Below are 104,068 nucleotides of genomic sequence, written 5' to 3' on the forward strand. Positions count from 1 at the left end.
GGCCTGTTGCAGCGGGAGCGCATCGCCGAAAGGGCCGTCGCATTGACCACTGGCGGCAGTCTGGAGAACATCCAGCGGGTCTTATCCGGCGAGGCGACGTTCGCCGTCGCACTGGCAGATGCAGCAGCCCAGGCCGCTGCCACCAGCCGGACCGGAGAGGGTTTGGTGGCGCTGGGCAAGGTGTACCAGAACTATGTCCACTGCATCGTCCGCGAAGACAGCGGGATACGGACCCTGGCAGACCTCGCCGGGAAGACCGCGGGCGTGGGCGAAGTGGGCTCGGGGACCACCCTGACCGCTGGACGGATCATCACAGCCGCGGGACTTTCTGAGCCGCCCCGCGCCGTGAAGCAAGTCAACCTCGGCCTAAACCAGGCCCTGGCCTCACTGCAGGACGGTTCGATTGATGTGATGATCCAATCGGGAGGAGTGCCCACCGCTCCCATCGCTGCCGCAGCAAAGGACATTGGACTTCGGCTACTGGATATTTCCGAGCTCATCCCGGCGACGCGGGCTCAGTCGGGGTTCTTTTACGACCGCGTGCTGATCCCCGCCAACAGCTACGGCAACGCTCCCGCCGTCTGGACAGTGGGCGTTGCGAACCTGCTCCTGTGCCGCAGGGACCTGGCCGATCATGTTGTTCGGCGGACAGTGGAGTTGCTGGTGGAGCAGGCTCAGGACCTGGTTCCCACATCCAGCACCGGCGTGCAATTCCTTAGCCCGGAGACGCTCATCAACACCGCGGGTATCCCGCTGCATCCGGCGGCCGAAGCTGCCTACAGGGCGCTGCACGGCTAGGACTCACGAGCACCTTTCACAGGCCGGAATCGGCGTACGACCGGGAAACTGGCAAAATGGAAACCATGACTTCAGCCGTTGCCCCTGCCATTGCCCTGACCATTGCCGGCTCCGAAGCGACCGGAGGCGCCGGCGCACAGGCCGACCTCAAGACCTTCCAGGAACTCGGCGTGTTCGGCATCGCGAACCTCACCTGCATCGTTTCCTTCAACCCGAAGGACAACTGGAACCACCGTTTTGTGCCGGTGGACCAGCAAGTCATCGCAGACCAACTGGAGGCCACGACGGCGGCCTACGGTGCCGCTTCCGGCGCACCATCGGTGCTGGACACCGTCAAGATCGGCATGCTCGGAAGCCCGGCAACCATCAGCACGGTGGAGAAGGCGCTGACTGACGGCTCGTTCAAGCACGTGGTGCTGGACCCGGTGTTGATCTGTAAGGGCCAGGAACCGGGACACGCGCTGGACACCGACCAAGCTTTGAAGGCACAAATCCTGCCGCTGGCTACCTTCGTGACGCCGAACCACTTTGAAGCCGAGTCCCTGTCCGGGCTCACCATCACGGACGAAGAGTCCCTCAAGGCTGCCGCCGTTCGGATCCACGAAATCAGCGGCGCAGCAGTCCTCGCCAAAGGTGGGGTGCGGCTGGAAGGCCCCGACGCCGTCGACGTTTACTACGACGGTGAGACGCTGGAGGTCCTGCGCGCCCCGAAGGTTGGCGAAGTGGCCGTGTCCGGTGCCGGCTGCTCGCTTGCTGCCGCTGTGACCGCCGAACTGGCCAAGGGCGCGACGCCCCTTGAAGCCGCCCGCACCTCGAAAGCTTTCGTGACTGCCGGTATCAAGAACCGGGTGTCCTCCGGCGCTCCGTTTGATGCACTGTGGCAGGGTGGGGCTCTGTCCTAGCCTCTCTCGCTACAGACACAAGCAGCCGCCCCGGAAACACTTCCGGGGCGGCTGTTTTCTTTGCGCGAAGTTTTCTTTGTGCGAACGTGTGGACGCTAGCGCGAGACCTTGCCCATCAGCGAGGCAATGGGCCGCAGGAACAGTGGCCGGGCCAGGAACCAGGCCGCCGCGGTGAAGACAATGGAAGCCGCGAAGATGCCGAAGCCCCACCAGCTGTTGTTATCGTCAGTGGACGCGTACATGTGGTTGAGGTTCCTCAGCGCGCCGGTTGCCAGCACCAGCGTGACGTGGACAATCACGAAGGCCACGAAGTAGATCATCACTGGGAAGTGGATCTTGCGGGCAAGCTCGATTGGGTAGAACTTGTTGATCGCTGCCTTCTTGGGCCACGCACCGGACATCCTGATTCCGGTAATGATGGCCAGCGGGGCCGCGATGAAGACCGTGATGAAGTAGGTCAGGAGCTGCAGGCTGTTGTAGTTGTTCCAGCCGTTTTCGACGGGCCAATTCAGCGAGGCGTATTGCAGGCCTGCTGAGACCGCGTTCGGGAAGACGTCCCAGTTGGTGGGGACAATGCGCAACCAGTGGCCGGTGGCGAAGAGGAGCACGATGAAGATGATGCCGTTCAAGACCCAGAGTGCGTCCAGCGTCAGGTGGAACCAGAGATCCAGGCTGATCTTGGTGGGTGGATTCTTGGTCTTGATGAGACCTTTGTTGTTTCTGGTCCAGTTGGCGGCCGGGCGGGTGGTGGTGCGTACCTGCCAGCCCGAACGGATGATCAGGACGATGAAGAACATGTTGAGGAAGTGCTGCCACCCGAGCCACGCGGGGAAGCCAGTGGGGGTGCCCTCAGGAATGGCCGAGTGCCCGGGGTAGTCCACCAGGAACTGCTGCACGGGCTGAAGGGTCCGGAGCCATTGAGCAATGAGCACCAGGATCAGTGCCACCACCAAAGCTCCTGCGGTGACGACGACGGGCTTGAACCACCTGTTCGACGTGATCCCGGACGACTTGCTTGAAACGGACATCAGGCCGCGTTCCTCTCTGGCTTGTTTGGCTGCGACCAGTTGGCGCTATATAGCGATTCAACCAGTTGCAGCCCGACGGTAAAAACGGCACCCGGGTTTCGGGGCGTCCTGCGTCAAAAATCGCAGCATTCGGATACATGCCGCAATGTGTATTTCTAGAACAGACTTCCAGAATTATTTCCCGCAGTTCAAGGCTCAGTCAAGGCTTGTTGTTAGCTATGTGGATTCTTTCGGAGGTAGGATTCCAGAAAATAGCCGTCCGACACTCCGATCTACGTCCTGCCTGCGAGAGGAGCCCAAGCGTGGTCCGTAAGACGTCCGAAGTAGCCAGCAACGCGGGCTCGTGGCAATGGACCCGGACAGCAGCCACCCAACGCAACCTGCTGGACGCTGCCACCCACGTTTTCGTGGAACATGGCTTCACCGACGCGAGCATCTCCGACATTGTTTCCCGCGCGGGATCCAGCGTTGGCAGCCTCTACCACCACTTTGGTGGCAAAACCGAACTCTTCCTCGCACTTTGGGACGACTACCAAAACGAACACGAAAAGCTCGTTGCCGCGGCCGTGGCCAAAGCCCGGAAGGCCGGCGAATCCGATCCCCTGGCACTTTTCAACGTAGGCAGCCGGAGCTACTTCGACTACACGTGGAAGCACCGGGACCTGGAGCGCGTGTTCATCGAGGGCGACACTCCCCCAGGCTTCGAAGTCCTGCGGCGGGAACGTGGGCGCGAGTGGGTCCGGCAGAACACCGTGCTCCTCGGCGCCAGCGACGACACCCTGGGCCGACTCACCGTAGCCGTGATCACGGACATCGTGACTGTGTCCGGCCAGGAAGTTGCCCTGAGCGCCTCCAAGCACGAGGCCGACGAGGTTGTTGATGCTGCGGCCGTGCTGGTGAAGCGACTGGTCCGCTGATCCCTGGCTCGCCCGCTGCCCTTTGACCAGCCTTCGCCAACTACCACCCCCTAGCGAAATACAAGGTAAAAGACGATTGCCAACGCCGGGAAGAGCGCCTGGCCGATGGCGCTGAGCAGGAGGCGCTTCTCTGTGACCCACAGCCAGAAACCAAGGAAGACGTGGCACGCGCAGCAGAAAATCACTATGGCTGACCCGCTGGCGGGAGTGCCTGAGAAGTTCACTAGCCACAGGCCCACTGCGATGCCGAGGCCGAAGGTGATGTTGTAGGCGCCAACATTCATCGCCCACATCCGAACTGCGCGCACGTCTTCCGGCCTGATCAGGAAGATCCGGTGGAACCGTTGGTCGCCATGGAAGAAGATCTCCAGGACGCCAACGCTTATCAGTGCCAGGCCGGTGGATCCAGCGAGTATCTGGCTTAGCACATTCATGCCGCGCTCCTAGGCCAATCCTGCAATCTCCGCTTCTTGCGTGCAGGCTACTCCTCAGGCGCGAAGACCTTCAAGGGGCCGGGCGCCGCCGCATTGACTGTTGAGCACCAGCCATCTCATGAAGTAGCCCGGCCCTCTAATCTGAGGGTTTGGCAGCAAGCGCCATAGCCCACTACGCGTGACGTGAGAGAGCGATCGGCTCTAACACGCGGGACGTGAGAGAGCGTCAGCGCTCGGAGTGGGCCGCCAGGAAGCTGTACACCTCGGTCTCGTCCACGCCCGGGAACGCACCCGGGGGCATGGCGGCAAGCAGGTGCGAGTGTGCGCGGGCGGAGGGCCACGCATTGCCGGCCCACTCGTTCGCCAGCGAGGCCGGGGGTCGCTTGCAGCAATTCGGGTCCGGGCAGTTTGACGTTGCCCGGGCCGTGGTCTCCCGGCCACGGAACCACTTCACGTGCTGGTATGGCACCCCAATGCTCAAGGAAAATTCACCAGCGGCGGAGCGTTCGGTGCGGGCAGTACACCAGTAGGTGCCCGACGGAGTGTCCGTGTATTGGCTGTAGGCGCTGAACTTGTCCGGCACATCGAATACCGCCCGCGAGGTCCATGCCTTGCACGACGGCTGACCCTCGATGGCCCCCGTGTGGTCCTGCGGGAAGGCCACGCCATCGTTCTCGTAGGCCTTGTAGATGATGCCGGACTGGTGGGTCTTCTGGAAGTGTGTGGTGATGCCCAGGTGCTTGGTGGCGAGGTTGGTAAAGCGGTGCGCTGCGGTTTCGTAGGACACGGCGAAGGCGTCGCGGATGTCCTCCACAGCGATTTCCTTGGCAGCCTTGGCCTTCTGCAGAAATTCCACCGTGGCCTGCTCCGGCAGCAACAACGCCGCGGCAAAGTAGTTGGTGGCCACCCGCTGCGCCAGGAAATCCCCGTAGTTCCGTGGAGTTTCATGCCCCAGCACGTAGTGTCCCAGCGCCTGGAGCAAAACAGACCGCGGATCGTGATCCTGGCGCTGGTTCTGCGTGAGATAAATTCTGCGGTTCTTCAAATCGGTCACGGACCGCGTGGAGTGCGGCAAATCGCCCACGTGATGCAGCGTAAATCCAAGGTTCTCGGCGATGTCCGCAATGACGTGCTGGCTGAGCGGACCCGTGGTGTAGCCAACCCCTTTGAGGACCTTCTGCGCCTCCGCCTCATACTCGGGGAAATAGTTACCGCGCTCGCGCATCATGGCACGCAACTCGCCGTTCGCGCGGCGGGCTTCTTCCGGCGTCGCCACCTGCTCATTTAGTTTGCGTTCGAGTTCCTGAAGCAGCCCCACCTGCGACTCCAGCACATCGAGCGGAAGCCGCGAGCTGATGCGGATTTTGGGCAGATTCAGGGATTCGTACAGCGGCCCGCGCTGGTACCGTTCCAGCTCGATTTCCAAGGCTGCCCTGCGGCTGGGCGGCTCGGCCCCCAGCAGCTGATCGATGGTCACATTCAGTGACGCGGCGAGCTGCTGCAGCAGCCCCAGTTTGGGTTCGCGCTTGCCGTTTTCGATCAGGCTCAACTGGCTCGGGGCGGTCCCGACGGCGGCACTCAAGTCATCCAGCGTCAGCCCGGCCTGCTTGCGCAGATGGCGCACGCGGCGGCCAAGGCTGATGACGTCCAGTTCAGGGGACGCAGCGGACAACGACGGCGATGCTACTTCGCGATTCCAGCTCACAGGCGACATTTATTGAGAATACGCGAAGAAGTGCATTTCTTTCCATAGTTTTCCTCTAGTAACTGTCTTGGAAGTGCAGAAAAGTAGGTCTTACGAAAAAGAAATACAGATCCCGGGCAAGCCGGCCAATGCAGCAAAGGCGCAGCGGAGGCCGGCCCGGGCACCACATAGGAGATCAAAAATGACCGCATCATTTGAACCCGCAGAGCAGTCCGCAGAGCAGCAGGCCGCAGCGCTGGAACTTGAATGGTCCGCCAACCCGCGGTGGGAAGGCGTCACCCGTGATTACTCGGCCACCGACGTCGTCCGCCTCCGTGGTCGCGTCTCCGAAGAGCACACCCTGGCCCGCCGCGGTTCGGAGAAGCTGTGGAAGCAGCTCACCGAGGAAGCTCCCACCGGCGGCTACACCAACGCCCTCGGGGCCCTGACCGGCAACCAGGCGGTGCAGCAGGTCAAGGCCGGCCTCCGCGCCATCTACCTCTCCGGTTGGCAGGTAGCCGCCGACGCCAACCTTTCGGGCCAGACCTACCCGGACCAGTCCCTGTACCCGGCCAACTCGGTACCCCAGGTTGTCCGCCGCATCAACAACGCCCTGCTCCGCGCAGACCAGATCGAATACGCCGAGGGCGTCAAAACCGTTGAAGACTGGCTGGTCCCGATCGTCGCCGACGCCGAAGCAGGATTCGGTGGCCCGCTCAACGCCTACGAACTCATGAAGTCCATGATCACCGCCGGCGCCTCGGGCGTTCACTGGGAAGACCAGCTCGCTTCCGAAAAGAAGTGTGGCCACCTGGGCGGCAAGGTCCTGATCCCCACCCAGCAGCACATCCGGACCCTGAACGCAGCCCGCCTGGCAGCCGACGTCGCCGGTACCCCCACGGTGGTCATCGCCCGCACCGACGCCGAGGCAGCAACCCTGATCACCTCAGACGTTGACGAGCGCGACCAGGAATTCATTACCGGTGAACGTACCGCCGAAGGCTTCTACAAAGTCCGCAACGGAATCGAACCGTGCATCGCCCGTGCAAAGGCCTACGCACCGTACTCCGACCTCATCTGGATGGAGACCGGCACCCCGGACCTGGAACTGGCCCGTAAGTTCGCCGAATCGGTCAAGGCCGAGTTCCCGGATCAGATGCTCTCCTACAACTGCTCCCCGTCCTTCAACTGGCGCAAGCACCTGGACGACACCACCATCGCCAAGTTCCAGCGTGAGCTCGGTGCCATGGGCTTCACGTTCCAGTTCATCACACTGGCCGGATTCCACGCCCTGAACTACTCCATGTTCGACCTCGCCCACGGCTACGCCCGTGAAGGCATGAGCGCGTACGTCGAGCTCCAAGAGAAGGAATTCGCCTCCGAGTCCCGCGGCTACACCGCCACCAAGCACCAGCGCGAAGTCGGCACCGGCTACTTCGACGACATCGCAACCGCGCTCAACCCGAACGCATCCACTTTGGCCCTGGTGGGATCCACCGAAGAAGGCCAATTCCACTAATCAACACCCGACGGCAGCTGGTCCCGGCCTGAACCTCCGGCCTACAGACCGGCAACGCTCTGCCTGCGGAGGTCGAGCAAGGTAATCCTCCGCGTGCTATTCCCCATCCCCGCGGATAGACCTCGCAAAGCTCGGTCGACGGCGGGGACAGGGCCCCTTTTACGCACGCTTCCGGATCACCTTGTTCGACCGTTGGGTCGATCGGTACCGGGGAGGCAGGCACCCGGCCGGAGTGGCCGGTAGTGCGGCAGCCTGCGTAAAAGGGGACCCCTTATCAGGGTCTGTCCTCGCTCAGCGAGGTCAGGCCCGCATAAGGGGAATAGCAGGCAGAGCAGTTCCGGCCCGAAGGCCCCAACCCACCCAGACAAGCGCCGCCGTCGAACATTTGCTTCTCATAGGAGAGATTGAAATGAACAGCTTCACTGACAACTTCACTATCAATGGCATCACCATCACCGCGCAGCCCATTTGCCGGCAGAACGAGGTCCTCACGCCGGACGCCCTCGAGTTCATTGGCAAGTTGCATCGGGCGACGGCGGATCGTCGTCAGGAGCTGATGCAGGCGCGGCACGCCCGCCGCAACCAGATTTCAGGGGGCCAGGATCCGCGGTTCCTGCCGCAGACCGAGGCCATCCGGAATGACCCGTCTTGGCGGGTCGCTCCCCCGGCGCCCGGGCTGGAGGATCGTCGTGTTGAGATCACGGGCCCGGTGGATAAGAAGATGACCATCAATGCCCTGAACTCTGGTGCGAAGGTGTGGCTGGCGGACATGGAGGACTCGTCCACGCCGACGTGGCGCAACGTGATTCAGGGGCAGTTGAACCTGACGGATGCGCTGGAGCGGCGCATCGATTTCACGTCCCCTGAGGGCAAGGAATACAAGCTCAAGGCCGCCGAGGACCTGCCCACTATTGTGGTTCGCCCGCGTGGTTGGCACCTGCCGGAGAAGCACATGCTGATCGACGGGAAGCCGATCGCCGGCGGCATTGTGGACTTCGGTTTGTTCTTCTTCCACAATGCCCGCCGCCTGCTCGCCCAGGGCAAGGGCCCGTACTTCTACCTGCCGAAGATCGAGAACCACCTCGAAGCACGGTTGTGGAACGACATCTTCGTCCTGGCGCAGGACCTGCTGGGCATCCCGCAGGGCACCATCCGCGCCACGGTGCTGATCGAAACCATCACCGCCGCGTTTGAGATGGAAGAGATCCTGTACGAACTTCGGGACCATGCTTCGGGTTTGAACGCCGGCCGCTGGGACTACATCTTCTCCCTGATCAAGAACTTCCGCACCCGTGGACCGCGTTTCGTGCTCCCGGACCGTGGCCAGGTGACCATGACCCAGCCGTTCATGCGTGCTTACACCGAGCAGTTGGTCCGGGCCTGCCACCGCCGCGGTGCCATGGCCATTGGGGGCATGGCAGCAGCGGTTCCGAACCGGAAGGACGAGGCCGCGAACACGGCGTCGTTCGAGAAGGTTCGTGCTGACAAGACCCGCGAGGCCAACGACGGCTTTGACGGTTCGTGGGTGGCCCACCCGGATCTGGTGCCCGTGGCACGCGAGGTCTTTGACAAGGTGCTGGGCAACAAGCCCAACCAGTTGGACCGCTCCCGCGAGGACGTCACCCCGGATGACCGTGCACTGATCGACATCGCCAGCACCGAGGGCACCATCACCGAGGGCGGGGTTCGCCTGAACATCGAGGTGGGCATCCGCTACATCGAGTCCTGGCTGCGCGGCAACGGGGCCGTGGCCATCCACAACCTCATGGAAGACGCCGCCACAGCGGAGATCTCCCGTTCCCAGCTCTGGCAGTGGATCCACTCCCACGCCATCACGGACCACGGAGACATCATCACCGCGCAGTGGGTGGAGGACATGCTGGATGAGGAATACGCCCGCCTGGAACGCTTCGACGGAGACCGCTTCGCTGACGCCCGCGCCATCTTCGAAGAAGTCACCTTGGCCGAAGAATTCCCCACCTTCCTGACCATCCCCGCGTACGCCCGCTTCCTCACCGAGGCCCGTGAAGAGGCCACGAAAGAGGAGCTCGTCGCCGCTTAGATCTACTGAGTAGCGACACAATCAAGCCCCGACGCTGGGCTGCCTGCACTTTTCGCAACAAGTGACCCCGACCGCCGGGGAGGCAGCCCAGCAGCGGGGCTTCTCCATACCCGGGCCCTCCCGATTCGATGGCTCGCTGCACACCGTGCCGTGCGAACGGCATCCTCCGCAGGGAACCCCCGAATCGGGCACGCGAGAAGAGCTCAGCGCTGGCGGGCCACCCAGCGCACGGACAACGTGGTGCACACACAGAACGCGAGCACCGAGCCGAGGATCACGAAGAGCGGCACCGTCCACCCATCGGTCTCACTGTGCACGAACCCAACAACAGTGGGAGCCAACGCGGCGAAGCAATAACCAACCCCTTGCACCACAGCGGACATCTTCCCGGCCGCGGCCTGCGACTGCGCAAACTTGATGATGGCAATGAAGATCACCGTGATCCCGCCACCCTGCGCAACACCGCCCAGCGAAGACCACAACCACCAGAAACCAGGAGCCAGCAACAAGCCCACGGGAACCGTAAGCCACAGCGCGCTCAAGGTGACCGCCACCGTCGTCGTACTGGTGAAACGGGCCAGGAGTGGCACGCCCAGGCCGCCCACGATCGCGAAAATCTGAAACAGCGAGGACCCCGCACCGGCTTCGGCGGTACCCATGGCGAGTTCGTCGGCAAGGAAACTGGGCAACCACGCGGTGACCCCGTAGTAGGAGAACGCCTGACCCGCGAAGCCGAGAGTCAGGCCCACAGTCAGCCAGCGAACACCCGCAACAGGACCGGCCCCGGAAGCAACAGGCAAGGGAACCGCAGCGGGAACAAACGCCCGCCGCGCACCCACTGTTGGAACCCAGAACAGAATGGCCGCCAACGCCAACAAAGCGCTCGCAGCCAGGGCAAGCCGCCAGCCCACTAGTTCGGCGAGGGGCGCGGTGGCCACGGAGGTAAGGAATGAGCCCACGTTGAGTGCAGCAGTGTAAACGCCCATGGCGGTTGCCTGACGCCGCGGTGCGAAGTCTCGACGGATGATCAGCGGCACTGCAATATTGCCGATGGTGATGGCCACGCCAATGATGACCGTGCCCACCATGACCGAAATGCCACCGCCGCTGGATCGAATCACCACGCCCACAAGAACACCCAGCAGGGTGAGCATCACCGCGAATTCGGCGCCCAGGCGGCGCCCGGCCAACGAAGCCAAAGGCGAAGCAAGGGAGAAGCAGAGGACGGGAATGCCGGTCAGGAGCCCGAGTTCCACAGGCGAGAATCCGAGATCCTGCTGTAACGAATCCACCACGGGCGCCACCGCCACGAAGGGTCCGCGCATGTTCAGGGCAATGAGGCCGATGCACGCGAGGATCAGCCAGCCGCGGGGAACTTTGGCGAGGAACTGGCTCATCGGGCGCACGGGGAAGCGAAGAAAGTACTCATCACTTTCATTGCTATCACGCTCCCACGCCGCGAAAGCCCTTAAAGAGGACCTAGCCCGCTGCTTGGAGCGTGGCCTCAATCACGGACGGTGACAGAACATGCTGGGTCACCAGGTGGCTGGCGCCAAGGATCGCCGCGCGCTGACCGGCCATGGAAATGCCGATGCGCAGGTGCGTGGTGGCCAGGGGCAAGGACCGCCGGTAGACCACTTCGCGGATCCCGGCCACCAGGTGCTCACCCGCCTCCCCCACGCTGCCGCCGATGATGATCATGGACGGGTTGAGCAGGTTGACCACGGTGGCTAAGACATCGCCAACATCGCGTCCGGCCTGCCGAAGCGCCTGGATGGCCTGCAGGTTTCCTTCGCCAACGAGTCGCAGGACGTCGGCGCCGCTGGCAGCTTCCAGCCCTTGTGCCTGCAGTTGACGCGCGACGGCGGGACCTGAGGCAAGTGCCTCGAGGCAGCCGTGGTTGCCGCAGCGGCAGAGGACGTCGTCACCGCGGGGCACACGGACGTGGCCGAGGTCGCCGGCGGTGCCGTTGGCGCCGCGCTGTAATTGTCCGCTGCTGATGATGCCCGCGCCGATTCCGGTGGCCACTTTGATGAAGAGGAAGTTTTCATGGTCCGGCCAGTACGCGGTGCGTTCACCGAGGGCCATGATGTTGACGTCGTTGTCCACCAGGACTGGAACCGGCAGGGAGCGCTGAACGTACGTGACGACGTCGAATCCGTCCCAGCCAGGCATGATGGGCGGCTTGACCGGCCTGCCGCTGGCGTGTTCCACGGGACCGGGCAGGCCGATGCCTATTCCGGCGAGCTCGCCGGGTTCGCGGCCGGCTTCGGCCAGGAGTTCCATGCCCGCTGAAACCACGCGGCCCAGGACCACGTCCGGCCCGTCAGCGACCTCCTGCGTCAGCCGTCGCTCGGCCACGACGTCGCCGCCGAGATCGGTGACGGCAACAATCACGTGGGTAGCTCCGACGTCGACGGCCAGGACAACGCGCGCGGCGGGGTTGAAGGCAACGCGCGACGGCGGCCTGCCGCCTGTGGAGCTCGCTTCGCCAGCAGGGCCGACGAGCCCTGAGCTGATGAGGGCGTCAATCCTTGAGGCAACGGTGGAGCGGGCAAGGCCAGTGGTTTCTGCAAGCTCAGCCCGGGTGCGCGCCTTACCGTCGCGGAGGAGTTGGAAGAGATTTCCGGCGCGGGAGAGATTGCCGGCTTCGGGCACGGAGCTATTTCCGGCGTCGATTCCGGCCTCAGATGTCATGCAATTAGTGAAGCATGATTGCTTATGCATGTCATCCAGCAGAAGTTTTGCGGAATTCTTGCAACTTTTGCTAGACGCTCGGCAAAAGTCCCTTTAAGCTGAAGGAGTTGGTGTCCAGTCCATTGACGTGTGGAATCGGTGGCTCCCCGAGGGGGTGCTCACTAGACTGGCGCCAAGGCCCTGATATCCCGGAAAAGCACTCCCGAAAAGGATCCCCATGTCGTATTCGCTCCAGCTGTATACCCTCCGTGATGCCATCCAGGAGGACCTGCCAGGCACCATCAAGAGGGTTGCCGAGATCGGTTTCACGCAGGTGGAGCCCTATAACTTCGTGGCCACGGCCAAGGAACTTGGCGCGGCGTTGAAGGAGAACGGCCTGACGGCTCCGTCCGGCCATGCCCCGCTGTTGAGCCAGGACCAGGATGAGATCTTTGCAGCAGCCAAGGAGCTGGGCATCACCACGGTGATCGATCCATTCCTTCCCGCCGAGCACTGGCAGTCGGCCCAGGACATCCAGGCCACCGCGGCCAAGCTCAACGCAGCAGCGAAGAAGGGTGCCGAGTACGGCATCCGCGTCGGCTACCACAACCACGCATGGGAGCTGGAGTCCACCATCGAAGGCAAAACCGCCCTGGAGTACCTCGAAGGTTTGCTGGATCCCGAACTCGTCCTTGAAGTAGACACGTACTGGGTTGCCGTCGGTGGCCAGGACCCCGTGGAACTGCTGGCACGCCTGGGTGACCGCGTGAAGCTCATCCACATCAAGGACGGCCCGGCCACCACCGACACCAAAGCCCAGCAGCCCGCAGGCCAGGGCACCGTCCCGGTGCTGGATGTCATCGCCGCAGCGAAGTCCCTGGAAGTGGGCGTGGTGGAATTCGATGACTACTCCGGAGACATCTTCCAAGGCATCACCGAGAGCTTGAACTACCTCACCGCAGCGGCCAGCGCAGACGCTGCAACCGACACCCAGGCAGCAGAAGGAGCCAAGGCATGAGCTTCGCACCGTCTACCCGCAAAGGCCCCGTGGGCGTTGCCGTCATCGGCGCGGGCAACATCAGCAAGCAGTACCTGGACAACCTCACGGTCTTCCCGGACCTGAAAGTCCTGGTGATCGCGGACCTCTTCGAAGAGGCAGCAAAGGCGCGCGCCGAAGAATACGGGATCCCCGAATTCGGTGCCCCGGAGCTGGCCCTGAACCACCCCGACGTCGAGATCATCGTGAACCTGACCATCCCGGCAGCGCACGTCGAGGTCGCCACCGCAGCCGTCAACGCGGGCAAGCACGTCTGGACCGAGAAGCCCTTCTCCTTGGACCGCGAATCCGGGCTCGGCCTGCTCAAGGCAGCCGACGCCGCTGGGATCCGCCTGGGCACGGCCCCGGACACGTTCCTCGGCGCCGGGCTGCAAACCGCCCGACGCATCATTGAGCGCGGCGACATCGGCACACCCCTGACCGGCATGACCACGTTCCAAACCCCCGGCCCGGAGTCCTGGCACCCCAACCCCGCGTTCCTGTTCCAGCACGGCGCCGGCCCCCTGTTCGACATGGGCCCGTACTACCTCACCGCCCTGATCCAGACCTTCGGATCGATCCGCAAGGTGGCCGCCGTCGGTTCCTCCGCCAAAGCGACCCGCGTCATTGGTTCCGGCCCCAAGGCAGGCGAGGAATTCGCCGTCGAGGTCCCCACCCACGTCTCCGCGATGGCGCAGTTCGAAGGCGGCCAGTCCTCCCACAGCGTGTTCTCCTTCGAATCACCGCGCCTGCGGATGGGCTTCGTGGAAATCACCGGCTCTGAGGCCACCCTGTCCCTCCCGGATCCAAACTACTTCGACGGCGACCTCAAGCTCTGGCGTCCCGGCGCGGAAGAGCCGGAGATCATCCCTGCAACGGGTCCGGCCAACGGCCGTGGCCTGGGTGTTCTGGACATGGCCCGCGCCCTTCGTGCCGGTACTGCCCACCGGGCCACCGGCGACCTCGCCTACCACGTGCTGGACAGCATGGTCTCGATAGCCGAATCCGTGGAATCGGGTACCTTCGTGGACGTCACCAGCAACGCACCCGCCTCGGCCGCCCTCCCCGAGGACTGGGCACCCGAAACCGCCACCCTTTAGAGCCGGCGAGGAACCAGATGACTATTCCTACCTCCTCGCCGCTGGGCGTCGCGGCAATCGGTTACGCCTTCATGGGTAAGGCCCACTCGAATGCGTGGCGCAACGTCTCCAGCTTCTTTGACGTCCCGGCCTTCGAGCAAAAAGTGCTGGTGGGCCGGGACGCAGATGCCGTCGCGGAAGCCGCCGCCAAGTACGGCTGGGCCGAGTCCGCCACTGACTGGCGCTCCGTGATCGAACGGGACGACATCCACATCATCGATATCTGCGCACCGGGCTGGATGCACGCCGAAATCGCCATTGCGGCTTTGGAAGCGGGCAAGCACGTTCTGGTGGAGAAGCCGCTGGCCAACACCTTGGGTGAGGCCGAGCTGATGACCGCAGCCGCCGCAAAGGCCCGGGACCGCGGTGTGCAGTCGATGATCGGCTTCAACTACCGCCGCGTCCCAGCGCTTGCCCTCGCCAAGGAACTCATTGCGGAAGGTCGTCTCGGCACAGTCCGGCATGTTCGCGCCGCGTACCTGCAGGACTGGCTGACCGACGCCCAGTCCCCCATGTCCTGGCGCCTCCGCAAGGAAACCGCCGGATCCGGCGCCCTGGGCGACATCGCCTCTCACGCCATCGACCAGGTCCTGTACCTTCTGGACGATGCTGTCACCGAGGTTTCGGGCCGCCTGCAGACTTTTGTTGATCAGCGCCCCGGCGCAGAGGACCCGGAGGATGTCACGGTCGACGACGCCGCCTGGGTAAACCTCTCGCTCGCCTCAGGAGCAATCGCCTCAGTTGAAGCTTCCCGCGTAGCGACTGGCCAGAAGAACTCCCTGAGACTGGAAATCTACGGCTCGCTTGGTTCGCTGACCTTTGACCTGGAGAACCTGAACGAACTCTATTTCATGGACACCACAGTGCCCGTCCGTGAGCAAGGATTCCGCCGGATCCTGGTCAACGAGCCCGAACACCCGTACCTGGAAGCGTGGTGGCCGCAAGGTCACATCATCGGCTGGGAACACACCTTCACGCACCAGATCCGCGACTTCCTCACCGCGATCGCCGCGGGTGAGTCGCCGTCGCCGTCGTTTGAAGAGGGACTGAACGTCCAGCACATCCTGGCCGCCGTGGAAGAGTCCGCAGCCGCCAAAAGCTCACTGATCCAGCTCACCGCATCCGTTACTGAAGGAGCCTGACATGCCCCGCCCGTACACCCTGTTCACCGGCCAGTGGGCCGACCTTCCCTTCGAGGAAGTCGCGCGTCTTGCTTCCGGCTGGGGCTACGACGGCCTGGAAATCGCCGTCTCCGGAGACCATCTGGACGCCTGGCGCTGGGACGAACCCGGCTACGTCGAATCCAAACTCGCTGTCCTGGAAAAGTACAACCTCAAGGTCTGGGCCATCTCCAACCACCTCAAGGGCCAGGCAGTATGCGATGACCCCATCGACTTCCGCCACGAAGCGATCGTCGGATCCCGCGTCTGGGGCGACGGGGAACCCGAAGGCGTCCGCCAACGCGCCGCCGAAGAAATGAAACACACCGCCCGCCTCGCCCGCGCCTTAGGCGTGGACACTGTGGTCGGGTTCACCGGCTCCTCCATCTGGCAGTACGTCGCCATGTTCCCTCCCGTCCCGGAGAAGGTCATCGACGCCGGCTATCAGGACTTCGCCGACCGTTGGAACCCCATCCTGGACGTCTTCGACGAATGCGGGGTCCGCTTCGCCCACGAAGTCCACCCCTCCGAAATCGCCTACGACTACTGGACCACCGTCCGGACCCTCGAAGCGATCGGCCACCGCGAAGCGTTCGGCCTGAACTGGGACCCGTCCCACTTCATGTGGCAGGGCATCGATCCCGTGTCCTTCATCTGGGACTTCAAGGACCGGATTTACCACGTGGACTGCAAGGACACCAAGCTGCGCCCCACCGGCCGGAACACCGTGATGGGCTCGCACCTGCCCTGGGGAGATCCCCGCCGTGGCTGGGACTTCGTCTCCGCCGGACGAGGCGATGTGCCCTGGGAATCCTCCTTCCGCGCCCTCACCGCCATCGGCTACAACGGACCGATCTCCGTAGAATGGGAAGACGCCGGCATGGACCGACTCCACGGCGCCCCCGAAGCCCTCGCCGCCCTCAAGAAGTTCGACTTCCCCGCCTCACAAACCAGCTTCGACGCCGCGTTCAGCAGCAAGGACTAAGCACGTGACCCTCAGCAACGGCACCTCCGACGGAACAATCCGCTGGGGAATCCTCGGCACAGGATTCATCGCAGGGCTCCAGACCAAGGACTTGAAGGAGAACGGTTTCACGGTGCAAGCCGTGGGATCGCGATCGTTGGAATCGAGTGAGTCGTTCGCTGGGGAGTACGGCGTGGCCACCGCGCATGGCAGCTATGAGGACCTTGTTGCAGATCCCCTGGTTGATGTGGTCTACGTGGCCACGCCGCACCCTTTCCACCATGAGAACGCCCTCTTGGCGTTGAATGCTGGCAAGCACGTCCTGGTGGAGAAGGCGTTCACCATGAATGCCCGCCAGGCACAGGACATTGTTGACCTCGCGGAATCCAAAGGGCTCGTGGCGCTGGAGGCCATGTGGACCAGGTTCCTGCCGCACATGATTCGCCTCCGGGACATCATCGCTTCAGGAACCATCGGTGAGGTACGCAAGGTGGTGGCCACCCACAACCAGAGCCTTCCCAAGGATCCCGCCCACCGGCTCAACGATCCCGCCCTGGGCGGCGGGGCGCTACTGGACCTGGGCATCTACCCGGTCTCCTTTGCCTTCGACATCCTGGGCACTCCTGCGTCCATAAAGGCCAGCGCCTCCATGTCGACCACCGGCGTCGATCGTCAGACCGCAGCGATCTTCGAATACGCCAGTGGTGCCCAGGCGATGGTGGATTGCGAACTCGACGCCGCCAGCGCCAACCGTGCCATGGTCATCGGCAGCGAAGGGTGGATCGACATAGAAAGCACTTGGTACAACCCGGTTCCCTTCACCGTTCATGCCGTGGACGGCAGTGTCATTGAGCGGTATGACCAGCCCGTCACCAGCCGCGGCATGCAGTATCAGGCTGCTGAACTGGAACGCCTGATCCGCTCAGGTGAGACTGCCGGAACCATCCTGCCGCCAGCCGAGACCGTGGCCATCATGGCCGCCATGGACGAAATCCGACGCCAGGTAGGACTGAGCTACGACGCTGACCGGGTTGGTGCGGCATGAGCGAATCTGCACGCATGGTGGAGCTGAAGCAGCAAGAGGATGAACTGGTGTTCGGTTCGTTCGATCACCATGACGCATGGCGACTCGGCTCGCTGATCGCCAACCACGCCATCGCATCGGACTTCGGCGTCGCGATCGATATCCGCAGGCACAACATTGTGCTGTTCCGCTGCGTCCTGCCCGGTGCCACAGGCGACCAGGAAGAGTGGATCCGCCGCAAGTCCGCCGCCGTGCTGCGATTCGAGCACAGTACGGCATTGTTGGGTGAACAATTCGCCGAGCGCAACCCGTTGGGCGGCGGATGGCTTGCCCCCGAGGACTACACCCTCGACGGCGGTTCCTTCCCCATCCGCGTCCGGGGCGCCGGTGTGATCGGTGCTGTCACGGTTTCGGGGCTGAGCTCTGACGAGGACCACCAGATGGTGGTGGACGGAATACGGAACTACCTGAAGACGGTAGGGGTCTAGCGGCGGGGCACCAAGTGCTGAGAAATCTCAGCGGAAGAATCCCGCAGTTCGATGGCGCCCGCGGCGACTCCAACCACAAGCTCGAAGCCTTTTTCCGTGGTGAAGTCATGCTTATATCCGTTGATCCACAGCAACAGCACCATGAGCGTCCACGCAGTTCGCTTGTTCCCATCTATAAGGGGACGGAACCGGGCGACAGACTCCAATAGCGCAGCTGCCTTAATTGCAAGATCAGGATAGGCTTCCGCTCCCATGACAGTTGTAGCCGGTCTGGCCAACGCCGAGGCCAACAAGCCAACATCGCGAATATGAAAGCCGTACCGGTCAACGACTTGAAGGGCGTCTTCAATGTCCAGGTACGCTGTCACGCGTCCTCAAGGCGCGTCAGCAGCTCAGCATCATGACTCATCACGAAATCAAGGCCTTCACTGATTTCGCGTCGACGCGCATGACGCTGCAGAACCAACTCTGCCCCCTGCAACAGGAGTGCGGACTTGGACGTGTGTTCCTCTGCGGCCAACTTCTCCAGCCGTCGATCGAGGTCTTCTGGGACGCGCAGATTCATAGCCATGGTTCGATGGTACCAAAGCGGTACCTTGAACCTTGGAAGCCGTCATCAGTCACGTCGCTGTGAAGAAGCTGTGCTTGGCGTAACGTGCACCCATCACAAAAGGTAACGTCCCGCCGTCGTCCTCGGTACCGGCAATTATTCTGGGCAGTAACCTCACGCCCAGCCCGAAGGAAGCCCATGCCAACCCAAGAACATCCCCTCCGCAAGCTTGGATTCCTCACCATCGGCCTGTTCGACCCCACCGATCCGGCCGCCGGGCACCGATCCACGCTGGAGATCATCGAACTCGGCGAGCAGCTGGGGTTCGACAGCGCATGGTTGCGGCACCGCCATCTGCAGTTCGGCATCTCCTCCCCCGTGGCGGTGATGGCCGCCGCCAGCCAACGCACGTCCAGGATTGAACTCGGCACCGCAGTAACGCCGCTGGGTTGGGAAAACCCGCTACGCCTGGCAGAGGACCTGGCCACCGTGGACCTACTCGCGGGGGGACGGATCAATCCGGGGCTGAGCGTGGGCGAACCCATGAACTACCACACCGTGAAGCATGAGCTGTACCCGGATTCTTCGGAATCAGAAGACTTCTCATATGCCCGCGTGGACCGGTTCGCACGGTTGGTGGCAGGCGAAAAAGTAAGGGACTTCTCCGGCAAGCAGGGCGTTGTGGAGGAGTACTCCAACCGGGTGGAGCCGCACTCACCCGGACTGCGCAGCCGCCTTTGGTACGGGGCGGGCAGCATGAAGTCGGCCGTATGGGCGGGGGCCAACGGCTTCAATCTGCTGTCCAGCAGCGTGATTTTCCCGGATAAGGACCAGGAACCGGACTTTGCCAGGGTCCAACAATCACAGATCCGGGCGTACCGTGAAGCCGCAGCAGCGTCCGGAAACACCGCCCGGGCTTCGCAGGGCCTGGTGGTCATCCCCACCGATTCGGCTTCCGCGGCCCAGCAGGAAAAATACCAGCGTTACGTCGATCAGCGCACTCCGCGGACCAGCGCTCCGCAGGGGCCCAAGGGCATGCTCTTCGCAAAGGACCTCATTGGCAGCAGCGACGAAATCGCCGCGCAACTGTACGCCCATGAGGGCTTCCAGGAAGTGGACGAAGTCGCCTTCGCCCTGCCGTTCAGTTTTGACCACGAGGACTACGTGCAGATCCTTAGCGACATCGCCGGGAAGCTGGGGCCGGCATTGGGCTGGAACCCGACCGCATGAGCACCTAGCGCTGAAATGTACATTTCAGCGTAGAAAAGCCTAATTGGTGTATGAGCGAGATGACAGTCACTGTTGCGCGAAGTCGGCTTTCCGAAGCGGTTGATACCGCGCGAGTAAGCCACGAACCGGTGTATTTGCTGCGCCGTGGTCGCCGCGTCGCGGCACTGAGCTGCTCGAACCGAAATGACCGAGACCGGCAGTGGTGCCGTGCCATGGGAGGAAGTCAAAGCGGAGCTGGGCTTGGCTTGAGCTATTCAGTGCAGCTCGCGCCTGCCGCCGTCCGTCAGTTGCGAAAGCTCCCGCCGGACGCACGCCGACGTATTCAGGCTGCAATTGAACTCCTCGCCGAAACACCTCGCCCGCCAGAGGCAAAAGCTATCCGGCAACAGTGGTGACTGGCGTGTCCGTACCGGCGACTTCCGGATTATCTATGAGATCCGGGACGCTCAACTTATTGTTCTGGTAGTCGCCATGAGCCACCGTCGTGATATCAACCAGCACTGATTCGCACCCCTCAGGACTCACCGCCCCTTCAGCACATATCGCCTTTCAGGGCGTCCGACGCCGTACTTGAGTCTGACCTCCAGCGCCCCCTCGTCGTGGAGGTACTCAAGGTAACGACGGGCGCTGACCCGGGACGTACCCAACTGTTCTGCAAGCTCGGCGGCTGAGAGGTCACCGGGCGCAGACTTGAGCGCCGATTCAACCAATTCGAGCGTCTCCACGCTGCAGCCCTTGGGAAGGGTCCGCTCGGAAACACTCAACCCGAAGACGCGGTTTACATCGGATTGCTCCGCTTCAACCTTGGACGCGTCCAGGCCCTGGTAAGCACTGAGATAGTGCTCCAGCCGCTCCTGTAGGTCGGATTGGGAGAACGGCTTGATCAGGTAATGGACTATGCCGCCGCGCAAAGCCTTCCGCACAGTCTCCACTTCGCGGGCAGCGCTGATCACCAGGACATCCAGCTCCGGGGCAATATCGCGGAGCTGGTGCATGAGGTCAAGCCCGTTGATGTCCGGGAGATGGATGTCCAACAGCACCAGGTCCGGCTGCAGCCGCTCGGTCTCCACCAGGGCCTGCGCACCCGTATGGGCCACGCCCACCACTCCGAAGCCGGGCGTCCGTTGGATGAACCCGGCATGGACCTTGGCCACCATGAAGTCGTCGTCGACGATCAGTACTTTAATCACGGCTGAGTTGCCCCCTTGTTGCTGAAGCGTGCTGAGAACACCGCTCCATGGTCGTTGGAGAAGCTCAGGTCCCCTCCGGATCGCCGGCAGATCACCCGTGACAACGCCAAGCCAAAACCGCGGGCGTCTCCCAGGCCGGGCTCTTTGGTGGAGAAGCCCTGCCGGAAGATGTCCTCGGCGGAGCCGGAGGGTACACCGGGGCCGTTGTCCCGGACCGTGACGGCCACCTCGTCACCGGAGTCTGCCACCAGCACCCGGACCGATGCCCCCGGAAGGCCGGTGACGGCGTCGAACGCGTTATCCACCAGGTTGCCCACCACCGTGGTGAGGTCCCGCGACAGTTCCTCGTTGACGCGCGGCAGCGCGGACTGCGGGTCCAGCTGCAGTTCCACGCCGCGCTCGGTGGCAAGACTGGCTTTGGCGATGAGGAGGGCCGCGAGCGCGGGGTCCTGGATGCGGCTGGTGACGTCATCGTTGAGCCTGGTTCGGTCCAGTGTGGCGCCGTTGACGAACTGGACTACGGAATGGTATTCGCCGATTTGGATGAGTCCGGAGATGACGTGGAGTTGGTTGGCGAACTCGTGGGCTTGGGCCCGCAGGGTGTCCGTGACGGTGCGGGTGGCGCCGAGTTCGCTCTCCAGGGACGACAGTTCGGTCCGGTCCCTCAGTGTTGTCACCGAGCCGATGTCGCGGCCGTGCGAGTGGAGGGCCACGCGGTTCATGACTACCAGCCGTTCCCCCACCAGCACCAGCTGATCGGGGTCTGACTGCTCACGGGTGAGGACGATTTTCAGTGCAGGATCCACGTGCAGGGATCGCAGCTTTTTGCCCACGCAGTCCGGTGGCAGGCCAAGGAGTTGCCGGGCGCTCTGGTTTGCCACTGTGATGCGCTCGTGGGGATCCAGCGCCACCACACCTTCTTTGAGGCCCTGCAGCATCGCTTCACGGTTTTCCACGAGCCCCGTGATTTCCCGCGGTTCCATGCCCAGGGTTTGCCGTTTGACGCGGCGGGACAGCAGAAGGGATCCGGCCACTCCGAGGACACTGGCCACGCCCAGATAGGTGAGGAGGTTGGGAACGGCGTCTCCCAGCCGCTCGATGGTGGAAGGGTAGTTCCGGCTGATGGAGGCTATGCCGATCATTGTTCCGGCGTCGTCCAGGACGGGGACGTGGGCGGAAAGTACGGCACCGTTACTGCCCGGCAGGACGCCTGTCCAGGCACGGCCTTCCATGACCCTGCTGTCACCGAGCGGCATCGACTGCCCCACCAGGCTTGGATCTGAGGAGGCCACCACGGTGCCGTCCATCCTGGCGAGCGCCACGTGGGAGGATCCGGAGACGGTGCGGACAGATTCGGCAACGGCGGGAAGTGCTGATCCGGTGCGGGGTTCGGCAGCAGGTAGCAGTGCACGCACCGTAGGGTTGTTGCCCAGGGCTTCGGCTGCAGAAAGCGCCCGGCGGCCTTCGGTCCGTTCGAAGGCGGCGGCGGATTGCGCCAGCGAAATAGCCACCACGGCAACAAGAACCGCCAGGACGATCAGCAACTGCAGCACAAGGTATTGCCCTGCCAAGGACATCCCTCGTCTTCGAGGCAGTCGAGTCAATCGCGTCACTGCTGGTTTCCTTTGGTGGCGCCTGTGAGCGGGGTGCGGGCAACTGCTCCCCCTGGCGTATCGGAACTATACCCCAGCGGCACAGAAGACCCCAGTGGTACAGAAGGCCAGCTCAGACCGTCAAAAACCGTGAACGCAATGAACTTAAAGATCACTGCGAACACAAGAGTGATCCCTGTCACTTACGGACCTAGCATCAAATCAACGGGGCACAACGCTGATCGCCCTGCACTGAATTTTCGATGATGAGAAGAGGAACACCATGCGCCAGATCCGCGCATTGCGAGTCGCCGCCGTCGCCGCCGGCATCGCCCTGATGGCCACCGGCTGCGGTGCCACAGGCAAGTCCACCAGTTCTGACAGCACCGGCGCAGCAGGACCCATCACCGGCCTCCAGATCATGGTTCCCAACACCCCCGGCGGTGGCTACGACACCACGGCGCGTGCAGCTGCGAAGGTCCTGGACGACGAGAAAATCTCCACCAACACCGAGGTCTTCAACCTTGCCGGTGCGGGCGGCACCGTGGGCTTGGCCCGCATCGTCAACGAGAAGGGCAACGGTGATCTCACCATGCTCATGGGCCTGGGCGTTGTTGGGGCGAGCTACACCAACAAGTCCGAGTCCAAGCTGACCGAAACCACCCCGCTGGCAAAGCTCATCGAGGAACCGGGCGCCATCATGGTGGGCAAAGACTCCCCGTACAAGACCATTGATGATTTAGTGAAGGCATGGAAAGCCGACCCTGCTTCCATCTCGGTTGGCGGCGGCTCCTCTCCCGGCGGTCCGGACCACCTCCTGCCGATGCAGTTGGCCGGCGCTGTTGGCATTGACGCCACAAAGGTCAACTTTGTTTCCTACGACGGCGGTGGCGACCTTTTGCCGGCCATCCTCGGTAACAAGCTCGGCTTCGCCGCTTCAGGTGCCGGCGAGTACCTGCAGCAGATCAAGTCCGGTGAGATCCGCGTACTGGCCACCAGTGGCGAGAACCGCCTGGACGGTGTGGACGCTCCCACACTGAAGGAATCCAACATTGACCTGGTCTTCACCAACTGGCGTGGCGTTGTGGCCCCTCCGGGCATCAGCGAGGACGACAAGAAGTCCCTGATCGCCGCCCTTGAGAAGATGCACGCATCCGCTGGCTGGAAGGAAGCTCTCAAGACCCACAGCTGGTCCGATGCGTTCGTTACCGGTGACGAGTTCAAGACGTTCCTGACTGACCAGGACAAGCGGGTGGCGGACGTCCTCACCAAGCTCGGGTTGGCGTGAGCTCCTTAGCCACAGGCCTTAAAGGCCGCGCCGAGCTGGGGGTAGCCCTCCTGCTCGGCGCGGTGGGCGTCCTGGTCTTCCTGGATGCGAACGGCCTGGTGACCCCGTACTCCCAGTCGGACCCGGTGGGTCCGAAGACTGTTCCGTTCATTGTTTCCGGACTCTTGATTATTTGCGCCATCCTCCTTGCCATCAACGTCCTCCGGGGCGGCAAGGGTGAAGCCGAAGGCGGCGAAGACGTGGACCTCGCCCACTCTGCAGATTGGAAGACTGTCCTTCCCCTGGCAGGAGCTTTCATCCTGAATATCCTGCTCATCGACTGGGCCGGCTGGGTCATTTCCGGAACGGTGCTCTTCTGGGGCAGCGTGCTGGCACTGGGCAGCCGCCGCTACATTCGTGACGGCCTCATTTCCGTCGCCCTGGCCCTGCTGACCTTCTACGGTTTCTACCTCGGCCTGGGCATCGCACTGCCGGCCGGGCTCCTGGAAGGAATCCTCTAATGGACGTCTGGTCCTCCTTGATGGACGGTTTCGCCACCGCCCTGACCCCCATGAACCTCTTGTTCGCCGTAATCGGCGTCCTCTTGGGCACCGCCGTCGGCGTCCTTCCCGGACTTGGCCCGGCCATGACTGTGGCATTGCTCCTGCCGGTGACCGCTGCGTTGGAGCCCACCAGTGCCTTCATCATGTTCGCCGGTATCTACTACGGCGGCATGTTCGGCGGTTCCACCACCTCCATCCTCCTCAACACACCGGGAGAATCGTCGTCGGTGGTGACGGCGATCGAAGGCAACAAGATGGCCAAAGCGGGCAGGGCCGCGCAGGCGCTTGCCACTGCGGCCATCGGTTCCTTCATTGCCGGTACCATCGGCACTGCCCTGCTGGCCGTCTTCGCACCTATTGTGGTGCAATTCGCCGTCAGCCTGGGCGCTCCCAGCTACTTCGCGATCATGATTCTGGCCCTCCTTGCCGTCACCGCAGTCCTTGGTTCCTCAAGACTCCGCGGCTTCGCTTCGCTGGCCCTGGGCCTCGCAATCGGGCTGGTGGGCATCGACTCCGTGACCGGCCAGCGGCGCCTGACGTTCGGCCAGCCCCTGCTGGTGGACGGCCTGGACATTGTGGTGGTGGCTGTTGCCATCTTCGCCGTGGGTGAAGCGCTCTGGGTTGCCGCCCACCTGCGCCGGACCCCGCTGCACGTCATTCCCGTTGGCCGCCCATGGATGGGCAAGAACGACTGGCAGCGTTCCTGGAAGCCTTGGCTTCGCGGCACTGCCTTCGGCTTCCCGTTTGGCGCCCTTCCAGCTGGCGGCGCGGAAATTCCTACGTTCCTCTCTTACGTCACCGAGAAGCGGCTCAGCAAACACCCCGAGGAGTTCGGCAAGGGCGCTATTGAGGGCGTCGCCGGACCGGAAGCGGCAAACAACGCCGCCGCTGCCGGAACACTGACCCCCATGCTTGCCCTGGGCCTGCCCACCAACGCAACGGCTGCCGTGATGCTCGCTGCCTTTACGTCCTACGGAATCCAGCCGGGCCCGCAGCTGTTCTCCAGCCAAGGCCCCCTGGTCTGGGCACTCATCGCCAGCCTGTTCATCGGCAATTTCCTGCTCCTGCTCATCAACCTGCCCCTGGCGCCGGTCTGGGCCAAGCTGCTGCAACTCCCCCGCCCATACCTCTACGCAGGCATCCTGTTCTTTGCCACGCTGGGCGCCTACTCGGTCAATCTGCAGGCTTTCGACCTGGTGATCCTGCTGGTACTGGGCGCCTTGGGCTTCATGATGCGGCGCTTCGGGCTCCCGGTCCTGCCGCTAATCCTCGGCGTCATCCTTGGCCCGCGCATCGAAGGCCAGCTCCGCAAGACGCTGCAACTGAGCGCGGGCGACCCCGCAGGCCTCTTCAGCGAACCCATCGCGATCGTGGTCTACATCATCGTGGCGATCATCCTGGCCTGGCCGTTCATCTACAAGCTCATCCGACGCAATCGGCCGTTGCCAGTGCTTGCCGGGCCGTCCGGACACACGACTCCCGTTGAACCGGAGGCGGCCGCCCCCACCGAATCAACCACAACAACCCACCAGAAGCAGGAGAAACCATGACCATCGTGGTGGGATACGTCCCCACACCGGAAGGCGAAGCGGCACTGACGCAAGCCATCGCCGAGGCCAAGAAAATCAACGAAACCCTCCTGGTCATCAACTCCTCCAAGGGCGACGCCCTAGTGGACAACCGGTATGCCCAGGAGCCGGATATCCAGAGCATCGAAGACCGGCTGGCGGACCATGGAATCCAGCACATCATCAAGCAACCGGTCCGCGGCCATGACGCAGCGGCCGAGGTCCTGGACGCCGCCGACGAAAATGACGCCAGCCTGATTGTGATCGGCCTTCGCCGCCGCAGCCCAGTGGGCAAGCTCATCATGGGCAGCGTGTCCCAACGGATCCTGCTGGAGGCGGACTGCCCGGTGCTGGCGGTCAAGGCGGAGTAACAGGACTTTTTCGTACAGCTAATGCCCCTAAGATTCGTTCTTGGGGGCATTAGGTGTCCAAAAACTCGCAAGGGGGACTCACGTGACTGAAACCATCCGCACCGCAACAACGCACGACGCCGGGAAGCTGGCTGAGCTTGCCGCCATCACCTTCCCGCTGGCCTGCCCGCCTGGCGCCTCACCGGCGGACATCCAGGCCCACATTGAAAAGACCCTGAGCGAAGACAACTTTGAGGACTACCTCGCCGACGCGAAAATCACCATCCTGGTGATCGACGACGACGGGCAGCTCAACGGGTACACCATGCTGATTGCCAAGCCGACCAGCGACCCCGACGTCGCATCCGTCTTGTCCGCGCTCCCCTCCACCGAGCTGAGCAAGTGCTACGTCCACCCGGACCACCACGGCAAGGGCGCAGCATCAGAACTCATCAGGGCCTCGTTGGCGAATGCTGCTGACAAGGGCGCAGCCGGGGTGTGGCTGGGCGTGAACAGCGAGAACGCGAAAGCCATCCGCTTCTACGAGAAGAGCGGTTTCCAGCGGGTAGGCACAAAATCTTTCAAGCTCGGCAACACCGTGGAGCATGACTTCGTCATGGAAAACGAGCTCTAGCCGAACAAGTCCCCCGTCAGCGGCGGCCGAGGGTCTGAGCGCAGTTCGAGCCCTGCCGGAAGCCCGCTTACGGTACCGGACGAACCGGAGGCTTGCACGGTGATCCGCGAGCGCCCCAGCAGCACGTTGTCCGCGCGGAACGACCCATAAGCGTCCGGCAGGATCGGCGCCAGATGCAGCACGTTCCGGGTGAAGTCGGGGTCGAACCGCAGCAGGATCCGGGCGAGTTGGACCGGCGCCGCAGCCGCCCACGCTTGCGGGGAACACGCCGTCGGATACGGAACCGGCTCCGAAAAGTCGCCACGGTCAAAGCCGCAGAAAAGCTCCGGAAGTTGCCCGCCAAAGTACTCGGCGGCGTCGAACAGTCCGCTCGCAACCCGGCTGGCTTCCTTCACGAAGCCGTACCGCATCAGTCCTGTGGCGACGAGCGCGGTGTCGTGGGGCCACACGGAGCCGTTGTGGTAGCTGACTGGGTTGTACGCGCCCATGTCGGACCCCAGAGTCCGGATGCCCCAGCCCGTGAACATCTCAGGGGACATCAGCCGCTCCGCCACCAATGGGGCCTTGTCCTCATCCACGATGCCCACCCAGAGGCAGTGCCCCATGTTGGAGGTGCAGGAGTCCACGGGCTTCTTGTCCTTGTCCAGCGCCAGGGCAAAATAGCCCCGCTCCGGGAGCCAGAAGGCTTCGTTGAAGGCGGCTTTCAGCGCTTCGGCGCGGTCCGCGCATCGGCGTTCGACGGCGGAGTCCCCCGCTGCCCGCGCCAGCAGGGACCGTCCCACGTAGGCCGCGTAGGCGTAGGCCTGAACTTCGCAGAGGGCTATGGGCGTCTCTGCCATGCGGCCGTCGGCGAAGTTGATGCCGTCCCAGGAGTCCTTCCAGCCCTGGTTCACCAAGCCGTGCTGGTTGGGCCGTTGGTACTCGATGAAGCCGTCGCCGTCGCGGTCCCCGTACTGCTCCATCCATTCGATGGCGCGGTCAGCGTGCGGGAGGAGGGATTCGATGATGTCCGTGCCGAGGCCCCACCGGCTGAGCTCACCGAGCGTTGAGACGAACAGGGGCGTCGCGTCCGCGGTTCCGTAGTAGGCGGTCCCTCCCAGGGCGAGCCCTGCTGTGACCCCGAGTCGCACCTCGTGGGGCATGCGTCCCGGCTCTTCCTCGGAGTCGATATCAACCTTGGTCCCTTGGAGCGTGGCCAGGGTCTGCAGGGTTCCGGCCGCCAGGTTGGGATCCACCATGAGCGACATATAGGAGGCAAGGAGCGAGTCACGCCCAAACAGTGCCATGAACCACGGCGCACCCGCGGCTACGGCGGCGCGGCCTGGGTGTGCGGGGTCGAAGATCCGCAACGAGCCCAAATCACGCTGGCTCCTTTCCAGGACTTCCTCTACGTTGGCGTCCGTCACGGCAATCCGGGGAACATGCTCTTCCCATGCGACGTGGCGGCGAACGCCCGGCGTGTGGTGCAGCGGCGTGGTTTCGGTAAAGGGGTCGCTAGGTCCTTTTCCGTTGACCAGGGGAAGGGCGATGATGCTGGTGGACCACTGGCTGCGGGCAGGAATGGTGACGTGGAACCGTAGCCCATCATCGGAAACCTCGGCGCCTGAGGCCCGGAACGACACACCCCTGCGTTGGCCGCTGGAGTGGAGGGAATCGATGTGCAGTTCTTTCCTGTGGGCCTTCTTCACAGGGTTGCCGGCTTTGTTGGTGCGGCCGCCTTTGACGTCGAAGAGGTCAGCGAGGTCGGCGTCGATCAGCAGTTCAATCTCGCACGGCGCGTCCTGGCTCGAGTAGTTCCTGATGGTGAGGTCGTCCCGCAGGCCGGCCCCCACATGCCTTTGGTGCTGGACCACCAGCGGGCTGTCGAACCTGCCGTCTGCCGAGCAGGCCCTGCCAAGGTACTCAGCCTGGAAAGCGGTGGGATTGCGGGTAGTCAACGGCTCCCGCAACGCGCCGTTGACCCGCAGGATCCAACGCGACACTATCCGCGTGTCCTGATAGTAGGCACCTTGGGAACCGCCTCCGTGAATGTCACCGGAATGCGAGGAAATACAGAACGATGAACCTTCGACGACCGTAACGGCGCCCAGCTCGGACGCCCCGGCTTCAGTCTCTTCGTTCCAGGCAGTCATGGCCGGCGGGCCTCCTCCGGAGTTTTCCTTGAGGGTGGGTAGCCTTGGAGGGCTTGCCTCCGATTCTCTTGCAATACGTCCCCGCCGGGAAGAGGTCCGGCGCGGAATTGTTCAATGACCTTCGCATAAAAGTCAACGTGGTCCGCTGCCATGCGTTGCGCGCTGAAGGATTCTTCCACGGAGCGTCTGCAAGCCTCACGGTCCAGGTCCGGGATGCGGCCAACACACTCCACCAATTTTCCCGTGGACGCCACAAAACCGGTGACACCATTCCTGACGATTTCCGGAGCTGCCCCGATGGGTGTGGCCAGGACGGGGGTTCCCGTGGCCAGGGCTTCGATCATGACCAGCCCAAAGGGTTCGTGCCACTGGATGGGGTTGAGCAGGGCCATCGCGTCGCCCATCAACTCGTATTTCTCCGGATCCGGGAGTTCGCCCAAGAACTCCTCGTTGGAAGCCAAGGAAGGCTGCACCACGTCATGGAAGTAGGCAAGTTCATCCGGTGCGTGCATCTTGGCTGCGATCCGCAGGGGGACATCCGCTGCCCGGGCAATACGCACCGCCTCCATGAGTCCTTTATCCGGGCACATCCGTCCCACGAAACACAGGTATCCCCCGGCGCCGCGGCCAGGGCGCACCGCGGAAAGGTCGATCCCGTGATGGATGACCGCCGAGATTTCCAGATCCTGGACCCGGCTGCACTGATCGTGGGAGATGGCGATGATGGCGGTGTCTTGTGCCATGTCCCGGTACAGGGTTGCCGCCCGTGGTGAGAGCTGCCCGTGGATGGTGGTCACAACGGGCACATCCTGCGGCCGGTGGGAGTAAAGGGGGCCGGCCAGGGTGTGATCGTGGATGATGTCCACATCGCCCATTTCCCGGTAGGCCCTGATCACATGGCCCAGCTCGCTCAGTGTGAGGCCGACTTCTTCCGGCTCGCTGGGCCCAAAGCCCGGAAGCTGGGGCACCGGGCACGTGCTGTCCGCTGCCGTCGCAAGCAGGACCTCGTGTCCCGCATCCACTAACGCCCGTGCCAAGGCATCCACTACACGCTCAGTTCCGCCGTACTTTTCGGGCGGCACGGTAAACCAAGGGCCAACAATGAGTCCGATGCGCATGCTGGTGCCTCCGCGCAAAACCCCCATTCCAAGGGCTGGCTACATAACCCTTTACACAGACTATTTGCCTCGGCCTGCAACAACAACGGGTGAGGAAAATAACAGCCGGGTATGGAATGCGCGGGCGGCGCTCAGGGTTGCAGAGAGCATGAAGATTGAGATCTGGTCAGACGTCGCGTGCCCGTGGTGCTACATCGGCAAACGCCGTTTCGAGACCGCCTTGGCACAGTTCCCGCACCGCGATTCCGTGGACATTGAGTGGAAGAGCTACCAGCTGGACCCCTCAATCCCGGAGCACTATGACGGCACGGAGCTGGACTACCTGAGCAAGCGCAAAGGCATGGCTCCCGAGCAGGTCAAGCAAATGTTCGCTCACGTCACGGAGACCGCCAAGGGCGAGGGCCTGGACTACCACTTCGAAAAGGTGGTGGTGGCCAACAGCTTCACCGCCCACCGGCTCATCCACCTTGCCGCTGCCCACGGACGCCAGGATGCCGCCAAGGAACAGCTCCTCAGCGATCACTTTGAGCACGGCAAGGACATCGGCAGCAAGGAGTACCTCACGGAACTCGGTGCCGCGCTGGACCTCCCGGAAGATGAAGTGGCTGAGCTCTTCACCTCGGACAAGTACGCGGATGAGGTCAATCAGGACATCAACGAGGCCCGCGCTATTGGCGTCACCGGCGTCCCGTTCTTCGTGATCGATCGCAAGTACGGCATCTCCGGCGCCCAGCCTGCCGATCTTTTCAGCCAGGCCCTGAACCAGGCGTGGCAGGAAGCCAATCCGCTCATCCCGGTAGGCGCTTCCGACGCCGAGGCCTGCGGCCCTGACGGCTGCGCAATCTAGCCAGCCACCCGCCGTCGTGCGTTAACCCGGCTAGCCTTTCACCACATCAAGCTCGACGACGGCCCAGGACAATGCGGGTAGCGTCAGGCGCAGTTCGGAGCCAGTCGCCTTCACACCTTCCAGAGCCGTCAGGCCAACACGGCCCTGCTGGTCCTGGCTGTTGATGGTGAAGCGGTCGCCACCCGCGGGGATCTCCAGGACCTCTGCGCGGAGCACCTGCCGGGCATCGAAACCGCGCAAGGCAACCTCCACGTCCGCAGCTTCCTCCAGCCCGCGGTTGGCGAAGAACAGTGCCACCCGGCCCGTTTCCTCATTCCACGTGGCGCTGACGTCCACCAGGTCTGTGTCGCCAAACCGCGCATTCGAGTACTTGTCCGAGTCCACCGCGAGCCGCAGGATCTGGCCCTTGGCGAGCTCAGCCATCCGTGCGAACGGGTGGAAAATGGTCTGCTTCCAGGCAGGACCGTTCTCCTCCGAAAGGATCGGCGCAATGACGTTAACCAGCTGTGCCTGGTTGGCGATCTTCACGCGGTCACCGTGGCGGAGCAGCGAATTGAGCAGCGTCCCTACCACCACGGCATCGGTGACGTTATATTTGTCCTCGATCACGCGGGGGTGCTCCCGCCAGCCTGCCTTGGCCACGTTGTGCGGCTGGTCCTCGGTGTCCAGGCCTCGCTGGTACCAAACGTTCCACTCATCGAAGGACAGGTTGATGTGCTTCTTGTGCTTGCCCTTCGCGCGCACGGCATCCGCGGTGGCGATCACTGACTCGATGAAGTAATCGGTGTCGACGGCGGAGGCCAGGAAGCTGCCGACGTCGCCGTCGTGCTCCTGGTAGTAGGCATGGAGGGAAACATAGTCCACTTCGTCGTAGGTGTGGGTGAGGACGGTCTGCTCCCACGCGCCGAAAGTCGGCATCGAAGAGCTGGAACTGCCGCAGGCCACCAACTCCAGCGTGGGGTCAACGAACCGCATGGCCTTGGCGGCTTCCTGTGCCAGGCGTCCGTACTCGTCGGCGGTCTTGTGGCCGATCTGCCACGGCCCGTCCAGCTCGTTGCCCAGGCACCAAAGCTTGATGTTGAACGGGTCCTTGTGGCCGTTCTTGGCGCGGAGGTCGGACAGGTAAGTTCCGCCGGGGTGGTTGGCGTACTCCACGATCTCGCGGGCAGCGTCCACTCCCCTGGTGCCCAGGTTGATGGCTTCCATGATTTCCGTGCCGGCCTGCTTGGACCAGTCCACAAACTCGTGCAGGCCGAATGCATTGGTCTCCACGGTGTGCCAGGCCCCGTCCAGGCGGCGCGGCCGGTTTTCCACGGGGCCGATCCCGTCTTCCCAGTTGTAGCCGGAGACGAAGTTGCCGCCGGGGTACCGGATCACCGTGGCGCCAAGTTCCTTCACGAGCTTCATGACGTCCTGGCGGAAACCGTTCTGGTCGGCCTCCGGGTGGCCGGGCTCGTAGATTCCGGTGTAAACACAGCGGCCCATGTGCTCCACGAAGGAGCCGAAAAGTCGTCGGGGTACCTCGCCAATGGTGAAGTCGCGGTCGAGGGTGATGCGTGCGCGGGACATGTATCTCCTTGGTTGTGTATCGAAACTGTTGATAAGTGGAAGGTGCCGGTCAGGTTCCGGCGAGTCCCGTCGTCGCGACGCCTTTGATGATTTGGCGCTGGAAGAACAGGAAGACGAGGATGAGCGGGAGCGCCGCGAGCAATGCGGACGCCATGTTCTGCGCGTACTGGATGCCGTAGGCGCTCTTGATGGTCTGCAATCCGACCGGGAGTGTCAGGAGGTTGCCGTCGTTGGTGGCGATGAACGGCCACAGGAAGTTGTTCCACGCGCCGATGAACACGAAGATCGCGACGGCGGCCAGGATGGGCCGGGACAACGGCAGGATGATCTGGGTGAAGATCCGCAAGCGGCTGGCACCGTCCATGACGGCCGCTTCTTCGAGTTCGCGCGGGATCTGGTCGAAGAATTTCTTGAGCACGAACACCATGGCGGGGTGGATGACCTGCGGCAGGATGATGGCCCACGAGGTATCGATCAGGTTCAGCGCCAGCATTTGGTAGAACAGCGGAATGATCAACACGGGCGGCGGGATGATGATGGACGCGATGATCACGGTCATCAGCACCTTCTTGCCCCTGAAGTCGATCCTGGAAAGCGCGTAGGCCACCAGTGCCGAGATCACCAGTGTGATGGCCGTAATGGCCGCGGATGTGTAGAGCGAGTTCCAGGTCCACAGCGGGATGTTGCCGTCCTGGAACACCTTCACGAACGCTTCGGGTGTAAATCCCGACGGCGGCAGCCAGGTCACGTCCGGAGCTGCGGCGTCCGTTTCGGTTTTGAAAGCGGTGGCCGTGGCCCATGCGAAGGGAATCAGCCACAGCACTGCGATGAAGGCAGCAACGACGATGGCGGCGATCCTGCCGACCGTCAGCTTCTTGCGCGGCTGGCGGATTGTGAGGCTATCTGCGGTTGTGGCATGTGGTGCGGGACGGGTCAGGGTAGGGGTTGCCATGGTTATGCACTCCTGCGGCGGGTGATGACGAACTGCATGACCGAGATGACCACGATCAGTCCGAAGAAGATGTAGGAGATGGCTGCCGAGTAACCCAGCCGGTAACCGGTGAACCCGGTTTCAAAGATGTACTGGACCACTGGCCGGGTGGATCCACCGGGGCCACCCGCGGTCATCTGGTACACCTGATCGAAAATCTTCAGTGACGCCAGGATCTGCAACAGCACAATCATCACCGTGGTGGGAGTGAGCTGCGGCAGGGTGATGGAGAAGAATTGACGCCACGCGCCCGCACCGTCCAGCGATGCTGCCTCATAGTGTTGGGCCGGAATATTCTGCATCGCGGCCAGGTACAGCAGGAAGTTGAAGCCCACGGTCCACCAGAGAGTGGCGATGACGATCGCCCACATAGCTACGTTGGGATCATTGAGCCAAGCAACCCTGGGGAGGCCGATGCCCGTGAGGAACTCGTTGATCAGGCCTAGTTGAGGGTTGTACATCCAGGTGAAGAACAGGCTCACCACGGTTGATGCCAAGAGATAGGGCGCAAAGTAGGACAGGCGCCACAGCCACTGCGCGGGTAGCCCGATATTGAGCAACGCGGCCATGACCAGCGCGACGAGGACCAATGGGACGGTGCTGATCACCGTGAAGTAGAGGGTGTTGCCCAAGGAACGCCACATATCGGCGTCGGCCAGAGCTTCGGCGTAGTTCGCGAAGCCGATGAGGCTGTCGTTCGCTCCAGTGAGGGACTTGCCCGTGAGGCTCATGTAGAAGCCGTAGAGAATGGGCCAGACCAGGAAAGCAAGAAAGAAAACAAGGAACGGAGCGGCGAATCCCCAGCCGCTCAGGTTGCTTCGGGTGCGGCTGCCGGGTTTGCGTAGATTCTCCGGCCTGGGCCGGGACAGCGTAGAGGTACTCATTCAAGAACTCCTTTGGTCGCTCGGTACGGGGCCGGTTAAACCGGGTTGGGGCGGGAGAGGAGGGTGTTGGTGCGTTGTTCGAAGGCATCCCATCCTGCAGCTGCCTTGTCCCTTCCAAGAAGGACGTTCTGGACGTTCTCCGCGAAGTAGGTTTGCCAGTCCGAGCCCGAACCGCTGAACCAGGATTCGGGATCGTAGGCGATGATGTCCGCCGCGTTGGCGTAGTGAATCTGGGGCGTGAGCTCGCGGTAGGCCTGTGACTGGACCACGGGCTGATAGCCGGGGATGTGTCCGGCTTCAGCCCAGGACAGCGATCCTTTGAGCACATCGGTGACGAATTTGTAGACGTCCCTGCGCTTGTCCTCGTTGAGCTTCAGTTGGCGCGGGAGGACAAAGGAGTGTGAGTCCGCGTAGGACGCGGGTGTTCCGTAGAGGGTGGGTATGGTGGCCGCATCGACGGGGATGCCGGCTTTTTTCATGGTGGGCAGCTCCCACACACCGCTGAACAGCATGCCCGATCCTCCGCGGGCAAACTCCGCGATGCCCGTGCTGATATCCCCGGCCTGGGCTGCGATGGTGTCGTCAAAGAGGGACGCCATGAATTCCAGCGACTCAATAGCCGCTTCCCGGTCCACCTTCATGGGCTGACCCGGTGTCAGTTCCATGTCAACGCCGTGCTGCTTGTAGAGGGTGTAGAACAGCCTCCACATCTGCGAACCACTGCCAAGGTAGCCGAAGGACAGGCCATGGGCCTTGGTAACCTTCTGCATTTCCAAGGCCATGGCTTTGAACTCGTCCGGCGAGCTGACCTCCTGAAGCTGACCGTTGGCAGCCAGTACGCCCGCTTTTCCTGCTATATCCGTGTTGTAGAACATCACGAACGGGTGGGAGTCCAGTGCGATGGAGAAGACCTTGCCGTTGTGCTGGCTCTTTTCCCAGATCCTGGGGGCGAAATCGGAGGCCGTCACGCCATTCTCTGCAAGCAGGTCCAGGTCCCACGGCTCAATGAGTCCACCTGGCGCATACCCGGGAACCCGGCTGGCGTGCATGATGGCCACCTCCGGTGGGCGACCTCCCGCCGATGCCATGGCCAGTTTGGTGTAGTACGGCGGACCCCAGGCAAGCACGGTGGGGTGCACCTTGAATCCTGGATTGGCCTGGTTGGCGGCGTTGATCATGGCCTGCATCTTGATGCCGTCACCGCCGGAAAGGAGGTGCCAAAACCCGATGTCCTGAACCGCCGCGGCCTGTGCTGCACCTCCGCAGCCCGTGAGGCCTGCCGCCAGGAGGCCGCCGCCAAGGAGGGCTGACCCTGTCATTAATTGTCTCCGGGACAACTGTTTCCCGGTCAAAGATTCAAACTGCTTCACCCGTCACTCCTTTGGATGGGTCCGCTGAAAGGTCACTGCTGTGGTGCGTTTACTGGAGTGCGTTGCTGCACTGCTACTGCATGGAATTCCGGCTCCGGCGCGTCCCCGCTCTGAAGTTAAGGTTGGCCCAAGGGTGACGCAGGTCTCACATTACATCGATGTAATAGGCAGGGCAAGAGAAAATTGTTAGCGCGCACAATTTGATGGATGACTCTCGACTCATCCTTGCGGAGCGTCCCCCTAGGAGCGGGTGCTGTCCCGTTCGACGATGGTGTATTCAACGCTGACCACGCGCTGCGCGGAGCCCCTGTCCGCCATGCGCTCTGTCAGCAGACGTAGTGCCTCGCTGGCGATGGTGCGCTTGTCGAAAGAGACCGTGGTCAGCGAAGGAACGGCGTAGCGGCCATCGGCTATGTCATCAAAGCCCGCTACCGCAATGTCCTCCGGAACCCGCAAGCCCCTCTTCCAGAGCACGTTCAGCGCACCAATTGCCATGGAATCCGTGAAGCAGAACAATGCTTCGGGAACGGGATTCGCTTCCAGATAAGCACCCAGGGCTTTCGCGGCGGTTTCCGGCGTCCACTTTTCGCACGGGATCATCAGCGATTCATCGCGCGGAATCCCGAGGCTGTCCAGAGCCGCTTCATACCCCTGGGTACGCTGAAGGGCCGCCGCGGATCCGCGCCCCTGGGTGGTGCCCAGCACGGCGATACGCCGCCGTCCGGAGCTGGCGAGCGCCAGGGTCATGTCCCGCGCGGCTGCGAAGCTGTCCACAAACACCCGGTCAGCCAACTGCTGGGACACCTCACCGAGCAGGACTACAGGAGGCAGTGCAATGCCAACTTTCACGGCACTCTCATCCAGGACCACGGGATTGAGGATCAGGCCGTCGATGAGGTTGGCCCGCGCACGTGTCATCAACTCCTGCTCACGCTGTGGATCCGAGCCCGTTTCCTCGATCTGCACGCTAAAGCCTTGCTCGTGGGCAATCTCCACAATGCTTTGGGCAATCTCTGCGGAAAACGGAGTGGCCAGGTCCGGCAACGCCAGCCCAATAACCCCTGACCGCCCGTTCCGCAGTCCGCGTGCCGAAAGGTTGGGGACGTAATCCAGCTCAGCCATGGCCTGCTCAACCCTGAGCCGTGTGGGGCCGCTGACAGGCACGATCCCATTCATCACATTCGAAACCGTTTTGGGCGAGACCCCCGCACGGCGCGCTACGTCCTTGACCGTTGCGCGCAAGACGCCCCCTAACTGCTGTTGGCCGGCGCTGCTGTTGACCGGTTTTCCTTGATGCTACGCGAGTTTTGGCCCGCGGACGCAGAGGACTGGCGCCCGCGGGCGTCAACGCAAAAGCTCACGCCGTCATCTCGGACGGATGCGTCGGCCGCACCCAGCTAGCTATCAAAGGCCGCACGGAAGGCCGCCAGCGCGGTGTCCCCTGCTTCCAGGCCGGATCCTCCCGCGGCATTCGCCTCCAAACCCACCACGCCCTCGTATCCGGCCTTCTTCAGGGCTGATGCCACACCGGTGTAGTTGATTTCCCCGGTGCCGGGTTCACAGCGGCCGGGGACGTCGGCTACCTGTATTTCTCCTACCCAAGGCAATGCGGCCCGGACGAGTTCAATGAGGTTCCCCTCACCAATTTGGGCGTGATAGAGATCCAGCATCATCCTGACGTTGGGGTGGTTCACCGCCGCCACCAGCGCCAAGGTGTCTTTGGCGCGTGCCAAAGGGATTCCGGGGTGGTCCAGGACGGTGTTCAGGTTTTCCAAGGCGAAGACCACACCGTGCTTCTCGCCCAAGGCCGCCAGACGTTCGAGCGTGCTCCGGCCCGTCAGCCACATCTCGCCGGTAGACCGGTGAACGGGGCGGACAGCCCTGCCGCCTTCTCCGAGTTCTGCAGGGTGGACCACCATGCGCTCGATACCAAGTTCAAGCGCGACAGGAATCAGTTTCTCCGCCGATGCCAGCACTTCATCTGCGCTACCGGGGTCAGTGAGGCTACCGCCGAAGTAGCCGCTCATCGAAGAGAACCGGGCGCCCGTTGCTGCCAGGGCCGGGATGTCCCCTCCCCGGGTGTCCCACAACTCCACCTCGAAGCCTTGCTCATGAATTCTCTTCACACGCTCTATCAACGGCAGTTCGCCGTAGAGCATCTCAGCGCAGGCAGCCAGGCGGAAGCTCATGCTTTATCCCCCACCCTTTGCAGCGCGGGTTCCGCTGGGCTAAGGACGGCAATATCTGCCACATCAACTGGCAACCCGGTTTGGGCTGAACGGGTGGCGGCAAGGGCCACGGCAAGGGCGTTCCGCGCATCGATTCCACCGGGAGCTTTGGGAGCAGCGGAGGCCTGGATGCCGTCGCGGTCAGCCTTCACCGACTCCACAAAGTGGGCGAGTTCGGCTGTGTACGCATCATGGAAGAGGTCAACATTCAGGCGGACGGTGTCCGCATTGATACCGGCGGCGGTGTAGCTTGTGGCCGTGGTGGCCTGGGGGCCTCCCGCCGTCACCATTCCGGCAGAGCCAAAAACTTCTCCCCGCACGTCATAGCCGTAAAGCGCGTTGAAGTTGGCCTCGGCCACGGCAATGGCCCCGTTGCTGTAGGTCACAGTGACCACGGCAGTATCCAACAGGCCACCCTCCTTTGCTTCAGGAGCCACCAGCGCGTCAGCCACAGCATGAACGCGAACAGGGACAGCGCCCGGGTTCAGCCAGTTCAGGGTGTCGAAGTCGTGGATGAGTGTTTCAAGGAAGATGGTGCCCGGCGGAATCCGCTCCGGGTTGGCGATCCCGTCCGGGCTGCCTGGATCGCGGGTCAAGGACCGAAGCAGTTGCGGGGTCCCTACGGCGCCGGCATCGATGAGTCGCCGGGCGGCAGCGAAGTCATTCGCGTAGCGGCGGTTGAAACCGAACTGGACAACCACGCCTGCGGCGTGTGCTGCTTCCAGGGCCGCATCAAGCTCTTCCACCGTTCGGCCTCCCGGCTTTTCACAGAAGGCATGCTTACCTGCCCGCGCTGCTGCCGCGATCAGCCCGGAATGAAACCGCGCCGGAGCGGAGATGAGGACAGCATCCACGTCCGGATCGTTCAGTACATCCTCGGCGTCGGTGCTGATCTTGCCCACACCCAGGCGGCCCGCCAATGCCTCGACGGCGGGAAGAGCGGGGTCGGCGATTGCTTCAAGCCGGGCAGAGGGGATGCGTTGCGCCACGGATTCAGCGTGGAAAGTCCCAATCCACCCCGCTCCAATCAGACCAATACGAACCGGCCGGTCTTCTCTGGCCGGATGCTGAAGGTAACCCATGCTTGCTCCTAAAAAATTCTTCTAGATCGTTCTAGTCGATCCATAGTGGCATGCGATTCGCACTGCGTCTAGATCGTTCTATACACTGAACGCACTTGGAGGAAAATATGTCCGAACTGCAGCGCCGCCCCACCCTGATGGACGTAGCCGAGGCCGCCGGTGTCTCACGCGCACTTGTTTCCATCGTGATGCGGGGTGCACCCGGCGCGGCGGAATCAACGCGGCAAAAAGTCTTGGAGGCGGCCCGCCAACTCGGATATCGCGCGGACTCCCGGGCCAGGCTGCTGCGAAGCAGCCGAACCAAACTCCTGGGCCTCATCTTTTCCAGTTCACAGCCTTTTCATGCCGAAATCGTGGATGCCGCCTATGCCGAGGCCTCGGCCAGAGGCTATGAAATAGCACTGAGCGCAGTGGCCAACGGCAGGCCTGAGGCCCGCGCCATCGAGACTTTGCTGGATGTAGGTGCGGAGGCGCTGATCATCATCGCTCCCACCCTCAGCGCGGAAGACCTGGCACTGCACGCCCGCCAAGTGCCGGTTGTGAGCTTGCTACGCGACGACGTAGGCGATTCTGTGGACTCGGTCAGCAGTGATGATTACGCCGGCATCTCGATAGCCGTGGACCACCTGGTGAGCCTTGGCCATCGACGGATCGTTCATGTGGACGGTGGCTCTGCCGTCTCGTCGGACAAACGTCGGGAGACGTACTGTACCGAAATGATCCGGCACGGCCTGCAACCTGTGATTATTCCAGGCGGCCCCGGCGAGGAGGACGGCATGGGTGCGGGGCAGATCCTTCAGACGGATCTGCCCACGGCTGTCATCGCCTTCAATGACAGGCAGGCGCTGGGAGTAATGGAAAGCTTCAAGGCCGCGGGGATCAGCATTCCCGCGGATGTCTCCATACTCGGTTACGACGACAGTCACTTCGCCAGGCTAAGTTACGTGCAATTGTCCTCTGTCAGCCAGGACGCTCCGCTCCTTGCTGCCGCCGCCGTTGGCCGGGCGGTAGACCGAATCGAGGGGACACAGTCACCGGGCAGCGTGGTCCGGACACCGCATCTGGTCCTCCGCCGCACCACGGCACAGGCTTCTGCACACAGTTGATGTCAACGCTTCACCGCTCTTAGTGACAGATCGCGGTAAAGTGTCTGTATGCCAAGGATCACGGCCGCCACGAATGCTGCCCAACGCGCCGCGACCCAACGTCGGATTCTCACCGCCTTTGGAGAGCTCCTCTTCACCCATGGACTCCCCGGCCTCACCATGACCGACGTTGCGCGCCACGCCGGCGTGGGACGCACGGCTGTCTACAACTACTACGCGGACATGGAGCAACTGCTCATCGCGTATGCCTTGGACGAGACCGAGCGCTTCATTGTGGACCTCCGCGATTCACTGGCCGCGCTGGAAAACCCGGTTGACCGCCTTGCCCTTTACGTCCGCGCCCAGGTGGAGGATCTCAGCCGACGCCATCTGCCCCCTGGCCCGGCCATGGCTGCAGTCCTCTCCCCCGGGTCCTTCGCCAAGCTGGCCGACCACGTGGGAGATCTCAACGTACTGTTGCAGGACATCCTCCAGGACGGAGTACGGCAGGGCTATCTGCCGGACGTCGACGTCGAGCAGTTGGCGCGGCTCATTCTCGGAACGCTCTCAGCCAGCGCCGCACGCCGCAACCGAACGCCCGACGGCGAGACTCCCGCGCCGTCGCCGGCCTCCGACGTCGAGCCTCACTCAGCTGTTGAACTTCATACGGCACAAACGGTGCGTTTCATTCAGTTGGGCGCTGGTGCCCGGTTCGACGACGCCGGGAGGCCCGTCAGGCTCGAAGCGCCAGCCCACGACGCCTTGGCGGGCTAACTACTGCCCTGCAGGAAGCGTGGGAATAATGGGCCATTTGGAGTTGTCAGCGATCCGCAGGTCCTCCCGCGGGCACTCCAGCGTGCCCGGTGTCTGGTCCACCAACTGTGGCTCCACCAAACCTTCGAAGCCTGGCGTGAGGATCACGTCCACGGACTCGTCCTCACGGTTGTCCTCGAAGTAATCCGTTCCTGCAAGGTTCCGCTGGATATTGAACGCCGCGGCCTGGCCTTTGACGCCCGAGACCACCACGCCAATGCCCGAATAGGCGGTATCGCTGTTGTCCACCGAGGCCACCTTGTAGCCCCGGGCCGTGAACTGTTCTGCCACTGTGCCGGCCAGCCCTCCGCGTGAGGTGGCATTGAAGACGTTGAGCGTCACGGTCTCGTTCGGGACGTAGTCGAACGTGGTGGTGGGACACAGGCTAATGGGAGCTTTGCTGGCGATGGCGCTGGGAACCTTGACCACGCCGTTCATGATCGCCCACGCACCCACCGCGCCGGCAGCTATGACACCCACCAACAGGACAAGGACGATTCCATGGAACAGCCTCCGCCGGAAGCGGCCTTTGTGCGCCAGCTCGTCCTCGGCAAAGGTCGCCCGAAGTTCGGGCCCTGTGACTACCCGGTGTCCATGGAGTTGCGTCACATCTTTGGGACGCCTGCCCTTGCTAGCCATCGATTACCAATACACGTGCGTGAATGGCTGTCCTTTGGTGGAGCGCGGTTCGGACCGCCCTGTGAAGTCCGTCTTCGAGGTACATGACCCCTTGATACTGGACCACGTGCGGGAACAAATCACCGAAGAACGTTGAGTCCTCAGCCAACAGCGCCTCCAGGTCCAAGGTCCGTTTGGTGGTCACCAATTCATCGAGGCGGATGGGCCGCGGGGGCAGGGCAGCCCAGTCCCGCGGCGCAGAGAATCCATGGTCAGGGTACGGGCGTCCCTCGCCCACAGCTTTGAAGATCACCCTGCAAGCCTATGGAAGATGCCGCGCTAACGGAACTTGTGACCCGCAGCACAGGCAGGTTGTGGCCAAAAGGTGACTAACCTTCGCATGGCGTCACAGAAGTCATAGCTGTGATGGGAACCTCCGGGACTGACAGAATGGGGGCATGACTCAACCGCTCCAAGGTACTCACCGGACCGCTGCCCGTGCGACGCCCGCGCTGGCGCTGCTGCTGGACGTCGATGGTCCCATCGCCAGCCCTGTGACGCGCGACGTCAAGCCGGACATCATTGCGGACATGGTGGCCCTGGCTGCCGCGGGCATACCGGTCATCTTCAACACGGGGCGCTCGGATGCGTTTATCAGCGAGCAGGTCATGGAGCCCATGATTGCGGCGGGCATGCCGGCTGACACTGTCATTCACGCAATCTGCGAGAAGGGCGCCGTCTGGTTCAGCTACACCGCAGAAGGGCCCGGTCCCATCCATGTGGACCACCAGCTCGCCGTGCCCGCAGCGTACGGGGACGATATCCGCAGGCTTGTTGCCGAGGACTACTCGGCGCACATGTTCTTCGATGAGACGAAGCGCGCCATGGTTTCGGTGGAGCAGCACGTGGACGTGGCCAGCAAGGACTACCTGGCCGAGCAGAAGCTTTTCGACGCCGATGCACTGGAGATCATGGGACGCCACGGCCTCAACGCCGCCATCCTGGACCACCACGCACCGGAGTCCGATGACACTGCGGACTACCGCCTGGACCCCACCATCATCTCCACGGACATCGAATCCGTCCGCCTGGGCAAGGACCTCGGGGCCAGCCGGGCCGTTGAACTCCTGGCGGCCCAGGGCATCACCCCGCTCTCCTGGAGGACTGTGGGTGATTCCCGTACGGACTACGCCATGGCAGACTGGCTTCACCACAACGATCACGATGTGAAGCACGTGGACGTCCGGCCGGCAGATGGCATACCCGTCAAGCCCTACACCATCCTGACGGCGGCCGACCTTGAACTGGCCGACGACGTCATCCACGACGACGCCGGCGGCGCATTCCTCCGCAGCTGGCGCGAGGCCCTTTCGATCTAAGTTCCAGCGCATCATAGTTGTAGAGTTTCAGAGCAACCCGCACCGCAAAGATCCCGGAGATACAGCCATCACACAAGCACAGGTCGATCCGATTTACCACGGCAGCCCGTCCATCGAAGAGGACACGATTGCTGAGGCAATCTCGCCTGCCGTCGTCGCGCATCTTAAGCACAGGTCCGACGTCGTTCGTCACCGCGGGCGGTACGCCCTGGTCAACGACGACCTGACCCCGCAACAGGCCATGGTGTCCGATCTCCTGGCTGTCCGGGCCGCTTTGGACGCTGCCGGTATCGACTTCATCCTGGTGCGCGGAAATGATGAGCGGCCCGTCATTGCCGTGGACTGGGAGTCCCGCAAGGACGTCCGGGAGGCACTGGTCTCGGCTTTCCGCAATGAGCCGTTCTACTCCATGACCGTGGATGCCAAAAAGAAGACCTCGGTGCTGGTTGCAGATGGCGAGCTGTCCGCAAACCGGAAAGCCCGGATCTTCCGCCTGTACCGGCCGCGCGTCGAGATCGGCGGCGGTCTCTGGTACGGCCCCGCCCTGGGCGTACAGCTTGAGCTGTGGAGGTTCGAGGGCGACCACCTGGAACTCCCTGTGGAGAACTCCCTGACCCGCCGCACCATGTTGCGTCAGGACGCGGTGCGAGGCACGGTTCAGAGGCATGGCCTGTCCTGGCCCACTATCGAAAACATGTTCGCGGACCACGCCAGCGACATCGATTTCGACATCGACATCGTTTTCTCGTGGGTGGACGGCAGCGACCCCGAGTACATCGCCAGGAGGCGCGCACAGCAAGCCGACGCCGTCCTCGGCGAGGGCGATGACCACGAAGCCCGTTTCCGGCAAATCAACGAGCTGAAGTACGCGCTGCGCTCAGTGCATATGTTCGCTCCGTGGATCCGGCGGATCTTCATCGCAACGGACTCCCCCGCACCGGAATGGCTGGCCGACCACCCTTCGGTGACCATCGTCCGGAGCGAGGAATTCTTTGCCGACCCCTCAGTTCTGCCTACCCACAATTCCCAGGCCGTGGAATGCCAGCTGCACCACATCAAGGACCTCTCGGAGCACTTCCTGTACTCCAACGACGACATGTTCTTTGGCCGTCCCGTGGGTCCTGACATGTTCTTCACGCCCGGCGGCATCACCAAGTTCATCGAGGCCGACACCCGGATCGGCCTGGGTGAGAACGACGCCGAACGCAGCGGTTTTGAGAACGCAGCCCGTGTGAACCGCAAGTTGCTGTGGGAGCGCTTTGGCCGAATCACCACCCGGCACCTTGAGCACACGGCCGCGCCGCTGCGCAGGAGTGTGGTGGCACAAATGGAGAAGGAATTCCCGGCCGAGTTCGCGAAGACCGCAGGTAGCCGGTTCCGGGCCGCGGACAACATTTCCGTGACCAACTCGTTCTATCACTACTACGCCCTGCTCACGGGCCGCGCCGTCACGCAGACCAGCGCAAAGGTCAGGTATGTGGACTCCACCATGTGGGCCGGGCTGCACTATCTGCCCAAGCTCCTGGCAAAGCGCCACATGGACTTCTTCTGCCTCAACGACGGCAGCTTCCCCGAGGTTGAAGCAAACGAGCGCGCAGACCTGGTGACCGACTTCCTGGAGAAGTACTTCCCCGTTAAGGCGCCTTGGGAGAAGTAGGGCCGGAGGAAACCATCGGAAGCGAAGAGGTGTGCGTGCCCGGCGATGTGTGAGCCCCTACCCGGGACTCGTGCGGAATGCGGATACCGGCTTCGGCCAAGCGCCGCTGAACCTCGTCGGCATCCACTGGCTCACCTACAGTGACTCCTCCGGACATCGGGACCACTGAATGCACGATCGTGTGCTCGTAAACATGGATCATGTTGTACGACTGCGCTCCGTCGCGCCCGCGCTGTCCGCCGGCGCGCACCGCCAGGTCCTGGGTGTAACACGTAGCTGAGGCGACCGATACCGGGATGCCGGCGAAGCTCGCCGTCGTCGAGTAATGCAGGTGACCGCCCAGGATGGCGCGGACGTCAGTATTACGCACGACGGCGGCCAGTGCGGCTTGGCCACGCAGCTCCACCAGGACGGCGAGGTCCTGCACGCATGGGACGGGCGGGTGGTGGAGGGCCAGGATGGTGCCGTCCGGGGCCGGCGTTGCCAATTCAGCTTCCAACCACTCCAGCTGCGATTCCGACAGTTCGCCGTAGTGGTGGCCGGGGACCGTGGTGTCCAGGGTGATGATGCGGAGCCCGTTGACGAAGTAGCTGCGGTCCACGGGGTCTTGGGGCTTGCTGGCTGCAGAGGCGTCGGCGAACGCTGAACGGAAGTTTGCCCGGTTGTCATGGTTGCCCATGGCCCAAATAGCTTTGGCTCCAAGTGACGCACACAGGGGTTCAATCATTTCGCGGAGGTGCTCGTAAGCTTCCAACTCGCCTTTGTCGGCAAGGTCTCCGGTGAAAATGATGGCCTCGGGTCGGATCCTTGAGGCGATGATTTGCTCACAGATCTCCCGGAGCCTGGCCGAGCTGTCCACCGAGCCGTGGAGCGTGCCCGGACCACCCACCAGGTGAAGATCGCTCAGGTGCAAAAGCACATGACCTGGTTTGGGGTATTCGGCCTCGATGAGCTCCATAGCTTCGCCTTAGCGTTTGGTGGGAGACGGCTTCTCCCGTATCAATCCAGTAGTCCCAATCCAACCAGACAACAAGCCAACAACTGGCTAACATCCGGCGGAATGTTGGAAAATTACTTTTCTCCCTTCTGGATCAGCGGCGTCTATGCCAGCGCCTCTTCCACTGCTTTCATGAGGTATTCGGAGTCGGGCTCCACTGCGGATGGGAACCTTGCTACAAGTTCTCCCTTGCGGTTTATGACGAACTTCTCGAAGTTCCACTTGACCTTGGCCGACTGCCCATCCTCGTCCCGGGTCAGCTCCGCGAACAAGGGATGTTGCTGCTTTCCCAGGACGTTGGCTTTGCTGGTCAACGGGAAGGACACACCGAAGTTCCGTTCGCAGAATTCAGCGATCTCGTGGTCCGCGCCGGGCTCCTGCCCGCCAAACTGGTTGCAAGGCACCCCCAGGATCTCCAAGCCCTGGCCGCGGTACTTGCCGTACAACTCCTCGAGGCCTGCGTACTGGCGCGTGAAGCCACACTCTGAAGCGACGTTTACCACCAGGACCGCCTGGCCTTCGAACCGGCCGAAGTCTGCTTCGGTGCCATCGTTGAAGGTGAGGGGAATGCTGTACAGGCTGGTCATGGGATTCGCTTCCTGACGACGTCGTCTGGCGGTATTGCCGCCATCGAGCTTACGGGAGCCGGCTTGGGTGGCGAAACCTAGGGCGTGGGAAGGATGAGCGAGGACAACGGCACCAGCACACCGTCCGGCCGCTGGACCAGGTCCGGGGCGATCAGAATGTATCCGGGCGGCAGGACTACTGCCGGCAGCGACGTCGGGAGGACTGCAACAGGCGAGGGTGCAGGAGCCACCGGAGGGGCAGGAGCCACTGGAGCAACGGCCTGGGTAACTACCGGCGCGGGTGCAACAGGTACTGGCGCCACAACCACCGGCGCAGGTTCCACCACAACAGGCGCTACGGGGGCCGGTGCAGCCGGAGCGGGTGCTACCAGAGCCGGCGCCACAGGAGCCGGCGGGACTATGTTGGTTTCCGGCGCGCTGGTTGACGGCGATGGTGTTGTGGAGGCAGTCGGCGTCGGTGTCGCAGTGGTGGTCGGCGTCGGTGTCACTGTAGCCGTAGGGGTCGGCGTGGGGGTGGCGGTCGGCGTCGGAGTAGCCGTCACGGAAGGTGAGGGCGTGGGCGTCGTGGTTTGAACCGGCGTCGTGGTGGCAGGCGGGGTGGTCTGGGTACCGCCAGGGCTGCTGGGTGGGTTGGTGGCAGGCGGGGTGGTGCCCGAGGGAGCTGAGGGTGGAACCGGAAGGGGTTCGTCGTTTTCGTGCTCTCCACCGATGACGGCCCGGGTGGTGCCATCCGACACCGGAACGGCCCACTGCGGTGTTGCCGAGGTGCCGGTGCCAACACCGGGCTGGTAGTTCACCATGGCGATGGTTTGCAGCGCATCAACCTGCCGGATGGGCAACAGCGTCCAGTTGGCGGGATCAGTATGAAGGCCGTTGACGATCGTCTCAAAGTGAAGATGGCAGCCGGTGGACCATCCGGTGGTCCCAACCTCTGCAATGACCTCGCCCACCCGCACCGATTGGCCTTGAGTGACGCCGATCGCCTGGAGGTGGTTGTAGGTGGTGACCAGGCCGTTGCCGTGCTCGATTTCAACCCGGTTCCCACCGCCCCATACGTGCCACCCGACAGCCCGCACCACGCCGGCGTCGGCAGCGTACACACGCGTACCGCAGGCGGCTGCGTAATCCTGGCCCCAGTGGAATTCTCCGGCCAGGCCCGTCAAGGGGCTATAGCGGTAGCCGTAGGACGAACTCTTGTTGAGGACCTCAAGCGGCGAATAGAGGCTCCCTGCAGGGGGTCGTGACAGCCCTGCGGAGGCAACGGTCAGGCCTGTGGAGCCGTCTTTGCTGACTGTGCGGATCATGGCGCGGTCGAAGTAGACCATGGGCGTACCGGCAACCTGCTGGGGTGGTTCCATGGTGGGGTCGATGACCAGGGTTTCGGCTTCCGGCGGCACCAGGGTGCCCAGGGCTGTCGGTTCCACCACCCCCTGCGCCAGTGCTCCGCCCACGGAACTGCTGGAGACAGCGTTCAAGGGTTGGAAGCCAAACGCGAAGAAGGCGAGGACCGCGAGGCTCCCTGCGATCAGAACGCGGTGGAAACCTACGGTGCGGATCAGTTCTACTGCCCGGTCTGATTCATGATGCTTGCCCACAAAACACTCCCCAAAGCCAGCGGCACCAAACCCCAGCCTGGCGTGCAAGCACCATTGTTGCGGGTATCAGGGGAGAAATAAAGGCTTCCCGGGTCCCTTCTACCGAAAGGTTGCCTCAGTTTTGGCTCAAGAATCTTGAGCTTGGACTTCTGCGGCTAGGAGCCCAGGTTTTCCTTGAGCAGGGCGCGGTGTTCGACGGCGGCAGTGGCGTGAAGTGCGCGGCCCGCCTCGGTCAATTCCAGGAAGAGGGACCGGCGATCGTCGGCGCAGGTTTCGCGGGACACCAGGCCCGCTTTTTCCAGGCGATCCACCACCTTTGACACAGCACTCTGGGTCATGGGGGTGCGCTCCCCCAAGGCCTTCATGCGGCACGCGGACTCTTCGCTCTCGGCCACCAGGTCCAGGATTTCGAACTCGTTGAGGCCAATGTCGAACTTGGCTTCGAGCGCGCGGTCGATCGCTCCGGCGGTGCGGAAGTAGGAGTTCTGGATGCTGCGCCACTGCTCCACCAATTGGCGGTCCTGCAGTTGACGGTCACGCGGCGTTGCCATGCTGCCCTCCATCGGGCAGGAACTCAATCTCGGAACCGACTCCCTGCAGTGGATCGTCTCCGCCTACGTCCTTGGTTACGGGAGCCTCCTGCTCCTGGGCGGCCGACTCGCGGACCTGTTGGGCCGCCGTCGAATCTTCCTTATCGCTTTGACCGTCTTTGCCGCGGCGTCCTTGCTGGGCGGGCTGGTTGACGACCCCGCCATCCTGATCGCTACGCGCTTCATCAAGGGACTGGCCGCCGCATTCACCGCACCCACCGGGTTCTCCATCATCACCACCAACTTCGCCGAAGGCCGCGAGCGCAATAAAGCGCTGTCCATCTTCACCACGTTCGGCGCCAGCGGTTTCTCACTGGGCCTGGTGGTGGGCGGCCTCATGACCAGCCTGAGCTGGCGTTGGACGTTCCTGGTCTCGGTTCCCATCGCGGTGGTGGTTGTCCTCCTGGGCATGAAATTCATCCCCAAGGACAAGCCCTCAGCGGAGAACAGCGGGCACGATATCTGGGGTGCCGTTACCCTCGCACTGGGCATGCTTGGCCTGGTCTACACCTTGGTTTCAGCACCGGAGCAGGGCTGGGGATCTGTGGCAACAATCGCCGGATTCGCAGTGTCCATCGCCGTGCTGGCAGCCTTCGCGGTGATCGAAAACAAGGTCAAGCATCCGCTGATCCGCTTCAGCATCCTCAAGGAAGGCTGGGTGGCCAGGGCAAACCTCAGCGCCGTGGGGCTGTTCGGCTCCTACCTCAGCTTCCAGTTCATCGTCACCATGTACCTGCAGTCGGTGCTGGGCTGGACACCGCTGGGAATGGCGCTTGCCCTACTGCCGGCAGGTTTGCTGGTCATGGGCAGCGCGCCGTTCGCGGACCGCCTCATTGAAAAGTTCGGTGCCACACAACTGATTCTCAGGCGACTGCCGGCATTCGCGATTCCGAGCAGGGGCTGGCTGCCGGGCTGATACAAACGAGCACCCAAGTGGGCGCCGCACCGGTTTTGGCAGTCACCACAGCCCTCGTCAGCGGACACGGTCAGGCCGCCGGAACCGTCAGCGCCCAAGCCATGCTGGAACAGTACCGTCCGGGCCTGATCCTGAGTGCCGCCGTCGCCATCGCCGCGCTCTTGGTGGCGGCAGCACCGAAACGGCGACGCGTGCGCAGCTGATCTCCCCTGTACAGGCGAGCCAAAGCGAGGTCTCATGGGATCTATGAGGAATTACCTCACGGAGTATAGGCATGAGCTGCAGCGCACGTTCACGGGGACGTCGGGCACGCCTCCGGAGTGGGTACCGCGCCTTGCTGAAGGGAACGACGCCGGCTATCACCTTCCGGGATCGGCCGTCTGGGCGGTGCATGGTCATGTGGCTACCATTGTGGCCGGGATCAGGGTCCTGCTGATGCAGGCCCTGCATCCCGGCGCTCTGGCAGGGGTTTATGAGCACTCGGGATTTCAGAAGGACCCTCTTGGCCGGTTGGCAAACACTGTCCGCTGGATTTTCACGGTGACGTACGGTTCCACGGAGGCCGCCGAGGCAGCCACCGCCCGTGTGCGGAAGATCCATGAGCGCGTCCGGGGGACGTACGTGGACGGCAACGGGGTCACGCGCGGGTATGCCGCCAACGATCCCGAGCTTCTCCGCTGGGTTCACGTCACCTACGCGGATTCCTTCATCACCGCCAACCGCATCTGGGGAAGGCCCATCCCGGGCGGTCCTGATGCCTACGTTCGTGAATGGGCGGCCGCGGGGAGGCTCATGGGAGTTGTAGACCCGCCGCTCACTGAGGCTCAGGTCCGTGACGAACTCGAACAGTGGTACGCCTCCGGGATACTCAGGGCCGACGAGCGGCTCGCCCAGACGGTGTCCTTTATCCGCTATCCGCCCCTAAGCCCACTCCTCAAGCCCGGCTACACCATCCTGTTCGCGGCCGCCGTCGCAAGCCTTGAACCCAAGTATCGCGAAATGCTGGGTATTCGCCGTGCCGGTTTGGGTCCGGTTCCTTTGCCCGTCATCACCGCTGCCCGGGCCGTGCTGGGCATGGTTCGCTTTGCCTTGGGCTCCCACGGACCCAGTGAGCTGGCCGCCCGGCGAAGGTTGCAGAGGCTGGGATACGCGGAGGCTTAAAGCCGAAAGCCAACCCCTCCGCGCAAGTGAGTATCGCAGAGGGGTTGGCTTTCAACCTGTTCTCGCGTGCTAGATCAGGTGGTCCGAGAGGTGGTTCGGGGTGCCGAAACGGTGCGCGGTGATGGAAACGGCCTGCTCGCGGAGGAACGGCAGCATCTCGATCCGGCCGGCCTGGGTCACAGCGCCGTGGTAGACCGCCACGTCCGGACGGCCACCCATGGCTGCGCTCAGCGCGGCGAAGTCGCCACCGATCAGGCGGATCCGGCCGGCGTCGAACCGTGCCGCCCGGGCCAGCCAGGCGGCGTCGTCCTCGATCCGGACGCTGACGCCCAGGTTCGCGAACACGCTCACCACAGCGTCGGGAAGTACGACGGCGGAGCTCACCGTCAGCTTCGAGCCAGCCACTGCACCGGCTGCTACGACGCGGAGCAACTCAGCGAGCCGCTCGCCTTCGGAGAGGCGGACCGTGACGGGGAGGGAACGGTAGCGGAAGACGTTGCGCTCAGCCGACAGGGCGGAAACATCCTTCGCGGTGCCGAACTCGGATTCCCACGCTGCTGCGTCGCTGAAGAGTGACTGCTGGAGGGTGTGGAGTTCCTCGGCGGTCACCTCAGCAGACTTGGCTGCAGTCAGGATCTGTGCGGCAGCGCCCTGAAGCATGGTGCCGCGCTTGGCCTTGGCCTCGGCGGGGAGCCAGCTGCCCAGGCCGATCAGGTAGTTCGGTCCGCCGGCCTTGGTTCCGGCACCGACGGCCGACTTCTTCCATCCCCCGAATGGCTGGCGCTGGACGATCGCACCGGTGATGCCGCGGTTGACGTACAGGTTTCCGGCCTGGATGCTGTCCAACCAGATACCCATTTCCGCGGAGTCCAGGGAGTGCAGGCCGGCGGTGAGGCCGTACTCGATCTCGTTCTGGATGGCGATGGCTTCTTCAAGGGTCTCGGCGGTCATGACACCGAGCACCGGGCCGAAGAACTCGGTCAGGTGGAAGTAGGAGCCACGCTTGACGCCCGAGCGGATGCCCGGGGACCACAAGCGGCCGGTTTCGTCGAGGCGCTCGGGCTTGACGGCCCACGTTTCGCCGTCGCCCAGGGTGGTGAGGGCGTTGAGGAGCTTGCCGTTGGCCGGTTCGATGATCGGCCCCATCTGCGTGGTGGCGTTCTCCGGGTAGCCGACGGTCAGCGAACGGGCAGCGTCGATCAGCTGATTGTGGAAGCGGGCGCTCTTGGCCACCGAGCCCACCAGGATCACCAGCGAGGCAGCCGAGCACTTCTGGCCTGCGTGGCCGAAGGCCGAGTACACGACGTCCTTGGCGGCAAGGTCCAGGTCGGCACTCGGGGTGACGATGATGGCGTTCTTGCCGGAGGTCTCCGCGAGCAGCGGCAGGTCCTGACGGAAGGAACGGAACAGCTCAGCCGTTTCGTAGCCACCAGTGAGGATGACCCTGTCAACGCTGGGGTGCGAGACCAACTGGGTGCCGAGCTCGCGCTCTTCAAGCTGAACGAGTGCCAGCACTTCGCGCGGCACACCAGCCTCCCACAGGGCATCCACCATGACCGAACCGGAGCGGCGGGCCTGCTTTGCAGGTTTGATCACGACGGCGGAGCCCGAGGCGAGCGCTGCGAGCGTCGAACCTGCGGGGATCGCCACCGGGAAGTTCCACGGAGGGGTCACCACGGTGAGGTTGGCTGGGACGAACCTGGCGCCGTCCACCGTTTCCAGGTCTTTGGCGCGCTCGGCGTAGTAGTGAGCGAAGTCGATTGCTTCGCTGACCTCGGGGTCGCCTTGATCGATGGTCTTGCCGGTCTCGGACGCCATGACCTCCAGGAGTTCAGCGCGGCGGGCCTCGAGGACCTCGCCGGCGCGGTGCAGGATGGCTGCGCGCTCGGCGGCGGGGCGGGCGCCCCAGGCCTTGCCGTGGTCAACGGCGGTGGCGATGATCCGATCCAGCTGGGCAGCGTCGGAGACCTTGGTGGACTCCACGATCTTGTTGCCGGCGGTGGAACCGGGGATGCGCTTGAGGATGTCGCGGCCCCATGCACGGTTGGCCGGGAGCGCCGGGTCCGTGTCCGGGGTGTTGCTGAAGCCCTCCAGCGGCGCGGGCTCGGCGGGGAGACGGCGGTCCTGCTTGCGGTTGGGGCCCGGAACCTCGTCCGTCATTCCGGCCAGGGAGTCCAGGAAGCGCTGCTGCTCGCGCTTGAACAGCGCTTCATTTTCGCTGAGTTCAAAGACTGCGGACATGAAGTTTTCCTGGCTGGCGCCCTCTTCGAGGCGGCGGATCAGGTAAGCGATGGCGACGTCGAACTCACCCGGGTGGACCACGGGTGTGTAGAGCAGGAGGCTGCCAACGTCCTTGCGGACCGCGGTGGCCTGGCCCGTTGCCATGCCCAGGAGCATTTCGAATTCAATGCCCTTCGTTACGCCTCGTTCCTTGGCGAGTAGCCAGGCGAAGGCTACGTCGAACAGGTTGTGGCCGGCGACGCCGATGCGAACAGCATCGATGTGCTCGGGGGTGAGGGCGTAGTTGATGACGTTCTTGTAGCTGGTGTCCGAGTCCTGCTTGGTGCCCCAGGTAGCCAACGGCCAATCGTGCAGGGATGCTTCAACCTGCTCCATGGGAAGGTTGGCACCCTTGACCACGCGGACCTTGATGGGAGCGCCACCCTGGGCACGTCGGGCAGACGCCCACTCCTGCAGTTCCTGCATGGCACCGAGAGCATCAGGCAGGTAGGCCTGCAGGACGATGCCGGCCTCGAGGTTCTTGAATTCGGGCATGTCAAGGATTCGCTTGAACACCGCGATGGTCATGCTGAGGTCCTTGTATTCCTCCATGTCCAGGTTGATGAACTTGGGCTTGGGGAAGGAGGCAGCGAGGCGGTAGAGCGGGGTGAGCTTCTCCACGACGTGATCCACGGCTTCGTCGAAAGCCCACGGGGAGTGCGGTGCCACGGTGGAGGATTCCTTGATGGAAACGTAGTCCACATCTTCACGAGCAAGGAGCTTCAACGTGCCATCCAGGCGGCGCTGGGCTTCGTGCTCGCCCAAAACTGCTTCGCCCAGGAGGTTCACGTTGAGGTGAACACCGTCCTGGCGGATCTTGGCGATGGCCGGGCCAAGCTTGGCGTCGGTGGCGTCAACGATCAGGTGGCCCACCATTTCGCGGAGCACGCGGCGGGCGATCGGGATGACAAGCTGCGGGACGATCGGAGCCATGACGCCACCCACGCGGACAGCGCTGCGCATGTACCACGGGAGGAACTTCGGCACCTTCGGAGCCAGCTCGGCCAGCTTCCGGCCGGCGACGGACAGGTCCTCGGGGCGGATGACGCCGTCGACGAATCCGACAGTGAAGTCAAGGCCGTTCGGGTCCTTCAAGACGCCGGCGAGGCGCTGCGCGGACACGTCCACGGGGATCTTGCTGGCTTCGGTAAGCCAGTGGCGGACCAAGGCAATGGCTTCCTGAGCCAAAGCATCGAACTGCCCGGAATCATGGGTGCGCGGGGCGGTGGCATCCGGGAGGGTGCTGGTCATGGGGGCTCCTTCTGAGGCGGAGAAGTTTGTTTGTTTCCATCAGTATGGATCTACAATCACGTTAGGAAAAGCGATCTTTTCTGACGAATATTCATTACTCATCCCGAATCTTTGGAGGCTGCCGTGCTGGACGTCCGCAGGCTGCGTTTGCTGCACGAATTGAAGATCCGCGGAACCCTCGCCGAGGTAGCCGATGCGATGCAGTACAGCCCCTCTTCGGTGTCGCAGCAGCTGACGCTATTGGAGAAGGAAGCGGGGGTGGAACTGCTGCGAAAAGCGGGGCGTCGGGTGCAGTTGACTCCGCAGGCGGAGATCCTGGTGGCCCACACCGCTGCGCTGCTGGAAACCTTGGAGCGAGCCGAAACTGAGCTCGCGGCATCGCTGTCCACGGTGACCGGGACCGTGCGCCTGGCGGTGTTCCAGTCCGCGGCACTGGCGTTGCTGCCTGAGTTCCTCACCATCATGCGCCAGGAGTATCCCGAGGTACGCGTGGAGATGACACAGCGCGAACCGGAGACCGCACTCTACGAAACGTGGGCGCGGGACTTCGACCTTGTGGTGGCCGAGCAATACCCGGGCCACGCGGCCCCGCACCATAGCGGCCTGGACCGGGTTACCCTTACCAGCGACGCCATCCGGCTGGCCACTCCCCCCGTAGGACTTGGCGGCGAAACCGTAGCCACCCTCGCTGACACGGCGTCCATGCCGTGGGTCATGGAACCCCGCGGCGCAGCATCCCGGCATTGGGCAGAGCAGGCCTGCCGGTCCGCGGGATTCGAGCCGGACGTGCGCTACGAAACAGCCGACCTCCAAGCCCAAATCCGGCTCATCGAATCCGGGAACGCCGTGGCACTCATGCCGGACCTCGTGTGGACCGGCCGCAGCCGCACAGTCCAACTCCTGGACCTTCCCGGCCTGCCGGAGCGAACCGTGTTCACCTCCACCAGGACGGCCGGCCGGATCCACCCGGCAATTCTGGCCTGCCGGGAAGTGCTGGAACGGGTGGCCGCCGCTCAGCAGAAAGATACCGAGCAGCAGGCTGACGGCTAACCCACAAGCCAGCGGCGGAGCGGCGACCGGAGCACCAGTAAGGCGAGAGCAAAGGGCACCGCCAAAGCTACAACGGCGTCCAAGATCGCTCCCGACGCAGGCGTGTTGAGCAGGTAGAGGAAAAATGCGTGGGTGAGAACAACCACCAGCCCTGCGGAGGCCAGCCGGATCGTCAGGCCATTCACTGCGGGGCCAACCCCGCGGTACAGCGCTGCGAAGACAAGAATCAGCCCCAGGCTCATTGCTGATGCGTTGACCACGCTCAACGCGACCGTGCCGAAGTCGCCGTCTTTCATGTTCAGCGGCCGCACCGCACCTCCCACCGTCAGGGCAATGCCGGCAAGTATCAGACCCACGCCCACGGCGGTTCTATAGCGGACGCGTTGGACCATGGCAGGCAAAGCGCGACCGACGAGGACGAACACCAGGCACGGCACCGCCAAAGCTATTCCCAGCGGCGTCCTTGCCATCACCTCCCCCGCAATAACGCTTGCTGCCAGCCCCAGTCCAGCGATGATCCACGCAACCCACGCCGGAAAGCGTTCCAGCCAGCGGCACAGCACAGCCGTGAAAAAGAGGACCGGTACAAACCAGAATGCGGAGTATGGTCGCACCGCGAAAGCTCCGCCGTAGACTGCATTTCGGAGTGCTTCGACGGGTAGGGATCCGCCGCGCAGGTACTCCACGGAAGCGAACGCGACACTGATGACGGCCAGCCAAGCAACGTACGGGACCAGGAGCGTCTTGGAGCGGCGGGTGATCTCATCGCGCACCGTCCGGCCCGGTTTCCATAGATAGCCCGTCAGGATGAAAAATACGGGGACATGCCACGCGAACAGGGCGTCAGTGAACGGCCCGGACGTCCAGACATGCCCAACCACTACGGCAGCGATTCCGATAAGCCTGATGGCGTCCAGGTCCGCCGCCCGAGCCCGACTCGGCAGGGCCGCACTAAGGTCCGACACCGGATCCCCTCTGGTTGCGAACAAGTCCACGCAATCCTAGGAGGGCATAGAGGTCCGGCAAAGCGCGTCATAGGACAAATGGCGTGCTCGGAATGTGCGGACCTCATGCCGGAAAACCATCATGGCGGGAGCCGAATTTTGGGCAAAGAGAAAGGCTCCGGGATCACGTGGATCCCGGAGCCTTTTTCGGCGGAGAATGGGGGATTTGAACCCCCGAGGGCGTTAACCCAACACGCGTTCCAGGCGTGCGCCATAGGCCGCTAGGCGAATTCTCCTTGCTTCCGATTCGAAAGCAGATACTACTGTACCTGAGAATTTCGGCATCGTGTAATCGGGCTGATTTGCCACGTCCAAGCACCCTCGAAGGAGGGCTCGTTAACGGAAAAATGGACGCCCCCAACGCGCCCATTCTTGCGGTACAACGTTGAGCTGCCGGGTCCGGCCCCTCGCTCCCAGGCCCCGCAGCTCACAATCTTGAGATTGCCCCAATCGGTGTACATACCCATGGTCCGCTGAGGCCGGGTGATTTGCAATGGTTGAGACCTGTTTGTAGCCGAAGTTTGTTGACAGGATGTCCCCATGACGCAGCTCCACGCCTTGGTGGTTTACGTACCAGAGACCCACATTGAAGAGGTCCTCCTGGCCATCGGCGACGCCGGCGGGGGCCGAATAGGGAACTACTCGCACTGCGCCTTCACCGCACCGGGCACTGGGCGCTTCACGCCTCTGCCGGGAGCACGGCCCGCTATCGGCGAGGTTGGGATTGAGGAGCAGGTGCCCGAAGTACGTGTTGAGTGCGTGGTCGAGGAGGACAGGCTCGACGGCGTGGTGCTGGCTCTGCGGGCGGCGCACCCTTACGAGGAGCCGGCTTTCATGACGTGGCCGGTGAATGGGTGGCGGTGATTTACGCAGCCTAACCACCCGCCGTCGAGCCTTATCCACAGCCCTTCGAGCCGATTCGAACCCCAACCCAAGTTCGGGTAAGCTTGTCGACGGCCCCTCATGTGGCGTCATCCTGTTGAACTCCCCCAGGACCGGAAGGTAGCAAGGGTAGATGGGCTCTGGCGGGTGCATGAGGGGTCACTTATTTAAATGTCAGTCTCTATAGGTAGGTTTCACTTGTGACTGTTACAACTGCCCTGTATCGAAGGTATCGCCCGGACTCTTTCGCGGACGTTATCGGGCAGGAACACGTCACGGAGCCGCTGATGACGGCGCTCCGCAAGAACCGTGTGAACCACGCCTACCTCTTCTCCGGCCCCCGCGGCTGCGGCAAGACCACGTCCGCACGCATCCTGGCCCGCTGCCTTAACTGCGCCGAGGGACCCACCGACACCCCCTGCGGCCTGTGCCCCAGTTGTATCGAACTCGCACGCGGCGGCTCCGGCTCGCTGGATGTCATCGAGATCGATGCCGCCAGCCACGGTGGCGTTGACGACGCCCGCGATCTCCGCGAACGCGCAACGTTCGCCCCGGTTCGTGACCGCTACAAGATCTTCATCATTGACGAGGCCCACATGGTCACGTCGGCCGGCTTCAACGCACTGCTCAAGATCGTCGAAGAGCCGCCGGAACACATCAAGTTCATCTTCGCCACTACGGAGCCGGACAAGGTCATCGGAACCATTCGCTCCCGCACGCACCACTACCCCTTCCGGCTGGTGCCACCCGAGCCGCTCATGCAGTACCTCGAACTCCTTTGCCAGCAGGAGAATGTTCCTGTCGCTCCCGGCGTTCTTTCGCTGGTCATCCGCGCAGGCGGCGGTTCCGTTCGCGACACCTTGTCCGTCCTGGACCAGCTCATGGCCGGCGCCGGACCAAACGGCCTGGATTACGAGCTCGCTGTTGCCCTGCTCGGCTACACGCACGCTTCCTTGCTGGATGACATCGTGGACGCCGTCGCAGCGTCCGACGCCGCAGTGGTCTTCAAAGCCGTGGACCGCGTCATCCAAACCGGCCACGATCCCCGGCGCTTCGTTGAAGACCTTCTGGAGCGTTTCCGCGACCTCATCATTGTCCAAGCGATGCCCGAGAGCGCGCAGGCCATCCTCCGCGGTATGCCGGCGGACCAGATCGCCCGGATGCGCAACCAGGCAACCAACCTTGGGGCAGCCGAGCTGTCCCGGGCTGCAGACGTCACCAATACCGCGCTCACGGAAATGACCGGGGCCACATCGCCGCGCCTCCACCTTGAGCTGTTGTGTGCCCGCATCCTCCTGCCCAGTTCCGAGCAGACGGAGCGGGGTATCGCGGCCCGCATCGACCGCGTGGAACGGCGCCTGAATTACGCGGGCGACGCCGGCGCACCGGCTGTCGCTGCCGGCCCACCCGCAGCTGCGGCTACCTCGCAGGCAGCTGCGCCGCTCGCCCCGGCAACTCCGGCGCCAGCGGAAGCCCCTGCCGCCGCGGCCCCCGCCGCTCCCGAGCCGTCAACCAGTAGTGGATCACGCGACGCCATTACAGCACCGCGAGTATCCACCAGCGATTGGCCCGTCGAAGATCGTCCGGCGGCTGAACGATCTTCCCGGGCTGCTGCACCGGAAGCTGCTCCGGCCCAAGCCGCTCCTGTCCCGGCACCAGCACAGCAAACCCCACCTGTCCAAGCTTCCACCACTCCCCCGTCGCAGGCAGCTCCGCAGGTTCAGCGGGCAGCCCCGGCGCAGGCAACGGCGACGCACCAGGCACCCGCGCAGCCTGCCGCTCAGGCTCCAGCTCCGGCGCAGGCCCCAGCTCCAGCTCCGGCTCCGGCGCAGGCCCAGACTTCGACCCCAGGTGGCAGCGGCGACGTGGAGGCTCTGCGCCGTGCATGGCCGGACGTTCTTCAGACGCTGACCAAGATCAAGCGCAGTACCTGGGCTCTCGTGGAACCGAATGCCCAAGTGGCCCAATTCGACGGCCAGGTGCTGACGTTGGCATTCACCACGGGCGGTCTTGCTGGTGCGTTCGGGCGTGCGGATCACTCCGAGAACCTTCGGCAGGCGATTCATAAGACCATCGGCATCGACTGCCAGATCGTCGCGGTCGCTGGCGGCAACAGCTCAGCGAGCTCTGAGCCAAACCCAAAAGCACCTACTAGCCGGGACATTCCGGCTGCTGCGGCACCAGCAAGCGCCCAGGCGTCGGCTGGTGCCGGGTCCCCTGTGGAAACAGCAGCAGATGTTACGTCAGCCACCGCGGACGCAGCCTCGACGCCGGCGCCGGTGTCAGCTGTCGACTCCGCCTGGGGTCTCGCACCCGCTTCGGCGACGGCGGCATCCGCACCGGCAGCCACGCCAGTAGCTCCCCCGCGGGCCGCCACGCCAGTAGCTCCCCCACAGGCTGCTGCACCGGCAGCTGCAGTGGCACCGGAAGCCGTCCCGGCCCCGGCTCCCGAGCCCTCCGGCGATTACTCGTACCCTGACGACGATTGGGGTCCGCCGCTGGACGAAGACGCGCCACCCCTGGATGAAGAGCCTCCTGCGGATTGGGAGCCGCCTTCGGGCTACGGCCGTACCAGCACGCAATCGGCTGCCCCCGCAGCGGCCAGCCCGTCCCCGTCGGCATCGGCATCCCCGTCGGCATCGGCATCGCCTTCCACACCCCAATCACCGTCGTCACCCCGGGCGTCGGCAACACCGTCCCAGGCAGCACGTGGCAACGCGTCCGAGGATCCGTGGTCCCGTGCAGTCGAGCAAGCGCCTGGGACGTGGGTTGTGGGCACCGAGTCCAATGTGGGCAGGAAACCCGCCGAAGCGGCCCAAGATGTCGCCCCGGCAACGGACGCCCCTGACTACGAACCCGCCGCAGCGCAGGTGCCGGAAGCAGCCACCGCTGCCTACGGCCATCCCACCAACGCGGAGCAGAACCCGAGCTCCAGCTGGGACGTCGCACCGGCGTCGAGCTGGCCCGCGACCCAATCGATGCCCGCCCCGGCAAGTAGCGCCGCCCCGTCTGCCAGCAACGCACCGGCAACCTGGCCATCCTTGGCGACGCAACCCGAGGAAGCGCACGGTTCGGTAGCCACACTGGAGGAGGCCGCGCCGTCGGGAAGTCCGAATGGTCGCCAGAGCCTGTACCAGCGGTTGACCAACAGCCCCGAAGCCCAAGCGGGCCGTGTTCAGGCACCCGCACGGACCCAGGCAGCCCCCGCCTCCGTGACGGAGGACATTCCCAGTCCGGAAGACGAAACCATCGAAGAATCCCGTGTCTTTGGGCGGGCTGCCGTGGAGCGTATTCTGGGCGGGAAGCTGATTGAAGAGCGCGCCTTGGACGGTTCTCCCCTGCAGCCCCGCTGACTCCAGCATTGATTTCAACCTAACGAGGACATTGTGTACGAAGGTGCAGTTCAAGAGCTGATTGATGAGCTCGGCCGGCTTCCCGGTGTGGGCCCCAAATCAGCGCAGCGCCTGGCGTTCCACATTCTTGAGGCCGATCCTGAGGATATGAAGCGCCTGGTCACGGCCATCACCACGGTCAAGGAACGGGTGAAGTTCTGCACCGTGTGCTTTAACGTGACCGAGCAGGAAACGTGCAATATCTGCCGCGACCAGCGTCGTGATCCGTCGGTCATCTGCGTCGTGGAAGAGTCCAAGGACGTCCTGGCCGTTGAGCGCACGCGGTCCTTCCGCGGCCGTTATCACGTGCTGGGCGGGGCAATTAATCCCATCGCAGGCGTCGGTCCGGAGCAGTTGCGCATTCGTGAACTCCTCACGCGCCTCAACGACGGCGCCATCCAGGAAATCATCATCGCCACGGACCCCAACCTTGAGGGCGAAGCTACAGCCACTTACCTTGCCCGCATGCTCAAGTCGATAGGCATCACCGTGACTCGGCTGGCCTCCGGCCTTCCCGTAGGCGGGGACCTGGAGTACGCGGACGAAGTCACGCTCGGCAGGGCGTTCGAGGGCAGGCGCAACGCGCTGTTGTAGTCTCGCAGTCACAACATCAACCGTGATTGGGGTCCCGTGCGAGAACTTGTGTACTACGTTGCTGTGAGCCTGGACGGCTATATTGCCGGCCCTGGAGGCGAGTTTGACGCGTTTCCGGTGGAGGGCGACCACATGGCCGCCTTGAATGCGCGGTTCTCAGATGCCATTCCCACTGCGATTGCCGACGCCTTTGGCATCGAACGCACCGGGACCATGTTCGACACCGTGGTGATGGGCTGGAATACCTACGCGGTGGGCCTGCCGGTGGGCATGACAAGCCCGTATCAGCATCTGCAGCAGGTGGTTTTCTCGCGGACCCGGACTGGGGCAGACATTCCTGGCGAGCACCCGAACCTGACGTTGACGTCCGAGGACCCGGTGGAAGTGGTGCGCCGGTTGAAATCCGAACCGGGCAACTCCATCTGGCTGTGCGGCGGTGGCACGTTGGCCACCCGGCTTTCCGAGGAGATCGACAGGCTGGTGCTCAAACGCAACCCGCTCCTCTTTGGCGACGGCATCCCGCTGTTTGCGCCCGGCGCCTATCAGCCCAGCGCCTTCGATGAGGTTTCGACGACGGCGTTCGGCTCGGGCGTGGTGGTTTCCGAGTACGTGCGACGGGGCTAGCCGGAACGCGGACTAGTTCGCAGCCTCCTCGCAGCCAGCCAGCGTCCCGGAACCAGCACCAGCGCGGCCGTGAGTGCCTGTAGCACCAAGCCTGTCAGCGCCACTGGCATGGACGGCGCACGGCTGGTGCTTGATTCTCCGCGGAGGCACGGCACTTCACGGGATGGCCCGTCGGAAGCCCACTGCAGTCCGGACATCACCCAGCCCAGCGCGTTATCCGGGGGCACCATGTCGGCGCCGATGCTCCCCAGAAGGAGGGCCGGGTTGGCTGTGGCAAGCCACACGACCCGGTCCGTGTGGGCAACCTCAACCGGTTGAAGCTCGCCCACACATTCGTAGGCAATGACCCGCCCCGCACCGTCCCGCTCCACATTCACCGGTACTGACGCCTGGTCCATTCCGGTGGTGCCAGGAAGCAGCAGGGCCGTGACAACAACGTTGCCTAAGCAGAGGAATGCCACCACTACGGCGGCCAACGCCGCACCCGGCGCCGCCGTGGCAAAGCACGTCCGTGCACCTGCACCGATCAGCCCGAACACGGCTACTTCGAGGACAATCACCACGACGGCGGCACCGGTCAGCGCGGTCGGCCCACCAACGCTGCTGCCCACCGCGAGCAAGACGCCACCGGCCAGCGCAGCCAATGCCATCCCTCGCATGGCCCCTGACAGCAGAAGAACGGGTACGCGCCCATGGGAATGACGGAAGCCCCACATCGCGCCCAACACGGCGGCGGCAAGTGCCAGGAACACCGCCGTGATCAGGTAGATGGCGCCTGGAACCCTGACGTCGAACCACCCATTGGCTTCCCCTACCGCAATCACAGCGGCAGCTGATCCCCAAGCGGCCGCAATCCCCAAGGCGCAGGCCACCCAGAACCTCCACGAGGTAAAAGATGTCCGGGCGCTGTGCCATGCAACGGCCACGGCTGTCCCGAACTGCGGGGCGGGTCTGCCCGGAGACCCAGTCCTTGGACTGGTGCGATCAAAGCCGGAGGGCTGATCGTCGATCACGCCGCCGATCACTTCGTATTCGGGTTCATGGGTTGGACCCGGACCGCGTGGGCGGTCAGGAACGCCGGCCATTGCCTCTCGCACTCCTCATGAATGGATGGTACGCCGGGCACGCTGCCACGGATACGCCCAAAACTTCACGGGGAGATCCCAGCCAAGCGTGCCACTATGGGACATGGTCTCCAGTCGCAGTGTTTCCGGCGTCTTCCGGCGCCCCCGTCCCATCAAGCCGGCCCCCGGTCAGGAATCGGTGTGGGACTATCCGCGCCCGCCCCGGGTTGAGCCGCGTGCCGAGCGGGTTGTGGTGCGGCTGGGAGGTCAGGTGATCGTAGACACCACCGATGCTGTGAGGGTGTTGGAAACCAGCCTTCCTCCTGTCTATTACGTGCCGTTGGATGCCTTCCCGGAAGGTGTTCTTATTCCTGTTGGGGGCACCACATTCTGCGAATTCAAGGGGCAGGCGAGCTATTTCACTATCGCTGCCGGCGGGACGGTTGTTGAGCGCGGCGGTTGGACGTACCCACACCCGACCCGGGGCTTCGAGGCCCTGAGCACACGGGTGGCCCTGTATCCGGAAAACATGGAAGCCTGCACGGTGGACGGTGAGCAGGTGACGTTCCAGGAAGGCGGCTTTTATGGCGGCTGGATCACCCGGCAGATTGTGGGCCCGTTCAAGGGCGGTCCGGGCACGGCCGGATGGTAGAGGGATGGGGTGGCCGCTATGTGGTCACAATTCCTACCAGCCCTGCACACGGCGATAAACTGGGCAAATAAGCTACGCAGGCGTGCTCAAATTTGGATTTGGCACGCCGCGTTCGAACCCTATTGATGCAGTGAGGGTGCGCGCATGACTATGCCCACTACCGAAGTGAAGATCGACGAGCTCTCCAACGAGGCTGCCATTACCAAGCAGCTGATCGTTCAAAAGTTCGGCGGTTCCTCGGTTGCCGATGCTGATGGCATCAAGCGGGTCGCTCAGCGCGTCGTGGACGCGCAGAAGGCCGGCAACGAGGTTGTGGTTGTTGTTTCCGCAATGGGCGACACCACTGATGAACTCCTGGACCTTGCAAGCCAGGTCACCGACTCGGCTCCAGCCCGTGAAATGGACATGCTGTTGTCCGCCGGTGAACGAATTTCCATGGCCTTGCTCGCCATGGCCATCAACAAGTTCGGTGCCTCCGCGCAGTCCTTCACGGGCTCCCAGGCCGGCATGATTACCGACGGCATCCACGGCAAGGCGCGAATTATCGACGTCGATCCTCACCGCATCCGCACCGCCCTGGACAAGGGTCACATTGCGATCGTGGCAGGTTTCCAGGGCATGAGCCGCATCACCAACGAGATCACCACCTTGGGCCGCGGTGGCTCGGACACCACCGCTGTTGCCTTGGCTGCGGCTCTCGAAGCTGACGTCTGCGAAATATACACGGATGTGGACGGCATTTACACCGCCGACCCCCGCGTCGTCAGCAGCGCCCAGAAGATTGAACGTATCTCCAGCGAGGAAATGCTGGAGTTGGCCGCTTCCGGTGCCAAGATCCTGCACCTGCGTTGCGTGGAGTACGCCCGCCGTTTCGGTGTGCCCCTGCACGTCCGCTCGTCATTCAGCCAGAACGAAGGCACCTGGGTCATCCCCGGCGCCGACGAAAAGTTCACTATTCAAGAGGGAGTTGCCTTGGAGCAGCCAATCATCTCCGGCGTTGCACACGACCGGTCCGAAGCCAAGGTCACTGTGGTGGGCGTACCGGACATCCCCGGCAAGGCAGCTGCAATCTTCCAGGTGATCGCAGATGCGCACTCGAACATCGACATGATCGTCCAGAACGTCTCCACCCACGGCACCGGCCGCACGGACATCTCGTTCACCCTTCCCATTGTTGAAGGTGCGGACGCCCTGGCCGCCCTGCGCGCCGCCGAGGGCCAGATCGGCTTCGAGAGCATCGAGTACAACGAGCACGTTGGCAAGCTCTCCCTCATTGGTGCAGGCATGCGCTCACACCCCGGCGTTTCGGCCACGTTCTTCAAGGCCCTCTCCGACGCCGGCATCAACATTGACATGATCTCCACCTCGGAAATCCGTATCTCCGTGGTCACCAGCGCTGACGCCTTGGATGATGCGGTGCGCGCCATCCACAATGCGTTCGAGCTCGACGGCGACGCTGAGGCTACCGTCTACGGCGGCACCGGCCGCTAGCATCACCACGGGCATCGCCCCCAAGTAAGTAGCAGATAAGGCCGTTCTGAGCACTCAGAACGGCCTTATCTGCTACCCAGTTGGGTGCGACGGGGCCAGCAACACATCGGTGAGCTGGCGCAGTCCTTGGGCCATGTCCACTGATTTGTCGTAAAGCCACTGCAACTGCAAACCGTCGAAGGCAGCCACCACCAGCCGCGCAAGAGCTTCAGCGTCGACGTCGGTGCGTACCTCGCCGGACGACTGCCGCCGTTCGATGTCGACGGCTACGTCCCGAATCACGGTCTCGTAGCGGTCCTTGAAGTACGCGTGGGAGTCGTGCCCTGGATCATTGGCAGTTGCCGAGGCAACCGCATAGAGCGTGGTCAGCCCTGGCTCCCGCTCGTTCCGCTCCGCGATGACGGGCATGAGGTTCAACCCAACCCCTGATTCGCCACCGACGGCCAGAGACCGCCGGTCCCGTTCTGCCAGGACGGCCGTGAGGAGCTCCTGCTTGCCTTTGAAGTAGTGGAATAAGGTGGCTTCCTTGACACCCACCAACTCGGCAACGCGCTTGAGCGCTGTTCCCTCAAATCCTTCGGTTGCGAAGACGTCGGTTGCCGTCTGGATGATCTGTTCGCGGCGTTCCGCTCCCTTGGCGTATTGGCCGCGGGCCCTCGAAGTTGGCATTGGGACAGTCTATTTCAGACTCCAAAGTCCAGTGTCACTCGACATATTTCCACCAAAACCTAGTCACACTAGATTTTTGTCGCTAGAGTCTTCACTCAAGACCCAACGGTGGGTCACCCGTTCATCAGGAGGCAATGTGGCCCTCAATCTCAATCAGCAGGCGGCAACCCCGGAAACCACCATCCCGGGAAATGGAACCATTCCGCCCAAGGCAGCATCCCGTGCTTACGTCATCGGCATGCCGATCGCCAGCGCCGGCCTATGGATGGCCGTCCTGGCCCCGGCGCTGGTGGTCCTCGCCATCAAGGTTTCAGAGATCACCACCCCGGATACCCGCGCCGGGGCGCTCAGCCTCGTGGCCGGCGTTGGAGCAGCTGTCGCCCTGCTCGCCAATCCGTTCTTTGGCCGTCTCAGCGACCGAACCACGTCCCGTTTCGGGATGCGCAAGCCGTGGATTGTGGGCGGCTCCCTCATCGGCCTTGCAGCACTCTTCATGCTGGGTTCGGCCACGGAAGTCGGCGCCGTCCTCGTAGCCTGGGTTGTAGCACAGCTGGGCTTCAACGCAGCCCTGGCCGCTCTTGTAGCAACTCTTCCCGACCAAGCGGGCCCGACGGAGCGTGGACGCCTTTCCGGCCTGATCGGCATGACACTTCCCATCGGCCTGGTATCTGCGGCGTTCTTCGCGCAAATGTTCGATAACGCCTTCCAGATGGCCGTAGTGCCGGGGATCGTTGGCACGGCAATAGCCATTGCCTTCGCCTTCACCTTCAAGGACCGCGTCCTCACCGAGAAACCGGCTCCGCTAAATTTCAAGGAAATCCTGGGCTCGTTCTACTTCAACCCCAAAGATCACCCCGGTCTTGGGTGGGCTTGGGTCACCAAGTTCCTGGTCTATGTGGGCTACTGCGCCGGACTGCTCTACCTTCCTTACTTCTTCACGGACCACCTTCACGTCGCCGAAACCCAAGTCACCAGCCTGGTGTTCCAAGCAACCCTGGTGAGCTCTGCAGGCACCGTCATCACCAGCCTCGCCGGTGGCTGGATCAGTGACCGGATCGGCAAGCGAAAGAGCATGGTGATCACATCTGCCCTGATCATGATGGGCGGCCTGATCGTTATTGCCACCAGCACCGACACCGGCCAGGTCTTGCTGGGCCAAGGAATCCTCGGCCTGGGTCTGGGTGTCTTCAGTGCCGTCGACGTCGCCCTCATTACGGACCTGCTACCCAAGGACCAGTCGGAGAACGCCAAGACCTTCGGCGTCTTCAACATCGCCCAGGCCCTCCCCCAATCCCTGGTGCCCGCCATCGCGTTCCCCGTCATCGCACTGGGTGGCTACCCCGCATTGTTCCTCGGTGGTGCTGTTGTCGGCATCATCGGCGCTCTCCTCGTCACACGTATCAAAGGAGTCAAGTAAATGAATCCCACACTCGCAGCTGCCGTCACGGCACCGCAGGCCGGATCCCCGGACGCCGAAGCGAAGATCCGTGAACTCGCCACGAGTCTGTCCCTTGAGCAGCAGGTCCAATTGCTGACCGGAGCGGACGTCTGGTCCACCCACGCCATCCCGGAAATCGGCCTGTCCCGCATTGTGATGTCCGACGGCCCGGCAGGCGTCCGCGGCGAAGACTTCGATGAGCGCCACGACTCAGTCTCCTTGCCGTCGTCGTCCGCCTTGTCCGCCACCTGGAGCGTGGAAACCGCCCACCGCTACGGCCAGGTCCTGGGCCAGGAGGCCCGCCGCAAAGGCGTCCACGCCGTCCTGGGCCCCACCATCAACCTGCACCGCTCCCCGCTGGGCGGCCGCCATTTCGAATGCATGAGCGAGGACCCCCGGCTCACCGCCACCATGGCTGCCGGCTACGTTGCCGGCGTCCAGTCCATGGGTGTGGGCGCCACCCCCAAGCACTACCTCGCCAACGAGGCTGAGACCGAGCGCTTCACCGCAGACTCCATAGTGGACGAGCGCCCGCTCCGCGAGCTGTACCTAGCCGCCTTCGAGGACGCGATCACCGAGGCCCGCGCCTGGTTGGTGATGAGTTCGTACAACTCCATCAACGGCACCACCGCCAGCGAGAACAAGCTGCTGGAAACGCCACTGTCCACCGAATGGGACTTCGACGGCGTGGTGGTGTCCGACTGGACCGGCGTCCGCTCGATCGACGCAGCCAACGCCCACCAGGACCTGGAAATGCCGGGACCGGTAGGCCACTGGGGACCCAAGCTGCTGGCCGCCGTCAATGATGGCCGCGTGAGCCGTGACGCCATCCTGGAGAAGGTCACCCGCATCCTGCGCCTGGCGGCCCGTGTCGGTTCACTCGAGGGATTCGCGCCCGCAGTCACCCAGCTCCCCACACAACTTGACGGTGCCGCCGTCGCGCGTGAAGTAGCCGTCCGCGGCGCCGTGCTGGTCCGCAATAAGGGGCTCCTGCCTCTGGATGCCAAAATGCTAAGCAGCGTGGCCGTGATCGGCCACAACGCTGACGAAGCCCGCACCCAGGGCGGCGGCAGCGCCACGGTGATGCCCAAGTACACCGTCTCGCCGTTGGAGGGGCTGCGGAAGGCACTGCCCGACGACGTCACGGTCGCCTACGCGCGCGGCGCCAAGGTTGCCGAGGGCATCCAGGCGTTCCCCCGCGCCTCCCTGCACAATCCGGTCTCCGACGTCCCCGGAATCCGCGTGACCTTCCTGGCGGAAGACGGCTCGGAGATTTCCGGCGAAGACCGTTTGGCTTCGCACTTGATCTGGTTCGGCATCGGAATTCCCGACGGCGCGGCCTCCATCCGCATGGAAGCGGACTGGACAGCAGAAACAGCAGGTGTCCACCACCTTGGCGTCGGCACAGTGGGCCGGATCCGCTTCGTCCTGGACGGCACGGAAGTCTTCAACAGCGAGCTTGAGGACGATACCGAAGTCCTGGGCGCGGCGCTGTTCGATCCGCCCAAAACCGTTCACGCGATCGAAACCACGGCGGGCCAGACGGTCCGCATCGAAGCCGAGTACCAACTGCCAGCCGAACAGATCATCCCGTTCACTGCCATCCTGCTGGGCGAGGAAACCATCGTCACGGACCCGCAGGCGGAAATCGACGCCGCCGTCGAAGCGGCCCGCACGTCCGACGTCGCCGTGGTGGTGGTGGGCACCAACGCCGCCATCGAATCCGAAGGCTTCGACCGCAAAGACCTGAACCTTCCGGGTTACCAAAACCAATTGGTCGACGCCGTTGCCGCAGCCAACCCGCGCACTGTTGTGGTGGTCAACTCGGGCTCCCCGGTACTGATGCCCTGGCTGGACAAGGTGGACGCGGTCCTGCTGGGCTGGTTTGGAGGGCAGGAATTCGGCAACGCAATCGCGGACATCCTCCTGGGTGCCCAAGAGCCGGGTGGACGCCTGCCCACCACCTGGCCTGCCGCATTGGAAGATGTCCCCGTCCTGAACACCACGCCAGTTGAGGGAAAGGTGGTCTATTCCGAGGGCATCCACATCGGTTACCGGGCATGGTTGAAGCAGGAAGCCGAAGGCGGGGCCGCTCCGGCCCACCCGTTCGGTTATGGCCTTGGCTACACGACGTTCGAGTTCGGCAAAGCCCACGCACCCCGGGCGGTGACCGCCGGTAAGGACGTCGTAGTGCACGTCCCCGTCAAGAACACTGGCACCCGCACCGGGCGGGAAGTAGTCCAGGTTTACCTGGAACGCCCCGAATCCGGCGTGGAGAGGCCTGTGCGCTGGCTTGCCGGTTACGCCGGAACCCACCTGGCAGCTAACGGAACCGAGAGTGTGGAAATAAGCATCCCGGCCAAGGCGTTTGCACATTACGACGCCGGCTGGCAGTTTGAGCGGGGTACGTTCCGGTTGTTGGTTGGTCGCCACGCGGCGGACCAATTCCAATCATTGGACATCGAACTCCGGTAACAGATGGGCGAAATCACGCTTGGTGGCGGGTTTTTCTGCCCGTCACCCACGTGGTTTTCGCCACAAGCCGCATAACTGGGGTATGGTATGGAATTTTCGTGGCATGCTGTACGTTGCATACCCGGTAACCCCCTAACACGAAGAGGCATTAAAAAGTGGCAGCCGATTACGACGAACTCCGTACCGATGTAAAAGAGAACCAGGAGCAGTCCCTCCAGGCTCTCCAGTCCGCCAGCGCTCCCACGGCCAAGAGTGTCGTGCTTGAACTGGACGAAACCGATGGCCTCGACGCCAGCGGCCCCGGTGGCGAAATCGTCGCCGAAGAACTGGTCATCCAGGTCATCCCGCAGGCAAATGACGAGTTCACTTGTCACTCCTGCTTCCTGGTCCGCCACCGTTCGCAGATTGCCCGCGAAAAAGATGGCGTCGCCTACTGCACTGACTGCGAAGGCTAAGACGACCCACCACCCCGGCGGACCTAGAACGTCAGGGAGTGCCGCCGTCGGGATTAAATTGCGGAAGGACCGGAGCAAGCGCTCCGGTCCTTCCGCAGTTCATGGGGTGCTTCCACTGTCCCCCTACAGGCTGTAGTCAGTGGTGGTTGGACCGGGATCATTGTTCCGGACCGCATAGTGATGGCCCTCAGAGTCGGTCTCGATGTCGAAGTTCTTCAGATCCGCCTCGGAAGCGGTCTCGAAATCATCATGCTTGTGCAGCACAGGACTGTCCGTATCGCCGTGGGTTGCCGGTCCAAAAACGGACTGCAGCCGCTCGGTCACGTGGACGAAGCCTTCCATTCTGCGTCCCATGTTTTCCACCTCCTTTCTTACCGGAGAGCGAAAAAGCGGCAGGGCTGGTGCGTGCCGTTCAGTGAGGCAATTTTACGCCCAAAATCCCCGTCGCGGGGGGGTTACCGCAGGGACTTGTCTTCCGGATTGCGGGGTACCACGTAGGTGCTGCCATCGGGACGGCGGAGGGTTTCCCACTGCTGTGTCTCGGCTTGGCGCTGGGCGAGCAACTTCCGGTTGTCCTCGGTCATCTCATGGTCGAGGGAGCTGCTGTGTGCGGGGCCGAAAATTACCCGGAACTTCCCTGTCGCGCGCATGAATTTCCGTGTAAAGGATTCCTGGGCCACGCGGATCGACTCCTCTTTTAGGCGGTTCAATAAGTACATAGTACGCTAATCATTAGTGCACTAACTAATTGATGAGTGTGCGCTAATAGATCTGGCAGCGAGCACAGGAGGCAGCCATGACAACCACAAAAGAGCCCACTCAGGAGACCGACGACCTCCTCCTCGAACGCCAGCTGTGTTTTGCCCTGACCGTGGCCTCGCGAAGTGTTGTGGGCGTGTACAAGCCTGTGCTGGAACGGCTCGGGCTCACCCATCCCCAGTACTTGGTAATGCTTGCCCTCTGGGAGCGGAGCCCCCGAACGCTGAAGGACATCAGCGACAGCCTCCTCCACGACCCCGCCACCCTCTCCCCGTTGCTTCGCCGGCTGGAGGAAGCCGAACTCATTACCCGCGAGCGCGTTCCGGGCAACGAGCGGGCATTGGCCGTCAAGCTGACAGATAAAGGCGCTGCACTCCGCGATCAGGCCACAGCAGTTCCGGGCGAGATCCGTGAGCGCCTGCAACTCAGCCGCGAAGAAGTGGCTGAGCTCCACCAGGCCATGACGGGTTTGATCGCCGCCACCCAACGGCATAACTCGCTTTAACAAACCCGCGCGGCCACTAGCCAAGCACGCTCCCCCGGTGGTCTTCTTGAAGCGAACACGGAAACAGGCACCACTAGTGCCACGTAAAATGAACGCAACCTAGGAGATTCCATGCGCATGCGATTTGTTCGGCCCCTGTTGGCAGTACTGGCCGTCGCCGGCCTCGCCGCATGCTCAGGCACCCCGACACCAGGTTCCACAGGCAGCGCAAGCCAGGCACCGTCGTCGTCGGCCCCCTCCAGCAGCAGCCCCGGCAAGACCGCAACTCCCAGCGCGTCAGCAGCCGCCGGCGCGGGCAACGCCGAGCTGTCCATCACGCTCGTCGAAACCCCGGAGTCCGCTCCCCAAACATTTACGCTCGTCTGTAAGGATGGCGCACCGGCGGCCGAAAGCAGCCACCCATCAGGAGCCGAGGCCTGCAGCACCCTCAAGAGCGGCCCCTCCATCCTGAGCCCGGCCCCCACCCGGACGGACCAAGCCTGCACCATGCAGTACGGCGGCCCGGCAACAGCCAAGGTGACCGGTTCAGTGGACGGCAAGGAAGTCAACGCGTCCTTCAAACGCACGGACGGCTGCCAGATCGCCCTGTGGGACGCCGCGAAGAGCGTCCTCGGATCAGATGGCGGCCTCTAGGCTGCGGCACCTCCCCCAAGAGCAATGGCTCGGGCTGGAGGCAGCCCACCATGCTCGCGTCGCGCAGTACGCCGATCCGTATCTGGCCAGGCGTTCGGCCGGCAAGAAGCACCCCGTGGAGGATTTCCTCTTCACTTACTACACGCAGAAGCCGGGGCAGTTGCAGCGCTGGCACCCCGGACACGGCGTGGTCCTTAGCGGCGAACGCGCCCTTGACCGTGTGACCTGGAAGTTCTACCGAACGCTCGACGACGGCGAACTCGCCTCAGTGGGGCTGGCTCCAGGCACGCCGGCGGTCACCTTTGACCGCGGCGGCTTCCTGGCCGACCGCGCCGAAGCTGTCCGCTTCGCGGGAATCATCCTCTCGGGAACGGCCAAGCGACCGGCACAATTCGGGTGCTTTGGGCTGCACGAGTGGGCCATGGTGTACCGGCAGGAAAAGTTCGAGCTACGGCACGAATACCTGAAGCTGAGGCTCGGCGGCGAGGGCACTGACTCCGTTGTTGAAGAGAACCGCATCCGGTGCTCGCACTTTGACGCTTTCCGCTTCTACACACCGGACGCCACCGCGTTGAATGAGCTCACGCCCACCCGGGAGAACCAGCGCACCATGGAACAGCCAGGTTGCCTGCACGCCAACATGGACCTCTATAAATGGGCGTACAAGTTGACGCCTGCCCTGCCCAGCGAGCTGGTGATGGACGCTTTCGAGTTGTCGTGGCGGATCCGGGCGATGGATATGCAGGCCTCACCCTACGATCTTGAAGAATGGGGCTACCCACCCATCAGGATTGAGACACCGCAGGGCAAGTCCGAGTACGTTGAATACCAGCGGGCTTTCGCGGCCGAATCCCAGGAGCTGCGGGCCCGTGTGCTCCAGGCAGTAGGGCCTCTCTTGGACGAGCTGAGCGGCTTGGCTGCCTGAGCACCCGCCGCCACCAGCGAAAGGTAACCATGGTTTCCGCTAAAGAGAACGACTCCGCCACCAGCGACCCAAACGACAAAGAATACGACGTCGACCTGACTGTCACGCTGACAGAGGCACCTGATGCTGAGCCGCGGGAGTTCCGCCTGCGTTCGATGAACGGTGTGCTGTCCGCGAACGCCGATTCCGTTGATTCAAACCTGCCCGACGCCACGGCAGCGCTGGCCGCCGTGGAGCAGTTCGGCGAGGAAATCTTCTTCCCCGAGCCCCGCCCGGACCGAATCTGCACGCAGCAGTACGGTGGGCCGCAGGTAGCGGTTGTGACGGGCTGGTTCCGTGGCCGGAAGGTCCACAGCCAGTTCAGCAGGACCGATGGCTGCGAGATCGCACGTTGGAAGACGATGGCGTCGCTGTTGGGGAACACCGGTGGTTCTACGGGGGCAAGCTAAGCCCAGTAATAACGGCAGTGGCCGGTGGGAAACCCCACCGGCCACTGCCGTTATTGGATCAAGCGGGAACTAGCCGGCGTTGTTGCTCTGCGTCGGCTCGTCAGCGCGGATCTTGCCGCGGGGCTTCTTGTCCTTTTTGTCCTTCTTGGGGTCTTCTTCATCCGGGACCACGACGGTGCCGCCCGGGTTAACCAGGACGGTGACGAAGCTTGGCTCGCTGGTCCCCGCGAAGGTCAGGCGGCCAATGTAGGAGCCGGGCTCCAGGTTCTTCCAGTTCAGCGAGATCTGACCGGTCTTGCCGTTGGCGAGGCGGATCGGATTCGGCGTCACGGTGGCGTTGCCCTGGTTTGCTCCCAGGACTGCAGCGTCAACAGTGGCCTTGGTGGGCTGGTTGTTGGGGCTCGCGTACAGGTTGGCGTAGACGTAGTAGTCGCCGGCTGCCGGGTTGGGGACGGACAGGGTTTCGCTGGCAGAGGCCGTGGCGGCAGGCAGTTGCTGACCGGAAGGCGTCACCACCAGCATGTCGAAGTCCGCGGCCTCGTTGGAGGAGATAACCGAGAACTTGGCCAGCGCGCTGTTGGCGCCAACGGTCACCTTCTTCACGTAGTTGGACGCGTTGGTTTCGCCGGCAAACGGACCAGGAACCAGCTCGACTGCCGAGGAATCCGCCTTGGACAAGCCATCAATGGTCACACCCACCGGCAGGTTGGTGCCGGAGGTGATGTTGATGGTTGCCGAGCCATTGGGGCCCGTTCCGGTGAAGGCGAGCGCCTTGTCCGCAATGACGGATTGCGGCCGGACGGCGATCGGCGAGGTGACGGTCTTGTTGGCACCCTGCCAGTTCAGCGAACCCATGGCGAACTTGCCCAGCTCGGCGTTCTTGTTTTCGAACTGAACCTTGAACGTCTTCTTCTCACCGGGAGCACCGAACGTCAGTACGGACGGTGTGACCTTGACGTTGACACCCGGGACGTTGGCTGTTGCCCGGTAGGTTCCCGCCGTCAGCGCCGTGAGGGTACGCGTGACTTCGATCTTCCCGGCCAGGTTGCCCAGGGCGAAGGAAGGTACGTTCATGTCGCGGGCAGCTGTGGTGCCGAGCCCCTCCATGCCCAGGTCCATGCCCGTGCCTTGGATGAACTTGAGATAGTCCTCGGTGGTGGCGTCGTACACGAGGCCCGGTGAAAGGACCTTGGCCGGATCAACCTGACCCGCGCCGGTGGCGAAGACGTCCTTGTTGACGGCACCGTTGGCCAGCTTGACCGGACCTGCGGTGGTCATCATGGCGGACTTCACCGTGGCCGGGGACCACTGCGGGTTCTTGCCCAGGATCAGTGCGCCGAAACCGGCTACGTGGGGTGAAGCCATGGACGTTCCGGACAGGAAGCCGAAGTTGTCTCCACCGGTTCCGATCGGCGAGACGCCCGCGAGGATAGCGACGCCGGGAGCGGACACGTCAGGCTTCAACAGGTCAGAATCCGTAGCAAGCAGCGGTCCGCGGGAGGAGAATCCGGCGATCTGCGGCTGCGCTTCAGCAGGCAGTCCCGTGGTGTCGCGGTTCAGCAGGGACACGGTGACGCCCGGGTTGGCCGTGACCTTGTCCTTGATGGTCTGCGTTGCAGGCGGGTTCACGTGGACGGTGGGGATGACGTGCTTGTCAGTGTCCAGCGAGGATTCCGTGAGGTTCACCAGGATCATGCCCACGCCACCGCCGCGCAGGACCTCGGCGCTCTTGGCCGTTCGGTCAACAACACCACGGTCGCAGACAACAACCTTGCCGGCTACCTTGGCCGGGTCCAGTGAGCCCGGAGCACACAGGGCCGCATTTCCTTGGCCGCTTGCAGCGCTGGTGGACAGCACCACGCCGGCCCCGGTCACCTCGCGGTTCATGATGGACGCTCCGCGGAACTTGCTGCCATCGGAGAACTCAACTGTGCCCTGGAGCTCCTGCGAGAAGGAGGTGGCGGCTACCGTGGTCAGCCACGGCGCTCCGTGGTTCACGGTGCTGGCGGTCGGACCGGAGTTACCGGCCGAGGTGGCCACGAAGATCCCTGCGGAAGCTGCTGAGAGGAACGCCAAGGAAACCGGATCCGTGGTGGTGGTGGTTGAACCCGAAATGGAGTAGTTCAGCACGTCCACGCCGTCCAGGATGGCCTGCTCGATCGCGTCAACTGAAGCGGAGCCGTAGCAACCACCGGTGGCGGGATCGGTGTCTTCCCAGCAGACCTTGTAGACGGCGAGTTTGGCGGCGGGTGCGATCCCGCTGGTGGTTCCGAAGCTGCGGCCATCCACTACGGCGTCAACGTTGGCGTTGCCCGCTGCCGTGCTTGCCGTGTGGGTGCCGTGGCTGTCCACGTCCACGGGAGAGATGACTTCCTCAGAAGCGCGGTTTTCCGGTGGGACTGTTTCCAGGAAGGCGTCCGCGAAGTAGTGGGTGCTGAGGACCTTGGAGTTGCAGGCGCTGCCATCGTAATCCGCGCCGGTATCGGTACCGGGCTGGCATTCGCCCACGAAAGTATCGCCGTCGGCCTTAAGCATGGCGATCTTGCCGTCAGCGGTGCGGTACGGAACCCCTACCTGGGGGTTCCCCACCAGCGGACCAACGGGCTCCCCGGCGAAGAACGGGTTGGAGGGGGTGTACCCGGTATCGATCACGCCAACCACGGTGCCCTTGCCGGCGTTGTCCTGGCCGCCGTATTGGGTAGTCCAGGTCCCGTTGGGGCCGCTGAGCTTGAGGAAGTCGGTGGTGGAGTAGTCCGGAGCGTACTGCGTGTCCGGTGCAACCATGAGGACCTTGGGGTCCTTGGCAAGGTTGATGGCCTGGTCCGCCGTGAGGTTGGCACTGAAGCCGTTGACGGCGGTAGTGAAGTCACGCTTGATGGTGACGTTTTCCTGCTGGGCGACTTCCTGCTGCTTTTGCTGGAGGTGCTGCTGGTATTCCTTCACCTCGGCGCTGTCTGCGTCGAGCTTTTTGCCTTCCTCCGGCTTGGTGGGCGCGAGGCCTGCCGTGCCGCCGTCGTAAGTCGCTGCAGGTTTCTCGGCCAGGACCACCATGTAGCGGCCGTCCTTGTAGGCGCTGGGGTCAAGGTTCTTCTTGGCCACGCCTGCACCATTCCCGGGCGCCTCCGGCGCGGGAGCGGCCTGGGCGGGCATCGCCATGGACGAGAGCAGCAACGGCAGGCCGACGGCGAGCGCCGCAGCCTTCCGGAGTCCCCCGCTTCTGACGAAGCTCTTTCCTTGTGATTTCACGAGTGGTTGCACCTTTCACTGAGGGAGGACCGGGCTCCATCGCCCAGGCCTGTCAACTTTAAGTTGGTTGAACCTTTGACAGTTCTTGTCAAAGCAGCGCAACCAGCCGAGTCACAGAGTACCTAGTGAGAGCCGAATATGACATACAGCACATTTCAAGATTTTTGTCTTGTCACAGCGAGGGTGATTCGTCAGGGAATGACAAACGGCGGACCGCTGCAGAGTACTGCGGTCCGCCGCTTACTTCCGAGCCAATGAGCTAGCCCTTCGGTGTCACCTGCATCCGGTCAAAGGAGACCTGGACGCCGTTCTGATCCAGGACCACCACGTCATCCCGGCCGTTCTTCACGTCGGCGGGAAGCGTGAACTTCACCGTGTTATCCGCCCCCGGAAAGTTCCAGCCAAGGCGGTAGCCCGTTTTGTTCAGGTACAGGTAGTACCACTGACCATGGTCAAGGCCGTTCAAGACCACTTCCTGGCCCGTCCGGTATTTCTCTGCCGTACCCAGGTCGAACGCCGGCGTGCCGAGTTCCTGGCGCGCGATGGCCGGTTCCGTGTCCGGCTTGGTCCTCAGCTCCACCGGGTCACCATTCACGGTGATGATCTTGGTGGTCTGCCCCGCCGAGCTGACTTCCCAGGTGGTCTTTGGAATGAAGAACCCCTGCTCAGCTTCTTCGGCAGTGACGGTGTGGCGCGGGGTGGCGCACTGGTAGCTCTGGCCGGCCGGCAGCACGCTGTAGCGGCAGTTGCCCGGCCCTTCCGGCAGGAACGGGCTGAAGTTGCCGGCGGTGGGGACCACCTTCTCCACCAGCGGGCTCGTGTTCTTCACCGTGAAGGTGTACGGGACCTGGTCACCTGCCGCGTAGGGCTGGGTTGCAAGGTCACGTCCTACGTCGGCACGCGCCCCGCTGACATCGGCTGTCAGCAGCCCGTCGCGCAAGGCGACCGCAGCGCCGGTGAACGGGACGGTTTTGGTGAGCGACGGCGTCGTGCTGGCCGTGATGCTGAAGCTCGCCTCGGGCACGAAGTAACCGCGCTCAATGTCGGCCGCGGTGATCACGTGCTTGGCGGTGGTGCAGTTGTAGCTGGCACCTGCGGCCAGGTTGTTGTACCGGCAGTTAGGGGCCGACGGCGGCAGGAACCCGGAGTCGAAGGTCCCGGAAACCGGCACCGCGTTTGCCGTGACGTTGGCAGTGCTCTTGACGTTGAGCGAGTAATTGAGAACATCGCCCACTTGGTACGGGTTGGCGACCATATCCCGGGCAGGTGCAGTTCCCGTGATGCTCAGGCCCACCTGCGGGGCAACCGGCACGGTGGCGGTGAAGGTGAACTGCGAAACCCTGCCATTCGCGGTGGTGAATGCTGCATTGAGGTTCTGCGGACCGCTGGCGTTGGCCGGTGCCGTCAACGCCACGTTGACGGTTGCCGACGCGCCGGGTGCGACGTCGGGAACCGGCACCGTGGTGGCCGACCAGCCAGTGGGAGTGTAGACAGTGGCAGTTGCGCCGGACAGGGTGCTGGCTTCCTGGTTGGTGACGGTCACGGGCACCTGCTGCGTAGCACCGGGCGCAGTGGTGACAGCCGGGACAGACAGAGGGGCGCAGACGTAGTTCAGCCAAGCATCGTCGAACGTGGCGAAGGGCATGTTGTCCGTGTAGTTGCCTTCGTAGAGGACCCCAAACTTGCCTTCTTCCAAGCGGGTCACCGTGGAGTACGCGGAGAAGCCGGAACGGATGGTGCGGACGCCGGGCCAGGTGGCGCCGTCGTCGCAGGAGACGCGGGCCGAGACGTTTTCGCGGCCGGTTTTGGAGTTGGCGTTGGTAAAGATGAGCTTCTTTGCATCAGCTGAGCCCTGCGCCGCGTTGGGGAACATACGTGCGATGGCACCGTTGTTGGCGGGATCCGGGAGCTCGGTGTCCGGGGTGACCGGACCGTACGTAGCGCCGCCGTCCGTGGAGATGGCCACTTTGCGGTAGCCCTGGTTGGCGTTGTCCCGGGAGTTCAGGAGAACGCGGCCGTCGGAGAGTTCCACGGTCTTATTCTCGTCCATGCGGTCCCCGACGTTGGCGCCCTTGTGCCAGGTGGCGCCGTGGTCATCGGAGTAGACGGAGTAGGCCTGGATCTTGTTGGTGCCATCTGCTTGGCGGACATCGCCGGCGTATTGCTGAATCAGGCGCCCTTTGTACTGGCCATATTTGAGTTGGATACCTTCCCCGGAGGAGGCGAAGTTGGACATGATGTCGCCGGCGACAGGGTTCGTCTTGCTGGTGCCCGGCTTGGTGACGTTGGTGATGAGCCGTGGCTGGCTCCATGTGACGCCGCCGTCTGAGGACTCGATAACTGCCGAGGAGATCACGGTCCTATCGGCGTCATTGTTGCCGAATTGGCTCCCGCCGAAGCCCTGGTCCTTGGAGTAGACAAAAAACGCGAATACCTTGCCCGCTTCAGCGTCATAGATATAGGACGGATCGCTGTAACCATATTTCGGCCCGCTGGCATCACCAACATGTCCGGCCGCTATGACAGTGACCGGACCCCACGTCTGGCCACCATCGGTGCTGCGACGCTGGACGATCGAGTTGGGATTGGGAGCGTCCGCCGCTGAACCCGGACGTCCGTCCCAAGCAGCAAGGACCACGTTGTTGCCCAGGTAGGTCAGGGCGGGAATCCGGTAGAAGAAGTTGGCTGCGGTACGATCCGCGCCGATGTTGGCCTCGGTGAACGTGCCCGGGGCTGCTGCGGGGTTGTTGGGCGGAATCGGGGCGGCTGTGGCCGGAAGAGCGAGCCCGGCCATGAGGGCAGCGCTGAGGGCGCCGGCGGCTGCTGTTCGCGCAAAGGATGAAGATCTCAAATCGAGGGGTCCTTTCGAGTGGGTGCTACGTGCTACGTCGAACGTCCTACAACCTCTGGACGTCCTCATACCCTAAGGTGTTCGCCGTCACATTGCCAGAGATGAAGCGCAGAAGGCTTCGTTTGGCGGCGAAGCGGTAGCCTCGAAAGCGAAACCGAACATCGCTTGAGCCACTGGAGTTGCCGTGAAAATCCTCGTCCCGGACACCATCAAACTGGACCTCCCCCACCTTGCTGCGGCGGGCGATGAGATGGTGACCTACGCGGTGGAGGAGCCTATCCCCGCTGACCACCGGGATGCCGAGGTCCTGGTGGTCTGGCGGAACACCTCGGAGAACCTGGCCGACGCAGCCCGCTCGATGCCCAACCTCAGGCTCGTCCAGACGCTCGCTGCCGGCCCGGACTCGGTGCTCGCCGCCGGCTTTGCGGAGGGCGTTGCGGTGACGTCCGGCCGATCCCTCCACGACGGCCCCGTGGCCGAACATGCGCTGGCATTGATCCTGTCCGCCGTCCGCCGCTTGGACGTGCTGCTCGATTCCCAGAAGTCAGCCACCTGGAACGCGCCCTACAACGCGGAGCAGTCCGACCCGGCAACGGAACAGCTCTACACGCTCGACGGCGCCAAGGTCACCATCTGGGGCTTCGGTTCCATTGCGGGGCGGCTCGCTCCCCTGCTGGCGGCTTTGGGCGCGAAGGTCACCGGCGTGGCCAACTCAAAGGGTGATCGCTACGGCTTCCCCGTGGTCTCAACCGAAGAACTGCAGGATGTCCTCGCTACAACCGATGTCCTGATCTCCATACTGCCCGCCACCCCGGAAACCGCCGACTCCCTGAACAAAGAGATCCTCGCCGCCCTGCCGTCCACGGCAGTCTTTGTGAACGTTGGGCGCGGTGCCACCGTTGACGAAGAAGCTCTTCTCGCAGCTCTTACCGAGGGCCGCCTGCGCGTAGCGGCACTGGACGTGACCAAGGTTGAACCCCTACCGGCCGACTCGAAGCTATGGGCCGCCCCCAACCTGATCATCACGCCGCACGTTGCAGGCAACCGACCCAAAGGCTCGGCTCGCCTGGTCACAGAGAACGTCACCGCACTCAAGGAAGGCAAGCCGCTCACCAACCAAGTGGCCGGCTAGATCCCACCCCTTTTCCTCACGGGATCCAATTCCTCACAGGATTTCGTTGCCTCCGAATAGTAAGCATGCTTATGGTATGTGAGTCCGGGGTGGCCAGCAGAGGGTTTCCATCCCACACAGAGCATGAGACAACGTGAGGAAACGTATGTACCTGCACACCCAGCTTCTCATCAATGAAATCGCCGCCGACGAGCCGGATCCTGCAGCCGCCAATGCCCTCCAGGAAGGCCTGGGCGGCCAGTTCGGCGAGATGCGCACCATGATGCAATACCTGTTCCAGAGCATGAATTTCCGGGGTGACGCGGCATCGAAACCGTACAAGGATCTACTGCAGGGCATCGGCACTGAAGAGATCAGCCATGTGGAGCTCATCGGAACCACCATTTCCCAGCTCCTTGACGGCTCACCCCGCTATCAGGGCAAGAAGTCCGATCCCGTGGACCAGCCGGGCGCAGGGGGATCTACTCCCTTGAAGATCGCACTGGACACCAGCAACATCCACCACTACTTGGTGGGTGCTCAAGGTGCCTTGCCCGTGGATGCCGCCGGTAACCCGTGGAGCGGCTCGTACGTCTACAACAGCGGCAACCTGGTGCTGGACCTGCTCTACAACCTGATGTTGGAGTCAACGGGCAGGCTGCAAAAGTGCCGAATCTACGAAATGACAGACAACAAGACCGCGCGTTCCACCATCGCGTACCTGATTGTCCGGGACCAGGCGCACGAGAATGCTTATGCCAAGGCATTGGAGAGTCTGGGCGTGAACTGGGGCAAGCTGCTGCCCATACCCAAGACCAACGCCGAGCAGTTCCCGGAGGTGAAGAAGCTCCTGGACAAGGGACTGCAGAGCATCCAGTACACCTTCAGCGCTGACAATCTCAGCGAAGCAGGCAAACTCTACCGGGGAGCTTCTCCGTCAAACGACGGAACCGAGTTGAGCACCGACGTCATGCCCGACGGGTTCCCCATGACCGTCTCACCGGAACGCAAGGAAGAATTTGCGCCCGGCCTTGATCCGGAATTGATGGCCCTGATCCAAGCCACGGCAGAACAGGAAATGAAGGACGCGGACAGCCCCAAGGAAGCCAAGTCCACGTCGGCCAAGAAGAAATAACGAACCACAAAAAGGGTCCCCGCCTTAACCGAGGCGGGGACCCTTTTGGTAGGTGGTAGAGATCAGGAGTGCTCGTACGTCAGGCAGTCTGCAGCTTCGCGGCCGGGACCCACCTTGACGTCATGTGCCTCGCACATGAGGTTGTTGTTGTGGACGCACTCGGAGCGCTGGCAGGCACCAACGTGGGCGAGGACCTTGGGAAGGCCACCCATGGCATTGGTGTCAATGAACGTGGCGCAGGAAGCGTGGTCCTGGGTACCGCCAATGGTGATTCCAAAGGCAGTGCAGCCATCGTGGTTGAATCCGCAGCTGCCAACGCTACAGGCGGATACTTCGGCAACGTGTTCGGTCATTGTTCCTCCTGGTGTGATCCTGGATGGTACTGGGGCTGAACCCCGCGTGTACTTTCCAAACTACGCCGGAATCGCTGCGTTTAACCCCCTTGAATAGCGCATTTGTACGTGCGCTAATCTCCGGAGAATTACCGGGGAGTGCGCAGGGCGTCGCTGATTTTGGCGCGCGTTTCAGCGTCCAACGGAAAGGTCACCCTGCGATCGCGCGCGGCCCGATCCGCCTTGATCTTCTGGATGACCATCCGGCCCAAACCAGCAAAAACGGCTGCGGCCACAACACCCAGCACCATCGATTTCGGTTTCTCAGCCATGCCGCAATCCTAGTGACGCGGACCACCCGTGGAAAGCGCCGCCGTCGGGCCCTCATCTGGTCCAATTTCCTCCGCCGCGGCGGGGTGTCCTCGCGCAATCCGGCTGAATAGGGTATGTGCGCTGCTCCCGGTAGAATAGGTGTGCAAGCTCGCGGAGCGCCCCCCATGCCGTTCAAACATTGCAGTTCACCACCGTGTTTAACCCTGTGTTCAAGACGCTGTTTGAATGCGGCTGAACGGCGTGAGACGGCACCTCCGCGGCAGCCTTATTTAAGGTTCACCCAACTCACGCACAGGAGTTACCGGATGCCCCGGATCGTCGTTGACGTCATGCCCAAGCCCGAGATTCTGGACCCCCAGGGGAAGGCCATCGTGGGTGCACTGCCCCGCCTCGGCTTCAACAGCTTCAGCGCAGTCCGCCAAGGCAAGCGCTTCGAACTGACCGTCGACGGCGAGGTGACCGACGCTATCCTGGCCCAGGCCCGTGAAGCTGCCGAGACTCTCCTGTCCAACCCGGTAATCGAGGATGTTGTCAACGTCGAGGTCGTCGAGGCCTGATATGACGTCGATCCCCCTGATTGGCGAGGCTGTCGCAGTCTCCGCCGAGCCCCGCCTCGCCGGCGCCAAAATCGGCGTCGTCACCTTCCCCGGCACCCTTGACGACCGCGACGCCGCCCGTGCAGTGCGGCTTGCAGGCGGCACTGCGGTGCCGCTCTGGCACGCCGACAACGAGCTGGGCGACGTTGACGCTGTCATCATCCCCGGCGGGTTCTCCTACGGTGACTACCTCCGCGCCGGCGCCATTTCGCGTTTCGCGCCGCTGATGTCCAAGATCATCGATGCCGCAAACTCGGACGCGAAGCTCCCTGTACTGGGTATTTGCAACGGTTTCCAGATCCTCACCGAGTCGCACCTGCTGCCCGGTTCCATGATCAAGAACGACCACCTGAAGTTCATCTGCCGCGACCAGACGCTGCGCGTGGAGAACGCCAACACCGCCTGGACCGTGGACTACACCGACGGCCAGGAAATCATTGTGCCGTTGAAGAACCAGGACGGCCAGTACATCGCTGACGAGAAGACCCTGGATGCCCTTGAGGCTGAGGGCCGCGTGGTGTTCCGCTACGTGGGCTTCAACCCGAACGGCTCCCGCCGCGACATCGCCGGCATCTCCAACGCAGCGGGCAACGTGGTGGGCCTCATGCCGCACCCCGAGCACGCAGTGGAGACCGGCTTCGGCCCCGAGGCTGGCTTGTCCGGCTCGGCCGGTGAGCCGCGCGACACCGACGGCCTGGGCTTCTTCACCTCCGTACTGACCAAGATTGTGGGAGGCGACAAGTGACCACGGAAACCACCAAGAAGTTCAACATCGACACCGTTGAGCACGCTGCCAAGACCCCGGACACGGAACTCCCGTGGGCCGAGTTGGGCTTGAAGCAGAACGAATTCGACGAGATCGTCAAGGTTCTCGGCCGCCGCCCCACCGGTGCCGAGCTGGCCATGTACTCCGTCATGTGGAGCGAGCACTGCTCCTACAAGTCCTCCAAGAACCACCTCCGCCAGTTCGGCGAGAAGGTCACCGAGGAAATGAAGAAGGACATGCTGGTTGGCATCGGCGAGAACGCCGGCGTCACCAACTTGGGAGACGGCTGGGCCGTGACGTTCAAGATCGAGTCCCACAACTCGCCGTCGTTCGTTGAGCCGTACCAGGGTGCCGCTACCGGCATCGGCGGCATCGTCCGCGACATCATCTCCATGGGCGCACGCCCGGTTGCCGTGATGGACCCGTTGCGCTTCGGTGCGATCGATCACCCGGACACCGCCCGCGTCATGCACGGTGCTGTTGCCGGCATCGGCGGCTACGGCAACTGCCTGGGCCTGCCGAACATCGGCGGCGAAATGGTGTTCGACTCCGTATACCAGGGCAACCCGCTGGTGAACGCACTCGCCGTAGGCGTCATGCGCCACGAGGACATCCGCCTGGCCAACGCATCCGGCAAGGGCAACAAGGTTGTCCTGTTCGGCGCGCGCACCGGCGGCGACGGAATCGGCGGCGCTTCGGTGCTGGCCTCGGAGTCCTTCGATGACACCAAGCCCTCCAAGCGTCCGGCCGTCCAGGTGGGCGACCCCTTCGCTGAGAAGGTCCTCATTGAGTGCTGCCTGGAGCTCTTCAAGGGCTCGCTGGTTGAAGGCATCCAGGACCTCGGCGCTGCAGGAATTTCCTGCGCCACGTCCGAGCTCGCGTCCAACGGTGATGGCGGCATGGAAGTGGAGCTGACTTCGGTCCTGCTCCGCGACCCCACGCTGACCCCGGGCGAGATCCTTATGTCCGAGTCGCAGGAACGCATGATGGCCGTGGTCACCCCGGAGAACATCGCAGCGTTCGAAGCTGTGATGGACAAGTGGGCCGTGGAGTACTCCTGGTTGGGTGAAGTTACCGATACCGGTCGCCTCATCATCACCTGGGAAGGCGAAGTAATCGTCGACGTCGATCCCCGCACCGTTGCGCACGACGGCCCGGTGTACGACCGTCCGTTCGCCCGCCCGGAGTGGCAGGACTCGGTGCAGGCCAACTCCTTCACCGGTTCCGTGGAGGACGCAGGCCGTCCGTCGGCTCCCACCGAGCTGGCTGCAGCCGTCACCGAACTCGTTGCGTCACCGAACATGTGCAGCAAGGCCTGGATCACCAAGCAGTACGACCGCTACGTTGGCGGTAACACTGCCATGGCTTTCCCGGACGATGCCGGCGTGGTCCGCGTTGACGAGGAAACCGGCCTGGGCGTTGCCTTGGCCACCGACGCCAACGGCCGCTACACCTACCTCGAGCCCTACCAGGGTGCACAGCTCGCACTGGCTGAGGCCTACCGCAACGTGGCCACCTCCGGCGCCGTTCCGATGGCCGTCAGCGACTGCCTGAACTTCGGTTCCCCCGAGGATCCGGATGTCATGTGGCAGCTGGCCGAAGCCATCCGTGGCCTCTCCGACGCCTGCATGGAACTCGGCATCCCCGTGACCGGCGGCAACGTCTCGCTCTACAACCAGACCGGCACCACGCCCATCCACCCCTCCCCTGTGGTGGCAGTTCTGGGCAAGCTGGACGACGTCGCCCGCCGCACGCCGTCGGGCTGGCGTGAGGACGGCCAGGCCATCTACCTGCTGGGCACCACCGCAGCAGAGCTGGATGGTTCCGAGTGGTCCAACCTCCGCGGACACCTTGGTGGCCTGCCGCCGAAGGTTGACCTCGCAGCCGAGCGCGCATTGGGCGAAATCCTGATCAACGCTTCCCGTGACGGCATGGTGGACGCAGCACACGACCTCTCCGAAGGTGGCCTCGCGGCTGCTTTGGTGGAGTCCTCGCTGCGCTACGGCGTGGGCGCCCGCATCGCCCTTGAGGAACTCATGGAGCGCGACGGCGTGGACCTGTTCACGGCCCTCTTCTCCGAGACGCAGGCCCGGGCCATCGTGTCCGTACCGCGCTCCGAGGAAGTCCGCTTCAAGGACATGTGCACGGCCCGTGGCTTCGCCCACCTCCGGATCGGCGTTGTTGACGCTGCCGGTGGAAAGCTGGAGATCAACGGCGTGGACGAGCTCTCCTTGGACGCTCTCCGCGAAGCACACGAAGGCACCCTGCCGAAGTACTTCGGCTAGAAGAAGCTATGCCAAAAGGCCCCTGCGAGCGTCCGCCAGGACGTGTGCAGGGGCCTTTTGCCTTCTCATAAGGTTTTAGCCCGGCCAAGTCCGCAGCAGCATCAGCTGTTCAGTGAACTCGGCCTCCGGCAACGGCCTGCCAAAGTAGTAGCCCTGCCCGCTCGCGCAGCCTATGCTCCGGAGCGCTTCTGCTTGTTCGGAGGTCTCAATCCCCTCCCACACACCCTCCAAGCCGCAGGAGCGGATGACCTGCTGGATCGCGGCCAGGAAGTCCAGCTGTGAAGGATCCTTGCCCAGGTCCTTCACGAACTGCCGGTCCACCTTCACCCGGTCTACGGGCAGTTTCCTCAGGTATCCCATGGACGAGTAGCCGGCGCCGAAGTCGTCGATCTCAAGCCCCACACCGAGCCTGTGCAGGCTCGCCAGGGTGTAACGGTCAAGCTCGTTGTTGTGGATGATGGCACTCTCGGTGAGCTCCAGCACCAGTGATTCCGGGGCCACGCCTTGCCCCGCCAATGCCTCACTGACGTCGTCCACGAATTCCAGGCTTTGGAGATCGGCAGCAGAGACATTGATCCTCATGGAGAAGTCCTGGTGTGCGGTGGCCGGGGCATCCCGCCACCGCCGCAACTGGCCCACGGCCGTACGCAGGACCCATCTGCCCAACTCCGCGATCAGCCCGGTGGCCTCGGCAACGGGGATAAACTGGTCCGGCATGATCAGGCCATGGACGGGGTGTTTCCACCGGACCAAAGCCTCGCAGCCCTCGATCCTGCCGGTGGCGAGCTCCACGATCGGCTGGTAGTAAAGGACCAGCTGGTCCGAACGGATGGCTTCGCGGAGTTCGCCCACGATCTGCCGCTGCAGCAGCCGTGCATGCAGGGTTGCGGGATCGAACACTTTGAGTTTGTTCCGGCCCTCATTCTTGGACTCTTCCATGGCCAGATCGGCCTCTTGGAGAAGGTCCTCGATGCTGTGATGCGGCTCCGCGGTGCGCAGGCCGACGCTGGCGCCGCAGCGGATGCTGTTGTTCCCGAGGTCTATGTTCGGTTCCAGCGCGGCCAGGATGCGGTTCCCGACGGCGGTGGCCCGGCTGTGCGCGGTGGCGGGCAACAGCACAGCGAATTCGTCCCCACCCAGGCGGGTGACGACGTCGTCCTCCCGCACGGCTGACCGGATGCGCATGGCGACGGTGATCAGAATCTGGTCCGCCGCGGCATGGCCTGCGGAGTTCTTCAGTGCCCTGAAACCGTCCAGATTCATGAGGAGCAGGGCAGGGGGTACGGCACCCTTGGCAGCAGCTGCCTGGGCTTCGGAGAAAGCATTCTCCAAGGCCTGGCGGTTGCCGAGCCCGGTGAGTGGATCGGTAAGAGCGTCCCGGCGCTGTTCGTACCGGGCAAGATGGAGTTCCGTCATCAGGGCCTGGACGTGTAACTCCAGTTTCTGGATCCGCGAATCGACGGAGAGAAGCTTGTGGGGCTTCGTGGCACTCACGACTCTTCCAGGCGTCGCAACGTTGAGTCGGCAACAGCCTGGGGCTTGGTGACGGGGTTGCGGCGTTCGTCCAGGAAGAGCCGGTAAGAGGCAACATCCAACCTTCCATCCGGCTCAACTTTGTTGCCGGCACGGTAGACGTGGGGGATCCAGGCCCCTCCGACGATGGCCTCGATCCAGGCATCGCATTCGGCGAGCGGGAGGTGCACCCGGGTGCCGGTGTTCCTGCGGTGGCCCGCAATCGAGACTGTGATGCAGCTGCCCAGGAGTCCTTTGTCCGCGGTGAACCAGGCCAGGCCTTCGACGTCGGCCACTATGGTGAGGTTCGCGTTGCTGTCCTCCACCGACTGCACGGGGCCCATCCTGACGGAGCGGCGGTCAGCGTTCAGCGTGGTGGCTGTCCCGGCTTTATAGGGGGCACTGGTGATGCTCTGGCGGAAGACGGACAGCTCCTGGGTGTGCTGAATCTGAATCCGGGTGGTGAGTTCGTTTAGGGTCATGATCGTGCCTCATCCGCTATAGTGGCCGCCTCCGGGCGGTCGGCTCCTACAATCCTGTTTCTCCCTTGCGCCTTTGCGCTGTAAAGGGCTGCGTCAGCTACCTCGATCATGAAACTGAGGTCAGCGGACGCGGGAATGCTTGACGTCACTCCGTAGCTGATGGTGGGAAACACCACGCCGCCAGGGGCTGGAAATTCTGCCATTCGGCGGCTGATTTCGGTGGCGATGTTCTCTGCACGGTCCTGTGTTGCGCCCGGCAGGAAGAGAACGAATTCTTCCCCGCCATAGCGTCCGATGAGGTCCGTGGACCGCACCGAGGCTGAGCATGCTTCGGCGAAGGCGCGCAAGGCCACATCCCCGGCTCCGTGGCCGTGTTCATCGTTAACGGCCTTGAAGTGATCCAGATCGGCCAGGATAACAGCTGCCCCGGAACCCGTTGAATGCAACCGGTCAAGTTCAGTGGTGGCAAGGTCAAGGAAGGCTCCGCGGTTGAGGAGCCCTGTCAGGTGGTCGCGGGTAGCACGTTCGCGAAGGCCTTTGATGAGTTGGTCGCTGGTCAGGGCCGTCATGCTGAAGGAAACGGTGACCAGGAGGACCATGGAGATGAGGGCTGAAGGTCCAGGCCCAAAGTACGTGCGGAACGTGTAACTGGCCGGTCCTTCCAACGCATAAACCACCCAGCGTCCCAGGTAGTAGGCGGCCAGCAGGCCTGCGGCTATGGAGAGGGCTCTGTGGACTTGGGAGTGGGAAGACTTGATGAACCACAGGTCATAGGCGGCCAAGGCTATGCCCACGGTCATCATGGCCAGATAGACAAAACCACCGGACCAGACGTTGTTCCCGGGGCTTTCCAGAAAGGATGCGATAGCGGTGACGGCAGGACCAACAGCCAGCTGCCACAGCTTGGCCTTCCGGTCCCGGAGGGTCTTCGCTCCGGCCCACACGCTGAAGGCGCCTGCCACCACGAGGACGTTGCCCACGGGGTTTGCCCACACCTGATGGGGGGTTCCATTGAGGAGGAAGGCGGCGTTGCCCGCCATGAACTCGAGCAAGGCCAGGCTCCACCAGCCTGCGTACGGCGAGCGGGTTCGGTGGAAGGAAGTACAGAACAGCATCAGGAGCGTCACGGTGACCACGCCCAGAGCTACTCTTACCGAGAATGCATCGAGCTCCATGCCAACCCCCTCAGCTGGTCATCCTGTGCCTTTGAGTTTCAGTGTCGCCGGGCTTCCTCAACCTGCATGCTGTGTTTGCTCAAGATTTGCTCAAGATACGGTGTGGTCCCTCACCCAACCCAGTGACCGTCGTCGTGATATGCCGAGCAACGCGAAGATCGCAATCCGCCATCCGTGGCGACGCAAGGTAGCCAGGCCGGAGACGATGATCATCAAGGCGTTGCCGAACAGCAGGGACACCGCCCCACCCACCACCAGCGGGTAGGCCAGGACGACGATTGGAGGGCTGCTCCTTCAGTGGGCGCCGCGGCCTGAGTTGGCTCAAGATTCCATCAACTCCACAGTGGTCCACCGCCCTGACCTGCGGCGATAATGAATTCATGTGGATCGGTTGGATTGAGTTCGACGTCCTTTTGGGCGATGTCCATAGCCTCAAGGAGAAGCGCTCGCTGCTGCGGCCCCTGGTAGCCGAGCTAAAGCGGCGCTTCGAGGTCTCTGCTGCCGAAACCGGGCTTCAGGACCAGCATCGTCGGGCGCTGGTTGGAGCCGCTGTGGTGGCCCCGGATCACGCGCATCTCCAACAAGTGCTCGACGCCGTTGAACGCTTCGTGGCCGCCCGGCCTGAGTTCGAGCTGCTCAGCGCACGGCAGCGGGAGCTGCACAGCGAGGATTAGCGGGCCCAGCGGCCCAGCCCCTACGCGATGGTGAGCTCACCCATGCGGTCCCAGCCGCTGCCGTCGAACTGGCGGCTGATAATGTGCGGGGTCTCCACGAGAGCCTGCGGCATGTCCGCCATGGCTTTCTTGAAGTGATCGCTGTTGACGTGCGCCTCGGCAGCGTCGTCCTGGAAGGCTTCCACCAGGACAAACTCGTTGGGGTTATCCACACTGCGGGACCAGTCGAACCACAGGTTGCCCGGCTCTTCGCGGGTCGCCTTGGTGAAGTCGGCCACCAAATCCAGCCACCGTTCGGACCATTCGGGCTTGACGTTGAACTTGACCACAATAAAGATCACGGGCTGCTGCCTTTCGTTGCACTACAGATCCGTTCCATCCTTTCAGATTTAACGCCCGACGGCGGCCCGCACCTTGAGGTGAGGACCGCCGTCGAACGCTGTTTGCTGCGTGGAGCTACTACTTTGAGGTGCCCTGTGACACGGAGCCCTGCAGCTGGCGCTGGAAGATCACATAGACAATAAGCACCGGAATGACCGTGACACTGACGGCTGCGAACAGCGCGCCGTAGTCCACCGCGTAGCCCATCTGGCCGGCGAAGGCCGCGAGTTCCTGCGACAGGACGCGCGGACCGGCGGCGTTGATGGATACCGGAATCAGGAACTGGTTCCACAGGCCCAGGAAGTTGAAGATGGCAACCGAGGCGAGGCCCGGCTTGGCCATCGGCAACATGACCTGGAAGAACGTCCGCCACTCCCCTGCGCCGTCCAGGGCCGCTGCTTCAGTGATTTCGTGAGGCAGTGACTTGAAGAAGGAGAAGAGGAAGAACACCGTGAACGGAAGCGCGAAGCCCACGTACACCAGGATGAGTCCCGGCAAAGTGTTCAGGAGCCCCATATTCTTCAGGACGAAGAACAACGGAACCATGGCAAGGAAGATCGGGAACGTCAGGCCGGCGAGCATCAGGTAGTAGATGGCCCTGCTGCCCGGGAAGGTGTAGCGGGCCAGCACATAGGCACACATCGCACCGAGGACCATCACGATCACCAGGGCTGCGGCCACAACGATGATGGAGTTCAGGAAGGCGCTGCCGATCCCGGCATCGCTCCAAGCCTTGACGTAGTTGTCCAGTTTCCATTCACCCGGCAAGGCGAACGGCGAAGCAAAGATCTCGCTGGAGGTCTTGAAGGAGGACATGAACGTCCACAGGAGTGGAAGGATGACGATCAGTGTCCAAATGGTCAGCGCGGTGTGCGACACCGCTCCCACCACTTTGTCACCCGGCGTGGTTCCCGGAGTCCGCGGTTGGAAGTGCAACGACTTCATTTCCGGAGATGAGACTTTGGTTGTCATTACTGGCTCACATCCTTATCGCCGCCGGTGAGCCGGTTAACCATGAACACCAAGCCGGAGAAGATCAGCGTGGCAAGGGCCAGCACAACGCCCATGGCACTGGCGAGGCCGAACTGCCCCTTGCTGAATGCGGTGAAGAACAATTGTTGCGCCATGACCAGCGTGGAGTTGTCGGGACCACCGCCGGAGTTGAGGGCAGCCATGTAGACGAAAGCATCCAACGCCAGAATGCCCATGTAGATGTAGGCGGTCTGGATGTTGTCGCGGATCAAGGGGATGGTGATGGATACGGCGGTCCGGAAACGTCCGGCGCCATCAATCCTGGCGGCCTCGAAAAGCTCGGCAGGAATGCCCTTGATGCCGGCTACAAACAGGACCATGTAGAAGCCAACGAAGCCCCACACAATGACGAACATGGTGGCGATCATGGCCGTGTTCTTATCACCCAGCCAAGCGAAGTCCTTGAACTGGTCCAGGCCGAGGCCCGTCAGGATGCCGTTGAGCAGACCGCCCGAAGGATCGTAGATCTGCCCCCACATGATGCCGATTGCTACAGCGGGAATGGTGTAGGGGAAGAACGACACTACGCGGTAGAAGCTGGAATTGCGCAAACCCTTGATCTGGCCTTTACTGCTTCCGCCTACAGTCACCAGCGAGGCAAGCACCAGGCTCAAGATGATGGTGATGATGGGAAGGAAGATGACCAGGACGATGTTGTTGGACATCGCCTTCATGAAGATGTCGTCAGTAAAGATCTTCACGTAGTTTTCGAGGCCGATGAAGTTCTGGTTGGGCGAGAAACCGGACCAGTCCGTCAGCGAATACCCGAATGCCTGAATAAACGGCCAAATCACGAACAACAGGTAGATCGCCAACGGCAGTCCGAGGAACACCGCAAAGAAACTGACCTTGTCCCACGTCAATGGCTTACGCCGTCGCCTCACCACTTGCAGTGGGGCCTTCGCCGGAACGACGGCGGCCAGGCCGTCGTCGTTCCGGCTCTGCTGAGTTTTCACTGAAGTCACTTCACTTCGATCTTCTTGACCGAGCTGTCGTTACGAACCTTATCGGTGATGTTCTGCAGTGCGGAGGTGAGGGTTGCAACGTCCGACTTACCGTCCAGGAAGGTGTTCCAGACAACCAGTTGGTCCTTGTTGGTGCCGTACAGGTCAATGAAGTTCCAGGAGTAGACGTTGTCGCCGGCATCGCTGAGCATCTTGGTCTGCGAAACCAGAGCCGTGGAACCGAAACCATCGGCCGGGACGGTGTCCTTGACGATGGTCGGCGCCAGTTTGGTCTTGGCGAAGTTGGTGGCAGCTTCCTTGGAGAGCATGATCCGGAGCAGTTCCTTGCCACCGGCAGCGTTCTTGCCCTGCGACGGGACAATGAACGGCTCACCTGCAGCACTGTGAAGTGCCGTCTGGGGCATCTTGGGGCTGGCGGTGACAGACGGGGCCGGGGTACCCATCATGTTGAAGCCGGCCTTGGTCTGGTCCTTCATTTCGTTTTCGATCCAGGAGCCCGAGGGGTAGAACACGGCTTCCTGGGCGTTGCTCCACTGTGCCTGTGCTGCCGTGAACTGGGTGCCTGAGCCGCCCGGCTTGAAGAAGCCGGCCTTGACGATCTTGTCCATGGCCGCGAAGACGGACTGGATGGCCGGGTGCGACCAGCAATCGGCTTTGAGGTTTTCAAGGCCGAGGCGAACGTCGTCGCCGCCTTCCTTGATGGCAGATGCAATGGCCAGTTCCTGGTAGTACGTGGCCGCTTCCTTGCCCCAGACGAAGAGGTACTTGCCCTTGGCTTTGGCTTGCTCGCCCAGGGCGTACATTTCATCCCAGGTCTTGGGAACAGTCCAGCCGTTTTCCTTGAGCAGGGAGTCGGAGTACCACACAGCGAAGACGGTCAACACGTAGTTCAAGGCGGCAAGCTTGCCGTCGAAAGTACCTGGAGCCAGTACGCCGGTGTACAGGGTGTCCTTGATGACCTTGCCTTCAAGGTTCTTGGCCTCCACAACACTGGTGAGGTCTTCAAGCTGGGCAAGGATGGTGCTGAAGCCGATGGCCTTCGCGCCGGAGTTATCGATCAGGTCCGGCGGGTTGCCACCGACGAAGCGCGGCTGAAGTTCCTGCGCAATGTCCGTGGACGGTGAGATCTTTGCAGTGGAGCCCTCGTGTGTCTTCTCGAAGATCTTTCCGGCGAACTCGACGTAGTCGATGCCGTAGCCACCCTTGAAGATCACGGCGTCCAGGGCGGCCTTGTCAGCCATGCCGAACGGGTTGGTGTCGGAAACGGTGCCCGTGGGACCGGTTGTGGTGGTGCCGCCGCCTGCGGCACAGGAAGCGATGGTTCCCCCCATGGGCACGAGCACGGCTGCTGCGAGTGCTCCGCGCAGGAATCCACGGCGACCGACGGACTGGTGCTGAACGTTCATTTCTAAACCCTCCAGTGACTCGTAGTGTCCGGACTGTTGCGGCGGGAAAGCCGTTCAGCCAGACAGTCTGGGCTGGCGCTCTGGCAGCACCAACCTTCTGTGACATAATTCACCAGGAATGATCGAAAATCAATCTTTCTTGGTACTTTCGATCAACATTTGTCAAAGCGTGATCTTTCTACGGGCCACCGGCGAGGGCCTTTCCGCACTCGGCGATCGCCTGGCGGGCCGTCACCCTTTGCCTCCCAGTTCCCAGTGGTACCGGGCATTGTCGGGCAAAACGGGACTCCGCCAGGCCTGGGGTGAGCACCTCTTTACCAGGCGGAAACGAGCCAAAGCTTGCGCGCAAAGCAATCATCCAGCTATGCACTATCAATCTAGTCCCATGTCAGTGCCGTGGGGAGGGGTTTGCGGGCATGTCAGGTGCCCTGCGGTTTTGCGAGCCTGGCCCAGCCGAGCTGTTCCTGTTGTTTGCGGCTCAGCGTGGCCACCACGAGGTCGTAGGAGTCCTCCACCATGTCCCGGATCACCTCATCAGAAAGGTTCCCGTCCAGTCGGACCCCGTTCCAATGGGTCTTGTTCATGTGCCATGCGCCGGTGATTTCGGGGTTTGCTGCCCGGAGCTGTTCAGCCAGGGCGGGCTCGCATTTGAGGCTCACGGACCAGTTGTCCGGATCCATGGATGACAACGCGAACATCTTAGCTTGGTGCCTGGCCCCTCCAGTGACGGCTGCACGCACCTTGAACACTGAGGTTTCGGGGCCGAATGGGAAGTCTTCGAACGCGCCGGGGAAGCTGAGGCAAATTTCGCGGAGGGCGGGAACATCCATGGAGAGAGCCTACTGGCGGTCCGGGCCGGCGACCACGCCCCTCACCGGGCAGCGCCTTACGCCACGCCCAGGAAGTCCTCCAGCAGCACCACTTCCAGCCCTGCTGCCAACTGGGCGGCGCGGAATGCGGCGAGGTCTGCGGCAAACTCCGCCCGGAAGTGCATGAGCACAATATCGCCGGGACGAAGCGAGTTGCCCACCTGGTAGTCCATCTTCCCGGCGTTTGCCTTGGCCTCCCACGTAACAATCGCTTTCATCCCTGCATCGGCAACGGCTTGGCGCATCACGTTGGAGTATGCGCCTCCCGGGGGCCGGAAAAGCGTGGGACGTCGTCCGTAGTGCTGAAATGCGTACTCCTGCATTCCCACCATGTCATTGAACTGCTGCTGATAGCCCCACTGCCGCACCATGTTGATGTTGTGGGTGACCGTGTGGTTCTCCATCAGGCTGCCCTGGGCTTTGAACGCGTTGAAGAACGCCGGGTTGTCCGCCACGGTGTCCTTGGTGAGGAAGAGCGAGGCAGGATAGTCGTACTCTGTCATGAGCCTGATCGACTCCGGCGTTTTGATGTTGCCGTCATCGATGGTCAGGAATACCACCGGGTGCTTGGTGTCGATCTTGGTAATCACGGGCGCAAGGCCGCCGACAATCGGCGGGAGTTGATAGTCCGGGATGAACGTCCGCCGGATGCGCTTGGTGGGGGTCGCCGTCGGTGAGGGCGTCGGAGAAGCGGACGACGTCGGAACCTCGCCTGCAACGGCCATCGCGCCGTTCGGTCCCGGCACCTCGGGCGAGGCGGCAGCGCCACTGGGCGTCTGCACCGGCGTCGAACTCTCAGCGGCATTGCAGGCCGTCAGGCCGGCCACCATGGAAGCGCCCAAAACACTGAAGACGGCCCGCCTGCTGGGAGTGGAAAAAGGCACCGCAGAATGACTGCCGAACATGGTTGTCCCCCAAAGACTCAAAAAGTGATTCAGCTGCAATCTAGCAGAGGAATCGGCACGGTTATCACAGGCCGTAATGCCAGCCTTCACGTGCCGGGCAGGAGTTAACCACTACGTCCAGTCCCGCATCATGTGCCCGCTGTACGGCGTCGTCGTCAAAGACTCCCAGCTGAAGCCAAACGGCCTTGGCACCAATAGCTATCGCCTGATCAATGACCGCCCCAACACGTTGGGAGTTGACGAAGCAATCAACAACATCAATGGGGTACCTGGCCTCGGGGATCTCCGCCAGGGATTTGTACCCTTTTTCTCCGTGCACTTCCTCGCCTTTGAGGTTGACGGGGATGATCTCCATGCCCATCTTGTCCCGCACGTACAGCGAGACGTCATAGGCGGAGCGCCATTCATTGGTGCTCAGGCCAACAATTGCCCAGGTGCCCTTTGTTCGCATCAACCGCTCGACGACGGCGGGATCGTTGACATGCATCATGACCCAAGCTTACTTAGACCACTGCTTCCAGGTGTCCACGGACGCCGGTAATTGCGCGTCATTGCGCTCGTCGCTGAGCGCGGTGTGCCGATATCCGGGTTTGGTTCGTTCCGCAGACTTAGCGGCTTGCTGCTTGTCCTCCTTGTCTGACTTGTCCTCCTTGCCTGACTTGTCCTCCTTGCCTGAGTCCGGCTTGGGCTGCGGGCTCAGGGGTAGATTCGGCGCAGTCTTCGTTTGTGGAGGTCCAACCGGTAGGGCACTGCCCGGGACAGCACCGCTTGGAGGGGTGCTGTTGTGGGCGGGCGCTTCAACCACGCCAGGGGCCGGCGGCTGCGCGGGTACTTGCGCCTGCGCCTGGGTCTGTGCAGGAATTTCGGCAGGCGCACCACTACCGGGTACCGGCACGGATCCGGCAGCTGGGGTGGTCGGAAGCGCAGCGGGATCCACCGCCGGAGCGGGTTCGGTCATAACGCGCGGGGCGTCGGGACTGGGCAGCGCGGGGGCTGCGACTGCCGGCTGCGGCCGGACGTTTCCCAGAAGCTCATCCATGAACGACGGGTTCCGGGTAAACCCGGAACTTGCGGCTGCAACGCCACTGACGCCCAGACTCATCGCTGCCACCACGGCGACGCCGACCACGGCGGTGCGGTGCTTGCGCCTCCATCGGCGTTTGCTGACTTCATCGTGGGGGCCGGACAGCATTGCGGAAAGCTCGGCACCCGGAGTTGGGGCCGCAAGATTGGCGAAGGACCCCAAGGAGAGGAGCGCACGCCGGACGTCAGCTGAGTCGGCCGCATCGGCGTCGAGCAACAGCTCCTCCGCGATCACTTCACGTTCACTATCTCTGTATGTCATGGCGACACGTATTCCTTTACTGCCGAATGCTCACGGAGCGTAATTAGTGCCCGCCGCTGCAGCTGTTTCACTGCCCCGGCGGATTTCCCCATGATGTCGGCAACCTGCTCCACGGTCAGGCCCGCCACGATGCGAAGGGTCAAGACCTCCCGCTGCTCGTCGCCGAGGTAGTCCAGGAGCTTCATGACCTCCTTGGGCGCCAAAAGTCCCAAAGCTTCCGCCTCTGCGGAACTCACTTCCCGGGTGTCCCGGTCCGGCTCGAACTCGTGCTGTTCCGGCGACCTACTTTGCTTCCGATGCTCATCCACCATGCGGGCATGAGCCACCGAGAAAATGAAGGTTCGGAGGCCATGAGCCCCACCGCTGATGTCATCCAGCCTGGGCAGGATGGCCAGGAACACGTCCTGCGTAACTGCCTCCGGATCCGATACACCTTTGGCCGTCAGATAACCGAGGACCTGGCCGGCGTACGCCTGGTAGACGGCGCCGAACAATTCCGCGTTATTGCCCTTGAGTGCAAGTAGCGCTTCATCGGTCAATGCGTCGGTCACAGGATTGAGGCTTTCGATCGGCGGCAGGTCCGTTGCTTGGGCCTGGACGTCCGCAATGTCACCAACGGACGACCCCACCAAGGGTAACCGCTCCACGTGGCCTTCCATGGAATGACCCGCTGCCTTATCAGGCAGGCTCTTGACCGAACTCCGTCGAGAGCGACTCCCGTGAGAGCAAACCGCCGCAGACAAGGAACCGCCGGAGACAAGGAAGAGCCGAGCTGGAACATGATGGGGGACAAATTCCAGCTCGGCCCTTTCAAAGACGTAATCGTCAGGGCACGCCAAAGGGTTACGCGCGGGTAGAAACTTTTTTGAAATTCTTTTGGAAGGCGCGTTTGAGACCGCCAGCGTCCCTGGACAGTGTCTAGATTCTGGCGGGGTGGTGCCCGGGTAGGGGTGGAGCCTTTGATTGGTAGGTGTGCCCGGTGGGGGTGCGGATTTCCAGGGTGTGCACGCTGTGGTTCTCGCCGGGCAGGGATGTAGTGCTCCAACCGGGGTGTTCCTTGGTGTGATTGCACGCCTCGCACAACCCCGCGGCGTTGCTAAGGTTCGTTTTCCCTCCTGAACGCCACGAAACCACATGGTCGATATGCCGGATGGGCGCATCACAATACGGCGTCCGGCAGGTATCGTCGCGAGTCTCAACGAACCGCCGTAACCTGCCGGTGAAGAGCCGGGCCTTGGAATCGGTGGCAAGGAGTTCTCCCGTGGACGGTGCTGTGTAAAGCCGGCGAAGCCACACAGCGAACTCTGTGTCCGGCGGTGCCTGTGCTGCCTGTCCTGCCCGTGCCTGTGGTTCGTCCACTGCCCGCCCGGAACCGGGCCGCGGACTTGGGCTTCCGGCCGGTCCCAACCCCAGCAGTTCCCTCCCCCACTCTGCCGGGACGATTCCGTACCCCTTGAGCCGGGCCGGTTCACTGTCCCCTTGAAAGAGCGTCCGGTCGGTCATGACAAGATCCAGGTTGATCCCAGAAAACCCACCCGGCGTGCCGGTAACCCGTTCAACCAATGTGTCCGCCATGACCTGGCCACGGGTCGGGGCTACTCCACCAGACCCGACACCCCCACCAGTACCAGCACCACCTGTGGAACGGGCAGTATCAGCAGCCCGGGACAACGCAGTATAAACCGCCACCCCCTGAGCCACCGGCAACAGCGCCGTCAAATACGTCATGGTGTCCGGCGCCGGACGCAAACTCACCGTCCGCTCAGCAGCGGCACGACTGGCACGACCCACCACCGACCGCGGATCACGCCGATACGCAGCAGCCTTCACCGCCGCAATGATCGCTTTGTCGCCCTTGCCATCAAAAGTCCCGGTATCGGCGGCGAGTTCCTCATCCACCGCACACCGATCCTCAACAGACAAACACGCCGTTTCCCTCACCAGCAGCGTGGCGCGCCATTCATTCAACTGCCCCGACCGCAGAGCCGCCAACGTCCGCGGCATCTCCACCACCAGCGCCTTCGCAAAACCCAGCAAACGTGACCCACGGTTCGGGGACTCCCGCCGGGCCAACGCCACCTGCGCCCCCACCCCCTGACCACGCTCGGACGCAGGAACACCAGCCTCGGCCTGCTCGGCGCGCTGAGCTAGATCAAACGCCACCACAACCCGCGCCTGCAACGCAGTGATAGCCGACTTCATCTCCTCCAACACCCGCAACTGCTCAATCAGATCCCCACTGACCGAGCCCCCAGGAACAGCGCCGGGCTGAGCAGAAACCCGCGGCGACAGGCCACCAGACGAGGCACGAACAAGCGCGTTCGAGGTCACCGCACCTGCTCGACTTTCCCGAATCCGCTCCATGTCATAACTCTGTCAGCAGGCACCGACATTTTTAGCTTGGGCCACATGGTGACGGTGGCGGACAGGCCGGACAGTGCACGGGGAAGAACTACTCGGGCGCCACCGTGGGGGCTTCATACCCTTCGGGGATTGCTGGAACATCAGCATCCAAAGCGCCGGTGAAAACCCGCGCCGAAAGCAGGCGGGCGCCCTCGCCTGACAACTTCACGTCCAGCTCTGATGCGGTGACAACCGGCAATTGGTGGATTCGGCGGCTACCCACGGTCATCCCGTCAATAAGGTTCGCGCCTTCGGAGGACACCACGTGACGGGTGATCCGCTGCCCCGCGTTCAAGTCCTCAACTAACTCCAGGTGGTTGAACGTAACCGCAGCGGGGAAACCCAGCGTCACTCCGCCGTCGTGATGTCCCAGCGTCGCCTCAACCACGCCGGAGAGGCGACGATCCAATTCCGCCTTCCACTCCTTCAGAACCAGAATGTCGCGGTCAGGAATGAGACCACGGGTATCGGGTGGCACATTCAGCAAGAGGTTGGCACCCATTCCCACCGATTGGTAATAGATGGCGAGCAGGTGCTCAACGGATTTCGGTTGGTCATCCGGATGCCAGAACCAGCCGCGGCGGATGGAGACATCGCATTCGGGCGGCAGGTAGTGTTCGGCGAGCAGCCCCGAGCTGGTCTCTGTGTACTGGGTATCGGACGTGCGGTCCACAACATAGGTGACGGGGTCCGATGCCAGTCCATTCTCGTTACCCACCCAGCGAATGGTGGGCTGGCCCATGTTGAAGATCATGGCATCGGGCTGGTGTTCCTTAACGACGGCGATGATCCTGTCCCAGTCGTATTTTCTACCCACCGAACCCGCGCCATCGAACCACAATTCCATGAGCGGACCGTAGCCTGTGCAGAGCTCGGTGAGTTGGCGGACGTAGAAATCGTCATAGGCGGCGGGGTGGTTGTAGCAGTCAGCGTTGCGGTCCCACGGAGACAAGTAGAGCCCCAGGCCGATCCCCTGCTCCTTGCAGGCTTCGGCGACTTCCCTGACAACATCGCCTGCGCCGCCCCGCCACGGCGATGACGCGACGGAGTAATCGGTGGTGGCCGTCGGCCACAGGCAGAATCCGTCGTGGTGCTTTGCTGTGAGGATGAGGTACCGGGCACCTGCCGTTTTTGCCGCGCGGACCCAGCTGCCGGCGTCGAGTTCGGTCGGGTTGAAACTTGACGCCGGGACGGTACCGTCACTCCACTCCTTGCCGGCGAAAGTGTTGATGCCAAAGTGGATGAAGACACCGAGCTCGAGCTCCTGCCAACGGAGTTGGGCCGGAGTGGGCACTAGCTGAGTCACCGGGCGGGCTCCTGTCCGTGGATCAACGATTGCGCCGCGCTGATAATGGATCCGTCTCCGTACTCTGTCCGGAGGCCGGCAATATCCGAGCGTGTGACGGCCGCCCCCTCGAAGAGGCTCACGATCGCGGCAGCAACGCCGGCGAGTTCCGGCTCCGACAACTCTGGCCTACCGCGCCGCACCAGGCTGCTGACGTGCGCTGCATACTGCCCATAGAAGCTCCTCAGCGCAGCCGCCGCTTGCTGGTCTGCTGAGGCCAGGGCCCAGATCTCCAGGTGCATCTTCACGTCTTCAAGCGCTGAGTGTTCGTGCAGCAGCGCCGTCAGGAGTCGATGGGAATCCTCCCGGGTCAGGCCTCCGGACGCACCGGCACCAAGGTCCAGCCCGGCCTCTTCCGAAAGCCTCTGCAGTGAGCGTTCAAGGCTTCGCTCAAGGACAGCGCGGATCAGGTCCGCCCGCGTAGGAAAGTAGTGCTGCAGGTGTCCGATGCGCACCCCGGCCGCGGCGGCGAAGTCCCGCATGGCAGCATTGGCGTTGCCCTTGGTGACCAGAACTTGTTGAGCAGCGTCAAGGAGCGCCGCCTTCCGCAGGGCGCCCTTGCTTTCGGTCATGACCTCAATATTGTCACACCGTGTGATTCAAGTTCCGCCAGCCGGGACGCTGGGTCCGGTGTGGATTCGGGGAAGGTAACACCGGGCCCGGTGCCCTCCGCGAGAACACTGCGCAGCCCCAGCAAACCGCCCAAAGCGGTGAGGTGTGCCTGCCCTTGCGGATCGGATATGACGGCAGTTCGCGTTCCGGCCGGACCTTTCACATCGATGCGGATATGTGCCGTGCCACCTGAGCCGGGCGAGTAGAGGAAGGACCTTCGCAGCGGCGCCCACCGTGCCCCGCTACCCCAGCGGAAGAGTCCCACCGCACGTGCGGCGAGCAACGCCGTCGTGGACGCGTTGGAACTGAAGCCGATCCGGGTGGACACCGATCCGGCACCAAGGGTGAGCGGCATCGTGAACTGTTCAGGTGTGTCGAGCCGCGCCACTTTGGTGCGATGCCCGGCAATGTCCACCCAGCGCGTGTCAGTCAGGGGGCGTACGACGGCGGCCTGACCGCCTTTGCGTACTTCGAAGTCCAGTCCCAGCCGATCCATGAAGTCCACTGAATCGGCTCCGGCTTGGTCATTGATGTCGTATCGGATGGCGACGTCGATCTTGTCACTGCCGCCCACATCCTGGGCCAAAGCTGCTGCCACGATATTGGTGACCCCTCCCATCCAGCCTGAGCTCAGTGAGACAGGAGCCGTTGGCCGCAGAAGGGTAGCCAGCGTGAGTGCCCTGGTGACGCGGCTGGTCCAACGGGTGACGTCGACGTACGGAATTCCGGCGGCGACGGCTGCGCGAAGCACCCTGTCATGGGGATCGTTGACGGTACTGATGACCGCCCTGACCTTGGCGGCGAATGGCTCCGCTTGGTTGAGGTCCCATTTCTGTACTGACACTTTCTTTACTGTCACTTTTCGTTGCTCACCGGGAACGCTGCTGCTAGTCAAATGGCTGCCGCGCTCCGGGTTCCGGCCCGTGATGAGCAAGGGCCATTCGGCTGCGGCGAGCCGGGTCAACGCTGTGCCGACGGTGCCGTACCCGCCGACGATCAGCACGGGACCTGCGGTATCAAGTTCAAGGAAATCGGTCATGAGTTTAATTCTAGGTCATATGACCTAAAAATGTTTTACCGCGGTAATCAGCATTGCGGTCCGCTTCTGTCCGCTAGCTGTGAAGGACACCCTGTGGCCGAGTGGAAACCGGGAGTAGGCTGCAGTTATCTGCCGGAGCAATACCCTTCAGTGCGCAAAGGAGAGATCGTGACATTGCCTCCACACCACGAGCCCGAGCCATTTCCTCCAGATCCCGGACCCGTACCACCACCCCCGGATCCCACCACGCCGTTTCCGCCGAGCCCCATTCCTGACCCGAATCCAACCCCCGGCCCGTCTCCGGCTCCCGATCCCGGCCCGGTACCTCCACACCCTGATCCGACGCACTAGCAGGGCGATGCCAGCAGGTACGCCACCACATCGGGGAATAATCAGTAGGCTTATGTCTGATCTCATCGGCTGACCGATGCGAACGAACAGGAGCCACCATGACGGAACCCCAGGAAACCGCCCACTTTTCCGTCCGCAAGCCATCCAAGCCGGATCTCTGGAAGGACTCACTTGGCCGGACAGCTGTCCGGGCAAGCCAGATACTGCTCATCCTGACCCTGACAGTGGTGGCGATCTTCGGACTCCTGCAGATCCGTCTGCTTGTCATTCCGGTGCTCATCTCGCTCATTCTGGCCGCAGCCATTGGCCCCTTCGTGAATATGCTGCGGCGTCGGGGATGGCGCGGGGGCCTGGCAACGGGTGTCGCGTTCCTGGGCTTATTGATAGTGCTCGGCGGAGTCATCACTGTCATCGTGTTTTCTGTCCGCAGCCAGTGGGACGAATTGATCAGTCAGGCGGCACGTGGGCTGGACGAACTTGAGAACTTCCTGCTGACAGGACCGCTCCCCCTTGAACGGGAGCAACTGAACCAAGCGCGCGAAGCCGTAGTGGAGTTCGCACAGAGCAGCCAGGTACGCTCCGGAGCAGTGACCGGATTGTCAGTGGTCACGGAGTTCCTGGCAGGCGCCAGCCTGGTGGTCATCATCCTTTTCTTCTTCCTCAAGGACGGCGCCAAAATATGGGACTTCTTCCTGCGCCCCTTCAAAGGCGTGCGGGAAGCCAAGCTTCGCCGTGTTGGCAAGCGGACCATGGAGGTCCTTGGCGGCTACGTCCGGGGAACAGCGATCGTTGCCTTGGTGGACACGGTGGCCATCGGCGCGGCGCTACTCATCATGCAGGTTCCACTCGCCATTCCTTTGGCGATTATCGTTTTCATCGGCGCGTTCATCCCCTTGGTGGGTGCCACCGTTGCCGGCATCCTGGCCGCTTTGGTGGCACTGGTTGCCAACGGCCCCATCGTGGCGTTGATCGTGGTGATCGTTGTGATCGCCGTCAATCAGCTCGAAGGTGATCTCCTCCAGCCGATCGTCATGGGCAAGTCCCTGAAGCTCCACGCGCTGGTTATCCTCATGGCTTTGACGGCCGGCACCATCCTGGCCGGAATCATCGGCGCAGTCCTGGCCGTACCCATCGCGGCCGTAACATGGGCCATCATCCAGGTGTGGACGGCAGAAGACCCAAACCTGGAAGACATGAACCCGGACTTGCCGCCCGCCGACAGTCAGCCGACGTAGTAGATCCCCTACCCCAACGCCCTCTTAATGAGTTCGACGATCCGCGCTTCAACCTCGTGGGTGATTTCCGTGACGGCGAAGGACGTGGGCCACATGGCTCCATCATCCAACTTCGCGTTCTCCTCAAAGCCGAGCGTGGCATACCGCGCCTTGAACTTGTGGGAGCTCTGGAAGAAAATAATGTTCTTCCCGTCCTTGGCATAAGCCGGCATTCCGTACCAGGTTTTGGGGCTGAGCTCAGGTGCGTGCTCCTTGACGATTGCGTGGAGTCGCTCGGCTATGAGCTTGTCCGCCTCTGGCATCTCAGCGATCTTGGCCATGACATCAGCCTCGCCGTCCGCTTTGGATGCCTTCTTGCGCGGCGCCTTCTTGAGTTCTTGCGCGCGCTCTTTCATGGCGGCGCGCTCCTCTTCCGTGAAGCCGTCGTAGGACTTTTCCTTAGTTGCCGTCTTGTCCGTATCCGTCATGGTGTTCGCTCCCCTTGGTCTTATGAACTGATACCCCTAACGCTAAGTTGCCCGCGGATCCGCGGCTTCTCCGAAACTGCTCGATTCTGCTGCGGAGTGTGTTGCGGGAGTCTTGAGGTTTTCCTGAGGAAGTGTTGCGGGTATGCAGGATTTGTTCTTGATCCGGGCCCGGCACAGTAGTTCTTGTCAGCCACACAGGCTGGAAACGAACGGCCGGCCGGTCTCACGG

At 63.0% G+C, this 104,068-nt stretch carries 100 protein-coding genes, 1 tRNA gene and 1 other RNA gene (1 of these 102 cut by a window edge); 50 read left to right on the top strand and 52 right to left on the bottom strand.

The features are described 5' to 3' along the window. Both MOD31_RS01005 and MOD31_RS01010 read left to right on the top strand, forming a co-directional pair. Window positions 1–798 carry the 3' portion of a TAXI family TRAP transporter solute-binding subunit gene (locus MOD31_RS01005; protein ID WP_250819633.1) on the top strand. 180 nt of this gene lie to the left of the window's left edge, so 798 of the gene's 978 nt are visible here — the last part of the coding sequence; its start codon lies beyond the left edge, outside the window; its stop codon occupies window positions 796–798. 65 nt (window positions 799–863) lie between these two features. Further along, a complete protein-coding gene (locus MOD31_RS01010) occupies window positions 864–1,700 on the top strand; it encodes a hydroxymethylpyrimidine/phosphomethylpyrimidine kinase (RefSeq protein ID WP_374206954.1) in 837 nt (278 codons plus the stop codon). A gap of 95 nt (window positions 1,701–1,795) precedes the next feature. Here MOD31_RS01010 and MOD31_RS01015 read toward each other — a convergent pair whose 3' ends face one another. After that, window positions 1,796–2,728 (bottom strand): cytochrome b/b6 domain-containing protein, encoded by a 933-nt coding sequence (locus MOD31_RS01015; protein WP_250819635.1) that lies wholly within the window; start codon window positions 2,726–2,728, stop codon window positions 1,796–1,798. A gap of 302 nt (window positions 2,729–3,030) precedes the next feature. Between MOD31_RS01015 and MOD31_RS01020 the strand changes: the two genes are divergently transcribed. Beyond that, window positions 3,031–3,645: a TetR/AcrR family transcriptional regulator gene (locus tag MOD31_RS01020; protein WP_166841347.1), complete on the top strand. Its 615-nt coding sequence runs from the start codon at window positions 3,031–3,033 to the stop codon at window positions 3,643–3,645. A 50-nt stretch (window positions 3,646–3,695) separates the two neighbouring features. On the opposite strand, the gene MOD31_RS01025 is transcribed toward MOD31_RS01020, so the two are convergent. Both MOD31_RS01025 and MOD31_RS01030 read right to left on the bottom strand, forming a co-directional pair. After that, complete coding sequence (locus MOD31_RS01025; protein ID WP_142936711.1) at window positions 3,696–4,079, bottom strand: DUF1304 family protein; 384 nt, start codon at window positions 4,077–4,079, stop codon at window positions 3,696–3,698. Between the two features lie 226 nt (window positions 4,080–4,305). Continuing rightward, a complete protein-coding gene (locus tag MOD31_RS01030) occupies window positions 4,306–5,793 on the bottom strand; it encodes an XRE family transcriptional regulator (protein ID WP_250819636.1) in 1,488 nt (495 codons plus the stop codon). Window positions 5,794–5,965: 172 nt separating this feature from the next. On the opposite strand from MOD31_RS01030, the gene aceA reads away from it, so the two are divergent. Together aceA and aceB are read left to right on the top strand one after the other, a co-directional pair. Next, complete coding sequence (gene aceA / locus MOD31_RS01035) at window positions 5,966–7,282, top strand: isocitrate lyase (RefSeq protein ID WP_110504936.1); 1,317 nt, start codon at window positions 5,966–5,968, stop codon at window positions 7,280–7,282. A 409-nt stretch (window positions 7,283–7,691) separates the two neighbouring features. Beyond that, entirely contained in the window at window positions 7,692–9,344 is a 1,653-nt protein-coding gene (gene aceB / locus MOD31_RS01040) for a malate synthase A (protein WP_223941746.1), read from the top strand. 203 nt (window positions 9,345–9,547) lie between these two features. On the opposite strand, the gene MOD31_RS01045 is transcribed toward aceB, so the two are convergent. Further along, window positions 9,548–10,741 (bottom strand): CynX/NimT family MFS transporter, encoded by a 1,194-nt coding sequence (locus MOD31_RS01045; RefSeq protein WP_250819637.1) that lies wholly within the window; start codon window positions 10,739–10,741, stop codon window positions 9,548–9,550. Window positions 10,742–10,823: 82 nt separating this feature from the next. After that, entirely contained in the window at window positions 10,824–12,041 is a 1,218-nt protein-coding gene (locus tag MOD31_RS01050; RefSeq protein ID WP_223941744.1) for an ROK family transcriptional regulator, read from the bottom strand. A gap of 217 nt (window positions 12,042–12,258) precedes the next feature. Here MOD31_RS01050 and MOD31_RS01055 point away from each other — a divergent pair, with 217 nt between their 5' ends. Genes MOD31_RS01055 through MOD31_RS01080 form a run of 6 tightly spaced genes read left to right on the top strand, consistent with a single transcriptional unit; the run spans window position 12,259 to window position 17,831 of the window. Continuing rightward, window positions 12,259–13,038 carry a sugar phosphate isomerase/epimerase gene (locus MOD31_RS01055; RefSeq protein ID WP_142936716.1) on the top strand — a complete coding sequence of 260 codons (780 nt, stop codon included), beginning with the start codon at window positions 12,259–12,261 and terminating at the stop codon, window positions 13,036–13,038. Then, the gene (locus tag MOD31_RS01060) at window positions 13,035–14,156 is read left to right on the top strand and encodes a Gfo/Idh/MocA family protein (protein WP_250819638.1); all 1,122 of its coding nucleotides are present in this window, start codon (window positions 13,035–13,037) and stop codon (window positions 14,154–14,156) included. Before MOD31_RS01055 ends, MOD31_RS01060 begins: the two co-directional genes overlap by 4 nt. 17 nt (window positions 14,157–14,173) lie before the next feature. Beyond that, window positions 14,174–15,337, top strand: coding sequence for a Gfo/Idh/MocA family protein (locus MOD31_RS01065; RefSeq protein ID WP_250819639.1), 1,164 nt, complete (start codon window positions 14,174–14,176; stop codon window positions 15,335–15,337). A 1-nt stretch (window position 15,338) separates the two neighbouring features. Then, entirely contained in the window at window positions 15,339–16,340 is a 1,002-nt protein-coding gene (locus tag MOD31_RS01070) for a sugar phosphate isomerase/epimerase (RefSeq protein WP_250819640.1), read from the top strand. Window positions 16,341–16,344: 4 nt separating this feature from the next. Then, complete coding sequence (locus MOD31_RS01075) at window positions 16,345–17,364, top strand: Gfo/Idh/MocA family protein (RefSeq protein ID WP_250819641.1); 1,020 nt, start codon at window positions 16,345–16,347, stop codon at window positions 17,362–17,364. Next, entirely contained in the window at window positions 17,361–17,831 is a 471-nt protein-coding gene (locus MOD31_RS01080; RefSeq protein WP_142936721.1) for a heme-degrading domain-containing protein, read from the top strand. Before MOD31_RS01075 ends, MOD31_RS01080 begins: the two co-directional genes overlap by 4 nt. Here MOD31_RS01080 and MOD31_RS01085 read toward each other — a convergent pair. Together MOD31_RS01085 and MOD31_RS01090 are read right to left on the bottom strand one after the other, a co-directional pair. Continuing rightward, entirely contained in the window at window positions 17,828–18,199 is a 372-nt protein-coding gene (locus MOD31_RS01085) for a Fic family protein (protein ID WP_250819642.1), read from the bottom strand. The two genes, MOD31_RS01080 and MOD31_RS01085, sit on opposite strands and share 4 nt — an antisense overlap. Then, window positions 18,196–18,402 carry a ribbon-helix-helix protein, CopG family gene (locus tag MOD31_RS01090; protein WP_223941739.1) on the bottom strand — a complete coding sequence of 69 codons (207 nt, stop codon included), beginning with the start codon at window positions 18,400–18,402 and terminating at the stop codon, window positions 18,196–18,198. The genes MOD31_RS01085 and MOD31_RS01090 overlap by 4 nt, the downstream gene beginning before the upstream one ends. Before the next feature lie 177 nt (window positions 18,403–18,579). Between MOD31_RS01090 and MOD31_RS01095 the strand changes: the two genes are divergently transcribed. Both MOD31_RS01095 and MOD31_RS01100 read left to right on the top strand, forming a co-directional pair. Continuing rightward, the gene (locus tag MOD31_RS01095) at window positions 18,580–19,611 is read left to right on the top strand and encodes an LLM class flavin-dependent oxidoreductase (protein WP_250819643.1); all 1,032 of its coding nucleotides are present in this window, start codon (window positions 18,580–18,582) and stop codon (window positions 19,609–19,611) included. 333 nt (window positions 19,612–19,944) lie between these two features. Continuing rightward, on the top strand, window positions 19,945–20,115 hold the full coding sequence (locus MOD31_RS01100; protein WP_308196337.1) for a type II toxin-antitoxin system RelE/ParE family toxin: 171 nt from the start codon (window positions 19,945–19,947) through the stop codon (window positions 20,113–20,115). A gap of 17 nt (window positions 20,116–20,132) precedes the next feature. Here MOD31_RS01100 and MOD31_RS01105 read toward each other — a convergent pair whose 3' ends face one another. Both MOD31_RS01105 and MOD31_RS01110 read right to left on the bottom strand, forming a co-directional pair. After that, window positions 20,133–20,801 carry a response regulator gene (locus tag MOD31_RS01105; RefSeq protein ID WP_142936724.1) on the bottom strand — a complete coding sequence of 223 codons (669 nt, stop codon included), beginning with the start codon at window positions 20,799–20,801 and terminating at the stop codon, window positions 20,133–20,135. Beyond that, the gene (locus MOD31_RS01110) at window positions 20,798–22,378 is read right to left on the bottom strand and encodes a sensor histidine kinase (protein WP_250819690.1); all 1,581 of its coding nucleotides are present in this window, start codon (window positions 22,376–22,378) and stop codon (window positions 20,798–20,800) included. Before MOD31_RS01110 ends, MOD31_RS01105 begins: the two co-directional genes overlap by 4 nt. Window positions 22,379–22,676: 298 nt before the next feature. Between MOD31_RS01110 and MOD31_RS01115 the strand changes: the two genes are divergently transcribed. The 5 genes from MOD31_RS01115 (at window position 22,677) to MOD31_RS01135 (ending at window position 26,775) form a co-directional block, all read left to right on the top strand. Then, entirely contained in the window at window positions 22,677–23,681 is a 1,005-nt protein-coding gene (locus tag MOD31_RS01115) for a tripartite tricarboxylate transporter substrate binding protein (RefSeq protein ID WP_142936725.1), read from the top strand. After that, window positions 23,678–24,181 (top strand): tripartite tricarboxylate transporter TctB family protein, encoded by a 504-nt coding sequence (locus tag MOD31_RS01120; RefSeq protein WP_142936726.1) that lies wholly within the window; start codon window positions 23,678–23,680, stop codon window positions 24,179–24,181. The genes MOD31_RS01115 and MOD31_RS01120 overlap by 4 nt, the downstream gene beginning before the upstream one ends. Further along, the gene (locus tag MOD31_RS01125) at window positions 24,181–25,773 is read left to right on the top strand and encodes a tripartite tricarboxylate transporter permease (RefSeq protein ID WP_223941736.1); all 1,593 of its coding nucleotides are present in this window, start codon (window positions 24,181–24,183) and stop codon (window positions 25,771–25,773) included. Before MOD31_RS01120 ends, MOD31_RS01125 begins: the two co-directional genes overlap by 1 nt. After that, on the top strand, window positions 25,770–26,162 hold the full coding sequence (locus tag MOD31_RS01130) for a universal stress protein (RefSeq protein ID WP_250819644.1): 393 nt from the start codon (window positions 25,770–25,772) through the stop codon (window positions 26,160–26,162). Before MOD31_RS01125 ends, MOD31_RS01130 begins: the two co-directional genes overlap by 4 nt. An 82-nt stretch (window positions 26,163–26,244) precedes the next feature. Beyond that, window positions 26,245–26,775, top strand: a complete 531-nt coding sequence (locus MOD31_RS01135; RefSeq protein WP_166841335.1) for a GNAT family N-acetyltransferase — start codon at window positions 26,245–26,247, stop codon at window positions 26,773–26,775. Here the strand turns inward: MOD31_RS01135 and MOD31_RS01140 are convergent. Both MOD31_RS01140 and MOD31_RS01145 read right to left on the bottom strand, forming a co-directional pair. Continuing rightward, window positions 26,772–28,907 carry a glycogen debranching N-terminal domain-containing protein gene (locus MOD31_RS01140; protein WP_250819645.1) on the bottom strand — a complete coding sequence of 712 codons (2,136 nt, stop codon included), beginning with the start codon at window positions 28,905–28,907 and terminating at the stop codon, window positions 26,772–26,774. The genes MOD31_RS01135 and MOD31_RS01140 overlap by 4 nt on opposite strands. Next, on the bottom strand, window positions 28,904–30,025 hold the full coding sequence (locus MOD31_RS01145) for a glycosyltransferase family 4 protein (protein WP_250819646.1): 1,122 nt from the start codon (window positions 30,023–30,025) through the stop codon (window positions 28,904–28,906). Before MOD31_RS01145 ends, MOD31_RS01140 begins: the two co-directional genes overlap by 4 nt. Before the next feature lie 148 nt (window positions 30,026–30,173). Here MOD31_RS01145 and MOD31_RS01150 point away from each other — a divergent pair, with 148 nt between their 5' ends. After that, window positions 30,174–30,872 (top strand): DsbA family protein, encoded by a 699-nt coding sequence (locus tag MOD31_RS01150; RefSeq protein ID WP_166841332.1) that lies wholly within the window; start codon window positions 30,174–30,176, stop codon window positions 30,870–30,872. A gap of 30 nt (window positions 30,873–30,902) precedes the next feature. Here MOD31_RS01150 and MOD31_RS01155 read toward each other — a convergent pair whose 3' ends face one another. From MOD31_RS01155 to MOD31_RS01185, 7 genes are all read right to left on the bottom strand, one after another. Next, window positions 30,903–32,441, bottom strand: a complete 1,539-nt coding sequence (locus MOD31_RS01155) for an alpha-N-arabinofuranosidase (RefSeq protein ID WP_250819647.1) — start codon at window positions 32,439–32,441, stop codon at window positions 30,903–30,905. Between the two features lie 49 nt (window positions 32,442–32,490). Next, window positions 32,491–33,393 (bottom strand): carbohydrate ABC transporter permease, encoded by a 903-nt coding sequence (locus MOD31_RS01160; RefSeq protein WP_142936734.1) that lies wholly within the window; start codon window positions 33,391–33,393, stop codon window positions 32,491–32,493. Window positions 33,394–33,395: 2 nt separating this feature from the next. Continuing rightward, complete coding sequence (locus tag MOD31_RS01165; RefSeq protein ID WP_142936735.1) at window positions 33,396–34,316, bottom strand: carbohydrate ABC transporter permease; 921 nt, start codon at window positions 34,314–34,316, stop codon at window positions 33,396–33,398. Between the two features lie 35 nt (window positions 34,317–34,351). After that, window positions 34,352–35,686 (bottom strand): extracellular solute-binding protein, encoded by a 1,335-nt coding sequence (locus tag MOD31_RS01170; protein WP_250819648.1) that lies wholly within the window; start codon window positions 35,684–35,686, stop codon window positions 34,352–34,354. A 240-nt stretch (window positions 35,687–35,926) separates the two neighbouring features. Beyond that, complete coding sequence (locus MOD31_RS01175; RefSeq protein WP_166841329.1) at window positions 35,927–36,928, bottom strand: LacI family DNA-binding transcriptional regulator; 1,002 nt, start codon at window positions 36,926–36,928, stop codon at window positions 35,927–35,929. 155 nt (window positions 36,929–37,083) lie between these two features. Further along, the gene (locus MOD31_RS01180) at window positions 37,084–37,875 is read right to left on the bottom strand and encodes a TIM barrel protein (protein ID WP_250819649.1); all 792 of its coding nucleotides are present in this window, start codon (window positions 37,873–37,875) and stop codon (window positions 37,084–37,086) included. Further along, window positions 37,872–38,996: a Gfo/Idh/MocA family oxidoreductase gene (locus MOD31_RS01185; RefSeq protein ID WP_250819650.1), complete on the bottom strand. Its 1,125-nt coding sequence runs from the start codon at window positions 38,994–38,996 to the stop codon at window positions 37,872–37,874. The genes MOD31_RS01180 and MOD31_RS01185 overlap by 4 nt, the downstream gene beginning before the upstream one ends. Before the next feature lie 107 nt (window positions 38,997–39,103). On the opposite strand from MOD31_RS01185, the gene MOD31_RS01190 reads away from it, so the two are divergent. Both MOD31_RS01190 and MOD31_RS01195 read left to right on the top strand, forming a co-directional pair. Beyond that, window positions 39,104–40,102 (top strand): LacI family DNA-binding transcriptional regulator, encoded by a 999-nt coding sequence (locus tag MOD31_RS01190; protein WP_250819651.1) that lies wholly within the window; start codon window positions 39,104–39,106, stop codon window positions 40,100–40,102. Between the two features lie 48 nt (window positions 40,103–40,150). Then, window positions 40,151–40,855 carry a TetR/AcrR family transcriptional regulator gene (locus tag MOD31_RS01195; RefSeq protein ID WP_166841326.1) on the top strand — a complete coding sequence of 235 codons (705 nt, stop codon included), beginning with the start codon at window positions 40,151–40,153 and terminating at the stop codon, window positions 40,853–40,855. Here the strand turns inward: MOD31_RS01195 and MOD31_RS01200 are convergent, their stop codons facing one another. Both MOD31_RS01200 and MOD31_RS01205 read right to left on the bottom strand, forming a co-directional pair. Next, the gene (locus MOD31_RS01200) at window positions 40,856–41,503 is read right to left on the bottom strand and encodes a LytR C-terminal domain-containing protein (RefSeq protein WP_142936742.1); all 648 of its coding nucleotides are present in this window, start codon (window positions 41,501–41,503) and stop codon (window positions 40,856–40,858) included. It lies immediately after the preceding gene. A 22-nt stretch (window positions 41,504–41,525) separates the two neighbouring features. Beyond that, the gene (locus tag MOD31_RS01205) at window positions 41,526–41,825 is read right to left on the bottom strand and encodes a type II toxin-antitoxin system VapB family antitoxin (protein WP_024819465.1); all 300 of its coding nucleotides are present in this window, start codon (window positions 41,823–41,825) and stop codon (window positions 41,526–41,528) included. A gap of 145 nt (window positions 41,826–41,970) precedes the next feature. Here MOD31_RS01205 and MOD31_RS01210 point away from each other — a divergent pair, with 145 nt between their 5' ends. Both MOD31_RS01210 and MOD31_RS01215 read left to right on the top strand, forming a co-directional pair. After that, a complete protein-coding gene (locus tag MOD31_RS01210) occupies window positions 41,971–42,891 on the top strand; it encodes a hypothetical protein (protein ID WP_166841325.1) in 921 nt (306 codons plus the stop codon). Between the two features lie 241 nt (window positions 42,892–43,132). Continuing rightward, window positions 43,133–44,548 (top strand): stealth family protein, encoded by a 1,416-nt coding sequence (locus tag MOD31_RS01215; protein WP_142937104.1) that lies wholly within the window; start codon window positions 43,133–43,135, stop codon window positions 44,546–44,548. Here MOD31_RS01215 and MOD31_RS01220 read toward each other — a convergent pair. From MOD31_RS01220 to MOD31_RS01235, 4 genes are all read right to left on the bottom strand, one after another. After that, window positions 44,526–45,506 carry a phosphodiesterase gene (locus MOD31_RS01220; RefSeq protein WP_166841324.1) on the bottom strand — a complete coding sequence of 327 codons (981 nt, stop codon included), beginning with the start codon at window positions 45,504–45,506 and terminating at the stop codon, window positions 44,526–44,528. The genes MOD31_RS01215 and MOD31_RS01220 overlap by 23 nt on opposite strands. A 143-nt stretch (window positions 45,507–45,649) precedes the next feature. Beyond that, the gene (locus tag MOD31_RS01225; protein ID WP_166841323.1) at window positions 45,650–46,132 is read right to left on the bottom strand and encodes a glutathione peroxidase; all 483 of its coding nucleotides are present in this window, start codon (window positions 46,130–46,132) and stop codon (window positions 45,650–45,652) included. Window positions 46,133–46,209: 77 nt separating this feature from the next. Next, window positions 46,210–47,727, bottom strand: coding sequence for a M23 family metallopeptidase (locus MOD31_RS01230; protein WP_250819652.1), 1,518 nt, complete (start codon window positions 47,725–47,727; stop codon window positions 46,210–46,212). 155 nt (window positions 47,728–47,882) lie between these two features. Further along, complete coding sequence (locus MOD31_RS01235) at window positions 47,883–48,278, bottom strand: MarR family winged helix-turn-helix transcriptional regulator (RefSeq protein WP_250819653.1); 396 nt, start codon at window positions 48,276–48,278, stop codon at window positions 47,883–47,885. On the opposite strand from MOD31_RS01235, the gene MOD31_RS01240 reads away from it, so the two are divergent. The 3 genes from MOD31_RS01240 to MOD31_RS01250 are packed head-to-tail and all read left to right on the top strand — an operon-like array spanning window position 48,277 to window position 50,394. Next, entirely contained in the window at window positions 48,277–49,233 is a 957-nt protein-coding gene (locus MOD31_RS01240; RefSeq protein ID WP_250819654.1) for an MFS transporter, read from the top strand. The genes MOD31_RS01235 and MOD31_RS01240 overlap by 2 nt on opposite strands. Window positions 49,234–49,250: 17 nt before the next feature. After that, window positions 49,251–49,436: a hypothetical protein gene (locus tag MOD31_RS01245; RefSeq protein ID WP_250819655.1), complete on the top strand. Its 186-nt coding sequence runs from the start codon at window positions 49,251–49,253 to the stop codon at window positions 49,434–49,436. 34 nt (window positions 49,437–49,470) lie between these two features. After that, complete coding sequence (locus tag MOD31_RS01250) at window positions 49,471–50,394, top strand: oxygenase MpaB family protein (RefSeq protein ID WP_142936748.1); 924 nt, start codon at window positions 49,471–49,473, stop codon at window positions 50,392–50,394. Between the two features lie 69 nt (window positions 50,395–50,463). Here the strand turns inward: MOD31_RS01250 and MOD31_RS01255 are convergent, their stop codons facing one another. Continuing rightward, a complete protein-coding gene (locus tag MOD31_RS01255; RefSeq protein ID WP_250819656.1) occupies window positions 50,464–53,925 on the bottom strand; it encodes a bifunctional proline dehydrogenase/L-glutamate gamma-semialdehyde dehydrogenase in 3,462 nt (1,153 codons plus the stop codon). 123 nt (window positions 53,926–54,048) lie between these two features. Here MOD31_RS01255 and MOD31_RS01260 point away from each other — a divergent pair, with 123 nt between their 5' ends. Next, a complete protein-coding gene (locus MOD31_RS01260; RefSeq protein WP_166841318.1) occupies window positions 54,049–54,975 on the top strand; it encodes a LysR family transcriptional regulator in 927 nt (308 codons plus the stop codon). Here the strand turns inward: MOD31_RS01260 and MOD31_RS01265 are convergent. Continuing rightward, entirely contained in the window at window positions 54,972–55,940 is a 969-nt protein-coding gene (locus tag MOD31_RS01265) for an acyltransferase family protein (protein WP_250819657.1), read from the bottom strand. The genes MOD31_RS01260 and MOD31_RS01265 overlap by 4 nt on opposite strands. 190 nt (window positions 55,941–56,130) lie before the next feature. Further along, window positions 56,131–56,215: transfer RNA gene (locus MOD31_RS01270), tRNA-Ser, on the bottom strand. Between the two features lie 304 nt (window positions 56,216–56,519). Here MOD31_RS01270 and MOD31_RS01275 point away from each other — a divergent pair. The 5 genes from MOD31_RS01275 (at window position 56,520) to MOD31_RS01295 (ending at window position 61,471) form a co-directional block, all read left to right on the top strand. Then, complete coding sequence (locus MOD31_RS01275) at window positions 56,520–56,843, top strand: hypothetical protein (protein WP_166841316.1); 324 nt, start codon at window positions 56,520–56,522, stop codon at window positions 56,841–56,843. Window positions 56,844–56,931: 88 nt separating this feature from the next. Then, window positions 56,932–57,028, top strand: an RNA gene (gene ffs, locus MOD31_RS01280) — signal recognition particle sRNA small type. A 33-nt stretch (window positions 57,029–57,061) separates the two neighbouring features. Next, entirely contained in the window at window positions 57,062–60,214 is a 3,153-nt protein-coding gene (locus MOD31_RS01285) for a DNA polymerase III subunit gamma and tau (protein WP_250819658.1), read from the top strand. Between the two features lie 33 nt (window positions 60,215–60,247). Further along, the gene (gene recR, locus MOD31_RS01290) at window positions 60,248–60,847 is read left to right on the top strand and encodes a recombination mediator RecR (protein WP_142936756.1); all 600 of its coding nucleotides are present in this window, start codon (window positions 60,248–60,250) and stop codon (window positions 60,845–60,847) included. A gap of 36 nt (window positions 60,848–60,883) precedes the next feature. Then, window positions 60,884–61,471, top strand: coding sequence for a dihydrofolate reductase family protein (locus tag MOD31_RS01295; protein ID WP_250819659.1), 588 nt, complete (start codon window positions 60,884–60,886; stop codon window positions 61,469–61,471). On the opposite strand, the gene MOD31_RS01300 is transcribed toward MOD31_RS01295, so the two are convergent. Next, window positions 61,468–62,556: a hypothetical protein gene (locus tag MOD31_RS01300; RefSeq protein WP_250819660.1), complete on the bottom strand. Its 1,089-nt coding sequence runs from the start codon at window positions 62,554–62,556 to the stop codon at window positions 61,468–61,470. The genes MOD31_RS01295 and MOD31_RS01300 overlap by 4 nt on opposite strands. A gap of 103 nt (window positions 62,557–62,659) precedes the next feature. Here MOD31_RS01300 and MOD31_RS01305 point away from each other — a divergent pair, with 103 nt between their 5' ends. Next, window positions 62,660–63,187, top strand: coding sequence for a DUF427 domain-containing protein (locus MOD31_RS01305; protein ID WP_250819661.1), 528 nt, complete (start codon window positions 62,660–62,662; stop codon window positions 63,185–63,187). Between the two features lie 144 nt (window positions 63,188–63,331). After that, complete coding sequence (locus MOD31_RS01310) at window positions 63,332–64,678, top strand: aspartate kinase (RefSeq protein WP_142936760.1); 1,347 nt, start codon at window positions 63,332–63,334, stop codon at window positions 64,676–64,678. A gap of 72 nt (window positions 64,679–64,750) precedes the next feature. Here MOD31_RS01310 and MOD31_RS01315 read toward each other — a convergent pair whose 3' ends face one another. Continuing rightward, window positions 64,751–65,347, bottom strand: a complete 597-nt coding sequence (locus MOD31_RS01315; protein ID WP_250819662.1) for a TetR/AcrR family transcriptional regulator — start codon at window positions 65,345–65,347, stop codon at window positions 64,751–64,753. Between the two features lie 136 nt (window positions 65,348–65,483). Between MOD31_RS01315 and MOD31_RS01320 the strand changes: the two genes are divergently transcribed. The 3 genes from MOD31_RS01320 (at window position 65,484) to MOD31_RS01330 (ending at window position 69,715) form a co-directional block, all read left to right on the top strand. Continuing rightward, window positions 65,484–66,764: an MFS transporter gene (locus MOD31_RS01320; RefSeq protein ID WP_250819663.1), complete on the top strand. Its 1,281-nt coding sequence runs from the start codon at window positions 65,484–65,486 to the stop codon at window positions 66,762–66,764. Beyond that, window positions 66,765–69,260, top strand: a complete 2,496-nt coding sequence (locus MOD31_RS01325) for a beta-glucosidase (RefSeq protein WP_250819664.1) — start codon at window positions 66,765–66,767, stop codon at window positions 69,258–69,260. It abuts the gene before it with no gap. Window positions 69,261–69,415: 155 nt separating this feature from the next. Continuing rightward, complete coding sequence (locus tag MOD31_RS01330) at window positions 69,416–69,715, top strand: DUF4193 domain-containing protein (protein WP_142936764.1); 300 nt, start codon at window positions 69,416–69,418, stop codon at window positions 69,713–69,715. Between the two features lie 123 nt (window positions 69,716–69,838). Here the strand turns inward: MOD31_RS01330 and MOD31_RS01335 are convergent, their stop codons facing one another. Together MOD31_RS01335 and MOD31_RS01340 are read right to left on the bottom strand one after the other, a co-directional pair. Further along, on the bottom strand, window positions 69,839–70,069 hold the full coding sequence (locus tag MOD31_RS01335) for a hypothetical protein (protein WP_165450136.1): 231 nt from the start codon (window positions 70,067–70,069) through the stop codon (window positions 69,839–69,841). A 101-nt stretch (window positions 70,070–70,170) separates the two neighbouring features. Beyond that, window positions 70,171–70,365 (bottom strand): hypothetical protein, encoded by a 195-nt coding sequence (locus tag MOD31_RS01340; protein WP_374206957.1) that lies wholly within the window; start codon window positions 70,363–70,365, stop codon window positions 70,171–70,173. Window positions 70,366–70,511: 146 nt separating this feature from the next. Between MOD31_RS01340 and MOD31_RS01345 the strand changes: the two genes are divergently transcribed. From MOD31_RS01345 to MOD31_RS01360, 4 genes are all read left to right on the top strand, one after another. Beyond that, window positions 70,512–70,979, top strand: a complete 468-nt coding sequence (locus tag MOD31_RS01345) for a MarR family winged helix-turn-helix transcriptional regulator (RefSeq protein ID WP_166841298.1) — start codon at window positions 70,512–70,514, stop codon at window positions 70,977–70,979. A gap of 111 nt (window positions 70,980–71,090) precedes the next feature. Continuing rightward, window positions 71,091–71,612 (top strand): SSI family serine proteinase inhibitor, encoded by a 522-nt coding sequence (locus MOD31_RS01350; protein ID WP_142936768.1) that lies wholly within the window; start codon window positions 71,091–71,093, stop codon window positions 71,610–71,612. Beyond that, window positions 71,599–72,537, top strand: a complete 939-nt coding sequence (locus MOD31_RS01355; protein ID WP_142936769.1) for a 3-methyladenine DNA glycosylase — start codon at window positions 71,599–71,601, stop codon at window positions 72,535–72,537. The genes MOD31_RS01350 and MOD31_RS01355 overlap by 14 nt, the downstream gene beginning before the upstream one ends. A 29-nt stretch (window positions 72,538–72,566) precedes the next feature. After that, entirely contained in the window at window positions 72,567–72,986 is a 420-nt protein-coding gene (locus MOD31_RS01360; RefSeq protein WP_223941702.1) for a serine protease inhibitor, read from the top strand. Between the two features lie 69 nt (window positions 72,987–73,055). Here the strand turns inward: MOD31_RS01360 and MOD31_RS01365 are convergent, their stop codons facing one another. Further along, entirely contained in the window at window positions 73,056–76,142 is a 3,087-nt protein-coding gene (locus tag MOD31_RS01365) for a S8 family serine peptidase (protein ID WP_250819692.1), read from the bottom strand. A gap of 349 nt (window positions 76,143–76,491) precedes the next feature. Next, window positions 76,492–79,026, bottom strand: coding sequence for an exo-alpha-sialidase (locus MOD31_RS01370; RefSeq protein ID WP_250819693.1), 2,535 nt, complete (start codon window positions 79,024–79,026; stop codon window positions 76,492–76,494). A gap of 241 nt (window positions 79,027–79,267) precedes the next feature. Here MOD31_RS01370 and MOD31_RS01375 point away from each other — a divergent pair, with 241 nt between their 5' ends. Further along, on the top strand, window positions 79,268–80,215 hold the full coding sequence (locus MOD31_RS01375; protein WP_250819665.1) for an NAD(P)-dependent oxidoreductase: 948 nt from the start codon (window positions 79,268–79,270) through the stop codon (window positions 80,213–80,215). A 145-nt stretch (window positions 80,216–80,360) separates the two neighbouring features. After that, on the top strand, window positions 80,361–81,329 hold the full coding sequence (locus MOD31_RS01380) for a manganese catalase family protein (protein WP_142936773.1): 969 nt from the start codon (window positions 80,361–80,363) through the stop codon (window positions 81,327–81,329). A 62-nt stretch (window positions 81,330–81,391) separates the two neighbouring features. Here the strand turns inward: MOD31_RS01380 and MOD31_RS01385 are convergent, their stop codons facing one another. Together MOD31_RS01385 and MOD31_RS01390 are read right to left on the bottom strand one after the other, a co-directional pair. Next, complete coding sequence (locus tag MOD31_RS01385; protein ID WP_250819666.1) at window positions 81,392–81,682, bottom strand: DUF1540 domain-containing protein; 291 nt, start codon at window positions 81,680–81,682, stop codon at window positions 81,392–81,394. 128 nt (window positions 81,683–81,810) lie between these two features. After that, window positions 81,811–81,993 carry a hypothetical protein gene (locus MOD31_RS01390; protein WP_250819667.1) on the bottom strand — a complete coding sequence of 61 codons (183 nt, stop codon included), beginning with the start codon at window positions 81,991–81,993 and terminating at the stop codon, window positions 81,811–81,813. Window positions 81,994–82,299: 306 nt separating this feature from the next. Here MOD31_RS01390 and purS point away from each other — a divergent pair, with 306 nt between their 5' ends. From purS to purL, 3 genes are read left to right on the top strand one after another with little or no spacing between them, the layout of a single operon-like run. Beyond that, window positions 82,300–82,551, top strand: coding sequence for a phosphoribosylformylglycinamidine synthase subunit PurS (gene purS, locus MOD31_RS01395; protein WP_011773385.1), 252 nt, complete (start codon window positions 82,300–82,302; stop codon window positions 82,549–82,551). Window position 82,552: 1 nt separating this feature from the next. Next, entirely contained in the window at window positions 82,553–83,335 is a 783-nt protein-coding gene (gene purQ, locus MOD31_RS01400; protein ID WP_250819668.1) for a phosphoribosylformylglycinamidine synthase subunit PurQ, read from the top strand. Then, window positions 83,332–85,641 (top strand): phosphoribosylformylglycinamidine synthase subunit PurL, encoded by a 2,310-nt coding sequence (gene purL / locus MOD31_RS01405; protein ID WP_250819669.1) that lies wholly within the window; start codon window positions 83,332–83,334, stop codon window positions 85,639–85,641. Before purQ ends, purL begins: the two co-directional genes overlap by 4 nt. A 75-nt stretch (window positions 85,642–85,716) precedes the next feature. Here purL and MOD31_RS01410 read toward each other — a convergent pair whose 3' ends face one another. From MOD31_RS01410 to MOD31_RS01420, 3 genes are read right to left on the bottom strand one after another with little or no spacing between them, the layout of a single operon-like run. Further along, window positions 85,717–87,135 (bottom strand): bifunctional diguanylate cyclase/phosphodiesterase, encoded by a 1,419-nt coding sequence (locus tag MOD31_RS01410; protein WP_250819670.1) that lies wholly within the window; start codon window positions 87,133–87,135, stop codon window positions 85,717–85,719. Then, on the bottom strand, window positions 87,132–87,635 hold the full coding sequence (locus MOD31_RS01415) for a hypothetical protein (RefSeq protein ID WP_223941697.1): 504 nt from the start codon (window positions 87,633–87,635) through the stop codon (window positions 87,132–87,134). The genes MOD31_RS01410 and MOD31_RS01415 overlap by 4 nt, the downstream gene beginning before the upstream one ends. Further along, window positions 87,632–88,810, bottom strand: a complete 1,179-nt coding sequence (locus MOD31_RS01420; protein ID WP_166841278.1) for a GGDEF domain-containing protein — start codon at window positions 88,808–88,810, stop codon at window positions 87,632–87,634. The genes MOD31_RS01415 and MOD31_RS01420 overlap by 4 nt, the downstream gene beginning before the upstream one ends. Window positions 88,811–88,949: 139 nt before the next feature. Between MOD31_RS01420 and MOD31_RS21875 the strand changes: the two genes are divergently transcribed. Both MOD31_RS21875 and MOD31_RS01425 read left to right on the top strand, forming a co-directional pair. Further along, window positions 88,950–89,075, top strand: a complete 126-nt coding sequence (locus tag MOD31_RS21875) for a hypothetical protein (protein ID WP_284705165.1) — start codon at window positions 88,950–88,952, stop codon at window positions 89,073–89,075. A gap of 115 nt (window positions 89,076–89,190) precedes the next feature. Further along, window positions 89,191–89,484 carry a DUF503 domain-containing protein gene (locus tag MOD31_RS01425; RefSeq protein WP_142936781.1) on the top strand — a complete coding sequence of 98 codons (294 nt, stop codon included), beginning with the start codon at window positions 89,191–89,193 and terminating at the stop codon, window positions 89,482–89,484. Window positions 89,485–89,504: 20 nt separating this feature from the next. Here MOD31_RS01425 and MOD31_RS01430 read toward each other — a convergent pair whose 3' ends face one another. From MOD31_RS01430 to MOD31_RS01455, 6 genes are all read right to left on the bottom strand, one after another. Beyond that, window positions 89,505–89,825: a putative quinol monooxygenase gene (locus tag MOD31_RS01430; protein WP_250819671.1), complete on the bottom strand. Its 321-nt coding sequence runs from the start codon at window positions 89,823–89,825 to the stop codon at window positions 89,505–89,507. A gap of 118 nt (window positions 89,826–89,943) precedes the next feature. After that, window positions 89,944–90,837 carry a carbohydrate ABC transporter permease gene (locus MOD31_RS01435; RefSeq protein WP_142936790.1) on the bottom strand — a complete coding sequence of 298 codons (894 nt, stop codon included), beginning with the start codon at window positions 90,835–90,837 and terminating at the stop codon, window positions 89,944–89,946. Beyond that, on the bottom strand, window positions 90,837–91,853 hold the full coding sequence (locus MOD31_RS01440; protein WP_250819672.1) for a carbohydrate ABC transporter permease: 1,017 nt from the start codon (window positions 91,851–91,853) through the stop codon (window positions 90,837–90,839). Before MOD31_RS01440 ends, MOD31_RS01435 begins: the two co-directional genes overlap by 1 nt. Before the next feature lie 5 nt (window positions 91,854–91,858). Further along, window positions 91,859–93,268, bottom strand: coding sequence for an N-acetylglucosamine/diacetylchitobiose ABC transporter substrate-binding protein (gene ngcE / locus MOD31_RS01445; protein ID WP_166841275.1), 1,410 nt, complete (start codon window positions 93,266–93,268; stop codon window positions 91,859–91,861). Window positions 93,269–93,687: 419 nt separating this feature from the next. Continuing rightward, window positions 93,688–94,098 (bottom strand): MmcQ/YjbR family DNA-binding protein, encoded by a 411-nt coding sequence (locus MOD31_RS01450; protein ID WP_142936793.1) that lies wholly within the window; start codon window positions 94,096–94,098, stop codon window positions 93,688–93,690. Window positions 94,099–94,154: 56 nt separating this feature from the next. Beyond that, on the bottom strand, window positions 94,155–94,727 hold the full coding sequence (locus tag MOD31_RS01455) for a polysaccharide deacetylase family protein (RefSeq protein WP_250819673.1): 573 nt from the start codon (window positions 94,725–94,727) through the stop codon (window positions 94,155–94,157). 43 nt (window positions 94,728–94,770) lie between these two features. Here MOD31_RS01455 and MOD31_RS01460 point away from each other — a divergent pair, with 43 nt between their 5' ends. Continuing rightward, entirely contained in the window at window positions 94,771–95,031 is a 261-nt protein-coding gene (locus tag MOD31_RS01460; RefSeq protein WP_250819674.1) for a hypothetical protein, read from the top strand. A gap of 75 nt (window positions 95,032–95,106) precedes the next feature. On the opposite strand, the gene MOD31_RS01465 is transcribed toward MOD31_RS01460, so the two are convergent. The 7 genes from MOD31_RS01465 to MOD31_RS01495 all read right to left on the bottom strand — a co-directional run bounded on the left by MOD31_RS01465 (window position 95,107) and on the right by MOD31_RS01495 (window position 101,786). Beyond that, window positions 95,107–95,532, bottom strand: a complete 426-nt coding sequence (locus MOD31_RS01465; RefSeq protein WP_142936795.1) for a CoA-binding protein — start codon at window positions 95,530–95,532, stop codon at window positions 95,107–95,109. A 9-nt stretch (window positions 95,533–95,541) separates the two neighbouring features. After that, window positions 95,542–96,387, bottom strand: coding sequence for a hypothetical protein (locus MOD31_RS01470; RefSeq protein ID WP_250819675.1), 846 nt, complete (start codon window positions 96,385–96,387; stop codon window positions 95,542–95,544). After that, on the bottom strand, window positions 96,384–96,938 hold the full coding sequence (locus tag MOD31_RS01475) for a sigma-70 family RNA polymerase sigma factor (RefSeq protein WP_166841376.1): 555 nt from the start codon (window positions 96,936–96,938) through the stop codon (window positions 96,384–96,386). Before MOD31_RS01475 ends, MOD31_RS01470 begins: the two co-directional genes overlap by 4 nt. A 367-nt stretch (window positions 96,939–97,305) precedes the next feature. Next, window positions 97,306–98,751, bottom strand: coding sequence for an HNH endonuclease signature motif containing protein (locus MOD31_RS01480; RefSeq protein ID WP_250819676.1), 1,446 nt, complete (start codon window positions 98,749–98,751; stop codon window positions 97,306–97,308). A gap of 88 nt (window positions 98,752–98,839) precedes the next feature. Further along, a complete protein-coding gene (locus tag MOD31_RS01485) occupies window positions 98,840–100,096 on the bottom strand; it encodes an alpha-L-fucosidase (protein ID WP_250819677.1) in 1,257 nt (418 codons plus the stop codon). Beyond that, a complete protein-coding gene (locus MOD31_RS01490; protein ID WP_250819678.1) occupies window positions 100,093–100,707 on the bottom strand; it encodes a TetR/AcrR family transcriptional regulator in 615 nt (204 codons plus the stop codon). The genes MOD31_RS01485 and MOD31_RS01490 overlap by 4 nt, the downstream gene beginning before the upstream one ends. Beyond that, entirely contained in the window at window positions 100,704–101,786 is a 1,083-nt protein-coding gene (locus MOD31_RS01495) for a saccharopine dehydrogenase NADP-binding domain-containing protein (RefSeq protein ID WP_250819679.1), read from the bottom strand. The genes MOD31_RS01490 and MOD31_RS01495 overlap by 4 nt, the downstream gene beginning before the upstream one ends. 449 nt (window positions 101,787–102,235) lie before the next feature. On the opposite strand from MOD31_RS01495, the gene MOD31_RS01500 reads away from it, so the two are divergent. Beyond that, window positions 102,236–103,372, top strand: coding sequence for an AI-2E family transporter (locus MOD31_RS01500; RefSeq protein WP_250819680.1), 1,137 nt, complete (start codon window positions 102,236–102,238; stop codon window positions 103,370–103,372). Between the two features lie 8 nt (window positions 103,373–103,380). Here the strand turns inward: MOD31_RS01500 and MOD31_RS01505 are convergent, their stop codons facing one another. Continuing rightward, window positions 103,381–103,839: an iron chaperone gene (locus tag MOD31_RS01505; protein WP_250819681.1), complete on the bottom strand. Its 459-nt coding sequence runs from the start codon at window positions 103,837–103,839 to the stop codon at window positions 103,381–103,383. Window positions 103,840–104,068 lie beyond the last annotated feature (229 nt).

It is taken from the genome of Paenarthrobacter sp. TYUT067, from assembly GCF_023656375.1.
In the GTDB taxonomy this organism is placed as follows: domain Bacteria; phylum Actinomycetota; class Actinomycetes; order Actinomycetales; family Micrococcaceae; genus Arthrobacter.

What these genes read in the sequence shown, in the direction of transcription:
- MOD31_RS01145 (WP_250819646.1), bottom strand. Translation starts at nt 30,025, where the DNA reads ATGCGCATCGGACTCATTGTTGGCCCTTGGTTTACCGTGCCGCCCGAA.
- MOD31_RS01090 (WP_223941739.1), bottom strand. Translation starts at nt 18,402, where the DNA reads ATGGCTATGAATCTGCGCGTCCCAGAAGACCTCGATCGACGGCTGGAG.
- MOD31_RS01495 (WP_250819679.1), bottom strand. Translation starts at nt 101,786, where the DNA reads ATGACCGATTTCCTTGAACTTGATACCGCAGGTCCCGTGCTGATCGTC.
- MOD31_RS01380 (WP_142936773.1), top strand. Translation starts at nt 80,361, where the DNA reads ATGTACCTGCACACCCAGCTTCTCATCAATGAAATCGCCGCCGACGAG.
- MOD31_RS01340 (WP_374206957.1), bottom strand. Translation starts at nt 70,365, where the DNA reads ATGCGCGCGACAGGGAAGTTCCGGGTAATTTTCGGCCCCGCACACAGC.
- purS (WP_011773385.1), top strand. Translation starts at nt 82,300, where the DNA reads ATGCCCCGGATCGTCGTTGACGTCATGCCCAAGCCCGAGATTCTGGAC.
- MOD31_RS01500 (WP_250819680.1), top strand. Translation starts at nt 102,236, where the DNA reads ATGACGGAACCCCAGGAAACCGCCCACTTTTCCGTCCGCAAGCCATCC.
- MOD31_RS01305 (WP_250819661.1), top strand. Translation starts at nt 62,660, where the DNA reads ATGGTCTCCAGTCGCAGTGTTTCCGGCGTCTTCCGGCGCCCCCGTCCC.
- MOD31_RS01480 (WP_250819676.1), bottom strand. Translation starts at nt 98,751, where the DNA reads ATGGAGCGGATTCGGGAAAGTCGAGCAGGTGCGGTGACCTCGAACGCG.
- MOD31_RS01300 (WP_250819660.1), bottom strand. Translation starts at nt 62,556, where the DNA reads ATGGCCGGCGTTCCTGACCGCCCACGCGGTCCGGGTCCAACCCATGAA.
- MOD31_RS01095 (WP_250819643.1), top strand. Translation starts at nt 18,580, where the DNA reads ATGCCAACCCAAGAACATCCCCTCCGCAAGCTTGGATTCCTCACCATC.
- purQ (WP_250819668.1), top strand. Translation starts at nt 82,553, where the DNA reads ATGACGTCGATCCCCCTGATTGGCGAGGCTGTCGCAGTCTCCGCCGAG.
- MOD31_RS01125 (WP_223941736.1), top strand. Translation starts at nt 24,181, where the DNA reads ATGGACGTCTGGTCCTCCTTGATGGACGGTTTCGCCACCGCCCTGACC.
- MOD31_RS01160 (WP_142936734.1), bottom strand. Translation starts at nt 33,393, where the DNA reads ATGGCAACCCCTACCCTGACCCGTCCCGCACCACATGCCACAACCGCA.
- MOD31_RS01435 (WP_142936790.1), bottom strand. Translation starts at nt 90,837, where the DNA reads ATGACAACCAAAGTCTCATCTCCGGAAATGAAGTCGTTGCACTTCCAA.
- MOD31_RS01450 (WP_142936793.1), bottom strand. Translation starts at nt 94,098, where the DNA reads ATGGATGTTCCCGCCCTCCGCGAAATTTGCCTCAGCTTCCCCGGCGCG.
- MOD31_RS01345 (WP_166841298.1), top strand. Translation starts at nt 70,512, where the DNA reads ATGACAACCACAAAAGAGCCCACTCAGGAGACCGACGACCTCCTCCTC.
- MOD31_RS01030 (WP_250819636.1), bottom strand. Translation starts at nt 5,793, where the DNA reads ATGTCGCCTGTGAGCTGGAATCGCGAAGTAGCATCGCCGTCGTTGTCC.
- MOD31_RS01215 (WP_142937104.1), top strand. Translation starts at nt 43,133, where the DNA reads ATGGTGTCCGATCTCCTGGCTGTCCGGGCCGCTTTGGACGCTGCCGGT.
- MOD31_RS01180 (WP_250819649.1), bottom strand. Translation starts at nt 37,875, where the DNA reads ATGAGCTTCCGCCTGGCTGCCTGCGCTGAGATGCTCTACGGCGAACTG.
- MOD31_RS01425 (WP_142936781.1), top strand. Translation starts at nt 89,191, where the DNA reads ATGTGGATCGGTTGGATTGAGTTCGACGTCCTTTTGGGCGATGTCCAT.
- MOD31_RS01275 (WP_166841316.1), top strand. Translation starts at nt 56,520, where the DNA reads ATGACGCAGCTCCACGCCTTGGTGGTTTACGTACCAGAGACCCACATT.
- MOD31_RS01460 (WP_250819674.1), top strand. Translation starts at nt 94,771, where the DNA reads ATGAACGTCCGCCGGATGCGCTTGGTGGGGGTCGCCGTCGGTGAGGGC.
- MOD31_RS01420 (WP_166841278.1), bottom strand. Translation starts at nt 88,810, where the DNA reads ATGGAGCTCGATGCATTCTCGGTAAGAGTAGCTCTGGGCGTGGTCACC.
- MOD31_RS01350 (WP_142936768.1), top strand. Translation starts at nt 71,091, where the DNA reads ATGCGCATGCGATTTGTTCGGCCCCTGTTGGCAGTACTGGCCGTCGCC.
- MOD31_RS01110 (WP_250819690.1), bottom strand. Translation starts at nt 22,378, where the DNA reads ATGTCCTTGGCAGGGCAATACCTTGTGCTGCAGTTGCTGATCGTCCTG.
- MOD31_RS01465 (WP_142936795.1), bottom strand. Translation starts at nt 95,532, where the DNA reads ATGATGCATGTCAACGATCCCGCCGTCGTCGAGCGGTTGATGCGAACA.
- MOD31_RS01155 (WP_250819647.1), bottom strand. Translation starts at nt 32,441, where the DNA reads ATGTCCCGCGCACGCATCACCCTCGACCGCGACTTCACCATTGGCGAG.
- MOD31_RS01025 (WP_142936711.1), bottom strand. Translation starts at nt 4,079, where the DNA reads ATGAATGTGCTAAGCCAGATACTCGCTGGATCCACCGGCCTGGCACTG.
- MOD31_RS01360 (WP_223941702.1), top strand. Translation starts at nt 72,567, where the DNA reads ATGGTTTCCGCTAAAGAGAACGACTCCGCCACCAGCGACCCAAACGAC.
- MOD31_RS01310 (WP_142936760.1), top strand. Translation starts at nt 63,332, where the DNA reads ATGACTATGCCCACTACCGAAGTGAAGATCGACGAGCTCTCCAACGAG.
- aceA (WP_110504936.1), top strand. Translation starts at nt 5,966, where the DNA reads ATGACCGCATCATTTGAACCCGCAGAGCAGTCCGCAGAGCAGCAGGCC.
- MOD31_RS01045 (WP_250819637.1), bottom strand. Translation starts at nt 10,741, where the DNA reads ATGAGCCAGTTCCTCGCCAAAGTTCCCCGCGGCTGGCTGATCCTCGCG.
- MOD31_RS01115 (WP_142936725.1), top strand. Translation starts at nt 22,677, where the DNA reads ATGCGCCAGATCCGCGCATTGCGAGTCGCCGCCGTCGCCGCCGGCATC.
- ngcE (WP_166841275.1), bottom strand. Translation starts at nt 93,268, where the DNA reads ATGAACGTTCAGCACCAGTCCGTCGGTCGCCGTGGATTCCTGCGCGGA.
- MOD31_RS01370 (WP_250819693.1), bottom strand. Translation starts at nt 79,026, where the DNA reads ATGGCCGGGCTCGCTCTTCCGGCCACAGCCGCCCCGATTCCGCCCAAC.
- MOD31_RS01255 (WP_250819656.1), bottom strand. Translation starts at nt 53,925, where the DNA reads ATGACCAGCACCCTCCCGGATGCCACCGCCCCGCGCACCCATGATTCC.
- MOD31_RS01070 (WP_250819640.1), top strand. Translation starts at nt 15,339, where the DNA reads ATGCCCCGCCCGTACACCCTGTTCACCGGCCAGTGGGCCGACCTTCCC.
- MOD31_RS01210 (WP_166841325.1), top strand. Translation starts at nt 41,971, where the DNA reads ATGACTCAACCGCTCCAAGGTACTCACCGGACCGCTGCCCGTGCGACG.
- MOD31_RS01390 (WP_250819667.1), bottom strand. Translation starts at nt 81,993, where the DNA reads ATGGCTGAGAAACCGAAATCGATGGTGCTGGGTGTTGTGGCCGCAGCC.
- MOD31_RS01080 (WP_142936721.1), top strand. Translation starts at nt 17,361, where the DNA reads ATGAGCGAATCTGCACGCATGGTGGAGCTGAAGCAGCAAGAGGATGAA.
- aceB (WP_223941746.1), top strand. Translation starts at nt 7,692, where the DNA reads ATGAACAGCTTCACTGACAACTTCACTATCAATGGCATCACCATCACC.
- MOD31_RS21875 (WP_284705165.1), top strand. Translation starts at nt 88,950, where the DNA reads ATGCCGAGCAACGCGAAGATCGCAATCCGCCATCCGTGGCGACGCAAG.
- MOD31_RS01490 (WP_250819678.1), bottom strand. Translation starts at nt 100,707, where the DNA reads ATGACCGAAAGCAAGGGCGCCCTGCGGAAGGCGGCGCTCCTTGACGCT.
- MOD31_RS01470 (WP_250819675.1), bottom strand. Translation starts at nt 96,387, where the DNA reads ATGACATACAGAGATAGTGAACGTGAAGTGATCGCGGAGGAGCTGTTG.
- MOD31_RS01315 (WP_250819662.1), bottom strand. Translation starts at nt 65,347, where the DNA reads ATGCCAACTTCGAGGGCCCGCGGCCAATACGCCAAGGGAGCGGAACGC.
- MOD31_RS01250 (WP_142936748.1), top strand. Translation starts at nt 49,471, where the DNA reads ATGGGATCTATGAGGAATTACCTCACGGAGTATAGGCATGAGCTGCAG.
- MOD31_RS01365 (WP_250819692.1), bottom strand. Translation starts at nt 76,142, where the DNA reads ATGGCGATGCCCGCCCAGGCCGCTCCCGCGCCGGAGGCGCCCGGGAAT.
- MOD31_RS01225 (WP_166841323.1), bottom strand. Translation starts at nt 46,132, where the DNA reads ATGACCAGCCTGTACAGCATTCCCCTCACCTTCAACGATGGCACCGAA.
- MOD31_RS01150 (WP_166841332.1), top strand. Translation starts at nt 30,174, where the DNA reads ATGAAGATTGAGATCTGGTCAGACGTCGCGTGCCCGTGGTGCTACATC.
- MOD31_RS01190 (WP_250819651.1), top strand. Translation starts at nt 39,104, where the DNA reads ATGTCCGAACTGCAGCGCCGCCCCACCCTGATGGACGTAGCCGAGGCC.
- MOD31_RS01195 (WP_166841326.1), top strand. Translation starts at nt 40,151, where the DNA reads ATGCCAAGGATCACGGCCGCCACGAATGCTGCCCAACGCGCCGCGACC.
- MOD31_RS01505 (WP_250819681.1), bottom strand. Translation starts at nt 103,839, where the DNA reads ATGACGGATACGGACAAGACGGCAACTAAGGAAAAGTCCTACGACGGC.
- MOD31_RS01065 (WP_250819639.1), top strand. Translation starts at nt 14,174, where the DNA reads ATGACTATTCCTACCTCCTCGCCGCTGGGCGTCGCGGCAATCGGTTAC.
- MOD31_RS01055 (WP_142936716.1), top strand. Translation starts at nt 12,259, where the DNA reads ATGTCGTATTCGCTCCAGCTGTATACCCTCCGTGATGCCATCCAGGAG.
- MOD31_RS01325 (WP_250819664.1), top strand. Translation starts at nt 66,765, where the DNA reads ATGAATCCCACACTCGCAGCTGCCGTCACGGCACCGCAGGCCGGATCC.
- MOD31_RS01220 (WP_166841324.1), bottom strand. Translation starts at nt 45,506, where the DNA reads ATGGAGCTCATCGAGGCCGAATACCCCAAACCAGGTCATGTGCTTTTG.
- MOD31_RS01235 (WP_250819653.1), bottom strand. Translation starts at nt 48,278, where the DNA reads ATGGCAACGCCGCGTGACCGTCAACTGCAGGACCGCCAATTGGTGGAG.
- MOD31_RS01140 (WP_250819645.1), bottom strand. Translation starts at nt 28,907, where the DNA reads ATGACTGCCTGGAACGAAGAGACTGAAGCCGGGGCGTCCGAGCTGGGC.
- MOD31_RS01415 (WP_223941697.1), bottom strand. Translation starts at nt 87,635, where the DNA reads ATGACCCTAAACGAACTCACCACCCGGATTCAGATTCAGCACACCCAG.
- MOD31_RS01010 (WP_374206954.1), top strand. Translation starts at nt 864, where the DNA reads ATGACTTCAGCCGTTGCCCCTGCCATTGCCCTGACCATTGCCGGCTCC.
- MOD31_RS01355 (WP_142936769.1), top strand. Translation starts at nt 71,599, where the DNA reads ATGGCGGCCTCTAGGCTGCGGCACCTCCCCCAAGAGCAATGGCTCGGG.
- MOD31_RS01185 (WP_250819650.1), bottom strand. Translation starts at nt 38,996, where the DNA reads ATGGGTTACCTTCAGCATCCGGCCAGAGAAGACCGGCCGGTTCGTATT.
- MOD31_RS01130 (WP_250819644.1), top strand. Translation starts at nt 25,770, where the DNA reads ATGACCATCGTGGTGGGATACGTCCCCACACCGGAAGGCGAAGCGGCA.
- MOD31_RS01050 (WP_223941744.1), bottom strand. Translation starts at nt 12,041, where the DNA reads ATGACATCTGAGGCCGGAATCGACGCCGGAAATAGCTCCGTGCCCGAA.
- MOD31_RS01385 (WP_250819666.1), bottom strand. Translation starts at nt 81,682, where the DNA reads ATGACCGAACACGTTGCCGAAGTATCCGCCTGTAGCGTTGGCAGCTGC.
- MOD31_RS01060 (WP_250819638.1), top strand. Translation starts at nt 13,035, where the DNA reads ATGAGCTTCGCACCGTCTACCCGCAAAGGCCCCGTGGGCGTTGCCGTC.
- MOD31_RS01240 (WP_250819654.1), top strand. Translation starts at nt 48,277, where the DNA reads ATGCTGCCCTCCATCGGGCAGGAACTCAATCTCGGAACCGACTCCCTG.
- MOD31_RS01015 (WP_250819635.1), bottom strand. Translation starts at nt 2,728, where the DNA reads ATGTCCGTTTCAAGCAAGTCGTCCGGGATCACGTCGAACAGGTGGTTC.
- MOD31_RS01335 (WP_165450136.1), bottom strand. Translation starts at nt 70,069, where the DNA reads ATGGGACGCAGAATGGAAGGCTTCGTCCACGTGACCGAGCGGCTGCAG.
- MOD31_RS01165 (WP_142936735.1), bottom strand. Translation starts at nt 34,316, where the DNA reads ATGAGTACCTCTACGCTGTCCCGGCCCAGGCCGGAGAATCTACGCAAA.